The organism is Streptomyces sp. NPDC001443 (genome assembly GCF_053597355.1).
On the sequence record NZ_JBSFIA010000032.1, the window covers coordinates 1 to 115,343 of the forward strand.

General features: G+C 72.4%; 80 protein-coding genes, 1 tRNA gene and 4 pseudogenes (1 of these 85 running past the window's edge). 35 read left to right on the plus strand and 50 right to left on the minus strand.

The annotated features are described in order from the left end of the window. Positions 1-189: 189 nt before the first annotated feature. Positions 190-372, plus strand: a pseudogene (locus ACWC24_RS28590) (PadR family transcriptional regulator); the annotation flags it as partial. On the opposite strand, the gene ACWC24_RS28595 reads toward ACWC24_RS28590, so the two are convergent. From ACWC24_RS28595 to ACWC24_RS28625, 7 genes are all read right to left on the minus strand, one after another. Further along, positions 335-2,254, minus strand: coding sequence for a discoidin domain-containing protein (locus ACWC24_RS28595; protein ID WP_450665767.1), 1,920 nt, complete (start codon positions 2,252-2,254; stop codon positions 335-337). The pseudogene ACWC24_RS28590 and the gene ACWC24_RS28595 sit on opposite strands and share 38 nt — an antisense overlap. Positions 2,255-2,419: 165 nt before the next feature. Next, positions 2,420-3,784, minus strand: coding sequence for a GH1 family beta-glucosidase (locus tag ACWC24_RS28600; RefSeq protein WP_450665768.1), 1,365 nt, complete (start codon positions 3,782-3,784; stop codon positions 2,420-2,422). Positions 3,785-3,876: 92 nt separating this feature from the next. Further along, positions 3,877-4,716: a carbohydrate ABC transporter permease gene (locus ACWC24_RS28605; protein WP_450665849.1), complete on the minus strand. Its 840-nt coding sequence runs from the start codon at positions 4,714-4,716 to the stop codon at positions 3,877-3,879. Positions 4,717-4,723: 7 nt separating this feature from the next. Next, positions 4,724-5,722 (minus strand): carbohydrate ABC transporter permease, encoded by a 999-nt coding sequence (locus ACWC24_RS28610; RefSeq protein ID WP_450665769.1) that lies wholly within the window; start codon positions 5,720-5,722, stop codon positions 4,724-4,726. A gap of 9 nt (positions 5,723-5,731) precedes the next feature. Next, positions 5,732-7,048, minus strand: coding sequence for an ABC transporter substrate-binding protein (locus ACWC24_RS28615; protein WP_450665770.1), 1,317 nt, complete (start codon positions 7,046-7,048; stop codon positions 5,732-5,734). Positions 7,049-7,468: 420 nt separating this feature from the next. After that, positions 7,469-9,580 carry an elongation factor G gene (fusA, locus tag ACWC24_RS28620; RefSeq protein ID WP_450665771.1) on the minus strand — a complete coding sequence of 704 codons (2,112 nt, stop codon included), beginning with the start codon at positions 9,578-9,580 and terminating at the stop codon, positions 7,469-7,471. Between the two features lie 559 nt (positions 9,581-10,139). Continuing rightward, a complete protein-coding gene (locus tag ACWC24_RS28625) occupies positions 10,140-10,841 on the minus strand; it encodes a nucleotidyltransferase domain-containing protein (protein WP_450665772.1) in 702 nt (233 codons plus the stop codon). Between the two features lie 303 nt (positions 10,842-11,144). Here ACWC24_RS28625 and ACWC24_RS28630 point away from each other — a divergent pair, with 303 nt between their 5' ends. From ACWC24_RS28630 to ACWC24_RS28650, 5 genes are all read left to right on the plus strand, one after another. Continuing rightward, entirely contained in the window at positions 11,145-11,960 is an 816-nt protein-coding gene (locus ACWC24_RS28630; protein WP_450665773.1) for a hypothetical protein, read from the plus strand. A gap of 351 nt (positions 11,961-12,311) precedes the next feature. After that, complete coding sequence (locus ACWC24_RS28635) at positions 12,312-13,559, plus strand: hypothetical protein (RefSeq protein ID WP_450665774.1); 1,248 nt, start codon at positions 12,312-12,314, stop codon at positions 13,557-13,559. A gap of 295 nt (positions 13,560-13,854) precedes the next feature. After that, positions 13,855-14,868 (plus strand): hypothetical protein, encoded by a 1,014-nt coding sequence (locus tag ACWC24_RS28640; protein ID WP_450665775.1) that lies wholly within the window; start codon positions 13,855-13,857, stop codon positions 14,866-14,868. Then, positions 14,865-15,980, plus strand: a complete 1,116-nt coding sequence (locus ACWC24_RS28645; RefSeq protein WP_450665776.1) for a hypothetical protein — start codon at positions 14,865-14,867, stop codon at positions 15,978-15,980. Before ACWC24_RS28640 ends, ACWC24_RS28645 begins: the two co-directional genes overlap by 4 nt. A 121-nt stretch (positions 15,981-16,101) precedes the next feature. Beyond that, entirely contained in the window at positions 16,102-18,510 is a 2,409-nt protein-coding gene (locus ACWC24_RS28650) for a hypothetical protein (protein WP_450665777.1), read from the plus strand. 105 nt (positions 18,511-18,615) lie between these two features. On the opposite strand, the gene ACWC24_RS28655 is transcribed toward ACWC24_RS28650, so the two are convergent. The 3 genes from ACWC24_RS28655 to fxsA all read right to left on the minus strand — a co-directional run bounded on the left by ACWC24_RS28655 (position 18,616) and on the right by fxsA (position 23,934). Beyond that, positions 18,616-19,626 carry a hypothetical protein gene (locus ACWC24_RS28655; protein WP_450665778.1) on the minus strand — a complete coding sequence of 337 codons (1,011 nt, stop codon included), beginning with the start codon at positions 19,624-19,626 and terminating at the stop codon, positions 18,616-18,618. Between the two features lie 81 nt (positions 19,627-19,707). Continuing rightward, positions 19,708-23,490, minus strand: coding sequence for an FxSxx-COOH system tetratricopeptide repeat protein (gene fxsT / locus ACWC24_RS28660; RefSeq protein WP_450665779.1), 3,783 nt, complete (start codon positions 23,488-23,490; stop codon positions 19,708-19,710). Positions 23,491-23,715: 225 nt separating this feature from the next. Continuing rightward, on the minus strand, positions 23,716-23,934 hold the full coding sequence (gene fxsA, locus ACWC24_RS28665) for an FxSxx-COOH cyclophane-containing RiPP peptide (protein WP_450665780.1): 219 nt from the start codon (positions 23,932-23,934) through the stop codon (positions 23,716-23,718). A 279-nt stretch (positions 23,935-24,213) separates the two neighbouring features. Here fxsA and ACWC24_RS28670 point away from each other — a divergent pair, with 279 nt between their 5' ends. From ACWC24_RS28670 to fxsT (ACWC24_RS28685), 4 genes are all read left to right on the plus strand, one after another. Then, the gene (locus ACWC24_RS28670) at positions 24,214-25,551 is read left to right on the plus strand and encodes an FxsB family cyclophane-forming radical SAM/SPASM peptide maturase (protein WP_450665781.1); all 1,338 of its coding nucleotides are present in this window, start codon (positions 24,214-24,216) and stop codon (positions 25,549-25,551) included. Next, positions 25,548-26,915, plus strand: coding sequence for an aKG-HExxH-type peptide beta-hydroxylase (locus tag ACWC24_RS28675; RefSeq protein ID WP_450665782.1), 1,368 nt, complete (start codon positions 25,548-25,550; stop codon positions 26,913-26,915). The genes ACWC24_RS28670 and ACWC24_RS28675 overlap by 4 nt, the downstream gene beginning before the upstream one ends. Positions 26,916-27,046: 131 nt before the next feature. Continuing rightward, positions 27,047-27,346 (plus strand): trypco2 family protein, encoded by a 300-nt coding sequence (locus ACWC24_RS28680; protein ID WP_450665783.1) that lies wholly within the window; start codon positions 27,047-27,049, stop codon positions 27,344-27,346. Between the two features lie 20 nt (positions 27,347-27,366). Continuing rightward, positions 27,367-30,549 (plus strand): FxSxx-COOH system tetratricopeptide repeat protein, encoded by a 3,183-nt coding sequence (fxsT, locus tag ACWC24_RS28685; RefSeq protein ID WP_450665784.1) that lies wholly within the window; start codon positions 27,367-27,369, stop codon positions 30,547-30,549. 62 nt (positions 30,550-30,611) lie between these two features. Here fxsT (ACWC24_RS28685) and ACWC24_RS28690 read toward each other — a convergent pair whose 3' ends face one another. The 4 genes from ACWC24_RS28690 to ACWC24_RS28705 all read right to left on the minus strand — a co-directional run bounded on the left by ACWC24_RS28690 (position 30,612) and on the right by ACWC24_RS28705 (position 36,950). Continuing rightward, positions 30,612-30,797 carry a hypothetical protein gene (locus ACWC24_RS28690; protein WP_450665785.1) on the minus strand — a complete coding sequence of 62 codons (186 nt, stop codon included), beginning with the start codon at positions 30,795-30,797 and terminating at the stop codon, positions 30,612-30,614. Positions 30,798-31,059: 262 nt separating this feature from the next. Next, positions 31,060-34,008, minus strand: a complete 2,949-nt coding sequence (locus ACWC24_RS28695; protein ID WP_450665786.1) for a hypothetical protein — start codon at positions 34,006-34,008, stop codon at positions 31,060-31,062. 2 nt (positions 34,009-34,010) lie between these two features. Next, on the minus strand, positions 34,011-35,894 hold the full coding sequence (locus tag ACWC24_RS28700) for an HSP90 family protein (protein ID WP_450665787.1): 1,884 nt from the start codon (positions 35,892-35,894) through the stop codon (positions 34,011-34,013). 66 nt (positions 35,895-35,960) lie between these two features. Continuing rightward, positions 35,961-36,950, minus strand: a complete 990-nt coding sequence (locus tag ACWC24_RS28705) for a hypothetical protein (protein ID WP_450665788.1) — start codon at positions 36,948-36,950, stop codon at positions 35,961-35,963. Positions 36,951-37,271: 321 nt separating this feature from the next. Between ACWC24_RS28705 and ACWC24_RS28710 the strand changes: the two genes are divergently transcribed. Beyond that, on the plus strand, positions 37,272-38,483 hold the full coding sequence (locus ACWC24_RS28710; RefSeq protein WP_450665789.1) for an acyltransferase family protein: 1,212 nt from the start codon (positions 37,272-37,274) through the stop codon (positions 38,481-38,483). Positions 38,484-38,562: 79 nt separating this feature from the next. On the opposite strand, the gene htpG is transcribed toward ACWC24_RS28710, so the two are convergent. The 6 genes from htpG to sucC form a co-directional block, all read right to left on the minus strand. Next, the gene (gene htpG / locus ACWC24_RS28715; RefSeq protein WP_450665790.1) at positions 38,563-40,461 is read right to left on the minus strand and encodes a molecular chaperone HtpG; all 1,899 of its coding nucleotides are present in this window, start codon (positions 40,459-40,461) and stop codon (positions 38,563-38,565) included. Between the two features lie 265 nt (positions 40,462-40,726). Beyond that, a complete protein-coding gene (locus ACWC24_RS28720) occupies positions 40,727-41,521 on the minus strand; it encodes an SGNH/GDSL hydrolase family protein (protein ID WP_450665791.1) in 795 nt (264 codons plus the stop codon). A 247-nt stretch (positions 41,522-41,768) separates the two neighbouring features. Continuing rightward, positions 41,769-41,853: transfer RNA gene (locus tag ACWC24_RS28725), tRNA-Leu, on the minus strand. Positions 41,854-42,038: 185 nt separating this feature from the next. Continuing rightward, positions 42,039-43,676 (minus strand): aldehyde dehydrogenase family protein, encoded by a 1,638-nt coding sequence (locus ACWC24_RS28730; protein WP_450665792.1) that lies wholly within the window; start codon positions 43,674-43,676, stop codon positions 42,039-42,041. Positions 43,677-43,919: 243 nt separating this feature from the next. Then, a complete protein-coding gene (sucD, locus tag ACWC24_RS28735) occupies positions 43,920-44,861 on the minus strand; it encodes a succinate--CoA ligase subunit alpha (RefSeq protein ID WP_450665793.1) in 942 nt (313 codons plus the stop codon). A gap of 14 nt (positions 44,862-44,875) precedes the next feature. Further along, a complete protein-coding gene (gene sucC / locus ACWC24_RS28740) occupies positions 44,876-46,006 on the minus strand; it encodes an ADP-forming succinate--CoA ligase subunit beta (protein ID WP_450665794.1) in 1,131 nt (376 codons plus the stop codon). A 264-nt stretch (positions 46,007-46,270) separates the two neighbouring features. Between sucC and ACWC24_RS28745 the strand changes: the two genes are divergently transcribed. The 5 genes from ACWC24_RS28745 to ACWC24_RS28765 all read left to right on the plus strand — a co-directional run bounded on the left by ACWC24_RS28745 (position 46,271) and on the right by ACWC24_RS28765 (position 54,255). Beyond that, positions 46,271-47,953, plus strand: coding sequence for a thiamine pyrophosphate-binding protein (locus tag ACWC24_RS28745; RefSeq protein ID WP_450665795.1), 1,683 nt, complete (start codon positions 46,271-46,273; stop codon positions 47,951-47,953). Positions 47,954-47,964: 11 nt separating this feature from the next. Continuing rightward, the gene (gene frc / locus ACWC24_RS28750; RefSeq protein WP_450665796.1) at positions 47,965-49,197 is read left to right on the plus strand and encodes a formyl-CoA transferase; all 1,233 of its coding nucleotides are present in this window, start codon (positions 47,965-47,967) and stop codon (positions 49,195-49,197) included. 4 nt (positions 49,198-49,201) lie between these two features. After that, a complete protein-coding gene (locus tag ACWC24_RS28755; protein WP_450665850.1) occupies positions 49,202-51,346 on the plus strand; it encodes an acetate--CoA ligase family protein in 2,145 nt (714 codons plus the stop codon). Between the two features lie 124 nt (positions 51,347-51,470). Beyond that, the gene (locus tag ACWC24_RS28760) at positions 51,471-52,859 is read left to right on the plus strand and encodes an OFA family MFS transporter (RefSeq protein ID WP_450665797.1); all 1,389 of its coding nucleotides are present in this window, start codon (positions 51,471-51,473) and stop codon (positions 52,857-52,859) included. Position 52,860: 1 nt separating this feature from the next. Next, positions 52,861-54,255 (plus strand): OFA family MFS transporter, encoded by a 1,395-nt coding sequence (locus tag ACWC24_RS28765; protein WP_450665798.1) that lies wholly within the window; start codon positions 52,861-52,863, stop codon positions 54,253-54,255. A gap of 88 nt (positions 54,256-54,343) precedes the next feature. On the opposite strand, the gene ACWC24_RS28770 is transcribed toward ACWC24_RS28765, so the two are convergent. From ACWC24_RS28770 to ACWC24_RS28785, 4 genes are all read right to left on the minus strand, one after another. Continuing rightward, entirely contained in the window at positions 54,344-55,021 is a 678-nt protein-coding gene (locus ACWC24_RS28770) for a GntR family transcriptional regulator (protein ID WP_450665799.1), read from the minus strand. A 204-nt stretch (positions 55,022-55,225) separates the two neighbouring features. Next, complete coding sequence (locus ACWC24_RS28775) at positions 55,226-56,173, minus strand: beta-ketoacyl-ACP synthase III (protein WP_450665800.1); 948 nt, start codon at positions 56,171-56,173, stop codon at positions 55,226-55,228. 163 nt (positions 56,174-56,336) lie between these two features. Further along, the gene (locus ACWC24_RS28780) at positions 56,337-56,474 is read right to left on the minus strand and encodes an MFS transporter small subunit (protein WP_450665801.1); all 138 of its coding nucleotides are present in this window, start codon (positions 56,472-56,474) and stop codon (positions 56,337-56,339) included. Continuing rightward, positions 56,440-57,804 (minus strand): OFA family MFS transporter, encoded by a 1,365-nt coding sequence (locus tag ACWC24_RS28785; RefSeq protein ID WP_450665802.1) that lies wholly within the window; start codon positions 57,802-57,804, stop codon positions 56,440-56,442. The genes ACWC24_RS28780 and ACWC24_RS28785 overlap by 35 nt, the downstream gene beginning before the upstream one ends. A gap of 251 nt (positions 57,805-58,055) precedes the next feature. Here ACWC24_RS28785 and ACWC24_RS28790 point away from each other — a divergent pair, with 251 nt between their 5' ends. The 5 genes from ACWC24_RS28790 to fdhD are packed head-to-tail and all read left to right on the plus strand — an operon-like array spanning position 58,056 to position 64,495. Continuing rightward, positions 58,056-59,027 carry a 2-dehydropantoate 2-reductase gene (locus ACWC24_RS28790; protein WP_450665803.1) on the plus strand — a complete coding sequence of 324 codons (972 nt, stop codon included), beginning with the start codon at positions 58,056-58,058 and terminating at the stop codon, positions 59,025-59,027. Then, entirely contained in the window at positions 59,024-60,937 is a 1,914-nt protein-coding gene (locus ACWC24_RS28795; protein WP_450665804.1) for a molybdopterin oxidoreductase family protein, read from the plus strand. The genes ACWC24_RS28790 and ACWC24_RS28795 overlap by 4 nt, the downstream gene beginning before the upstream one ends. 9 nt (positions 60,938-60,946) lie before the next feature. After that, positions 60,947-62,782 carry an NADH-ubiquinone oxidoreductase-F iron-sulfur binding region domain-containing protein gene (locus ACWC24_RS28800; protein ID WP_450665851.1) on the plus strand — a complete coding sequence of 612 codons (1,836 nt, stop codon included), beginning with the start codon at positions 60,947-60,949 and terminating at the stop codon, positions 62,780-62,782. Next, complete coding sequence (locus tag ACWC24_RS28805) at positions 62,779-63,639, plus strand: 2Fe-2S iron-sulfur cluster-binding protein (protein WP_450665805.1); 861 nt, start codon at positions 62,779-62,781, stop codon at positions 63,637-63,639. Before ACWC24_RS28800 ends, ACWC24_RS28805 begins: the two co-directional genes overlap by 4 nt. A 7-nt stretch (positions 63,640-63,646) precedes the next feature. Beyond that, positions 63,647-64,495: a formate dehydrogenase accessory sulfurtransferase FdhD gene (gene fdhD / locus ACWC24_RS28810; RefSeq protein WP_152889023.1), complete on the plus strand. Its 849-nt coding sequence runs from the start codon at positions 63,647-63,649 to the stop codon at positions 64,493-64,495. Positions 64,496-64,608: 113 nt separating this feature from the next. On the opposite strand, the gene ACWC24_RS28815 is transcribed toward fdhD, so the two are convergent. Continuing rightward, positions 64,609-65,064: a MarR family winged helix-turn-helix transcriptional regulator gene (locus ACWC24_RS28815; RefSeq protein ID WP_450665806.1), complete on the minus strand. Its 456-nt coding sequence runs from the start codon at positions 65,062-65,064 to the stop codon at positions 64,609-64,611. 141 nt (positions 65,065-65,205) lie between these two features. On the opposite strand from ACWC24_RS28815, the gene ACWC24_RS28820 reads away from it, so the two are divergent. Next, positions 65,206-67,101, plus strand: a complete 1,896-nt coding sequence (locus ACWC24_RS28820) for an exo-alpha-sialidase (RefSeq protein WP_450665807.1) — start codon at positions 65,206-65,208, stop codon at positions 67,099-67,101. A 265-nt stretch (positions 67,102-67,366) separates the two neighbouring features. Here the strand turns inward: ACWC24_RS28820 and ACWC24_RS28825 are convergent, their stop codons facing one another. Next, positions 67,367-68,404 carry a bile acid:sodium symporter family protein gene (locus tag ACWC24_RS28825; protein WP_450665808.1) on the minus strand — a complete coding sequence of 346 codons (1,038 nt, stop codon included), beginning with the start codon at positions 68,402-68,404 and terminating at the stop codon, positions 67,367-67,369. A gap of 142 nt (positions 68,405-68,546) precedes the next feature. On the opposite strand from ACWC24_RS28825, the gene ACWC24_RS28830 reads away from it, so the two are divergent. Next, positions 68,547-69,458, plus strand: coding sequence for a LysR substrate-binding domain-containing protein (locus tag ACWC24_RS28830; RefSeq protein ID WP_450665809.1), 912 nt, complete (start codon positions 68,547-68,549; stop codon positions 69,456-69,458). On the opposite strand, the gene ACWC24_RS28835 is transcribed toward ACWC24_RS28830, so the two are convergent. Next, the gene (locus tag ACWC24_RS28835; protein ID WP_450665810.1) at positions 69,433-70,413 is read right to left on the minus strand and encodes an Lrp/AsnC family transcriptional regulator; all 981 of its coding nucleotides are present in this window, start codon (positions 70,411-70,413) and stop codon (positions 69,433-69,435) included. The genes ACWC24_RS28830 and ACWC24_RS28835 overlap by 26 nt on opposite strands. Positions 70,414-70,536: 123 nt before the next feature. Between ACWC24_RS28835 and ACWC24_RS28840 the strand changes: the two genes are divergently transcribed. The 3 genes from ACWC24_RS28840 (at position 70,537) to ACWC24_RS28850 (ending at position 75,109) form a co-directional block, all read left to right on the plus strand. Continuing rightward, positions 70,537-72,051, plus strand: coding sequence for an MFS transporter (locus ACWC24_RS28840; RefSeq protein WP_450665811.1), 1,515 nt, complete (start codon positions 70,537-70,539; stop codon positions 72,049-72,051). 286 nt (positions 72,052-72,337) lie between these two features. After that, complete coding sequence (locus ACWC24_RS28845) at positions 72,338-74,164, plus strand: AMP-dependent synthetase/ligase (protein ID WP_450665812.1); 1,827 nt, start codon at positions 72,338-72,340, stop codon at positions 74,162-74,164. Between the two features lie 108 nt (positions 74,165-74,272). Next, positions 74,273-75,109 (plus strand): aldo/keto reductase, encoded by an 837-nt coding sequence (locus tag ACWC24_RS28850; RefSeq protein ID WP_450665813.1) that lies wholly within the window; start codon positions 74,273-74,275, stop codon positions 75,107-75,109. A 23-nt stretch (positions 75,110-75,132) separates the two neighbouring features. Here the strand turns inward: ACWC24_RS28850 and ACWC24_RS28855 are convergent, their stop codons facing one another. From ACWC24_RS28855 to ACWC24_RS28870, 4 genes are all read right to left on the minus strand, one after another. Further along, a complete protein-coding gene (locus tag ACWC24_RS28855; RefSeq protein ID WP_450665814.1) occupies positions 75,133-75,834 on the minus strand; it encodes an SDR family oxidoreductase in 702 nt (233 codons plus the stop codon). 111 nt (positions 75,835-75,945) lie between these two features. Beyond that, a complete protein-coding gene (locus tag ACWC24_RS28860; protein WP_450665815.1) occupies positions 75,946-76,836 on the minus strand; it encodes a class I SAM-dependent methyltransferase in 891 nt (296 codons plus the stop codon). Between the two features lie 162 nt (positions 76,837-76,998). Next, entirely contained in the window at positions 76,999-78,702 is a 1,704-nt protein-coding gene (locus ACWC24_RS28865) for a glycoside hydrolase family 6 protein (RefSeq protein WP_450665816.1), read from the minus strand. 156 nt (positions 78,703-78,858) lie between these two features. After that, positions 78,859-80,346, minus strand: a complete 1,488-nt coding sequence (locus ACWC24_RS28870; protein ID WP_450665817.1) for a cellulose binding domain-containing protein — start codon at positions 80,344-80,346, stop codon at positions 78,859-78,861. Between the two features lie 275 nt (positions 80,347-80,621). On the opposite strand from ACWC24_RS28870, the gene ACWC24_RS28875 reads away from it, so the two are divergent. Together ACWC24_RS28875 and ACWC24_RS28880 are read left to right on the plus strand one after the other, a co-directional pair. Further along, complete coding sequence (locus ACWC24_RS28875; RefSeq protein ID WP_450665818.1) at positions 80,622-83,540, plus strand: glycoside hydrolase family 48 protein; 2,919 nt, start codon at positions 80,622-80,624, stop codon at positions 83,538-83,540. 136 nt (positions 83,541-83,676) lie between these two features. Next, positions 83,677-86,346 (plus strand): cellulose binding domain-containing protein, encoded by a 2,670-nt coding sequence (locus ACWC24_RS28880; protein WP_450665819.1) that lies wholly within the window; start codon positions 83,677-83,679, stop codon positions 86,344-86,346. Between the two features lie 522 nt (positions 86,347-86,868). Here the strand turns inward: ACWC24_RS28880 and ACWC24_RS28885 are convergent. After that, positions 86,869-87,615 (minus strand): class I SAM-dependent methyltransferase, encoded by a 747-nt coding sequence (locus tag ACWC24_RS28885; protein WP_450665820.1) that lies wholly within the window; start codon positions 87,613-87,615, stop codon positions 86,869-86,871. A gap of 30 nt (positions 87,616-87,645) precedes the next feature. Beyond that, positions 87,646-87,951, minus strand: a complete 306-nt coding sequence (locus ACWC24_RS28890; RefSeq protein ID WP_450665821.1) for a 4a-hydroxytetrahydrobiopterin dehydratase — start codon at positions 87,949-87,951, stop codon at positions 87,646-87,648. 375 nt (positions 87,952-88,326) lie between these two features. Here ACWC24_RS28890 and ACWC24_RS28895 point away from each other — a divergent pair, with 375 nt between their 5' ends. After that, positions 88,327-89,190, plus strand: coding sequence for a helix-turn-helix domain-containing protein (locus tag ACWC24_RS28895; RefSeq protein WP_450665822.1), 864 nt, complete (start codon positions 88,327-88,329; stop codon positions 89,188-89,190). A gap of 44 nt (positions 89,191-89,234) precedes the next feature. Here ACWC24_RS28895 and dnaK read toward each other — a convergent pair whose 3' ends face one another. The 4 genes from dnaK to ACWC24_RS28915 form a co-directional block, all read right to left on the minus strand. Then, positions 89,235-91,121, minus strand: coding sequence for a molecular chaperone DnaK (gene dnaK, locus ACWC24_RS28900; RefSeq protein WP_450665823.1), 1,887 nt, complete (start codon positions 91,119-91,121; stop codon positions 89,235-89,237). Between the two features lie 207 nt (positions 91,122-91,328). Further along, entirely contained in the window at positions 91,329-91,754 is a 426-nt protein-coding gene (locus ACWC24_RS28905) for an OsmC family peroxiredoxin (RefSeq protein WP_162469773.1), read from the minus strand. A 230-nt stretch (positions 91,755-91,984) separates the two neighbouring features. Then, a complete protein-coding gene (locus tag ACWC24_RS28910) occupies positions 91,985-94,222 on the minus strand; it encodes a phage holin family protein (protein WP_450665824.1) in 2,238 nt (745 codons plus the stop codon). 164 nt (positions 94,223-94,386) lie between these two features. Further along, positions 94,387-94,818: a hypothetical protein gene (locus ACWC24_RS28915; RefSeq protein WP_450665825.1), complete on the minus strand. Its 432-nt coding sequence runs from the start codon at positions 94,816-94,818 to the stop codon at positions 94,387-94,389. A gap of 83 nt (positions 94,819-94,901) precedes the next feature. Between ACWC24_RS28915 and ACWC24_RS28920 the strand changes: the two genes are divergently transcribed. Both ACWC24_RS28920 and ACWC24_RS28925 read left to right on the plus strand, forming a co-directional pair. After that, positions 94,902-95,675, plus strand: coding sequence for an MBL fold metallo-hydrolase (locus ACWC24_RS28920; protein WP_450665826.1), 774 nt, complete (start codon positions 94,902-94,904; stop codon positions 95,673-95,675). Continuing rightward, complete coding sequence (locus tag ACWC24_RS28925; RefSeq protein ID WP_450665852.1) at positions 95,675-96,331, plus strand: DedA family protein; 657 nt, start codon at positions 95,675-95,677, stop codon at positions 96,329-96,331. The genes ACWC24_RS28920 and ACWC24_RS28925 overlap by 1 nt, the downstream gene beginning before the upstream one ends. 259 nt (positions 96,332-96,590) lie before the next feature. On the opposite strand, the gene ACWC24_RS28930 is transcribed toward ACWC24_RS28925, so the two are convergent. The 6 genes and pseudogenes from ACWC24_RS28930 to ACWC24_RS28955 form a co-directional block, all read right to left on the minus strand. Further along, positions 96,591-97,778, minus strand: coding sequence for an MBL fold metallo-hydrolase (locus tag ACWC24_RS28930; RefSeq protein WP_450665827.1), 1,188 nt, complete (start codon positions 97,776-97,778; stop codon positions 96,591-96,593). Then, the gene (locus ACWC24_RS28935) at positions 97,775-99,022 is read right to left on the minus strand and encodes an aminotransferase class I/II-fold pyridoxal phosphate-dependent enzyme (protein ID WP_450665828.1); all 1,248 of its coding nucleotides are present in this window, start codon (positions 99,020-99,022) and stop codon (positions 97,775-97,777) included. Before ACWC24_RS28935 ends, ACWC24_RS28930 begins: the two co-directional genes overlap by 4 nt. A 141-nt stretch (positions 99,023-99,163) precedes the next feature. After that, positions 99,164-100,453 (minus strand): hypothetical protein, encoded by a 1,290-nt coding sequence (locus tag ACWC24_RS28940; RefSeq protein ID WP_450665829.1) that lies wholly within the window; start codon positions 100,451-100,453, stop codon positions 99,164-99,166. 193 nt (positions 100,454-100,646) lie between these two features. Next, positions 100,647-100,956, minus strand: a pseudogene (locus ACWC24_RS28945) (DUF6158 family protein); the annotation flags it as partial. Between the two features lie 224 nt (positions 100,957-101,180). Further along, positions 101,181-102,800: an ABC-F family ATP-binding cassette domain-containing protein gene (locus tag ACWC24_RS28950; protein ID WP_450665830.1), complete on the minus strand. Its 1,620-nt coding sequence runs from the start codon at positions 102,798-102,800 to the stop codon at positions 101,181-101,183. Between the two features lie 68 nt (positions 102,801-102,868). Next, positions 102,869-103,525 carry a histidine phosphatase family protein gene (locus ACWC24_RS28955; protein ID WP_450665831.1) on the minus strand — a complete coding sequence of 219 codons (657 nt, stop codon included), beginning with the start codon at positions 103,523-103,525 and terminating at the stop codon, positions 102,869-102,871. Positions 103,526-103,661: 136 nt separating this feature from the next. On the opposite strand from ACWC24_RS28955, the pseudogene ACWC24_RS28960 reads away from it, so the two are divergent. The 3 genes and pseudogenes from ACWC24_RS28960 to ACWC24_RS28970 form a co-directional block, all read left to right on the plus strand. Then, positions 103,662-104,225 (plus strand): annotated as a pseudogene (locus ACWC24_RS28960) (phosphatase PAP2 family protein); the annotation flags it as partial. Between the two features lie 197 nt (positions 104,226-104,422). Continuing rightward, a complete protein-coding gene (locus tag ACWC24_RS28965) occupies positions 104,423-105,244 on the plus strand; it encodes a class I SAM-dependent methyltransferase (protein WP_450665832.1) in 822 nt (273 codons plus the stop codon). A gap of 42 nt (positions 105,245-105,286) precedes the next feature. Further along, positions 105,287-105,457, plus strand: coding sequence for a hydrophobic protein (locus ACWC24_RS28970; RefSeq protein ID WP_450665833.1), 171 nt, complete (start codon positions 105,287-105,289; stop codon positions 105,455-105,457). A 211-nt stretch (positions 105,458-105,668) separates the two neighbouring features. Here ACWC24_RS28970 and ACWC24_RS28975 read toward each other — a convergent pair whose 3' ends face one another. The 3 genes and pseudogenes from ACWC24_RS28975 to ACWC24_RS28985 form a co-directional block, all read right to left on the minus strand. Then, a complete protein-coding gene (locus ACWC24_RS28975) occupies positions 105,669-106,430 on the minus strand; it encodes a GvpL/GvpF family gas vesicle protein (RefSeq protein WP_450665834.1) in 762 nt (253 codons plus the stop codon). A gap of 123 nt (positions 106,431-106,553) precedes the next feature. Further along, a pseudogene (locus ACWC24_RS28980) lies at positions 106,554-108,217 on the minus strand (IS200/IS605 family accessory protein TnpB-related protein). Between the two features lie 222 nt (positions 108,218-108,439). Then, positions 108,440-110,401 (minus strand): DUF5107 domain-containing protein, encoded by a 1,962-nt coding sequence (locus tag ACWC24_RS28985; protein WP_450665835.1) that lies wholly within the window; start codon positions 110,399-110,401, stop codon positions 108,440-108,442. Between the two features lie 187 nt (positions 110,402-110,588). On the opposite strand from ACWC24_RS28985, the gene ACWC24_RS28990 reads away from it, so the two are divergent. Then, positions 110,589-110,936 carry a DUF6204 family protein gene (locus tag ACWC24_RS28990; RefSeq protein ID WP_450665836.1) on the plus strand — a complete coding sequence of 116 codons (348 nt, stop codon included), beginning with the start codon at positions 110,589-110,591 and terminating at the stop codon, positions 110,934-110,936. Here the strand turns inward: ACWC24_RS28990 and ACWC24_RS28995 are convergent. The 4 genes in view from ACWC24_RS28995 to ACWC24_RS29010 are tightly spaced (at most 44 nt apart) and all read right to left on the minus strand, a layout consistent with a single transcriptional unit that may run on beyond the window. Continuing rightward, the gene (locus ACWC24_RS28995; RefSeq protein WP_450665837.1) at positions 110,908-111,462 is read right to left on the minus strand and encodes a GNAT family N-acetyltransferase; all 555 of its coding nucleotides are present in this window, start codon (positions 111,460-111,462) and stop codon (positions 110,908-110,910) included. The genes ACWC24_RS28990 and ACWC24_RS28995 overlap by 29 nt on opposite strands. A 44-nt stretch (positions 111,463-111,506) precedes the next feature. Continuing rightward, the gene (locus ACWC24_RS29000; protein ID WP_450665838.1) at positions 111,507-112,430 is read right to left on the minus strand and encodes a S66 peptidase family protein; all 924 of its coding nucleotides are present in this window, start codon (positions 112,428-112,430) and stop codon (positions 111,507-111,509) included. Next, a complete protein-coding gene (locus ACWC24_RS29005) occupies positions 112,427-114,379 on the minus strand; it encodes a prolyl oligopeptidase family serine peptidase (RefSeq protein ID WP_450665839.1) in 1,953 nt (650 codons plus the stop codon). Before ACWC24_RS29005 ends, ACWC24_RS29000 begins: the two co-directional genes overlap by 4 nt. 16 nt (positions 114,380-114,395) lie before the next feature. Beyond that, positions 114,396-115,343, minus strand: the 3' portion of a protein-coding gene (locus ACWC24_RS29010; RefSeq protein WP_450665840.1) for a M20/M25/M40 family metallo-hydrolase. Its footprint extends 357 nt past the window's final position; the window shows 948 of its 1,305 coding nt (coding positions 358-1,305); its start codon lies beyond the right edge, outside the window — the gene reads right to left on this strand; it ends in the stop codon at positions 114,396-114,398.

Sequence of the window (115,343 nt, forward strand, 5' to 3'; positions counted from 1 at the left end):
CCCCGCGGCCCCCCCCCCCTCCCCTCGCGGCCGGGCGGGGGCCCCCCCGCCCGCCCCCCCCCCCCACGTCCACCCGTCCGGACCTCCACCACGCGCCGCACGAACTTCACGAACCGTCGGGCGGACGGGTGCGGCACCGGAAGGCGCCCCAGGCAGGCCCGGGCAGCCACCCAACTACGCAAAGGCGTCCTGGAGTACTGCGTGCTCGCCCTGATGCGGGACCCTCCCCGCTACGGCAGGGAACTCCTCCAAGCCCTGGAGGAATCCGGCGCCCCGGCCACCAGTCAGGGCACGGTCTGTCCGTTGCGCTCCCGCCCCACCCGGCCTCGGCCCCCTACCCCTTCTGTTCCACGCGGACCCAGTCCACCTCCGCCTGTACTCCCCCGGCCGCGATGCGGTCCACACTCGGCTGGGGCAGGCCCCAGTAGGGGGTGGTGACCTGGTTCCAGCCGGCCGGGTAGGCGCCGCCCAGGGCGAGGTTGAGGATGACGTACTGGTCGTGGTCGTAGACCCATTGGCCGCGCGTCGACTCGACCTTGTTGCGGGTGGTCTCCTGGACCAGGCGGTCGTCGACGTAGAAGCGCATCGCCGTCGGGGTCCATTCGACGGCGTACGTGTGCCACTGGTCGGCGCGGCCGCCGTTCGGGTAGGTCTGGCGGGCGCCGATGTTGCCGTCGGCCGAGTAGCCGGGGCCGTGCAGGGCTGAACTCGTCCAGTCGGCGTAGCCGATGTTCTCCATGATGTCGGTCTCGCCGGAGGCGGGCCAGGAGACGGACGGGTCGTCGACGTTGCTGCCGAGCAGCCAGAAGGCGGGCCAGAAGCCGTCGCCGACCGGGAGTTTCATCCGGGCGCTGACCCGGCCGTAGGTGAAGTCGAACCTGGTGTCGGTGTCGATACGGCCCGAGGTGAAGTCGTAGGTGCCGCCGCCCGCCTGGGTGCAGCCCTTGCAGTACTTGGACCTGAGGATCAGGCTGCCGTTCTCGGTGCGGATGTTGTCCGTGGAGTCGACGTACGCCTGTGACTCGCCGTTGACCGGGCCCATCTCCGTTCCGGTGCGTACGACGCGCCACTTGGAGCGGTCGAGGGCCGCGCCGGTGAAGTCGTCGAAGAACGTGGTGCGGTAGGTGCCCGACTGGTCGGCGGGCAGGGCCGGGTAGGCGGCGGAGGCGCTGCCGCCGGTTCCCCAGACCTGGAACTCGTAGAGGGAATAGCCGAACTGGGCGGTGTAGGGGGCCGGGTTGTAGAAGGAGCGGCGTTCCGTGCCGAGCATGCGGACGTAGCGGCCGGTGGCCGGGGACGGGAGGGTCACCGTGTCGTGCAGGCCCGTCGCCTCCGACGGGGACTTGACGTTCGCGCGGCGGGCGGCGACGTCGGCGGCGGACGGCTGGTAGACCGTGCGCCAGGTGCGGTTGTCGTCGGAGACCTGGAGCCGGTAGTCGACGGCGTAGGCCGCCTCCCAGTACAGGTCCACGGAGGAGATCGTCGAGGTGGCGCCGAGGTCGACCGAGACCCAGCGGTCGGCGTTCCAGTCGCTCGACCAGCGGGTCGCGTCGCTCTTCAGGTCGGCGGGCCAGCCGCCGTCCGTGACGAACGCCGGTGAGTTCCCCGCGTGTTGGTAGAAGTTCGAGTAGGCCGGGTGGTTCAGGGCCAGGTTGGCGCGGGTCGTCGACGCGGGCGCGGGTTCGCCGCCGTACACCTTGAAGGAGTAGAGAGAGTAGCCGTATGGCGTGGCGCGTTCCAGGCCGCGCAGACGGACGTAGCGGCCGGTCGCCTCCTGGGGGTAGGTGTGCGCGGTGAGCGAGCCGCCGGTGCCGGCGGTCTCGGTGTAGAAGGGGGTCCAGTCGGTGCCGTTCTTCGACACCTCCAGGACGTAGCGCTTTCCGTAGGCGGCCTCCCAGTCGAGGGTGACGCGGTCGATCCGGATCGTGGTGCCCAGGTCGAGGCGGATCCAGGCGTCGTCGGCGAAGTTGCTGGACCAGCGGGTGGCGCCGTTGCCGTCGAAGGCGAGGCCCGGGGTGGTGCCGCCGTTCTCGCTGCCGGAGGCGGTGACGGCGGCCGGGTTCAGGGCGTAGGCCGCGGCGGCGCGGTCGGTGTCCCAGGCGTACGCCGCGGCGGCGGTCGGTTGCGCGGCGGCCGGTGTGACGAAGGCCGGGCCGGCGGACAGCAGCGCCAGTGCGGCGAGGGCCGTCATGAGGGTGCGTGGGGTGCGGGTCGTGCGGAGGGTGCGAGTCGTGCGGCGGGTCGTGGATGGCATGCGGCTCTCCTCGGTCGATCGGACTCTTATGGCATGCACCTGACATTTCTGTGGGTGGTTCGTCGCGGGCGATCACTCCCGCTGGTGGTGCTCGGGTCGTGCTTGGGTCCCGCGGTGGGCGCGGGCTCCCGCGCCCACGCCCACCGCAGGGGTTTCGGACGGGCCTCAGGCGGCCCGGCTCGACCGGCCGCGGTGCGTGCGGACGATGTCCGCGTAGCGGTGGCCGGTGCCCTTGACGGTGCGCTCCTGGGTGCGGTAGTCGACGTGGACGAGGCCGAAGCGCTTGTCGTAGCCGTACGCCCACTCGAAGTTGTCCAGCAGCGACCAGGCGAAGTAGCCGGCCAGCGGGGCGCCCTTGCGGGCGGCGGACGCGCAGGCGGCGAGGTGCCGGATCAGGTAGTCCTGGCGCTCCGGGTCGTCGACGGTGCCGTCGGGGCGTACGACGTCGGGGAAGGACGAGCCGTTCTCCGTGACGTACAGCTTGCGCGGGGCGTACTCGTGGGTGAGGCGCAGCAGCAGCGTCTCGATGCCGCTCGCGTCGATCTCCCAGTCCATGCCGGTGCGCGGGACGTCGGGCTTGCGGACCGAGAGGGCCCGCGGGGCCGGCCCTTCGGGGTCGTCGGCGACGGTGGCCGGGAAGTAGTAGTTCAGGCCGAGCCAGTCGAGCGGGGCCGCGATCGTCTCCATGTCGCCCGGCTTCTCCGGGAGTTCGACGCCGTAGACCTCGCGCATGTCGGCCGGGAAGCCGCGGCCGTGCACCGGGTCCAGCCACCAGCGGTTGGTGTGGCCGTCCATGCGGCGGGCGGCGGCGACGTCCTCGGGGCGGTCGCTCGCCGCGTGGACGGTGGAGAGGTTGTTGACGATGCCGACCTCGGCGTCCGGGGCGGCGGCGCGGATCGCCTGGGCGGCGAGGCCGTGGCCGAGGAGGAGGTGGTAGGAGGCGCGGACGGCGGCCGTCAGGTCGGTGAGGCCGGGGGCCATCTTGCCCTCCAGATGGCCGATCCAGGCCGAGCAGAGGGGCTCGTTGAGGGTGGTCCAGTGGGTGACGCGGTCGCCGAGGCGTTCGGCGACGACCGAGGCGTACGCGGCGAAGTGCTCCGCGGTCTCGCGCTCGGGCCAGCCGCCGCGGTCCTGGAGCGCCTGCGGCAGGTCCCAGTGGTAGAGGGTGACGGAGGGGGTGATGCCCGCCTCCAGGAGTCCGTCGACCAACTCGTCGTAGAAGGCGAGGCCCTTGGGGTTGACCGGGCCGTCGCCGCCGGGCACGACGCGCGGCCAGGCGACGGACAGCCGGTAGGCGTTGGTGCCGAGCCGGCGCATCAGGCCGATGTCCTCGCGCCAGCGGTGGTAGTGGTCGCAGGCGACGTCGCCGTGGTCGTCGTTGTCGATCTTGCCGGGGGTGTGCGAGAAGGTGTCCCAGATCGACGGGGAACGGCCGTCCTCCGCCACGGCTCCCTCGATCTGGTACGCCGATGTGGCCGTGCCCCACAGGAAGTCGTGCGGGAGTGCGGCGAGGTCGATACGTTCGGACACTGAAGCCCTCTCAGGAATAGGGGGGTTGGTCGTCGCTTCACCGGCGGCCGACCGGCCGGAGGTCGTCCGGCCGACGGCGGTCGCGGCGTCGGTCACTTGACCGCTCCGGCGGTGAGGCCGGCCACGAGATAGCGCTGGAGCAGCAGGAATCCGGCGACCACGGGCACGCTGACGACCAGCGAGGCGGCCATGATCTGGTTCCAGTACACGTCGTTGAGCGTGGAGTAGCCCTGGAGGCCGACCGCGAGGGTGCGGGTGGTGTCGTTGGTCATCACCGACGCGAACAGCACCTCGCCCCAGGCGGTCATGAAGGCGTAGACGGCCACCGCGACGATGCCGGGGATCGCGGCCGGGACCACGACCCGGAACAGCGCGCCGAGCGGGCCGCAGCCGTCCACCAGGGCCGCCTCGTCGAGTTCGCGCGGCACCGAGTCGAAGTACCCGATCAGCATCCAGATGGAGAACGGGAGCGAGAAGGTGAGGTACGTGAGGATCAGACCGCCGCGCGAGCCGAACAGGGCGATGCCGGTGGCGTTGCCGATGTTGACGTAGAGCAGGAACAGCGGCAGCAGGAAGAGGATGCCGGGGAACATCTGCGTCGACAGGACGGTCACCGTGAACACGCGCTTGCCGCGGAACTCGTAGCGGCTGACCGCGTACGCGGAGAAGACCGCGATCACCACCGAGCAGACCGTGGCCGCGCCCGCCACGATCAGCGAGTTCACGAAGTACCGGGCGAGCGGGACGGTCGACCAGATGTCGATGTAGGGGCGGATCGTCAGGCCGCTCGGCACCCAGCGGAACTTGCCGCTGACGTCCGCGAGCGGCTTCAGCGAGCTGGAGATCATGACGTAGACCGGCACCAGCACGAACCCGGTGAGCAGGGTGAGGAAGACCCGCCGGGTCCATACGAACGAACTCGGCTGCGCCATGGGCGAGTCAGACACGGGAGGTCCTCCGTCCGCGGGACGTGACGGCGAGGTACACGCCGGTGACGAGGAGCAGGAACAGCAGCAGCAGGACGGACATCGCCGAACCGGTGCCGAAGTTCCAGGTGACGAAGGAGGCCTGGTAGATGTGGACCGAGATGAGGTCCGCGGCCTCGGGGGCGGTCCTGCCGAACAGGACGTACGGCGTGTTGAAGTCGTTGAAGGTCCACAGGAACAGCACCAGGACCAGGACCTGGTTGACCGCGCTGAGCGACGGCAGGGTGATGTGGCGGATCTGCTTCCAGACGCCCGCGCCGTCGAGGGCGGCCGCCTCGTACAGCTCCCGCGGGATGTTCTGGAGTCCGGCCATCACGATCAGGAAGGCGAACGGCCAGCCCTTCCACACCGACACGGTGAGCAGGGCGTAGAAGCTGTTGTCGCCGATCAGCCAGAAGGACGGCTTGTCGGTGAGGTGCAGCTGGTCGTGCAGGACGTGGTTCACCAGGCCGTTGTCGTGCTGGAACATGAACACCCAGGTGATGACGGCCGCGTAGACCGGCAGGGCGTACGGCACCAGGAACAGGGCGCGCAGCAGACCGCGGCCGCGGAACGCGTCCTGCATGCAGATCGCCGCCGCCGTGCCGATCATCCAGCACAGGCCGACGGACAGCAGCGTGAACGCGACGGTGACCAGGAAGGAGTGGAGCAGGGCCTCGCCGACGGGTGCGTCGAAGTCCACCGACACCGTGTAGTTGTCCAGGCCGGACCACGGCGCGGTGCTCCAGTCCCGGATGAAGAACTGGGTGAGCTCCTTGAAGCTCATCACGATGCCGATCACCATCGGCACCAGATGGACCAGGAGTTCGAGGATCAGCGCCGGCAGAAGCAGGAAGTACGGGAGTCCGGCGCGGCGGAGCCGCCCGGTGCGGCGGCGGGAACCGCGCGCCGCACCGGGGGCGTCCTTGCGCACCGTCCGCCCCCCGGCCTCCGTGGAGACAGTGGTGGTCATGGTGCTCACTTACTTGGTCGGCATCTGCTGCTGGGCCTTCTCGAGCTTCGCCTTCACGGACTCGGCGGTGACCGCGCGTCCGGCGGCCGCGTCCGCGAACAGCTCCTTGACGGCCGTGCCGACGGCCGTCTCGAACTGGGACTCGTCGGCGACCTGCGGCAGCGCGGAGGCGCTCTTGGCGAGCGTGTCCTTCAGGACCGCGTTGGCCGGGGTGTTGAAGGCGGTGTCCGCCTGCGCGGCGGCGACCGGCGGGATGGAGCTGTACGCGGTGTTGAGGATCTTCTGCTCGGCGTCGCTCGTCATGAACTTCACGAACTTCGTGGCGCCGTCGAGGTTGTGGGTGTTCTTGAAGACCGCCATGTTGATGCCGGCGACCATGGAGTTGACGTTCGCGCCGGTGCCGGGGGTGCCGGACTGCACGGGTACCGGGGCGATGCCGTAGTCGGCCTCGCTCATGCCCTGGGACTTGAGGTTGGCGGACGCGGACTGCCACAGCAGCATCGCGTTCTTGCCCTTGGCGAAGTCGCTGACGGACTGGTTCTGCGCGTACTCGGCGTTGCCCGGCGCGATGATCTTGTCGGAGGCCATCAGGCCGACGTACTGCTGGACCGCGCTGACCACGCCGTCGTTGGTGAAGTCGGGCTTGCCGTCGGCGGTGAAGAAGTCGGCGCCGTGCTGCTTGGCGAAGACGAAGACGTGGTGGATGTTCTCGGACGGGTTCGAACCCTCCGCGCCCAGGCCCCACTTGCCGCCCTTGGACAGCTTCTTGCCGTCGGCGATCAGCTCGGCCCAGGTGGCCGGCGGGTTGGCGATGCCGGCGTCGGCGAACATCTTCTTGTTGTAGTAGAGCGCGTACGCCATCGAGTACAGCGGCACCGCGGCCGGGTCCTTGCCCTCGGCGCCGGTCGAGCCGAGCGCGGAGGCGACGAAGCGGTCCTTGCCGCCGATCGCGTCGAACTGCTTCGCGTCCCACGGCAGCAGCGCCCCGGTGGCCTGGAGCGAGGCGCTCCAGGTGTTGCCTATGTTGAGGACGTCGGGGCCCTGGCCGGAGGTGGTGGCGGTGAGGATCCGGTTCAGCAGGTCGGACCAGGGGACCACCTCCAGCTTGACCTTGACCCCGGTCTGCTTCTCGAACTTGTCGAGTTCGGGCTGGAGGACCTTCTTGTCGATCTCGATGCTGGCGCCCTGGTTGGAGGCCCAGTAGGTGAGCGTCTTCGGCGAGTCGTTGGACCCGCCGCCGTTCGCCGATCCGCCTCCGCAGGCCGTGGCGGCGAGAGCGAGTGACATGGTGACGGCGCCGACGGCCGCGGCTCGGATGCTGCGCATGGCTCCTGGTGTCCCTTTCCTGGAGTCGTGAACCCCGAGGCAGGCCGCGGAAGTGACACCCCGTTCGACTCCCGAAGCCCCTCATGGCTTAATTTACGACGTGAGTTAAACCTCGGAAGAAGAACACGTCAAGACATCCGGCAGGGTCTCCCCGGCGACTCCGACCCGAACCATGGCGCCGGACCGCTGTGCACAGCGGTCGCACAGGCTGTGACCTGCGCGGGGACCGTCTCGGGGGTGTTGTGCAACGGTTGTGTTTCGACGGAGCCGGGGGCGCCCCGAACAGCGGCCTCGCGACGGGCGGTTCGCGCCACGAACCCGAGGTTCGTGGCGCGAACCGCCGTACGGCCGACGGCTGCCGCCGTGTCGATCCGTACCTCCGGCGGCTCCCACCGCGGCGATCCGTACCTCCGGCGGCTCCTACCGTGTCGATCCGGTCACCGGTGCCGGCGCCGGTGCGTACCCGGTGGGCCGGGCCGTGAAGGTGCCGCGGCCCTGGGTCCGGCTGCGCAGCCGGGTCGCGTAGCCGAACAGTTCGGCCAGCGGCACGGTGGCGCCGACGACCGCCGAACCGGCCCGTACGGTCGAGCCCGTGACCCGGCCGCGGCGCGCCGCGAGGTCGCCGAGCACGGAGCCGACCGCGTCCTCGGGCACGGTGACGGTGACCTCGGCCACCGGCTCCAGCAGGACCAGCTCGCAGGCGCGCAGGGCCTCGCGGAGCGCGAGCCGGCCGGCGGTGCGGAACGCCGTGTCGGAGGAGTCCTTCACATGCGTCGCCCCGTCGGTCAGCGTCACCCGCAGGCCGGTCACCGGATGCCCGCCGAGCGGACCGTCGGCGAGTGCGTCCCGGCACCCGGCCTCGACCGCGCGGACGTACTCCCGCGGCACCGAGCCGCCGACCACGGCCGACCGGAACTCGAAGCCCCCGCCGCCGTCGCCGCCTCCGACCGGCGCGGAACCGGTGGGATCCATCGGGTCCATCGGTTCCACGTCGAGGACGACATGTGCGAACTGCCCGGCGCCACCGTCCTGTTTGACATGGCGGAAGACCAGCCCGGCGACCCCGCGGACGACGGTCTCGCGGTGGGCCACCCGCGGACGGCCCACGTTGACGTCGAGGCCGTGGGCACGTCGGAGCGTCTCCACCGCCACCTCCAGGTGCAGTTCGCCCATGCCGGACAGCACCGTCTGCCCCGTCTCCGGGTCGGTACGGACGACCAGCGACGGGTCCTCCTCGGTCAGCCGGCCGAGCGCGGCGGCCAGCCGGTCGGTGTCGGTGCCCTTCCGGACCTCGACCGCCACGGAGACGACCGGGTCGGCGACGCCCGGCGGTTCGAGCACGAGGGGTGCCTCGGGAGCGCACAGCGTCGTGCCCGCACGGGCCGACTTCAGGCCGACCACGGCGACGATGTCACCCGCCACCGCCCGCTCCAGCGGGGTCCGGCGGTCCGCCTGCACCCGCAGGATGCGGCCGATGCGCTCGGTGCGCCGCGCGCCCGCGTCCATCACCGCGTCCCCCTTCCCGATCGTTCCCGAGTACACCCGCAGATACGTCAGCCGCCCCGTCGGGGTGGCGTTCACCTTGAACACCAGGGCCGCCAGCGGCGCCGCCGGGTCGGCGGACCGCTCCTGGGCCACGCCGTCGTGCGTACCCCGTACGGCGGGCACGTCCAGCGGCGACGGCAGATAGGCCACGACGGCGTCGAGCAGCGGCTCGACACCACGGTTGCGGTAGGCCGAGCCGCACAGCACGACCACGCCGTCGCCGCTGTGCGTCAGGTCGCGCAGTGCGGCGGCCAGCGTCGCCGCCGACAGCGCCGAGCGTGCGCAGAACTCGTCCAGCGCGCCCGGGTGCAGTTCGGCCACCGCTTCCTCCAGGGCCCGCCGCCGCCGGTCCGCCTCCTCGCGCAGGTCCGCCGGCACCGGCCCCTCCTGGGCCGTGTCGTCGCCGTCGGCCCAGGTCAGTGCCCGCATACGCAGCAGGTCCACGACGCCGGTGAAGCCGTCCTCCGTACCGATCGGCAGCTGCACGACCAGCGGGGCCGGGTGCAGTCGCGCCCGGATCGAGGCGACGGCCGTGTCCAGGTCTGCGCCCGCCCGGTCCAGCTTGTTGACGAACGCGATCCTCGGTACGGCGTGCCGGTCGGCCTGCCGCCACACCGACTCGCTCTGCGGCTCCACCCCCGCCACGGCGTCGAACACCGCGACGGCGCCGTCGAGGACGCGCAGCGAGCGCTCCACCTCGTCGGCGAAGTCGACGTGTCCTGGGGTGTCGATCAGGTTGATCCGGTGGCCGTCCCAGGCGCAGCTGACGGCCGCGGCGAAGATGGTGATCCCACGGTCGCGTTCCTGGGGGTCGAAGTCGGTGACGGTCGTGCCGTCGTGGACCTCACCGCGCTTGTGGGTGCTGCCGGTCGTGTACAGCATCCGCTCGGTGAGGGTGGTCTTGCCCGCGTCCACATGGGCGAGGATGCCGAGGTTGCGGACGACGGCGAGCGGGTCGGTGAGGTGAGGGTTGAGGTGGGTACGCACGGCCCATGGCCTTTCGGGGCGACGGTGAGAAGGGCGGCGCGATGGCCGGACGGGGACGTCGGTGTGCCCGCGGCTTGGCGGCTCCGCGAGCCGCCAAGCTCGGTGAACCGTCAGGCTCCACGAGCCGCCAGGCTCGGTGAAACCGTCAGGCTCCGCGAGCCTCCAAGCTCGGTGAACCGTCAGGCTCCGCGAGCCGCCAGGCTCGGTGAACCGTCAGGTTCGAACGAGCGGGCGGGCCCGGCAGGGCCGCCAGGCTCCGCGAAGCCGGCGGGTTCCGCGGGTCAGGCCGACGGGCAGGGCCCGTGAGGACGTCGTCTCGTCACGGCATCCGGTGCCGGCCGCGCAGCGGGCACCGGGCGGCCGGAGACACGAGGATCACCTCGTACCGGGAACGGGAAGCGACGACAGCGATGCGGTCACGCACGGCCGGGCTCCCCTCGCTCGTCACGACGACGCGCCGCCGTACCGCCGGTCGGCGCGTGATGTGGTGAGTCTAGGGAGAGCCACGGCGTCGGAGCACGCCATTTTCCGTGCGGTCACAAGGACTTGCCCACTGCGGTCAGGAGCCCGTCGCCCGGGGCTCGATCGCCCAGAACTGCCTCCGCACCCGCCGCAGCCAGGCCTCGGCCGCCGTCTCGTCCGGCCGCTCCGGCAGTACGCCGCGCGTCTCCTCGAAGGCCTCCTCGAACCCGCGCAGCAGGGGCAGCGCGGCCTCGGCGTCGGCCGCGACCTGCTCGCCGAAGCGGTGGTAGGCCTCCGGGTCGTCGACCCTGATGGTCAGCCGGCCCGTCGCGTAGAGCTCGTACCCCTGTGTGCAGAGCCGCTTGAGGTGGCGGGCGTGCTTGGCGGTGCGCCTGCGGACCTCGTCGGAGAGCGGTCCCGCGCTGCGGTTCTGGAGTTTCCTGAACTGCTGGGTGGCGTAGCCGAGATAGGCGGCGCGGATCCTCGGTGCGCTCAGGAACGACAGCCGGATGCCGATGAGTTCGTCGCCCAGCGGGGTGCGGACCTCGTACAACTCGTCGGGGAGCCAGACGAGTTCCATCACCGTCGGGTTGCCGCCCAGCGCCAGCCTGCACCACTTCGCGGCCTCGTGCAGGGTGCGGTCCGGTGCCGTGCTGACGTGGGACTCCTTCGGGCCGTGCAGGCCGTGCAGGTCCTCGGTGGGCGCCGCGAACAGACCGAGCCGGTCAACGTCGGAGCCTGCGCGGGCGAGCCCGTACGCCGTCGAGCCGACGACGCCGGACAGCAGGATGTTGGTCATGGTCACAGGGGCCCCCGATGGTGGTCGTCTCACCGGCGCGGGCCGGTGCGTGCGGCCACGGGCGCCGTCCCCGGACCACCCCCGTACGGGTGGCGGCGGGACAGCCATGATGCCCGGCCACGGCCGCTGTCACCTCGTATTTTCCGTGGCCGTGCGGCGGCCCGGCACAGTGGGGTGGGGTCCGGTGCGCGTTCACCCTTTCGGCTCCGTGCGCTGGTCGGGTGCCGGAGCCGGTGGTGCCGTGGGAGGGAAAGGGAGCCCAGCACCTCGAGGAAACGTCCTCGGCCTCAGGAGGCATCCGTGATGACCCCTCGCCCGTCCCGACCCGCCCGTGTCCTCGCCTCGGCCCTGGCGGTGGGCACGCTGCTGATCACGGCCGCCTGCTCGGACGGTGAATCGGAGGGCTCGGGCGCCACGACCTCGGCCGCGGCGACCGGGAAGGCCTCCCCCAGCCCGTCGGCCACGGTCGCCGCCGTCACGCAGGCCCAGGCAGAGGCCGCGCTGATCACCGCGGCCGACGTGGAGGACGCCTGGACCCGGGCGCAGGACCCCAAATCCTGGCACGACACCCTGTTGACCGGCACGGTCGACGCCTCCCAGTTCGTCACCGACAAGTCGGCCGCCGCCGACTGTCAGCGCCTGATCGACGGGCTCTACGGCGAGGACCTCCTGGGCAAGCCGTCGGGGGCCTCGGCGCTCGTCGGGTTCACCCAGAACAACTCCCGGCTGCTCCAGCAGACCGCGGCCTACGGCAAGGCCGACCTCGACAAGTCGCTGAGCTGGCTGGCGGGTCTGGCCGACAAGTGCGCCCAGTTCACCGTGAAGGGCTCCGGCGGCGACAGGACCGTACAGGTCGTGGAAGCGACCCTGCCGAAGGCGGGCGACACCCGGCAGGGCCTGACGGTGTCGGTCAAGGGCACCTCGAACGGCGAGCCCGTCACCCTCACCCTGGACGTCGCCGCCTCGCAGGTGGGCCCCAACGCGGTCACGGTCACCAACGGCGGCACGGAGGGCGTCAGTCACGACAGCACCGCGAACGCGATCACCTTCGGCACCCAGCATCTTCAGGACGTACTGGCCGGGAAGACTCCCGCGCCCGCGCCCAGCGAGTTGGAGTGACATCGCTTGCTCCCCGGGTCATCCGGGGAGCGCCCGGGATCTCGCCCCGGGCGCTCGCGATCCGACCGGATACGCTCGCTCACCGGCGCTCCGTGTTCGGTGACGGCCCGCGAAGGGCATCGTGCATACAAGGCGGTGCGGCGCCGAGGCCGTCCCGTGCGACCACGCGGGCCAGGGGGGATGTCAACTACCTTACGTGAGGCTTGTGTCGTGCTTCCGTGCGGTATCTCGGCCCCCTAGCATTCACCTGCCCCACGACGAGGTTCGCGCGGCGGCCGACGGTGGCGTGCGCGCGGTGCGTCCTCGGCCGTGCCGACACCGTGCGGGCGCGGAACGGAGGGGGGACGAGCCATGACGACAGCGGGGCGTGCCCGTTGGCGTCGGCGGCCGGAGTCGGTTCCCGTCGTCGTGGTGGGCGCGGCGGGCACGCTGGTGGCGGGCGCGGTGATCGGGCTCCTGGTCGACACCTCGGCCCTGGTCGACTCGGGTGGATACCTTTTCGGTGCAGGCCTGTTGCTCGCCGTCGGCCTGTACGGGAGCACGTACGCGATCGACCTCGACGCGCTGCGGGCCGACCTGACCGGGGTGCTGGCCGCGGTGACCGTGGGGGTGCTGCTGAAGGCGGCCCTGATCGCCGGGACGATGCTGCTGGTGTTCCACCGGCCCCAGGCGCTGGTGCTGGGCATCGCGGTGGCCCAGATCGACCCGCTGTCCGTCGCCGCGCTCGGCCGCAACGGACGGATGTCGCCGCGGGCCCGGTCCTTGTTGACGGCGTGGGCGTCCTTCGACGATCCGATGACCGTGCTGCTGACCCTCTACCTCGCGGGATACGCGTACACGGCGGCGGGACACACGGGCGCGCCCGCGGTGTCGGGCGACGGCGGGGGCGGCTATCTGACCGGACTCGGTCTCAACGCGGCGCTGCTGGCAGGGGTGTTGACGCTGTGGTGGGCCGGACGGCGGATGACGGCCGTGGTGCGCGATGCCGGGTCGCCGCGACGGGCCGGGGCCCTGCGACGGGCCGGGGCCCTGCGACGGGTCGGAGCCGCCGCGACGGTCCTGCTCGTGGTGGCGATGCTGGTGCTCGCGGCGGCGCAGCAACTGATGCTCGCGGTGGCCCTGGCCGGGCTGGTGGTCCGGTCCACCGTCCTGACGAAGGGGTTGGAGCGTGCGGTGGGCGGTGCGTTCCTCGCCGCGTTCCTGGCGCTCGGGCTGCTGTTGGCCCACGGGGTGGCCTGGTGGCCGGGATTCGTCCTGGGCACGGCGGCCTTCGGGGCGCAGGCGGTGGTGGCGCTCGTGGTGATGCCCCTGTTCGTACGGGATCTGGAGCGCGGCGACCGGATCGCGCTCGGCCTCGGACAGCAGAACGGCATCACGGCCGTGCTGATCGCGTTGACCCTGGAGCGTGACTTCCCGGGTACGGCGGCCACGGTGGGTCCCGCCGTCGTCACGGTGAACGTGCTGCACGGCATCTCGCAGGCCCTGCTGGCCCGTTCGGCCCCCGTCCCCTGTCCTGTCCTCGCCGAGGAACCCCAGGCGGCCGACGCGCGTCGGCTCGTACGGGAGCGCAGGACGATCGACAAGAAGTCGGTGGCGTAGCCACGGAACGGGAGGAGTCGTACGGAGACGGCGGCAGGAGCGGCAAGGGCGGCAGGAGCGGGAGCGGCGGCGACGCCGGCGGTCCGGGCAGGACCGCCGGGACCGGAGCGACCGGCAGGATCGGCAGGGCGTACGGAGCACCGGTGCTACCGAGCGACGGAGCGGCCGGGACGGGGAGAGGCGTATGAGGCAGGGGACGGGACACGGCCGACGGGAGGCGCCGAGGGGTGGCCGTCCGCCCGGCGTCCGGCCGGCGGAACGGGCCACCGCTCCTCCGCGCGGCCCACGGTCCCCTGTGCGCGGAGCTCACGGGTTCACGGCCTACGCGGCGGCGGTCCACGGCGCGGCGGTCTGCGGTACGGCGCTGCTGCTGGCGGCCGGCGCCGCTCCGGCGTCCGCCGCGCCGTCGGCGTCCGACGACCGGGACGTGCGGTTGGTGTACTGCCTGTCGGACGCGCACCGCGACGGCCTCGTCGCGGCCGCCGTGGCGCTGGGGCTGCTGACGCCGGGCGGCGCGGCGGGACAGGACTCCGTACAGCCCGTACGGCCGGTGGGTTCCGCGGGGCCGACGGGTGCCACGGGCTCTGTAGGACCGTCGGGTGTCACGGGCTCCGTAGGACCGTCGGGTGCCACGGGCTCCGCGGGGCCGACGGCGTCGGCAGGAGTCGCGGCGGCCGGTGGGCGGATGACGCTCCGGCAGTGGGCGGATCGGCGTACGGACGACTTCACGCGGGCCTGTTCCGCGCTGATGGCGGCCGAGGCCGACTCCGGCGCGCCGGCCGCGCGGGGATCCGGCGCCGAGGACGGCTGGTTCGAGGCGTTCCTGAAGGGGCTGCCCGCGCTGGCGGCGGGTGCGCTGCTCACCCTGGGTGGCCAGTTCTCCGAGCGGGTCTCGTCCGAACGGCGCCTGTCGAGGCAGCGGTTGCGGACCGACGAGGCGGCGTTCCGGGGAGCGGCGCGCACGTATCTGGCCGCCTACGGGAGTGACCCGGAGGCGGATCACGCCGCCGTACGGTCGACGCGTGAGGCCCTGGCCGGGACGCTGTTCCAGATACCGGGTCCGGCGGCGCGCCGACGGGCCGCCGCACGCGCCGTCGAGCGGCTGCCGCTGGCCGGACCGCTGCCCGCCTCGCGCGAGGGCGTGGTGCTCGGCCCGGAGGGCCGGGCCGGTGAGGTGCGCGAGGCCGGGGAGGCCGTGGATCTCGTGCTGCGCACGGTGTCGGACCTCGACCGCGGCGCCGTGCACTGGGCCCTGCGCACCGTGCTTGAATGGCGGGTCGGGCGCACGGCACCGGGAGCGGCCGTATGACCGGGCCGGTGCAGAACGATCCCCACGGCGGCGTCCAGGACAACCCGTACGGCGTCTACGTGCCCGGCAGCAGGGACAGTCTGCCGTGGCTGCCCCCTCCGCTGCTGGACGACCATCCGCTGGTGCCGTGGGTGGAGGAGAGCCACGCCGGGCAGTGGGTGGACGTCGATCACGCCCTGGATCAGGTGAACCAGTTCGAACAGTGCCTGAGAAGGCTGCCGGAGATGATCCTGCCGAAGGTGGACACGGGCCATCTGGTCGTGGTCACGGGACCGGTCGGCATGGGCAAGACCACCCTGATCCACCGGTGTGTGCACCTGGCCCACCAGTACCTGGAGCACTTCAGGCAGCAGCCCCGGCCGGGCGCGGGCCGAGCGGGAGTCATCCAGCCGCCGACGCCCTACGTGGCGATGACCGGCGGCTACGACAATCGCGCGAACGGCATCAGCACGGACGCGCGGGGGCAGTTCGCGTCGACGCAGGACATCAACACCGCCCTGCGCAACAAGATCGTCGACGAGCTGGGCGACCTGATCCCCGAGAAGTCGCTGCAACGGGTGCGCGCCGAAACGGAAGTCCACGAGGCGTTCAAGCTGCTCAGCAGACTGCTCGCGCAGCAGGACGCGCTGCTGCTGGTGCTGATACCGCACATGGACTGGCGGGACGGCATGGGTTCGGTGCGCACGGACTTCCTGAGGACCTGTCTGAAACATGCGCGGAGCAGAATCGTACTGTTCGTCGAGGTGTGCCACCACGATCCCGACCGGGCACACGAGGTGGTCGCCGAGATCTGGCCCAACAGCGCGCTCACCCATCTGAAACTCGGCAGCCTCACCTCGGAGGACACCGTGAAGTTCAGTCAGGCCGCCCGCGGGGACCATCCCGATCCCGACGCGCCGGTCCACTCCGGGGCCTGGCTCAGGTCCGACGTACGGCAGTTGCGCAAGCGGTACTTCAGCATCGCCGAGGAGCGCAGACGTACCGGCGGCGAGGTCCGGGTCACGGCGGCCGACCTCGGCGCCCCCGTCCTCGACGTGACGGCCATGGCCCGCAACCCGTCGGCCGGTGCCGGGCCGGTGCCCAGACAGCCCCCTCCCCCGCCGGGCACCTGAACCCCGGCCCGGCGGCCGCCCGGCCCCGTACCCACCCGATCCTCCGCGGCACCCACCCGCAGTGATCCCCGCACCCGCCCGCCGCTCGGAAGCCGAAACCGGACACACGAGGAGTGCCATCGTGGCCCCAGACAGTGGAGACATCTGGCACGAGAACCCCTTCCCGCTGATCCCGGTCGTGCGCCTCGGTCCGGCGTCCGACCTGGGAGATCCATCGGTCCGAGGGGCCGACTCGGGCAACGCGCACATCACCACCCCGCTGGTGCAGGACCTCCGGGCGCTCGTCGACGACTACTTCGCGCCGCCCGCCGCCCCCGGCCGGCGCGGCCGGGCCATCGCCCTGGTGGGCGGGTTCGGCCTCGGCAAGAGCCACGCGCTGCGGCGTACGTACCAGGCGGTGCGCGAGCGGCACTCCGAGGCGGCGATGTGGATCGTGGACGAGCCGGCGCAGGACATGGGCCGGCTCTACCGCGACCGGCTGCGCGGTCCCGGCGACTCGGCGCAGGGCCGTCAGGCCTTCGAGGAGCTGGTGCGGAACTACTACGCCTATGTGACGGCGGGCTGGGTGGGCGCGCAGGGGGACGATCCGCGCCGGGAAACCCTCCAGGAGATCGCGACCGGACTGCGTGAACGCGCGCTCGATCCGGACAAGGTGGTGGCGGCGCTGCGCTACGACCCCGAGGTGATCCACGCCGATCTGCGGGGCACGCTCGGCGAGGTCACGGAGCACCGCAGGTTCGCGACCGCGCTGGCGCTGCTGCTGGAGCCGTCGTTCAAACGGATGGTGTGGGACTGGCTCGGCGGCGAGGAACCGGCCGAGCCGCTGCGCGAGCGGGGCATCACGGAGGCGATCGGCCCCTCCGGCAGCGGGGCGGCCACCACCACCGGGATCGACCGGGTGTTCGACGCGTTGGCGGTGCAGGGCTTCCTGCACGGCCGGGTCGGCACCGCCTACGTGCTGCTGCTCGACTCCCTGGAGAAGGTGCTGGACTGGCCGGAGGAGAACCGGCGCACCTTCATGGACGCCTTCGAGCGTCTCGTCAACATCTACACGAGCCATGGCGGTCTGCTCGTGTTCTGCACCTCGCCGGAGGGACTGCGGGCGCTGCGGGCCGGTATGCACGAGCGGGTGGTGCAGCTGTGGCCGACGGGGCTGAGCGACGAGCACACCCGGGAGCTGGTCGCCGAATACCTCGCGGCGAGCGGTGTGGGCGCCGGGACGGGAGCGGGCGCGCGGGCGGGCACGGCGGCGGGGACGGGGGCAGTGGAGAGGGAGGTGGCCGGGACGGCACCGGACACGGGGCCGTTCGAGGAGGAGGCGCTGCGGCTGCTGCACGAGCTGACCGAGGGCGTGCCGCGCGAGGTGCTCAAGGTGTGCCGGCAGGCCTGGCAGCTCAGCGAGGAGGACGCGGAGTCCGCGGAAGCCGGCTCCCTGCCCGGGCCCGGGTCCGGGGATCACGGCGCCCCGGGCGGCCGTCGGCGGCTGGTGGTGCGCCGGGTGACCGGGGCCACGATGCTGACGGCGGTACGGCAACTGCACGAGCGGGTGTCGTACCGCAAGGTCCTCGACGACGTGCACGACGCGCTGGACCTCGGGCAGTGGCGGATCGCCTCTCGTGATCCGGTGCCGGCCCGGCTGTCGCGTTCGCCGGGCGGCCGGGACGAGGTGGTGCACTGGCTGTCGCCCGCCCCCAACGCCTATATCGCGGTGATCCATACCCGTTCGGTGCTGCTCGCCGACGACGCCGAACGCATCGCGGCCCATGTCCACGGACTGCGCAGCGCGGTGCGCCCGGGGCGGTTCGAGGCGCTGCTCGTGGTCAACGGGCTGGTGTCGCAGGCGATGCAGGACCGGCTCGGGCGGTCGATCGGATCCCGGCCGCTGGTGTACCGGCAGGGCGGGTTCGCGCAGACCCTGCACGAGGCGCTGCTGCAACTGGAACGCCGTCTGGTCGAGGAGCAGCGGGAGGGCGACCTCGCCGAGCTGGGCGAACGGATGCGGCGCGATCTGGAGCAGCAGCAGGCGGCCCAGCTCGAGGAGCTGCGCCGTGCCGTCGCGGCGCTGGCACTGGAGAACGTGCCGAGAGGGACCGCCCCGGCGACCGCAGGGCCCGGAGGCGAACCCGAGTCGGAGGCGGCCGAGTTGCCGGTTCCGGTACGACGCAGGTTCCGCGACGCGCTGGCGATGCTGGAGACGGTGACACGGCGGGTGGCGGGCCGGGCGGTGAACCGGCGGGTCGCGGCGACGCCCGCCGATCTCAGCGTCCTGGGCTGCGCCACCCTGGTGCGGGAACTGACCGAGGATTTCCGGGGCTCGGTCGCGGCCTGGGCGCGCGGTGCGCTGCCGGGTGCGCCGACCGAGCACCAGCTCGGCGAACTGCGCCGGATCTGCCGGGAGTACGAGTGCGCCGTCGAGGTGCTGCCGGTGCATCTGCTGGGCGGCGCCGAACCGCAGCACCCGCTGACGCCCGCGCGCGCCGTGGAGGTGCTCGCCGAGGAGGTCTGGGGCTCCCTCAGCACGGTGCCCTGAGCCGGGCGGGCAACGGGCCCGCGGAAGCGGACCGGTCCCGGGCGGGGAGCCGGCCGGGCGACGGGTCCGGGCCCCCGTCGCGGGGTGACGCGACGGGGCCGCCCGTCACCTCGGCGGCGGGACGATGCCGCCGACCGCGCGTGCCAGTGCCTGCAACCCGTGTTCGGCGTGCTCGACCTGGCGCTGGTCGAGGGTGACGCCCAGGAGGAACGCGCCCGCCGAGGTCCAGTGCACGTACACGGCGCCCTCCTGTACGTCGAGGACGAGCCGGTCCACGGGGGCGCGGCCGTGCTCGGGCGGGGCGACCAGGGCGAGCGCGTCGGTGAGCCGGACGAGATGGCCGCGCAGGCTGCGGGAGAGGTCCCGGTAGGCGGTGCGCCGGGTGCGGACGCTGACGTCGATGAAACGCGGCCCGAGTTCATGCGCGTCGAACACGTCGCCGACGCAGACCAGTGCCCAGTCGCGGTAGTAGCCCGCGTACTGGAGGTCGGTGGTGTTCACGTGCGTGTGCCACAGGCCGCGCAGCCGCTCCTCGTACCCGACGTCGGGTTCGGCGGCCGTGCCGAAGTCGACGTGCGGGCCGTCCGGTTCGACCGTGGTGCGCCGGTACGCCTTCGCGTCGGGGTCGCCGCCGGGCAACTCGTCGGGCAGCGAGTGCACTTCGGTACGGATCCGGGTGACGAGCCGGTTCATGGCGGCGTCCATGGCGGGGACGCCGTCGGGCAGGTCCGTCACCGCGGCCAGGAACTCACCGGGGCGGGCCCGCCCGCCCCACAGGCCGCCGCGCGTGTTGGCGACGACCGTGCGCATCAACTCGCCGGTCCCCAGCGGCCGCAGGACCGTGCCCAGGTCCTGGGCGCACAGCAGCAGCCGGCTGCCTGGCAGCGCCTCGCTCTCGTCCTCGTCGCCCAGTTCGACGACCAGGCTGCTGAGCGGGGCACGCGGGACGCGGAAGACGGTGAAGTCCAGGATGCCGTTGCTGTAGTGGGACAGGGAGCGGATCTGCGGTGTCCGCGCGACCTCCTCCTCGCACAGGGCGGTGATCCGGCCGTGACGCTTGTCGGCCCAGTGCGACTCCTTCAGCGTGTCGGTGCGTCGTTGTGCGGGAGCTGCCACGGGTGCTCGCCTTTCGGTGGGTGAGTGCGGGCTGCTTGCGGCCGGCCGGTACCGGCTTCCGGCTCCGGTCGCGGTGGTGCACTACACGTCGGGCAGCTCCAGATCGATGTCGTAGCCCGACGGGGGCGCCGGGCGGGCGGATCCGGTCGCGGTGAGCCGGTCGAGGTGCTGCCTCACCCGGCGTCCGTCGGGGCGGTGCGCGACACCCAGGTCGCGCAGCCGGGTCAGCGCGGTCCCGGCCAGCTCGGCCGCCTCGTCGGTCCGTCCGGCGGCGGCCAGCGTGGCGGCCAGGGAGTTCTCCGCGGCGGCGACCCAGGGATGGGCCTGGCCCAGCTTGTGGCCCAGGAGGTTCAGGGCGCCGCGGCCCACCTCCTCGGCCAGCCGCGTCTCGCCCGTGGCGCGCAGATACACGCCGTGGCGCACCTGGGACAGGGCGGTGTACGGGTGGCCCGCGCCGAACCGCCGGGCGAGGGTGTCCCCGCACTGCCGGGCCTGGGTCTCGGCCTCGTCCGCCTTGCCGAGGGCGTGCAGGTCGGCGGCGTAACTGAACCGGCAGCGCAGGGTGTCGAACCGGTCGGGGCCGAACCGGCCGATGTAGACCCGCAGTGCCCGCTGGTCGCGCTCGTGGGCGAGTTCGTAGCCGTAGCGGGGATCCTTGACGGCCGGGAAGCCGTCGGCGAGCCTGCGTTCGCTGACGGCCAGGCCCACCTCGGTGTTGAGCCGGTCGCCGTCCCAGACGTCGCCGTGGCGGCGCAGTCGCTGGCGCAGCAGGTCGTGCGCCTCGCCGGCGCGGCCTGCCGAGCGGTAGAGGTAGGCGAGCAGGTCGGCGCTCTCCCAGGCGACCTCGTCGTCCGCGCCGCCGACCGCCTGCCGGTAGCGGAAGCGGTCCTGGAGACGGGTGAGGGCGCGGGCGACCCGTCCGGTCAGCGCCTCGGTGAGGGCCACGTTGTGCTCGACCTGGAGGGTGGCGGGATGCTTCCAGCCGAGCAGCAGTTCCAGTTGCTCCAGCGCGGGGCGCAGTTGGAGCAGGGCGTCGTCGAACCGGCCGACGGCGCGCAGGGTCGCGGCGTAGGAGTCGGCGGACAGCAGGGTGCGGGGATGGGTGGTGCCCAGGAGCCTGCGGTGTCCCGCGAGCGCCTCCTGGGCGAGGCGGCGGGAGGTGTCGTAGTCGCCGCGCAGGCGGTGGGCGCGGGCGGTGAAGTTGAGCAGCCGCAGGTACTCGGGGGACTGTTCGTCGTCGTCGGCGCGCCACCAGGTGCGGGCCAGTCCGGCGATCTCCAGGAGCCGGTCCAGGTCGGCGGACTCGGCGCGCCGGCCGAGCGCGCCGAGGTGGCGCAGCAGCGAGCGGCGCACCCGGGGCCTGGGGTCCTCCCACAGGCGCAGCGAGTACACCTCGCGGGCCCAGTCGGCGGGCAGGTCCTGGACCTCCTGCGGGGCGTACTCGGCGAGGATGCCGCGCAGCACCGACTCGATGTGGCGCCGGTCGGCGTCGGCCATGCCGGCCCTGATCAGGTCGCGCAGTCCGTGGTGCTGGGCGAGGGGCTGTTCGGCGCGGTCGAAGTCGACGTCGAGGAGGCCGACCCGGGCGAGTGCCCACAGGGCGACGCTCACCATGTGCTCGTCGGGCAGCTGTACGTCGTCGGGGTGCCGGGGGTTCGCGGTGGAGGCCGGCCGGTCGGCGTCGTCGTCGCGGGCCAGTTCGGACAGGATGCGGCGCGAGCGCAGCAGTTCCAGACCCATGCCGCGGCCGGTGAGCAGGGAGGCTGCGTCCAACAGCCAGCCGAGGGCGTCGCGTTCGGGGCTCTCGGCGCGCCAGGCGGCGGCCCCCGGGGTGGACTGCGCGACCCGCCGGGCGACGCGGACCATCACCGCGACCGGGGCCACTCCCTCGCTGTGGCGCAGCAGTTCGGTCTTGCCCGCCCGGTACTCGGCCAGCACGTCGCCGACGGCGGCGCGCAGCGCCGCGTCCGGGTTCATGTGGTCCTCGCGGCGGTGGACCGCGGCACGCTCGGCCAGGCAGTGGGCGGCCAGGTGGAGGGCGTGCGGCACGAAGTCCACGACGTTGCCGAGCTGTCCGGCCTGCTGCTCGGTGATCTCCGGAACCCGGTCGGCGAGCAGCGCGCGGCTCTCCTCCGGGGTCATCGGGGGAATGGCCAGGGGGGTGAGGTGCGGGGGGCGGGGTTCGGGTCCGGTGCGGGCGCGGGGGGCGGCGGCGGGCGGATCCGCCGGAGTCCCGTGCGGCGGGTCGGCCGGGTGCTCGGCGTCCGGGCCCGGGGCCGCGGGCTCGGCACCCGGCTCGGGCCGCGGTGGCAGCCGGCTGGTGATCAGGACGTGCCCGCGCTCGTGCGGTACGGGCAGCAGTCCGTGCAGGGTGGCGGGGTCGGTGACCCCGTCGTAGACGAGGAGCCAGCTGCCCAGGTCGTCGTCGGGGCGCGACAGCCGGGTCAGCAGACGGGAGACACCGGCGTCGTCGCCGCCGGTGGCGAGCCGGTCCTCGGGGCTGCCCAGCCGGACGGCCAGCCGCGCGAGGGCGCGCTCGACGCGCGGGCGCTCCCAGGAGCGCACCCACCACACCACGTCGTAGCCGGCGCCGTAGCGGTGGCACAGCTCGTGCGCGGCCTCGCTCTTGCCCCAGCCACTAGGCCCGTGCAGCACCAGGCAGGCCCCGTCGCCGCCGGCGTCGCGCAGCGACCCGTCGATCCGGGCGAGCAGTTCGCCGCGGTCGGTGAAGCCGCCGCCGCGCGGGGCGACGTTGGTGGTCTCGGGCAGGCGTGGGAAGCGCGCCGCGGCACGCGGGGCGGTGTGCTCGGCGGCACCGAGTCCGAGACCGGTGTGGAGCAGTCGCAGCGCCTCGTCCTCGGTGGTGCCGCGCAGGTCGATCCGCTCGTGGTGGGCGGCCTCGGTCTGCGGGAACGGCTCGTCCACCAGCACGATGCGTACGTCCGTGTGGGAGAGCGCCCCGATCTGGGCGAGGAACGTGTCGTCGGCGCCGTCGGGGGACACGAACAGCAGGGCGCCGCCGGGGTCGGGGCGTTCACCCGTGTAGGTGTCGGCGCGCCGCAGTTCGGTGCGCACCCCCTGCGCGGCGAGCCGGTCGCGCAGCCAGGCGGCCCAGGGCGCGTGCCGGGTGGAGTGCACGACGGTGACATCGGTCAGCCGTGCGGTGCGGCGGTCGCGCAGCCACTCGGCGAGCCGCTCGTAGTACGGGCGCAGCCCGGTGACGGTCCCGGCCTCCTCGGCCTCGACGGCGAGGCTGAGGCTGTCCTGGTACATCGGGTTGTACGGGATCTCCAGGAAGGGGATGTCGCCGTCGCCGAGGGTGCGGGCGATCGGGCCGAACTTGCGGCGCACCCGCTCTCGGGCGTTGCGCAGCCGGTCGTGGACGGCGACGTCGCTCTTGAGGCCGAGGGTGAGCAGCCGTGCGGCGCGGCCGTCGGTCCGGCGCACCGTCAGGACCTCGGCGAGGGCGGCGGCTCCGTCGATGGACCAGGCGGTCATCGCGAAACAGATGACCAGCGCGTCGGCGTACGCGGCCACCCGGGTCGCCTCCACCGCCTCCGGTGTGTCGGGGACCGGTGCCTCGATCAGGACGTGGTCGTAGGACGCGGCGACGGGGTCGGCGGCGAGGGCCGCGAGCGCGGGGCCGCCGATCGTGACCGTACGGACCTCGCCCGGTGCGGGCCGGCGCAGCGGGACGGCGGGCCCGTCGGCGGTGCGGCGGCCGTTGACCAGCAGGACGCTGCGGTTGGCCTCGGCGAGGACGTCGGCGGCGTTGCGCAGGGTGGTGCTCAGACCGAGGTTCTCCGAGGTCGCGAGGAAGACGGCGAAAGGACCTGGGCGGTCGAGGGGGTTGACGTCTGGCATGACCTCTCCGCTCGGCGCGGCGCTACAGGGACGGCGACAGGAACGACGGGTACGGCAGGTGCGACAGGTACGGCAGGTACGGCAGGTGCGGCGGCACGAGCGACTGGTGCGACGGCCGAGGCGAGCGCAGGGACGATGGCCGAAGCGGACGGAACCAATCAGATATGCCAACAAAACGGACACGTGTGACGGTCAGAGTATAGAGCCGCTCCACCCACCGGGCGGTCATGCGCTTTCTTTGTGCCCGGTGACGAACGGATCGCCCTCCGCACAGCCCGCGTACACCCGGCGCACCACCGCGCCGAGCACGGAATCCGGCAGGGCGGCGAGGTCGTCGGGCGCGAGCGCGGCCAGGTCCAGCACGGCGGACTCCACGTCGGGCACCGGCTCGGCGCCCCCGTCGGCCAGGGCCTCACCAGGGGTGACGCCTTCGGCTGCTGCCATGGTGTCCACTCCATGAGGTCTCGCGGACCGCCGCAGCGGCCCTCCGGGCGCCTGCCGGTCCGGCAGGCTACGGGAACGCCCTTTCAGCGTAACGCCGGGGCCCGCTCCGGCGGCAGCGGCCGGAGCGTACCGGACTTCGGCAACTGCCCTCCGCGGGGGTTCCGTTGACTCATTCGTGATGTTGACGCCGACCGCACCGCGAACGAATACTGGTCGAACAGAGTGCGCCGCCGACCGTGCCGGGCCTGGTCCGCTGCGTACGTCCTCGGGGGGAAGCGGATGAGTCGACCGCCACTGCTCCATGCCGAGCCGCCCTGGCCGAGGGACGCCGACGTGGCGGCCTCGCGGGCCGCGGGCTGGGTGCCGTACCCGTTCCACTCCTTCGTCCTGAAGGTGCACAGCCGCTGCGACCTCGCCTGCGACTACTGCTACATGTACCGCTCCCACGACCAGAGTTGGCGCTCCCAGCCACGCAGCATGACCCCGGCAACGCTGGCCCGCACCGCCGAACGCATCGCCGCCCACCTGTCCGCGCACGGCACGACGGAGGCGGCCGTGGTGCTCCACGGCGGCGAGCCGCTGCTGGTCGGGGACGCCCAACTCGCCCGTGTCGTAGCAGTGTTGCGCGAGACGCTCGGTGAGGGAATACGCCTGCACCTGTCGCTGCAGACGAACGGGATACGACTCACCCGGCAACGCCTCGACCTGTGCGGTGAGTTGGGACTTCGCATCGGCGTGAGCACCGACGGGGGGCGGGCCGCGCACGACCGGCACCGGCGCGGCGCGGACGGCCGCGGCAGCCACGACCGGGTACGGACGGCGCTGCGCCTGCTCGCCGAGGACGCCTACCGCCCGCTGTTCGGCGCGCTGTTGTGCACGATCGACCTGCGCAACGACCCGGTGCGCTGCTACGAGGACCTCCTCGCCCACCGGCCGCCGGCCGTCGACTTCCTGCTCCCGCTGGGCAACTGGCACACCCCGCCGCCGGGACTGGACCCCGCCGGGCGGCGTACCCCGTACGCGGACTGGCTGTGGGCCGTCTTCGAGCGCTGGTACGGCGCCCCGGCCCGGGAGACCCGGGTACGGCTCCTGGACGACCTGCTCGCGCTGCTGCTCGGCGCCACCCCGCAGACGGAGTCGCTCGGCCTGTCCCCCGTGCGCTACGCGGTGGTGGAGACGGACGGCTCCCTCGCCCAGGACGACACCCTGCGCACCGCGTACGCGGGCGCCACCCGCACCGGACTCGACGTGCGGCACCACTCCTTCGACGACCTCCTGCGCCATCCGGGCGTCGCGGCGCGCCAGTGGGGGGCCGCCGGTCTGTGCGCCCGGTGCCGGGCCTGCCCGCTGCACCGCGTGTGCGGCGGCGGCCACTACGCGACGCGTTACCGGCGCGACACGGGGTTCGCCAACCCGAGTGTGTACTGCGCCGAACTCACCGAACTGATCGGCCGCGTGCGGCACCGCCTGCGGACCGACCTGACGGCCACCGGCTCCACGGGCGCCGGCTCCACGGCGGTCGGGCCGGCAGAGGGCGGCGCGGTGGCCGGGGCGGCCACGGCGGGCGAGGCAGGCACGCCGGGCGCCTCGTGCGCGGCGGGCGCGGGAGTGGCATGACGCCGTCGCCGCACCGGATGCCGGGCGCGCTGTTCGACGCGGTCGCGAAGGGCGCGGGCGGAGCCGAGGCCCTGCGGTTCCTGGCCCGCGCCGAGCACAGTCGCCGCCTGGCCGGCGCGTACGCCGTCACGACCGCGGCCCGGGAGGCCGGGGGCCCGGTGGCCGAGGAGGCGGCACGCGCCTGGGAATTGTTCGCCGCCGCCACCCGCGCCGATCCCGGGGCGACGGCGGCCGTGCTGACCCATCCGGCGGCCGGGCCCGCCCTGTTCGGGCTGCTCACGCGGCTGACCCGGCGGCGGGAGCAGGCGCGGCCGTCCCTTCGGGTGCCGATGGGCCGGTACACGGCGCTGGCCGCGGCCGCGACGGTACGCGCGGGGCTGGCGGCGCGGGTGGAGTGGCCGGTGGAGGGTGCCTGGGCGGCCCTGCCCTCGCTCGGCCGGGCCCATTTCCCGGCCGCCCACCGCGGCGGGCAGGCCGTGGTACGCGTCGACACGGCCGGCCGGGCCCTGGTCTCCCTGACCGGCCGGCCCCCCGGCGGCCCCGCGGTGCCGGTACCGGCGTCGCCCCACCGCAGCGAAGGCCGCTGGCACGGCGCGTACCCGCTGGAGACCCTGGCTCCGGGCACCCCGCTGCTGCTGGACGTCCTGGACCAGCCCGGCTTCCCGAACGCGGTGCACCACCCCGACGACCTGGACGCCGACGAGATCCACCGCTGGGTGACGGCGGCCCGGGAGGCCTGCGCGCTGCTGCGGGCGGACCATCCGGACGTGTACGAGGAACTAGCCTCAGGACCACGCCAGTTGGTGCCGTTGGCCGGTACGGGTCAGGGAACCGTCAGCGGCAGCAGCGCGGAGACGTTCGGGTGCGTGGCGATGTCCCGGCCGACGACGGCGACGGGGTTCGCGGTGACCATGACGCACGAGATGCAGCACAACAAGTTCGCCGCCCTGCTGCACCTGTTCGACCTGCTGGAGCCCGGCCCGGAACGCTTCTACGCCCCCTGGCGCCCCGACCCGCGCCCGCTGCTCGGCCTGTTCCACGGAGCCTACGCCCATCTGGGCGTGGCCCGCTTCTGGGCCCGGCGGGGCGAGACGGAACCGGACCCGGGGCTGCGCACGGAGGCCCATGTGCAGTTCGCGCGCTGGCGGTTGGCGGCCAGGGAGGCGACGCTGGTGACCCTGGGCTCGGGCCGGCTCACCCCCCTGGGCCGGCGCTTCGCCGACCACATGCTCCACACCCTGGACGGCCTGTGCCGACTGCCGGTCCCGGCCGCCGCCCGCCACCGCGCCGAGGCCACGGCCCGCGCGCACCGCGCCGCCTGGCAGGAACGGAACGGCGGCTCCCGGCGGATGCTGTCGGCCTGAGAGCTCCGGCCCGCGGATGACGTCCGGCAGCCGAATTCACCAGCTGTGTCAAGCAGGTTGAGCCCCCTCTGCGGTGTTCCGTACAGTCATGGACCGATCGACGCTCGGGCACGAGTACGAGGGGGAACGGTGTGATCGAGTTGGCCAGTGTCATCAAGGATCTGCGCGACGAGCTCGAATCGGCGATCCGCTCGGCGGACGGTGAGCTGCTCCAGTTCGAACTGGGGACGATCGAGCTGGAGGTGTCGGTCCAACTCGAGCGCAGGAGCAGCAACGGGGCGAAGGTGCGCTTCTGGGTGGTGGAGGCGGGCGCCGAGGCGGGCGCCGGCCGGTCCGGGACCCAGCTGGTCAAGCTGACCCTGCAGCCGAGACTGGTGGGGTCGGACCGGACGCCGATGGTGGCGGGCCGGGCCGCCCCGGACGAAGAGTGAGTGCCGACGCGGGCAGATCCATGGCACTGGATCCGGCACGGGCGGTGCAGGTGGTCACCCTGCATCCCGGCCGTGGCGGGAGGCGCGGCTCGGGCTACCGGGTCACCCGGGACCTGGTCCTGACCGCCGAGCACGTCGTGCGCGGCGCGCCCGCCGTCATGGTCCGGTCGGTGCCCCGGGTGGGCACGACCCAGGACGTGGACGCCGAGCTGGTCTGGTCGAACGAGGCCGCGGACATCGCCGTGCTCAGGCTCGCCGGCCCGCCCCGGGCCGACGATCACGTCCCTGACACGGATGCCTCCGGCTTCGCGCCGGTGCGCTACGGACGGATCCAGGAGGAGGGGGTCGTCGAGTGCGACGCCCTGGGCTTTCCGCTGTTCAAGATGCGCTCGTCCCGGCATCCCGGGCCCGACGGCTCGGTACCCCGGTTCCGCGAGTCCCACCACGCGCGGGGTGAGGCCTCGACCTTGTCCAACCGGCGGGAGGGCAAGCTCGAGTTCACCCTGAAGTCACCGCCGCACGACGCGGACCCCGCGCATTCTCCCTGGGAAGGCATGTCCGGAGCGGCGGTGTGGAGCGGTGGCCGTCTGGTGGGGATCGTCGTCGAGCACCATCAGGCGGAGGGGTCCAGCGTACTGACCGCCGGTCTGGTCGAACGCTGGTACGCGGAGCTGGACCGGGAAGAGCTGGGCCGGCTGCAGGACCTGATCGGTCTGCCGCGGCAGCCCCGGGAGCTCGCGCCGGTGGGACAGCCGACGGTGCGCATCGAGCAGTTCCACGGGCGTTCGGTCGACTCGCACTTCGTGGGGCGCCGGGAGATCCTCGACGAGCTGCACGCCCGTTTCCACCGCACACCCGCCGAACCGGGCGGCAACGTCCAGGCGTTGCTGGGGCCACGAGGTTTCGGCAAGAGCCAGATCGCGCTGCGGTACGCGCAGGAGCACCGGCGGGACTACGACATCGTGGTCGTCGTCCCGGCACGCGACCACGCCACGGCGCTGACCCAACTGGCGCAGCTCGCGGGACGGCTGGGGCTGGCGCGCGGCGAACGGGTCGAGGACGACGCGCTGCGGGTGCGCGACCACCTCGCCGTGCGGGACGGCTGGCTCCTGGTGCTCGACGGTGCCGAGGACGTACAGACCATGGACGACTTCATCCCCTGGGACGCGAACGGCCATGTGATCGTCACCTCGTGGTTCCGGGGATGGGAGGAGCGATGCGGCTTCCTCGACGTACCCGCCCTCTCGCCCGAGGAGGCGAGTCACTACCTGCTGCACAAGGCCGGCTCGGATCTCACCCCCGAGCTGGCCGAACGGATCGCCGAGGCGACCGGTTACGCCCCGATCGTGCTGGCCCAGGCCGCGGACCTGATCGGCAAGGGTCTGTTCGAGGGCGGCGAGTACCTGGCGCTGCTGGACGACGACTCCTCGGGACTGCTGAGCGGCGACGAGCAGGACGGTCTGGTGGTGCCCGGCTACGGCGGGCCGGTGGGTGTGGGCTGGCGGGAGGTGCGCAGCAGGATCGGGCAGCGCAACCCGTCGGCGGTGCATCTGCTCGAGCTGTGTTCCTTCTTCGCCGAGGAACCGGTTCCCCTGCACTTGTTGCGGCCGACGCCCACGACGCCCCGGCCGTTGGCCGCGCTGCTGTCCAGCCCCGTGTCCCGGGCCGCCGCCGTCGGGGCCCTGCGCCGTTTCTCGCAGGCGCAGATCGCCGACGCACCGTCCTCGAGCACGTCGTTCCCGGGCCGGGCGCCCAGACCGCTGGGCGTGCACAGTTGCACCCAGCGTGTGGTCCGCGCCGCGCTCACCCCCGAGTCCTGGGCCGGCTACGCGTCGGCGGCGTTGTCCGTGACGGCCGGTGCGCTCGCCGAGGACCTGGAGGATCCCTCGCGTTGGGAGGCCTGCGGAGCACTGCTGCCGCACGCCTCGACGGCCGCCGAACGCGCCCTCAGAGCCGGTCTCGACCTCGGTGAGGCGGTGGCGCTGAGCACGCGCCTCGGTGAGTACCTGGTGCTGCGCGGGCTGCCTGCCATCGCGGTCGACACCCTGGGCAGGGCACGTGACCTCGCGGGATCGAGCGGCACGGCGCGGGAGGCGGTGCTGCGACTGGACGCCGTACTCGTGGATGCCACCCGCGCGGCCCTGCGGCTGGACGAAGCCAGGGTCCTGGGCGAGCGGACGCTGACGTCCTGCCGGGAACAACTGGGGCCGCGACACCGCACCACACTGCATGCCCTTGCCGAACTCGCGCATGTCTACGGCGATCTCGGGATCAGCGACAAGGCGATCGAGATGGCCGACGCGGCGCTCACCGGACAACTGGAGCTGCTCGGCGCGGACCATCACGACACGCTCAGGACACAGAACGACCTCGCGGCGATGCTCAGCAGGGCGTACCGCTTCCAGGAGGCGGTCGCCCTCCAGGAGGAGGTACGTGGCAGCCGGCTCGTCGGCTACGGCGCCGAACACTTCCTCACTCTGCTGGCGACGAACAACCTCGCGGACTCCTACGAATGTCTGGGCCGCTGCCAGGAGGCCTGGGACATCGCCGCTCCCGCCCTGGAGGTGGCCCGCCGGGTGCTTCCCGCCCTGCACCACCTCACGATCGAACTGCTGAAGAGGACCGCACGCCTGGCCGGACAGCTCGGCGACGCACCGGCCGCCGCCGACCTGTTCACCGAGCTGTGGGAGGCGGACCGGGCCGTCCACGGGCCGACCGGCCCGCAGAGCCTGGACGCACTGCGCCTGGCGGTGTTCTTCCACAGCCGCCTGGGGCACTGGGCCCGGGCACGCCGGTTGCAGGAAGCCCTGATCGCACTGCTCGACGGCGGCGACACCGACGGGGATCCGGCCATCCACGCGGACGGCGAGAAGCTGAACCTGGCATACCTGCGTCATCGCGACCATGACACCGTGTCCGCGCTGGCAGTGGGGATCGAGGCCTGGCGGGGAATGGCGACCTCGCACCCTCCGCACAGCGAAGCCGTCCGGCAGGCGACGCACACGCTGACGCAGATCCTCGAGGCCGCGGCGGACCGGAAGAGGATCGCGACCATGCTGAGAAACGGAACCGAATTGTCATTTCCTGACTTCGGAGCGGAAATGTACGCCCTGACCTCAGGGGTCCCGGAAAGCGCAGTCGAATCACTCGTCGCGGCCCTGGAAAGCGGGAACGAAATCGCCGTGGAACCGGACGGGTCGTGAGCCTGCCGCCTGAATCGGCAAGCTCACGACCCGGTACGAGCGGTTGCTCGGAGATCCGCCCGCTACTTGGTCGCCTTCTTGATCAACGCGGCCAACCCGGCGCCCGCCGCACCGCCCGCGGCAACGGCGGCGGCAACCGGAACCCATACCGGCGCGGTCGCCACAGCGGCGCCGACGACGACCGGGGCCGCCGCGGCCGCCATTGTCTGGGCCGCATTACCACCGAATTGAAGTGCCATGGCGATCATCCCCCTGACTCCAGCCCCCAACGCATGGGGCTCACGGCAGGAATTATGCCCATGTCCTAATTCCGTGACCTGAAATCGCCCAAGATTCATCGTGTTCGTGTGGCGTAAATTCCCCTACGGAAACCGCGTGGCGCAGCACCCTCCATGGGGTGTCAGCCGCCCTACGGCGCGAGGGTGAAGTCCGGTCGGACGGGGCGGGACCACGCCGGGCCACCCGGTGCCGGGGCGGGCCGGCGCCCCGGTGCCGGGCCCGCCCGCCGTATCACTCCTCGTCGTCCAGCCGGGCCGCCAGGGCGGTCAGCGACTCGGCCGCCTCGGTGTGGCCCAGGGCGCCGAGCCGGGAGACCGCCGAGTCGAGGCGGGTGCGGGCGGGGGCGGTGCGTTCCAGGTAGACGCCCTCCACGACGGCCGCGAGGCGCACGCACTCGCCCCACTCGCCGGCCCGGTCCTCGTCGGGGCCCGGTTCGCCGAGCAGGGTGAGGGCCTTCTCCAGGGCGGCCAGGGCGGTCTCGTACTCGCCGGCGTAGGAGTTGACCCGTCCGTGTTCGTAGGCCAGGGCACTGTCCAGGGAGCGGCCACGGGCCTCGTACCCCGCGGCGCGGGCCTCGTCGGCGATCCGGGCCGCGTCGGCGAGCAGGGCCAGGGCGTCGGCCAGGCCCTCGGACCCCTGCCGCTGGGCCTGGAGGCGGGCGATCTCCCGCAGGCAACTGCTGAGCTGCTCGTAGCGCGGGGCCCGGTCGTGGGCGGCGAGGGCCTGGTCCGCCGCCTCGCGGGCCCGGCCGAACTCGCCCGACTCGGCCAGGAGTACGGCGGTCTCGGCGGCGATCATCGCATGGCTGCCGGGGTCGTCGTCCCAGCCCGCCGACTCCGCCGCGAGGGCGGCGAACTCCACCGTGGCGGCCTTGAGGTCCTCTCCCGCGTGCAGCGCGCGGGCCCGGGTCAGCCGCAGCTGGGCGACGATCCGGTCGTCCAGCTCCCCGGCGGTGACGGCCGGTTCGGCCAGGAGGGAGTCGAGCAGGGCGATGCAGTCCTCGACGCGGCCCAGTTCGAGGCTGATCCGGGCCGCGTTGCTGTAGGTGCAGAACGCGTCCGTCCGGCTGCCGTGGCGCAGTTCCAGCTCCGCGGAGCGCGTCAGGTGCCGCAGTGCCTCGTCGGGGCGGCCCAGGCGCATACAGGCCTCGGCCAGACCGCCGTGGAGGTGGGCGGTGCCGATCGTGCCGGACGGCCAGTCCGCGGCCAGGCGCAGGCTCTCGGTCAGCTCCGCGTGCGCGGTCTGCGCGTCGTCGAGGCCGAGCCGGATCTGGGCGCGCAGGCCGAGCGCGCGGGGCAGGTGCCAGGCGGGGCCGTGCGCCTTCAGCCGGTCGAGCAGGGAGTCGAGTTCCGTGGCCGCGGCGGGCAGATCGCCGGAGAGGGCGTACGTACTGGCCCGCAGTCTGAGGGCACCGGAGACCTGTACGTCGATCTCGTGCCGGGTGGCGAAGTCGAGCAGCAGGTCCGCCTCGGCGAGGACCGGCGCGACATGCTCCTCGTTCCCCGAGTTCCCCGAGTTCCCCGACTCCTGAAGCCGCAGGGCGAGCGCGGTCACCCGCAGCCGCAGCACGGCGGCCTCCTGGTGCGGGACGAGGCCGGGCGTCTCCTCCTGCAGCCGGACGAGGGCCGCGTGGGCGGCGGTCAGCGCGGCGGCCTTCTCCTCGGCTCCCTCGGCACGCTCCGCGGGGATGCTGCCCGCGGGCAGCAGGGCGCCGGCCCGGGCGAGTGCCGCATGCCCCGGTGCTCCGGCCTCGTCGTACAGGCTCGCGGCCTTCTCGTACAGGGCGGCCGCCGCCTCGTACTCGTCCCTCTCGCCCGCCAGCCTCGCCTCCTCGGACAGCAGGTCGGCGCGCAGTCGCACCAGCGGTCCCACGGCCGGGTCGTCGGGGTGGGCGTAGTCGGGGGCGGCGACGAGCGTGCTCAGCCGTGCCCAGCAGGCCACCGCGTCCGGGTGCCCCTGATCCTCCGACGCCCGTGCCCTGGCGATGAGTTCGGACAGGGACTCGGGGACTTCGGCGGTCGTGCGGGCGGAAGGCGCGGGCACGGGCGCCTGGGCCGCCTCGTCGAGGCCGCGGCTGCGCAGGGTCAGTTCCAGCGCGTCCAGGAGGGGGGCGCGGTCGAGACGGGCCCGGCGGCGGTCGGTGTGGGCCGTGGTCGCGTTGCGGGCGTCGAAGCGGGCGGCGAGGTCGTCGGCACGGCCGCGCACCTCGGCCCGCAGGCCGGCCACCGTCCAGGTGCGGCCAGGGTATCCGGCGGCGGGCAGCTCGCCGTGACCGATGAACTCGACGCGCTGGAGGAGGACCTCCACCCCGGTGAGGAAGCCGAGCAGTTCCAGCGGCGAGTCGACGTCCTCGAACAGGTTCCGGTTCTCGGCGAGCAGTTCCAGACCGCGTGCCTCGTTGCCGGTCAGCGCGCAGAACTCCAGATGCCGGCCGACCTCGGGGGACATCGACGATCTGCGGCGGCAGCCGCGGTAGCCGGCCAGGTGCAGTTCACGGGCACGCTCGGTACGGCCGGTGCGCAGCAGGGGGAGCAGCGCGTACGAGATCGAGCGGGCGGGCTCCTCCTGGCAGGACTCCTTTCCGGCCAGTACGGGCTCCCAGGTGCGCAGCGCCCGCTCGTCGTCGCCCGCCGCGAGGTGGTACAGGGCGCGCTCGCAGATCTCGCAGGCCTCGCAGTCGCTCAGCTCGGTACGGGCCCGGCCCGCCCACAACTCGTAGGCGAGCGCGGTGTCCTCGCCCACATGGGCGGCGAGCTGGTACGCCTGTCCGTAGTAGGGCTGGAGGCCGAGGTCGGCCTTCTCGTACCGGTCGCGCATCTCCGTCAGCCACTGGCGCAGGCTGGCCAGCGGTATCTCGGGCAGCGCCCACAGGGCGCCGGCCACCCACTTGAACCGCCAGAACAGGGTGCGGCGCAGCCGCTCGTCGAAGATGTCGGGCTGCTCGTCGAACAGGGTGAGCAGACGGGCGAAGACGACGGGCGACTTCCTGGGTTCGGAACCGTAGTTGTACGCCTCCTGGAGTTCGAGGAGGGCGTGGACCAACGGGACGGGCTCGGCGAACTGCTCCGCGGCGTCCACCAGTTCCTCGGCCGTGACGGTGCGGGTACGGCCGTAGGGGCGCCCGTCGTTCTCCTGGAGCGCCTGGTACAGCTCGTCGGTGTTCTGGGGTGCGGTCGGCATCGTCAGCTGTCCTTGCGGAGGGCGTGGGCGAGAAGGTCGAGGAAGGAGCGGTTGATGAGGCTCGACTCGGCAGGCCTGAGCGGGCGCCGGGACAGCATCGCGGCCTGTCCGTAGAGGGCCTCGGCGCTGGTGCGGGCCAGTTCGGGTTCGCCGATGGTGACGGCCGTACGGACCAGCGGATTGAGCTGGTTGAGGATGAGCTGGGCCCGTGGGGCCTCCTGGCGCAGATGGCCGAGGATGTCGCCCCACAGCCCGCCCTGCTGCTCGCGGGCGAGCTGGGAACGGGTGCGCTCGTGCCGGGCCTCGCGGCTGTCGAGGAGGAGGGCGGGGGCGGAGGCGGGCTGGAAGGTGCGCAGCGCGACATCGCAGTCGAAGACGGCGAGGGCGTCGCGGGCCAGGGCGAGGTAGGCCGCGGCGGCCAGTTCCGTCTCCCGGTCGACCGGGTCGAGGTGCGCGGTGAGCGTCGCCGGGTCGAGGTCGGCGACGCTGACCTCCGGCCTGATCTCCGGCAGCCGGTGGACCAGTTCACGGTCGTAGGTGTAGCCGCCGTTGACGACGCCGAGGCCGGCGGCCGAGGCGATCGCCGCGACCTGGCGGAACTCCTCCACGCTGGAGGTCACCAGCACGGTGCGGTGGGTGCGTGCGAACTCGTCCAGCGTGGCGTGTCCGTCGGTGGTCTCGAACGGCAGCCACGGCAGCAGCATCCGCAGGATCTCGTCGTCGTGCACGGCGAGGGACTTCACGGCCAGGTGGTGGGCCTGGAGGAAGCGGCCCAGCAGGTCCGGGTCGCTGGCGGCGGTCCGGGCGATCCACTCGCGCAGCCGTTCGGCGAGGGCCTCACGGACCGCGGCGAGGGTGTCGTCCTCGTACAGGGACTCGCGGGACGCCGTCGGACGCAGGCTCTCGGCGTCGACGACGCAGCGGACGAAGAACGCCCACTCGGGCAGGATCTCCTCGGCCTGCTCGGACAGCAGCATGCCCTTGACGTGCACGCGGTGGCCGTGGCGGCGCCCGGCCGGCACCGCTTCCGGCAGCACGCAGGCGATGCCCTTCAGGCCCACGGCCGGCAGGTCCAGCTCGATGGTGTCCAGCGGGGTGAATCCGAAGACCTCCGCGCCGTACGCGGCCAGCGCGCGGGAGCGCGCGCCCGGCGTGGGGTAGGTACGCGCCCAGGGTGCGGGCTCGGGGTTGACGGTCGCGCCCGGGCCGCCCGTGCCGTCGTCGAAGGTCACCGGGTGGCGCAGCAGGGAGCCGAAGTGCCGAGCCAGTGCGTGCACTTGGGTCGGCCGGGTCCATTCGCCCGTGTCGGTGCGCGGCGTCAGGCTGACGGTGGTGCCGGGCCGTGGGCGGGCGGAGGCGGGCAGGGTACGGATGGTGTAGCTGCCGTCGCCGCGTCCCCGCCACTCGACGGCGGGGGCGTCGGGGGTGCGGGCGGAACGGCTCAGGACATGGATCTCGTCCGCGACCAGGAAGCAGGAGAGCAGTCCGATGCCGAACTGGCCGATGAAGTCGCCGCGTTGTTCGGCGATCCTCCCCCAGCCCGGAATGGGCTCGTCCGAGGGGCCCCCTTCGGCGCGCTTGCTGCTGCGGCCGATGGTGGCGAGGAAGGTGTGTACATCGGCCTCGGTGAGACCGACGCCGTCGTCCTCGACACGGACCACCGAACCGTCGGCGTACAGACGGATACCGAAGGCGTCGGCGGCTGCGGCCGGCTCGAGGGCGTGCCGCGCGGTCAGCGCGTCCACCGCGTTCTGCAGGAGTTCGCGCAGGTAGACGCGGGGGCTGGAGTAGAGGTGGTGGGAGAGGAGATCGACGAGGCCGCGCAGATCCACCTGGAAGGTGCGATCGGCGTCGGACGGACTCGAGGAAGTGGCGCGCAGAGTCATCGGGCAGTCCGGGGTGGGTGATCGAGGAGCGACGGACGGGGGGCGGGCTCAGGCGGTACGCCGAGCTCAGGAGGCGTTGCGCCGGGCGCGGGCGTACATCTTTTCCGGGCGCGCCATGTACTTCCACGGCCAAGTGGTGTACGCGCCTTGGAGTTCACGGAAAACGCGCGGCAACGCGATGCTCTCGGAGGCCAGCGACAGGGCCATGGCGAACGTGTTGAAGTCCTCCTGCCAGCCCGGGCGCCGCTGATAGGCGGGGTGGAGGATGCTGTGCTCGGCAGCCGCCAACAACTCGTCCTGGACCTCGGCGGTGATGAGGCAGTCCTTGCGGTCCGACTCCACCCACTCCTCGATGTGCGCGACGGCGATCACACAGCCGAGGCGATGCCCCTCGGGCGCCTGGGCGAACGCCTTCCGGGCGAACGCCAGGGCCTCGCCCGGCTCCCCGCTCCAACGGGGCTGCAACTGCGACACCCACTCGACATGGGTCTCCAGGTCCAGCGGGTCGCGGCGCAGGGCGGCGTCGAGCCGGGTCTCGTTGACGGCGCGGCCCCGCGAGATGCCGCGGCCCGAGGTGAGCAGCCGACGCCAGGGCGTGATCCATTCCGGCCGCAACTCGGCTGCCTGCAAAAGCTGTTCCTCGGCGATCTCGAGCCGCTCGCGGAAAACCCGCCACTGCTGCGGTGTGACGTGCACGGCACGCGCGCCGGTACGCGCCTCCCAGCCCCAGCTGACATGGCGCGCCCCGGATATCAGCAGCGCCGTCGCCCGGTGTTCCTCGTCCTCCTCGACGGCCCGGCCGATCCAGTCCTGCACTCCGTCCAAGGCGTCGAGTTCACCGAGGACTTGATGGTCGCGGCCGAGATCGAAGGGGGTCAGCGCCGCCTTGACCGCCGTCCAGTCCCCCGCCTCGGCCGCGTCCAGCAGCGCGAGCACCCTGGTGTCCCCGAGCCCGCGCAGTGTGTACATCCCGTTCTTCTGCCTGCGTGAGACAGGAAGGGCGTACGGATTCGCCGCCGTTTCCTTTGCGCCCCTGCCGAACAGCTTGCCCAACATGCCGCGTACTCCCCAGGTTTCGCATGATCGTCGGGCACAGCATAGGCAGCACCACCGACATCACCTCCACAGGGTTTCCACGGGTGGTTCACGGCTCCGGACCCGCCCTCCCCTTCGCGGTCCCAGGCCGTCCGAGCCGGTGCGCCTGGTTCGCCCCGGTGTGCCGGTTGAATGGGCCGGCCCCGCGCCACGTACCAGTCACCGTGGTGGTGGACCGTGCGGCGCGGCCCGGGGTGGGCGGCGTTCGGCAAGCACGGTGCTTGGAAAAGAGGTTGAACGATTTCCGTGGATTCGAGCCGTCCGTCCGACGGAGCTGTGGCTTTGGCCGCACCGACAGAACCGGTGGAGGGAGCGAGCGGCGTACAGGTCAGTCGCCAGGTGCTGGGCCTGGACGGGCTGCGCGGCCTGGCCGCGCTGTATGTGGTCCTGTTCCACTGCTGGTTGTACACCTTCCCCGGCTATCCAGACAGTTCGGCGCCCCGGTGGCTGGACGGGCTGATGTTCGGGCGTCTGGCCGTGGTCTTCTTCCTGGTGCTGTCCGGCTTCTCCCTGGGGATCTCCCCGGCGCGGCACGGCTGGCGGTCCGAGGGTGTCGCCCGGTTCCTGCGCCGACGCGCCTGGCGCATCCTGCCCCCGTACTGGGCGGCGCTCGCCATGAGCCTGGTCGTTTCCCTCTACGTGATCCCCGCCTCGCACTTCGGACCGCCCACCGGCGCGTCCGTCGTGGTGTACGGGCTGGTCGCCCAGGACGTGTTCAACGCGCCGACACCGAACGGCGCGTTCTGGTCGATCGGGGTGGAGGCCGAGCTCTACCTCCTCTTCCCCCTCCTGCTGTTCGTCCGGCGCCGGTCGAACGCCGCGCTCCTGGTCGCGTGTGCGACGCTTCCGGTGGTCGTCCTCGGTCTGCTGGCCCCCGGCGCGAACCCGGTGGAGGGCGCCAACCAGCTCGCCCCACACCTCGCTCCCGTGTTCGTGGCGGGCGTGGCGGGCGCGGGGATCGTCGTCGCCTCGGACAGGGTCCGGCGCCTGCCCTGGGGCTGGTTCGCCGCCCTGGCCGCCGTGCCGGTCGCGGTTCTCGTCATCGTCCGGGGTCTCGTCTGGACGGTGGACCACTACTTCTGGGTGGACCTCGCCGTCGTTCCCGCGATGACGATGCTGCTCGCCTCGGTGGCCACCGGCAGACCCGCCGTCCTCGTAAGGCTGCTGACCGCGCGCCCCGTCCAGAGCCTCGGCGGCTTCTCCTACAGTCTCTACCTGATCCATCTGCCGATCGTCATGACCGTGATCCGCCGGGTGGCGCCGCATTTCGTGTCGCCCGGCCTGCCCACTTTCTGGTTCACGCTCGCCGTGGCGCTGCCGGTCTCGGTGCTGGGCGCCTGGCTGTTCTCCAAGGTGTTCGAGCTGCCCTTCAAGCGCAACAGATCCTGGAAGTCCCTCGTCGCGCGGGGTCGTTCCCACCGGAGCGACAGTGGCGGCAGTGGCGGCAGTGGCGACAACGGACAGCCCCGATCGGAACGATCCGCGTCCGCCTGAGCGGTTCCGGGCGGGGCCTGCTCCTCCACCCCGCCCGGAACCACCCGGATCCGCCCGCTCTCCGCCGGGCCCTGTCGCCCTAGAGAGCGCGCTCCAGCCGTTCCGCGACCAGCTTCACGAAGCGGCCGGGGTCCGTCGGCCGGCCGCCCTCGGCGAGCACCGCGAGGCCGTGCAGCAGTTCGGCGGTCCCGGCCAGTTCGGTGCGGTCCTCGCGCTCCCCGTATGCCTTGTTCAGGCCCTGCACCAACTGGTGTCCGGGGTTGAGTTCGAGGATGCGCTGGGCCTTCGGCACCTCCTGGCCCATGGCGCGGTACATGTTCTCCAGCGCGGGGGTGAGGTCGCCGGTGTCGGAGACGAGGCAGGACGGGGAGACGGTGAGACGAGAGGAGAGGCGCACCTCCTTGATGTCGTCGCCCAGTTGCTCCTTCATCCAGCCGAGGAGGGCGGCGTACTCCTCGCCCTGCTTCTCCCGTTCGCCGTCGGCCTTGTCGTCGCTCGCGCCGTCGAGGTCGACCTCGCCCTTGGCGACGGAGCGCAGCCGCTTGCCCTCGAACTCGCCCACCACGTCGACCCACACCTCGTCCACGGGGTCGGTGAGCAGCAGGACCTCGATGCCCTTGGCCCGGAACGCCTCCATGTGCGGGGAGTTCTCGATGCTCTCGCGGGACTCGCCGGTCAGGTAGTAGATGTCCTCCTGGCCGTCCTTCATCCGCTCGACGTACGCCTTGAGCGTGGTGAGCCCGTCGTCGGCATGGGTGCTGGTGAAGGAGGCGACGGCGAGCAGGGTCTCGCGGTTGTCGGAGTCGCCGAGCAGTCCCTCCTTGAGGACGGAGCCGAACTCCCGCCAGAACGTGGCGTACCGCTCCGGGGCGTTCTCCCTCATCTCCTTGACGGTGGACAGGAGTTTCTTGGTCAGCCGGCGCTGCATCATCCGGATGTGGCGGTCCTGCTGGAGGATCTCGCGGGAGACGTTCAGCGAGAGGTCCGCCGCGTCGACCACGCCCTTGACGAACCGCAGGTAGGGCGGCAGGAGCGCCTCGCAGTCGTCCATGATGAAGACGCGCTTGACGTAGAGCTGCACCCCGCGCTTGTAGTTCTGGGTGTAGAGGTCGTGCGGGGCGTGCGAGGGCACGAACAGCAGTGCCTGGTACTCGAAGGTGCCCTCCGCCTGGAGCCTGACGGTCTCCAGCGGCTCGCGCCAGTCGTGGCTGATGTGCTTGTACAGCTCGTGGTACTCGTCGTCGGAGACCTCCTCGCGCGAGCGCGCCCACAGCGCCTTCATCGAGTTGAGGGTCTCGGCCTCGGGCGTGCTGCCGTCCTCGCCCCGCCTGGGCACGGTGCGGATCGGCCAGGTGATGAAGTCCGAGTACCGCTTGACGATCTCCCTGATCGTCCAGGCGGAGGTGTAGTCCTGGAGCTTGTCCTCGTCGTCGGCGGGCTTGAGGTGCAGGGTGACCGAGGTGCCCTGCGGGACGTCGTCGACGGTCTCCAGGGTGTACGTCCCCTCGCCGCGCGAGGACCAGCGGGTGCCGTGGCTCTCGCCGGCGCGCCGGGTCACCAGGGTCATCTCGTCGGCGACCATGAAACCGGAGTAGAAGCCGACGCCGAACTGCCCGATGAGCCCTTCGGCGTTGTCCGCCGCCTGGGCCTCACGCAGTTCCTCGGCGAACTGTGCGGTGCCCGAGTGGGCGATGGTGCCGATGAGTTTGCCGACCTCTTCGTACGACATCCCGATGCCGTTGTCCCGAACGGTGAGCGTCCGGGCCTCGGCGTCGGTGTCGATCTCGATGTGCAGGTCGGAGACGTCGGCGTCGAGCGTGCCGTCCCGCAGCTTGGCGAGGCGCAGCTTGTCCAGCGCGTCGGAGGCGTTGGAGACGAGCTCGCGCAGGAAGACGTCCTTGTTCGAGTAGACCGAGTGGATCATCAACTGGAGCAGTTGACGGGCCTCTACCTGGAACTCAAACGTGTCGGTCGTCATGGTCGGGGTGCACCTCATGGGTTCGGGGCTCCTGGGTTGACGAGCCCACTTTACAAAGACCGATCGGGACGGGGTTCGCGATCGGCCCGGACCGGTGCTACGCCTACACCGCGACGCGCACCGGTTCGGTGACGTTCCGGCCGCTGCAGTCCTGCCCCGCGTCTCCTGTCGTCGGTCCCGGCCGGTCCGGACCGTCGGTCGCGCAGTCGGTCGCGCCTCGGTCCTGAAAAGCAGGAGACCCCTGGTGAACAGGGGTCTCAGCTGGTCAGCTGTTGGCGTTGAGGACGGGGTAGTAGCCGCTGGAGTGACCGGTGGCGGTGGGGTGGTAGGACTCCCAGCTCGGCGAGACCACCAGGGAGTGCAGCCAGTCGTCGCCGGAGCACAGTTCATGGCTGTTGAAGGTGGTACGGACGTCGCCGAAGACGAAGCCGTGCGCGGCGGCACGGGCGGCGATGACGCTGTCGATGACGTCGGAGGCCTCGTCGATCTTGCGGTGCTTGGTGTCGCTGAGACCGACGCAGAGGACGTTGAGCGTATACATGTGCGGGTAGCCGAGCACGACCACCTTGGCGTTGGGGGCCTTGGCGCGGATGGCGTCGTAGGTGGCGTCCAGGCGGGCGGGGAGGGTGTTCTGCGCGTAGGTCTCGGCCTGGGCGACCCGGTTGACACAGGTGGTGTCCGAACCGGTCACGCAGGTGGTCATGACGTCGGAGAAGCCCGCGTCGTTGCCGCCGATGGTGAGGGAGACGAGCCCGGTGGAGGAGTTCAGCGGGCCGAGCTGGTTGTTCGTCACGTCCGTGGTGACCGCACCTGAGCAGGAGGTGTCGGCGAACGAGGACGGTGCGTGGGCGTTCTTCCACAGATAGGGGTAGGCGCTGAGGCTGCGGTGGCAGTCTCCGCTCGAACTGTCGTAGTTCCCTGCGCCGTTGCCGGCCGAGTAGGAGTCGCCCAGTGCGACGTAGGCCGGTCCGGCAGCTTGTGCCGGACCGGTCAGCACCAGGCTGAACATGATCGCGAGGGCGAGTGTGGCCAGGACGGAAAGCGATCTGACGCGTCTCACGAGACCTCCCTGAGCGGGAAAGCTGGCCCTCATTTGGTACAGCAGACAACTAACTCAGGGAAGTGTCCATGACAAAACTGGTTGCCTCTTTAACATCACGTTTCGCGCCGCGAGGAGGAGGGCAACCGCGCCGAAACAAAGCGGGTGCGGCCATGGTGGCGGATGCGTACGGCGAGAGGGCCACGCAAACGCGACGAGGACCGCGACCGTCAGGTCGTGGCCCTCGCCGGTGAATCGATCTTGCGAGTGTCCGAGGGGGGACTTGAACCCCCACGCCCGATAAAGGGCACTAGCACCTCAAGCTAGCGCGTCTGCCATTCCGCCACCCGGACAAGGTGTATGCCGCCTTGCGGGGCGTGTTCCCCGCGGCGACATGGACAACAATACCAAGGTTTCGGAGTGCGTTTCACCTGCGTATCCGCACTGTGGGGCGGCCTCGGGCCGCGAGGGCGGGCGGCCCGCGACCGGATCACCCCGGGTGGCCGGACGGGCACACGGGGTGATCGGGCCGGGCAGGTCAGGGCATGAGGTGGTAGTCCGGGAAGTTGCCCGGCAGCCGTTCGTCCGCCGGGCCCCGGGTCACCGCTCGCACCAGCAGCTCGCCGCCGACGAACGCGCCGCGCCAGGACGCGCCGAAGCCGCCGAACAGCTCGTCGCGGTCGCCGCGCGAGCGGGGCCTGCCGTGCCCCACCTTGAAGGCACGGATCTGCGGCGCCAGCCGGTCGAAGGTGGCCCGGTCGTCCGTGGACAGCGTGGCGACCAGCGCGCCGTTGGACGCGTTCATCGCGGCGAGCAGCTCCGCCTCCGTGTCGACCAGGACGATGGTGTCGACCGGGCCGAAGGGTTCCGCGTGGTGCAGCGGGGAGGACGGGGGCGGGTTGAGGAGGGTGACCGGCTGGACGTAGGCGGAGGTGTCCTGACCGGGCAGGAAGCGGGCGTCGGCCGGGTTGCCGCGGTGCAGCGGGATCGCGCCGCGGTCGACGGCCTCGGCCACCTGGTCCGCCAGCTCCTTGGCCTTGGCCGCGTTGATCACGGGGCCGAAGTCCAGCGCGGGGAAGGGGTCGTCGGGACGGTCGACGGCGAGCGGGTGGCCGATCCTGAGCGTGCGGACCGCCGGGAGGTACGCGGCGAGGAACGCGTCGAACAGCTCGCGCTGGACGACGAAGCGCGGGTAGGCCGTGCAGCGCTGCTTGCCGTAGTCGAAGAGTTTGGGGACGACGGCCGTCAGCGCGTCCCAGTCCGAGTGGTTCCAGATGCCCCAGGTGTTGAGTCCCTCCTGCTCCAGCATGTGCCGTTTGCCGAGGTCGGCGACCGCCGTGGCCACCGCGGCGCCGGTGTCGCGGCCGCCGACGAAGGAGACGCAGCCGATCTCCGGCGCCCGCACCAGCGCCTCCGACAGCTCGCGCCCGCCGCCGCTGACCAGGGTGACGGGGATGCCCTCACGGGCCGCCAGCGCGCAGGCCAGGGTCAGACAGGCGACACCGCCGTCGGTCGGGGTCTTGGCGATGACCGCGTTGCCCGCCAGCGCCTGGACCAGCATGGCGTGGACGAGCACGCTCATCGGGTAGTTCCAGCTCGCGATGTTGGAGACCGGGCCCTCCAGCGGCGCCCGGCCGGCGATCATCGGTTCGATGCCGTCGACGTACCAGCGCACTCCGTCGACGGCCCGGTCGACGTCGGCCCGGGCGAGCCGCCAGGGCTTGCCGATCTCCCAGACGAGCAGCAGGGCGAGGAGTTCACGGTGCTCGGCGAGGGCGTCGAGGGTGGCGGCGACGCGGGCCCGCCGTTCGTCGAGCGGTACGTGCCGCCAGGCCCGGTGCTGGTCGAGCGAGGCCCGTACGGCCTGCCGGGCGGTGTCCCGGTCCAGGCGCGGCGCCCCCGCGATCGGGGTGCCGTCGACCGGGCTGGTGGCGGGCAGGGGCCTGCCGTCCGCCCGCCAGCCGGCCTCCCAGAGGTTGAGGACACGGTCGTCCCGGAAGGCCTCGGGGGCGACGGCCAGACAGCGCCGCCAGGCCTCGGACCAGGATGTTCCGGCCTTGAGGGTGAGGGGCCGGGGGCCGGAAGACCCGTTGTCCGGGTCCGGGTCCGGGTTCTGGTTCTGGTTCTGGTTCGGGTTCTGGTTCTGGTTCTGGTTCGGATCGAGGGTGGGTGCCATGGTCGGACTCCGCTCTCGGTGCACAGTCGGGGGCGGGAGATGGATGGCCGGCGCCGCGCACGGTCGCACCACCGCACGGGTGTCGGGCACGCACGGCCGCCGCGCGGGCGGACGTCGTACGTAGATGCATATAGGGGGGTACGTACCTTCAAGCGTCGCGCACTGACGAGCCTCGGGTACGGACGAGCGTCCCGTACGGACGAATGTAGGGACAGCGACCCGGAGGGTGACAGTCACCTTGCATCAACTATGAGTGACATCACGGCGGGGATCGCGGCCGGCGAGTGTGGCCAGGACGATCCGGGCCGTGTCCGTCGGGGTGTCCCCGACCCGTACGCCGGCCGCCTCCAGGGCCCGCTTCTTCGCATGGGCCGTGCCGGACGAGCCGGAGACGATCGCGCCCGCGTGCCCCATCGTCCGCCCCTCGGGCGCGGTGAAGCCCGCGACGTAGCCGACGACGGGTTTGGTGACGTGGGCGCGGATGTACGCGGCCGCGCGTTCCTCCGCGTCGCCGCCGATCTCTCCGATGAGGACGATCAGGTCGGTGTCGGGGTCGTCCTGGAACGCGGCCAGGCAGTCGATGTGCGTGGTGCCGACGACGGGGTCGCCGCCGATGCCGACGCAGGTCGAGAAGCCGACGTCGCGCAGTTCGTACATGAGCTGGTAGGTCAGGGTGCCGGACTTGGACACCAGGCCGATCCGGCCGGGCTCGGCGATGTCCGCGGGGATGATGCCCGCGCCGGACCGGCCGGGGGTGATCAGGCCGGGGCAGTTGGGGCCGATGACCCTGGTCCCCCGCCGTCGCGCGTGGGCGGTGAAGGCGACGGTGTCGTGCACCGGGACGCCCTCGGTGATGACGACGGCGAGGCCGATGCCGGCGTCCGCGGCCTCGACGACGGCCGCCCTGGTGAAGGGGGGCGGGACGAAGACGACGGTGACGTCGGCGCCGGTCGCCGCCATGCCCTCGCGGACCGAGCCGAAGACGGGAACCGCGACGGCGGCGCCGCCCCGGCCGTTCGGGCCGTGGGGGACGTCGAAGTCGACGGTGCGGCCCGCCTTGCGCGGGTTGACGCCGCCGACCACGTTGGTGCCGGCCGCGAGCATCCGCCGGGTGTGCTTGGTCCCCTCCCCGCCGGTCATCCCCTGGACGAGGATCCTGCTGTCCTTGGTGAGGTAAATGGCCATGTCGTCCCGTCTCCTCAGGCGCCGGCGGCGAGTTGCGCGGCACGGCGGGCCGCGCCGTCCATGGTGGTGGCCTGTTCGACCCGGGGGTGGGCGCGCCGGTCGAGGACGGCACGGCCTCGGGCGGCGTTGTTGCCGTCGAGGCGGGCCACGAGCGGTTTGGTCAGCCGTACGCTCTCCAGGGCCTGCACGATGCCTTCGGCGACCGCGTCGCAGGCGGTGATGCCGCCGAAGACGTTGACGAGGACGGACTTGACCGCCGGGTCCGCGAGGACGACGGAGAGGCCGTCGGCCATGACGCGGGCGGACGCGCCGCCGCCGATGTCGAGGAAGTTCGCGGGGCGGGCGCCGCAGCCCGCGACCACGTCGAGCGTCGACATGACGAGCCCCGCGCCGTTGCCGATGACGCCGACCTCGCCGTCCAGCTTGACGTAGTTGAGGCCCTTCGCGGCGGCCGCCGCCTCCAGCGGGTCGCCGGGCACGAGGGCCTCGGCGCACCGGCGTTCCTGCCGGAAACGGGCGTTGTCGTCGAGGGTGACCTTGCCGTCGAGGGCGAGGGTCCGGCCCTGCCGGGTGCGCACGAGCGGGTTGACCTCGACGAGGAGGGCGTCCTCGGCGACCAGCACCTGCCAGAGCCGGACCAGCGTGTCGACGCTCTGCGGCGGCAGGCCGGCCGCCTCGGCGATCTCGCCGGCCTTCGCGGAGGTGACGCCCTCGGCCGGGTCGACGGGGACGCGGGCCACCGCCTCGGGCCGGGACGCGGCGACCTCCTCGATGTCCGTGCCGCCCTCGGCGGAGGCGATCGCGAGGAAGCCGCCGGCCGCGCGGTCCAGTACGTAGGAGACGTAGTACTCGGTCTCGATGTCGACGGGCTCGGCGAGCATCACCACGCCGACCCGGTGGCCCTTGATGTCCATGCCGAGGATCTGCCGGGCGGTCAGTTCGGCGGCGGCCGGGTCCGCGGCGAACTTCACACCGCCGGCCTTGCCGCGTCCGCCGGTCCTGACCTGGGCCTTGACGACGGCCCGGCCGCCCAGCCTGCGGGCGATCTCGCGTGCTTCCTTCGGCGAGTCGGTGACCTCGGCCCGCGGCACCGGGATGCCGTGTTCCTCGAAGAGTTGCCGTGCCTGGTGTTCGTACAGGTCCATCTCGGCTCCTGTCGTCTGCCTGCTGAGTCCTGCGGGGCGCCCCGGGCTCCGCCGGTCCGGGCTTCGGCCTCGGGCCCCGGCTTCGGCCTCCGGCCCCGGCTCCCGGACCCCGGCCGGTGGCTCCGGGCCCCGGCCCGAAAAGTGCGGCACGCCCCTGGACACCACCCACCGGATGCGGGATAACAAGCTTCATACAGTATTCGTCGACTGTATGCAATGTACCGCGAGAGCGTTCCCACCCCTACGAAGGGACAGGACTTCGCCATGCCCGACGACACGCAGGACGTGATCTCCGGCGGCCATCTCGTTGCCAAAGCACTCAGGGCCGAAGGGGTCGACCGCATCTACACGCTGTGCGGCGGCCACATCATCGACATCTACGACGGCTGCGTCGACGAGGGCATAGAAGTCGTCGACGTACGCCATGAGCAGGTCGCGGCCCACGCCGCCGACGGCTACGCACGCATCACCGGCAGGCCCGGCTGCGCGGTCGTCACCGCGGGCCCCGGTACGACCGACGCGGTCACCGGTGTCGCCAACGCCTTCCGCGCCGAGTCCCCCATGCTGCTGATCGGCGGCCAGGGAGCCCTCACCCAGCACCGGATGGGCTCCCTCCAGGACCTGCCGCACGTCGACATGATGACGCCCGTCACCAAGTTCGCGGCGACGGTGCCGGACACCGCACGCGCGGCGGACATGGTGTCGATGGCGTTCCGCGAGTGCTACCACGGCGCCCCCGGCCCCTCCTTCCTGGAGATCCCGCGCGACGTCCTCGACGCGAAGGTGCCGGTGGAGAAGGCGCGGGTGCCGGAGCCGGGGCACTACCGGGCCTCGACCCGCTCGGCGGGCGACCCGGAGGCGGTCGAGAGGCTCGCCGACCTGCTGGTGCACGCCGAGAAGCCGGCGATCCTGCTCGGCAGCCAGGTGTGGACGACCCGCGGCACCGAGGCGGCCGTCGAACTGGTGCGCGCCCTGAATATCCCCGCCTACATGAACGGCGCCGGCCGCGGCACGCTGCCGCCCGGCGACCCGCACCACTTCCAGCTCTCCCGCCGGTACGCGTTCTCCCACGCCGACGTCATCGTGATCGTCGGCACGCCCTTCGACTTCCGCATGGGCTACGGCAAGCGGCTGTCGACCCAGGCGACCGTCGTGCAGATCGACCTCGACTACCGCACCGTCGGCAAGAACCGCGACATCGACCTCGGGATCGTCGGCGACGCCGGCCTGGTGCTGAGGTCGGTGGCGGAAGCCGCGTCCGGGCGGGTGAACGGGGGCGCCGCCAGGCGCAAGGAGTGGCTGGACGAACTGCGCGCCGCCGAGCGGACCGCGCTGGACAAGCGGCTGCCGAGCCTGCGCTCGGACGCGTCGCCGATCCACCCGTACCGGCTGGTGAGCGAGATCAACGACTTCCTCACCGAGGACTCGATCTACATCGGCGACGGCGGCGACATCGTCACCTTCTCCGGGCAGGTCGTGCAGCCCAAGTCGCCCGGCCACTGGATGGACCCGGGCCCGCTGGGCACCCTCGGCGTCGGCGTGCCCTTCGTCCTGGCCGCCAAGCAGGCACGGCCCGACAAGGAGGTCGTGGCCCTGTTCGGCGACGGCGCGTTCTCCCTGACCGGCTGGGACTTCGAGACCCTCGTACGGTACGACCTCCCGTTCGTCGGCATCGTCGGCAACAACTCCTCCATGAACCAGATCCGTTACGGCCAGGCCCAGAAGTACGGCCCGGAACGCGAGCGGGTCGGCAACACCCTGGGCGACGTCCGCTACGACGAGTTCGCCCGGATGCTGGGCGGCCACGGCGAGGAGGTCCGCGACCCCGCCGACATTGCGCCCGCGCTGCGCCGGGCCCGCGAGTCCGGCAAGCCGTCGCTGATCAACGTCTGGGTCGACCCGGACGCGTACGCCCCCGGAACCATGAACCAGACGATGTACAAGTGAGGTGAACGCCCATGACCGCAAGGGCACTTGAGGGCATCCGCGTCCTCGACATGACCCACGTGCAGTCCGGTCCCTCCGCGACCCAGCTGCTCGCCTGGCTCGGGGCCGACGTCGTCAAGCTGGAGGCGCCGACCGGGGACATCACCCGGGGCCAGCTCCGCGACCTCCCGGACGTCGACTCCCTCTACTTCACGATGCTCAACTGCAACAAGCGGAGCATCACCCTCAACACCAAGACCGAGCGCGGCAGGGACATCCTCACCGAGCTGATCCGGCGCTCCGACGTCATGGTCGAGAACTTCGGGCCGGGCGCGGTGGACCGGATGGGCTTCACCTGGGACCGCATCAAGGAGATCAATCCACGGATCGTCTACGCCTCCATCAAGGGGTTCGGCGACGGCCCGTACACCGACTTCAAGGCGTACGAGGTCGTCGCGCAGGCCATGGGCGGGTCGATGTCGACCACCGGTTTCGAGGACGGGCCGCCGCTGGCGACGGGGGCCCAGATCGGGGACTCGGGGACGGGGGTGCACTGCGTGGCGGGGATCCTCGCGGCCCTGTACCAGCGTGAGCGCACCGGGCGCGGCCAGCGGGTGAACGTGGCCATGCAGCACGCCGTGCTCAACCTGTGCCGGGTGAAGCTGCGGGACCAGCAGCGCCTGGCACACGGACCGCTCGCCGAATATCCCAACGACGACTTCGGCCCGGAGGTTCCCCGGTCCGGGAACGCCTCCGGCGGCGGTCAGCCCGGCTGGGCGGTCAAGTGCGCGCCGGGCGGCCCGAACGACTACGTGTACGTCATCGTGCAGCCCGTGGGCTGGCGGCCGCTGACCGCTCTGATCGGCCGGCCCGAACTGGCCGACGACCCCGAGTGGGCGACCCCGCAGGCCCGGCTGCCCAGGCTGACCAAGATGTTCCAGCTCATCGAGGAGTGGTCCTCGACGCTGCCCAAGTGGGAGGTGCTGGAGCGGCTCAACGCCCACAACGTGCCGTGCGGACCGATCCTGTCGACCAGGGAGATCATCGAGGACGAGTCGCTGATCGCCGACGAGATGGTGGTCACCGTCGCGCACCCCGAGCGCGGCGAGTTCGTGACCGTGGGCAGCCCGCTGAAGCTCTCCGACTCCCCCGTGGAGGTGCGCACCTCCCCGCTGCTCGGGGAGCACAACGAAGAGGTGTACATCGGCGAGCTCGGGCTCGGCGACGAGGAGCTGCGTCTGCTCAAGTCGAACGGGGTGGTCTGACGTGATGGCCGAGGACCGGCTGCCGAGGGTGCGCGCGCTCCTGGACGCCGTACGGGCCGAGGGCCGGACCGCGCTCACCGCGCCCGAGGGCAAGGTGATCGCGGACGCGTACGGGATCGCCGTACCGGGCGAGGAGCTGGCGGGCGACGTGGACGAGGCGGTGGCCTGTGCCGCGCGCTTCGGCGGACCGGTGGTGATGAAGATCGTCTCCCCGGACATCCCGCACAAGACCGACGCGGGCGGGGTGGTCGTCGGGGTCGAGGGCGCGAGCGAGGTGCGGGCCGCGTTCCACCGCATCGTCGGCAACGCGCGGGCGTACGACCCGCGGGCGCGGATCGTGGGCGTACAGGTGCAGGAACTGCTGCCGCCCGGGCAGGAGGTCATCGTCGGCGCGGTGACCGATCCCACGTTCGGGAAGGTGGTGGCGTTCGGGCTCGGCGGGGTGCTCGTCGAGGTGCTCGGGGACGTCACGTTCCGGCTGGCCCCGGTGGCCGCCGACGAGGCGCTGGCCATGCTGGACTCGATCCGTGCGGCGGAGGTGCTGCGCGGGGTGCGCGGCGCGCCGCCGGTGGACCGGTGGGCGCTCGCCGAGCAGATCCGACGGGTGTCGCAACTGGTCGACGAGTTCCCCGAGATCGCCGAGGTGGACCTCAATCCGGTGATCGCGACCGCGGAGGGGGCGGTCGCCGCCGACATCCGGGTCGTCCTCGCCGAATCGCAGCCGCCGCCGCGCCGCCGGTACACCCGCGACGAGATCCTGACCAGCATGCGCCGGCTGATGCAGCCGGGCTCGGTCGCCGTGATCGGCGCGTCGAACGAGGCCGGGAAGATCGGCAATTCGGTGATGCGCAACCTCGTCGACGGCGGCTTCGCGGGGGAGATCCACCCGGTGAATCCCAAGGCCGACGACATTCTGGGCCGCAAGGCGTACAGGAGTGTCACCGACGTGCCCGGCGAGGTGGACGTGGCGGTCTTCGCGATCCCCGCCCGGTTCGTGGCGGCGGCGCTGGAGGAGGTCGGCCGCAAGCGGATCCCCAACGCCGTGCTGATCCCGTCCGGGTTCGCGGAGACCGGTGAACAGGGGCTCCAGGACGAGCTCGTGGCGATCGCGCAGCGGCACGGGATCCGGCTGCTCGGCCCGAACATCTACGGCTACTACTCGACCTGGCAGGACCTGTGCGCCACGTTCTGCACCCCGTACGACGTCAAGGGCGGGGTGGCGCTGACCTCGCAGTCCGGCGGCATAGGGATGGCCGTCCTGGGGTTCGCCCGCACCACGAAGACCGGTGTGTCGGCGATCGTCGGTCTGGGCAACAAGGCGGATCTGGACGAGGACGACCTGCTGACCTGGTTCGGTGAGGACCCGCACACCGCGTGCGTCGCGATGCACCTGGAGGACCTCAAGGACGGGCGGGCCTTCGTGGCGGCGGCGCGCGAGACCATCGTCAAAAAGCCCGTCGTCGTGCTCAAGGCGGGGCGTACGGCGGCCGGCGCGCGGGCGGCCGGCTCGCACACGGGCGCGCTGGCGGGCGACGACGCCGTGTACGACGACATCCTGCGGCAGGCGGGGGTCATCCGGGCGCCGGGGCTCAACGAGATGCTGGAGTACGCGCGCGGGCTGCCGGTGCTGCCCACCCCGCGGGGCGAGAACGTCGTGATCATCACGGGGGCCGGCGGCAGCGGTGTGCTGCTGTCGGACGCGGTCAGCGACAACGGGCTGTCGCTGATGGAGATCCCGCCCGATCTGGACGCGTCCTTCCGGGCGTTCATCCCGCCCTTCGGGGCCGCGGGCAATCCGGTGGACATCACCGGGGGCGAGCCGCCGTCGACGTACGAGGCGACGATCCGGCTGGGGCTCGAGGACCCGCGCGTCCACGCCCTGGTCCTCGGCTACTGGCACACCATCGTCACTCCCCCGATGGTGTTCGCCGAGCTCACCGCGCGCGTGGTGGCCGAGTTCCGGGAGCGGGGGGTCGAGAAGCCGGTGGTGGCCTCGCTGGCCGGGGACGTCGAGGTCGAGGCGGCCTGCCAGTACCTGTACGAGCGGGGGGTCGTGGCGTACCCGTACACGACCGAGAAGCCGGTGGCCGTGCTGGGCGCGAAGTACCGGTGGGCGCGGGCGGCGGGCCTGTTGGGGGGCGAGTCATGAGGTGACCGGACGCGGGGGCGACCGACGGTGCGCGTCGGCCGCCCCCGGGGACCCGTGCGCGCACGAAACGCATTTGGACAGGGGGCGCTGGCCAGAGCTTTCGACGCAAGGGGTGCTGAGTGACATGACAACCACCGACTACCCGGCCTCCGTCCCCTATCGGGAGGTGACGGACCGCAACGGCCGCGTGTACCGCGTCGGCGAGACCGATGTCGACATCATGGGCCGCAAGCGCACGTGGATGGTCGTCCTGCCCTGGGTGGGCATGATGGGCATCAGTTCCGCCGAGTACGCGTTCACGTCGGCGGAGGACACGCTCCACGAGGCGCATCTGTGGAGCAGCGGGCACATCTTCTGGCTGATGGGCGTCTGGATATTCTTCCAGGCCGCCGTGGCCTTCCCGGCCGGGCAGCTGCGCGAGAGCGGCCGCCTTCCGGCGCGTACGGCGATGCTGATCGGCGCGGTCGGCACGATGACCGGCTATCTGTCGCTGGCGTACGCGCCGAACGTGCTCGTCGCCTACTTCGGCTTCGGCATGTGCAGCGGTATCGGCGCCGGTCTGGTCTACGCGACCTGCGTGAACATGGTCGGCAAGTGGTATCCGGAGCGCAAGGGCGGCAAGACGGGCTTCGTCAACGGCGGTTTCGCCTACGGGTCCGTGCCCTTCGTCTTCCTGTTCACCTCGTACATGGACCTGGGCAACTACGAGACCGTGCTGGCGCTGGTGGGCATCGGGCTGTGCCTGGTGGTGGCGTCGGCCGGCTGGTTCTTCCGGGACCCGCCGAAGAACTGGTGGCCCGTCACGGTCGACCCGCTGCGGGCGACCGACGACCCGAAGATCCGCCGGGCGCTGGAGAAGAACCCGCCGGCGATCAGGCAGTACACCCCGAAGGAGGCGGCCCGTACCCCTGTCCTGTGGATGATGTGGTTCTGTCTGCTGTGCACGGCCGGCATCAACATCTTCGGCATCGCCTTCCAGGTGCCGTTCGGCAAGGACATGGGTTTCGCGGGCGGCATCGTCGCCACGGCGATGTCCCTGAAGGCCATCGTCAACGGCACCGGCCGGGGCGTGATCGGCTGGATCTCCGACCGCTACGGCCGCCGCAACACCCTGGTCATCGTCTGTGTCGTGCTGGGCACCGCGCAGTTCGGCGTGCTGGTCTCCGGCCAGCTGGGCAGCATGCCGTTCTTCCTGTTCTGCTCCATGGTCTCCGGCTTCGGCGGCGGGGCGATCTTCCCGCTGTTCGCGGCCATGACGGCCGACTACTTCGGCGAGAACAACAACGCCACCAACTACGGGATGGTCTACAGCTCGAAGCTGATCTCCGGGCTCGTCGGCTCGGGCGTCGGCGCGATCGTGGTCGACGCGTGGGACTACCACGGCGCGTTCGTCCTCGCGGGCTCGATCGGGCTGGCCTCCGCGGTGCTGGCGCTCTTCCTGAAGGCTCCCGGCCGGCCGAAGGCCCGGAGCATCGTCCCCAACCCGCAACCGCTCGGCGAGGAGATGGCGTGAGATGACCGCGGATCCCATCGCTACGAACGGCGCGTCGGCCGAACCCGGCGCCGCGCACCGCCCCTACCGTGAGGTGACCGACGCCCGCGGCCGGGTCTACCGGGTCGGCGAGACCGACCGGGACATCCTCGGCCACTCCCGCAAGCTCATGGTGTACCTGCCGTGGATCGCCATGATGGCCATCAGTGTCTTCGAGTACGCCTACGGTTCGGCGGAGGACACCCTCTCGCACGCGCACGGCTGGACCCAGAGCAACACCTTCTGGATCCTGAGCGTCTGGGTGTTCTTCCAGGCCGGCATCGCCTTCCCGGCGGGCTGGCTGCGCGAACGGGGCGTCCTGACCGCCCGCCGGGCCATGCACCTGGGCTCCGGCATGTGTCTCGTGGGGTTCCTGGCCCTCTCGCACCTGAGCGATGTCCTGCTGGCGATCCTGGGCTTCGGCGTGATCGGCGGCATGGGCGCCGGGCTGGTCTACGCGACCTGCATCAACATGGTCGGCAAGTGGTTCCCCGAACGCCGGGGCGCGCGCACGGGGTTCGTCAACGGCGGCTTCGCGTACGGTTCGCTGCCGTTCATCTTCATCTTCAACTACGCGTTCGACACCGGGAACTACCACCGGGTGCTGGACCTGATCGGCTGTTACATCATGATCGTGGTGTTCGGGTGCGCGTTCCTGTTCAAGGACCCGCCGAAGAACTGGTGGCCGGCCGACATCGACCCGCCGACCCTCGCCGGTGACGGCGAGAGCGCGGCACGGACGTCCAAGAACCCTCCGGCGGTACGGCAGTTCACCCCCAAGGAGGCCGTCAGGTCGGGGATGCTCCCGCTGATGTGGATCTCGATCGTGCTGACCGCCGGGGTGTCGATCTTCGGGATCTCCTTCCAGGTCGACTTCGCCAAGGAGGTCGGCTTCGGCCCGCTGGTCGCCGCCTCGTCGATGGGCGTGATGGCGGTCGTCAACGGCGTCGGACGCGGGGTCGTCGGCTGGCTGTCCGACCGGTGGGGCCGCAGGTCGACCCTGGTGTTCGTCATCGTCGTGCTGGGCCTGGCCCAGTTCGGCGTGATCCTGGCGGGCGACCTCAGGAGCGAGTGGCTGTTCCTGTTCTTCGCCTTCCTGTCCGGGTTCGGCGGCGGCGCGTTCTACCCGATGTTCGCGGCGCTGACCCCGGACTACTTCGGCGAGAACTACAACGCCACCAACTACGGGCTGGTGTACAGCGGCAAGCTCATCAGCGGCCTGTTCGGCGGCGGCCTCGGCTCCATGGTGGTCGCGGCCTGGGGCTACAACGGCGCGTACGCGCTGGCGGGCGGGATCTCCATGGTGGCGGCGGCGATCGCCCTGTTGCTGCGACAGCCGGGCCACGACAGCCCGGCCGCACCGCAGCCCGCGGGCTGACGACGGCGTACGACCGCCGCGGGGCCCGCGCGGCACGAGGTGGCTCGCCCCTGTTCCCGGGGAGGGCCGCCTCGCGCGCTGCCGGGCCTCAGGACCTGGCGCGGGCGTGGTACGAGGTGCGGGTGTGTTCCGTGTGTTCGCGCATCAGCCGGGTGGCTTCCTGCTCGTTCCGGTCGGTGATCGCGGCGATCAGGTCCCGGTGCTCGATCCACGACTGCTGTCCGCGCTGACGGGCGACGGGCATGTAGTACCAGCGCACCCGGCGGTCGACCTGGGCCGCGAGTTCGGCGAGGACCGCGTTGCCCGCCAGTTCCATGATCTTGGCGTGGAAGCGGGCGTTGAGGGTCACGGCGGTGTCCACGTCGTCGTCGGCGACGGCCCGCAGCCCCTGCGCCAGCAGTTCCTCCAGCGCCTCGATGCCCGCGCTGGTGGCGTTGGCCGCCGCCAGCCGGGCCGCCTCGGCCTCCAGCAGCGTACGCACGGTGAGGAGTTGGTCGGCCTCCTGCTCCGTGGGCTCGTGCACGAACGCGCCCTGCGCGGGGCGCAGATCGACCCAGCCCTCGGTGTTGAGCCGTTGCAGCGCCTCGCGCACCGGCTGCCGCGAGACCCCGAGGTGTCCGGCGAGTTCGCTCTCGACGAGGTGCTGGCCGGGCTGGAGGGAACGGGTGGTGATGAGTTCGAGCAGTGCCTCGTAGACGCGGTCACGCAGCGGACCGGGGCGTTCGAGCCGGGGCACGGCCCCCTGCGGCAGTCCTGTCGACAACATCGCGGTCCCCCTCCTCGGCGGGCCGTGCACAGCGGTCGGAGCGCCGGCCTGGATTGGCTTTCGTCTACAGTCTACGGCGCTCGGTGTCCGCAGGGGCGGCGAGATGGCGTCATCGCACGGCGTCGGCGCGCCAAGTCGTCACATCCGGTGACCTTACGGGGGCACCGCACCGCGTCGTGGCGCCCGCACCCGTCGCGGGGCGGCTCACGGGCAGCGGACGACCTGTCCGGCGTACGAGAGGTTGCCGCCGAAGCCGAACAGCAGGACCGGGTCCCCGGTGCTGATCTCGCCGCGCTCCACCAGCTTGGAGAAGGCCAGCGGGATGCTCGCCGCGGAGGTGTTGCCGGACTCGCTGACGTCCCGGGCCACGACGGCGTTCACCGCGCCGATCTTCCCCGCGAGCGGCTCGATGATGCGCAGGTTCGCCTGGTGCAGGACGACGGCCGCGAGGTCCTCGGGGGTGAGTCCGGCGCGCTCGCAGGCCTGCCGGGCGAGCGGCGGCAGCTGGGTGGTCGCCCACCGGTAGACGCTCTGGCCCTCCTGCGCGAAGCGCGCGGGCTGTCCCTCGATGCGCACGGCGTGCCCCATCTCGGGCACCGACCCCCACAGCACGGGCGCGATCCCCGGCTCCTCGCCCTCGGCACACGCCTCGACCACGGCAGCCCCCGCTCCGTCGCCGACGAGCACGCAGGTCGTGCGGTCCGTCCAGTCGGTGACCTCGGACATCTTGTCGGCGCCGATGACCAGGGCCCGGGTGGCGGCGCCCGCGCGGACCGTGTGGTCGGCGGTGGCGAGGGCGTGGGTGAAGCCGGCGCACACCACGTTGACGTCGATCACGGCGGGCGAGGGGACACCCAGCCGGGCGGCGACCCGGGCGGCCGTGTTCGGGGAGCGGTCCACGGCCGTCGACGTGGCGACCAGGACCAGGTCGATGTCACCGGGGGTCAGCCCGGCGGCCGCGAGCGCCTTGGCGGCGGCGTGCGCGGCCAGCTCGTCGACGGGTTCGTCGGGGCCCGCGATGTGCCGGGTCAGGATGCCCACCCGGGACCGGATCCACTCGTCACTGGTGTCGACCATGCCCGCCAGTTCCTCGTTGCCGAGCACCCTGGCGGGCTGGTAATGGCCGATGGCGGCGATGCGCGAGCCGTGCATGGGCGGGTCCCCTCGTTGCCGTGAGTAGCGGGATTCACCAGTCTGATGAGTGACTCACGGGTACGAGGACAGGTGATGCCACAGGAAACGCCCGCCCGGGTTGTCGGCTTCCGTCAGACCTCAAACGCCGCAACCCCGGCGAACCGTCCCCCGTGCCCCGGCGTCAGCCGGTGAACAGTTGTCTGGCCCGCTGTACGAGTTCGTACAGCCCGTAGGCGAGCGGCGCGCCCACCCACAGCCAGGCGAAGGCGATCAGCCCCCGCCGGTCAGGCGGACTCTGGCTGCTGTCGTTGCCGGACATCTGCGTCCTTTCCGGGGGCGGGGAGGTGGTGGCGGGGGTGGACGGGCCGGACGAGTTCGTTGGCCACGAACCCGATCGCGAGCAGCCCGATCATGATGAAGAAGGACAGCGAGTACAGGGCGGAGCCGTGCTTGCCGGCCTCCTCCTGGCGGTCGGCGATCCAGTTGACGATCAGCGGGCCGAGGACGCCGGCGGTGGACCAGGCGGTGAGCAGCCGGCCGTGGACCGCGCCGACCTGGTGGCTGCCGAACAGGTCCTTGAGATAGGCGGGGATCGTCGCGAAGCCGCCGCCGTAGAAGGAGAGGATCACCAGCGCGCACCCGATGAACAGCGGTTTCGAGGTGTCGCCCAGCAGCGCGATCAGGGCGTACATCAGGGCGCCGACGCCGAGGTAGACGCGGTAGACGTTCTTGCGCCCGATCAGGTCGGAGGTCGACGACCAGCCGATGCGGCCGGCCATGTTGGCCGCCGACAGCAGCGCGACGAAGCCGGCGGCGGCCGTCGCGGAGACCGGGGTGGAGCTGTCGGCGAAGAAGTCCGCGATCATCGGGGCGGCCTTCTCCAGGATGCCGATTCCGGCGGTGACGTTCATGCACAGAACGACCCAGAGGCACCAGAACTGCGGGGTGCGCACGGCGCTGCGGGCCGACACCTGCACCCCCTCGACGGCACCGGCGCCCTCGGCCGGTGCCCCGCCGTCACCGGGCGCCGCCGCGCCCTGCCCCGTACCGCGCGGCACCCGCACCAGCAGCACGCCGAGCAGCATGAACACGGCGTACGACAGCCCGTGCACGAGGAACGCGAGCGCGATCCCGGAGCTGTCGGTGCCGAACGACTCCAGCATCTGCGCCGACCACGGCGAGGCGATGAGCGCGCCGCCGCCGAAGCCCATGATGGCGATGCCGGTCGCCATGCCGGGACGGTCGGGGAACCACTTGATCAGGGTGGAGACGGGCGAGATGTAGCCGACGCCGAGGCCGATCCCGCCGACGAAGCCGTAGCCGAGGACGATCAGCCAGTACTGCTCGCTCGCGGCGCCGAGGGCGGAGATCAGGAAGCCGGACGAGAAGCAGACCAGGGCCACGGTCATCGCCCAGCGCGGCCCCCTGCGTTCCACCAGGGTGCCGCCGAACGCGGCCGACAGGCCGAGCATCACGATGCCGAGCTGGAAGGGCAGGGCGCTCTGGGTGCCGCTGAGGCCGAGCGCGGATTCGAGGGGCGGCTTGAACACGCTCCAGGCGTAGGCCTGGCCGATGGACAGATGCACGGCGAGGGCGGCGGGCGGAACCAGCCAGCGGCTCCACCCGGCGGGTGCGACGGGAGGACTCATGATCCCGGACGGTAGGCAGGGGCACGGGAGTTGAGAAGCGGTCGGGTCGACCGTATGCGGTGAACGGTATCCAGACTGCGCCGAGCGGTCGGGACGCACGTCAGCACGGACCGCGAGCGGGCCGACGCGACCCCTTGCCGGGGCCATCTCCATACTGTAGACAATATTTCGTCGACATAGTGTGCGGCGTCGGCACCTTCGCACCTTCCCCACCTCCGCGGTACTCCCTCGACCGAACGGAGCGTTCCGAAGTGAAAGTCGCAGTCCTCGGCGCCGGTGCGATCGGCGCCTACGTCGGTGCCGCGCTCCACCGCGCCGGCGCCGACGTGCACCTCATAGCCCGTGGACCGCATCTGGCGGCCATGAGGCGGCACGGCGTACAAGTACTCAGCGCGCGCGGCGACTTCACCGCCCGCCCGCACGCCACCGACGACCCGGCCGAAGTGGGCCCGGCCGACTACGTCTTCCTCGGCCTCAAGGCCAACTCGTACGCGGCGTGCGGGCCGCTGATCGAGCCGCTGCTGCACGGCACCACGGCGGTCGTGGCCGCCCAGAACGGCATCCCCTGGTGGTACTTCCACCGGCACGGCGGCCCCTACGACGGGCACCGCGTCGAGAGCGTGGACCCGGCAGGCGCGGTCAGTGCGGTGCTCGCGCCCGAACGGGCCGTCGGCTGCGTGGTCTACGCGGCGACCGAGCTCGAAGCCCCCGGTGTCGTACGGCATCTGGAAGGCACCCGGTTCTCGATCGGCGAGCCCGACCGGAGCGTCTCGGCGCGCTGTCTGGCCTTCGGCGAGACCATGCGGGCGGGCGGGCTGAAGTGCCCGGTCGAGCCGGACCTGCGCAACGACATCTGGCTCAAGCTGCTCGGCAACATCTCCTTCAACCCGATCAGCGCCCTCGCCCGCGCCACCATGCGGCAGATGTGCCTGCACGGCGGCACCCGCGAGGTCATCGAGACCATGATGCGCGAGACGCTCGCGGTCGCCCGGGCGCTCGGCTGCGAGGTCGGCGTCTCCATCGAACGCCGGCTCGCGGGCGCGGAACGCGTCGGTGACCACCGCACCTCCACGCTCCAGGACCTGGAGCGCGGCAAGCCGCTGGAGCTCGACGTCCTGCTCGCCGCCGTCGTCGAGCTGGCGGAGATCACCGGTGTGCCGGTGCCCACCCTGCGCACCGTGCACGCCATCTCGGACCTGCTCGCGCTGAGGAGCGCCGCATGAGGAAACGGCAGCAGAAGACCTACACCCGGCTCACCCACCCGCTCGTTCGGGACTCCCGTGACGAGCCGTTGCGGCAGGCGACCTGGGAGGAGGCGCTGGAGCGCACCGCCCGGGGCCTGGCGGCGGCCCGCGGCGCGTTCGGGATGTTCTCCTGCGCCCGCGCCACCAACGAGATGAACTACGTGGCGCAGAAGTTCGCCCGGGTCGTCATGGGCACCAACAACGTCGACTCCTGCAACCGGACCTGTCACGCCCCGAGCGTGGCCGGCCTGTCGGCCGCCTTCGGCTCCGGCGGCGGGACTTCGTCGTACGAGGAGATCGAGCACACGGACGTCATCGTGATGTGGGGGTCCAACGCCCGCTTCGCGCACCCGATCTTCTTCCAGCACGTGCTGAAGGGGATCCGTGACGGCGCCCGGATGTACGCCGTCGACCCGCGCCGCACCTCCACCGCCGAGTGGGCGGAGAGCTGGCTCGGGCTGAACGTCGGCACGGACATCCCGATGGCGCACGCGATCGGCCGGGAGATCGTCCACGCGGGCCTGGCCAACGAGGCGTTCATCGAGCGGGCGACGACCGGCTTCGAGGAGTACAAGGCGCTCGTCGAGCCCTGGACGCTGTCGCTGGCGGAGAAGGTGACGGGCGTACCGGCCGCCGCGATAAGGGAGTTGGCGCACGCCTACGCCCGCGCCGAGCGCGCCCAGCTGTGCTGGACCCTCGGCATCACCGAGCACCACAACGGCACCGACAACGTACGGGCATTGATCAACCTCTCCCTGCTCACCGGTCAGGTCGGCCGCTGGGGAGCCGGGTTGCAGCCGCTGCGCGGCCAGAACAACGTGCAGGGCGGCGGCGACATGGGCGCCATCCCCAACCGCCTGCCCGGCTTCCAGGACATCCACGACCCGGACACCCGGCTGAAGTTCGAGTCGGCCTGGAACACGGTGATCCAGCCGCACTACGGGCTGAACCTCACCGAGATGTTCGAGGCGATGGAGGAGGGCACGCTCAAGGCGGTCTACTGCATCGGCGAGAACCCCGCCCAGTCGGAGGCCGACAGCGAGCAGGCCGTCCGCCGGCTCCGGGCCCTGGACTTCCTGGTCGTCCAGGACATCTTCCTGACCAGGACGGCGGAACTGGCGGACGTGGTGCTCCCGGCCACCGCGGGCTGGGCCGAGACCGAGGGCACCACCACCAACAGCGAGCGGCGGGTCCAGCGGGTGCGCCGGGCCGTCGCCCCGCCGGGCGAGGCCCGCGAGGACATCGACATCCTCTGCGAGCTCGCGACCCGGCTCGGCCACGACTGGAAGTACGCCGACGCGGAGGCCGTCTGGAACGAGCTGCGCTCGGTCTCGCCGGACCACTACGGGATGACGTACGACCGGCTCGTCGAGCACCAGGGCATCCAGTGGCCCTGCCCCAGCACCGACCGGCTCGAACCGCCCTATCTGCACGGCCGGTTGTGGGAGAAGGACCCGGCGAGGCGCGGGATGCCGGCCCCCTTCGGGCTGGTGCGGCACGATCCGCCGGTCGACCTCACCGACGAGGAGTACCCGATCCGGCTGACCACCGGGCGGCGGCTCGACTCGTACAACACCGGCGTGCAGAGCGGGGGTTTCGCCTCCCCGCTGCGGCGCGGCGAGTACGTGGAGCTGTGCCCGGAGGACGCCGAGCGGCACGGGGTGGTGGTCGGCGAGGAGGTCAGGGTGTCCTCGCGGCGCGGCGCGGTCGTCGCGCCGGTGTGGATCGACCCCGCGCTGCGCCCGGGGCTGGCCTTCATGACCATGCACTTTCCCGACGAGGTGGACACCAACCGGCTGACGATCGAGGCGAACTGCCCGATCGCGGGGACGGCGGAGTTCAAGGCGTCGGCGATCCGGATCGAGAAGCTCCCGGTTGCGACCCAGTGAGGTGACGTGGTGGACCTGCACTTCGGCGACGGCAAACCCACGGACGAGGAGCGGGCGGCCGTCGACGCCCTGCTCGGCCCTCCGCAGTCCTCGTGGGAGGGGGCGGACCGCTCCGACGGCGACCTCAGGTGGGCGCGCGGCGGCCGCGCGGCCCGGGACCGCCGTGACCTGCTGCTGCCGGGGCTGCACGCGATCAACGACCGGGTCGGCTGGATCAGCGAGGGCGCCCTCGGCTATCTGTGCCGGCGGCTGACGGTGCCGCCGGCGGAGGCGTACGGGGTCGCCACCTTCTACGCGATGTTCTCGGTGCGGCCGCGGCCCGCGACCGTGCTCCAGGTGTGCACGGACCTGGCGTGCGCGGCCGCCGGGGCGTCGGAGCTGTGCGCGGGCGTCGAGGCCGGGCTGGGTGCGGGCAGCGGGGTGGGCGTCGAGCGCAGCGCCTGTCTGGGCCTGTGCGAGCGGGCTCCGGCGGTGCTCGCGGTGCGGGCGGGGGATCCGGTGCGTACGGCGGTGTCGGCGCCGGCGACGGTGGACGGCGCCGTCCTCGCCGCGAGCGCGCCGGACGCGGCGCCCGAGGAGGCGCCGGTGCTGTCGGCGGTCCCCCAGGCCGGGGACCAGGCCGGGGACCAGGCGCTGACGCTGCTGCGCCGGGTCGGCGTGGTGGACCCCGCCGACCTCGACGACTACCGCGCGCACGGCGGCTACTCGGCCCTGCGCCGGGCCTTCGCGATCGGGCCCGCCGCGGTCATCCGCGAGGTCACCGACTCCGGCCTGGTCGGGCGCGGCGGCGCCGCCTTCCCCACCGGCCGCAAGTGGCAGGCCACGGCGTCGCAGCCCGCCCGCCCGCACTATCTGGTGTGCAACGCGGACGAATCCGAGCCGGGCACGTTCAAGGACCGGGTGCTCATGGAGGGCGACCCGTACGCGCTGGTGGAGGCGATGACCGTCGCGGCGTACGCGGTCGGCGCCGAGCGGGGGTACCTGTACCTGCGCGGCGAGTATCCGCGGGCGCTGCGCCGGATGCGGCACGCCGTCGACCGGGCGCGCGCCCGCGGTCTGCTCGGCGACGACATCCTCGGCACGGGCTTCGCCTTCGACATCGAGATCCGGCGGGGCGCGGGCGCGTACATCTGCGGCGAGGAGACCGCCCTGTTCAACTCGATCGAGGGCTACCGGGGCGAGCCGCGCTCGAAGCCGCCGTTCCCGGTGGAGCAGGGCCTGTTCGGCCGGCCGACGGTCGAGAACAACGTCGAGACGCTGGTCAACGTGCTGCCGATCCTGAACCTGGGCGCACAGGCCTACGCGGCGATCGGCACCGAGGGCTCCACCGGGCCGAAGCTGTTCTGCGTGTCGGGCAGCGTCGAGCGCCCGGGCGTCTACGAGCTGCCCTTCGGCGCCACCCTCGGCGAGCTGCTCGCCCTGGCGGGGGTGCGCCCGGATCTGTGGGCGGTGCTCCTCGGCGGGGCGGCCGGTGGTTTCGTACGTCCGGACGAGCTGGACATCCCGCTCACCTTCGAGGGCACCCGCCGGGCGGGCACGACGCTCGGCTCGGGGGTCGTGATGGCCTTCGACGACACCGTCCCGCTGCCGCGACTGCTGCTGCGGATCGCGGAGTTCTTCCGCGACGAGTCGTGCGGGCAGTGCGTGCCGTGCCGGGTCGGGACCGTGCGCCAGGAGGAGGCGCTGCACCGGATCGCCGAACGCACGGGCACGGCGGCCGACGACGACATCGCGCTGCTGCGGGAGGTCGGCCGGGCCATGCGGGACGCCTCGATCTGCGGTCTGGGGCAGACCGCGTGGAACGCCGTGGAATCCGCCATCGACCGTCTGGGGGCGTACGAATGACCGTGACACCGCTGGGGATCCCCCGCCGGCTGCTGGAGTTCACCCTCGACGGGGAGCCGGTGCGGGCGCCCGAGGGCTCGACCCTGCTGGACGCCTGCCGGGCGGCCGGGAAGGACGTGCCGACCCTCTGCCAGGGCGACACCCTCACCCCGAAGAACGCCTGCCGGCTCTGTGTCGTCGAGGTGGCGGGCTCGCGCACCCTGGTGCCTGCCTGCTCGCGCAGGGCGGAGCCGGGGATGGAGGTCCGCACCGACAGCGAGCGCGCCCGGCACAGCCGCAAGATCGTCCTGGAGCTGCTCGCCTCCTCGGTCGACCTGTCGACGACCCCGCGGGCGGCCGAGTGGATCGAGGACTACGGGGCGCGGCCGGACCGCTTCGGCCCCGACGCGGCCCGGCTGGGCGAGGAACCGAGGGTCGACAACGACCTGTACGTGCGCGACTACGACAAGTGCATCCTCTGCTACAAGTGCGTGGACGCCTGCGGCGACCAGTGGCAGAACACTTTCGCGATCTCCGTCTCCGGCCGCGGCTTCGACGCCCGGATCGCGGTCGAGCACGACGCGCCGCTCACCGACTCCGCCTGTGTGTACTGCGGCAACTGCGTCGAGGTGTGCCCCACGGGGGCCCTGTCCTTCAAGTCCGAGTTCGACATGCGGGCGGCGGGTACCTGGGACGAGTCGGCGCAGACCGCGACGACGACGGTGTGCGCGTACTGCGGTGTGGGCTGCAACCTCACCCTGCACGTGCAGGACAATGAGATCGTCAAGGTCACCTCGCCGCACGACAACCCGGTGACCCACGGCAATCTCTGCATCAAGGGCCGTTTCGGCTACCAGCACGTACAGAACCGGGGCTGATCAGGACATGGGACGAGTCACGGAACGACGCAAGGTGATCCGCATCCGGGACGGGGTGGTCTCCAGCCGGCCCGACACGCTCGTCGCCGAGGAACCGCTGGAGATCAGGCTCAACGGCAGACCGCTCGCCATCACCATGCGCACACCGGGGGACGACTTCGCGCTGGCCGCGGGGTTCCTGGTGAGCGAGGGCGTGCTGGCCGCCGCGTCCGACCTGCAGAACATCGTGTACTGCGCGGGGGCCACCGCCGACGGGTCGAACACCTACAACGTGGTGGACGTGCGGACCGCGCCGGAGGTGGTCCTGCCCGACATCACCCTGGAGCGCAACGTCTACACGACGTCGTCGTGCGGGCTGTGCGGCAAGGCGAGCCTGGACGCGGTGCGTACGACGGCCCGTTTCCCGATCGCCGACACTCCCCCGGTCCGGGTGGACCCCGGTCTGCTGGCGAGCCTCCCCGACCGGCTGCGCGCGGCCCAGCGGGTGTTCGACCGGACCGGGGGCCTGCACGCGGCGGCCCTGTTCACCGAGGACGGGGAACTGGTCGACATCCGCGAGGACGTGGGCCGGCACAACGCCGTCGACAAGCTGGTCGGCCGCGCCCTCCAGAGCGGTGATCTGCCGTTGTCGCGGTCGATACTGCTGGTCTCGGGCCGGGCGTCCTTCGAGCTGGCGCAGAAGGCGGTGATGGCGGGGATACCGATGCTGGCGGCGGTGTCGGCGCCGTCGTCGCTGGCGGTGGACCTGGCCGCGGAGACCGGCCTGACGCTGGTGGGCTTCCTGCGGGGCAGCTCCATGAACGTGTACGCGGGCGAGGACCGGATCGCCCTGCGGGCCGCGGCCGCCCAGGGCTGATACGGCTCCCCGCGACACGGCGGCGGGGCCCCGGCCGGCGGGGAGCGCCCCCTGCGCCGCGGGGGCCCCGCCTCGGGCCTCTGTCATTTCATGTCAGGTCACGTCACGTCAGGTCAGGTCACGTCGGACGGTTCGTCCGTGCCTGCGGCGACGCGGACCAGCAGGGCGGTGAACCGGTCGCGTTCGGCCGCCGGGAGGGGCGCGAGCAGTACCTCGTTCGCCGCCCGTGCCGCGTCCTCGCAGCGCAGCAGCAGCGCCTCCCCCTGCGGGGTGAGCGACACGGCGTTCTTGCGGCGGTCCCTCGGATCCGGCTCGCGGACGATCAGGCCTCCCGCCTGGAGGTCGTTGAGGACACCCACCAGGTCCTTGGGGTCGAGTCCGACCCCGCGGCCCAGATCGGCCTGGGCGACCGGGGCGAGGTCGCGGACGGCCGACAGCACCACGTGGTGCCACATCTTCACGCCCTGGGCCGCGAGCGCCTCGGTGACCAGCGCCCGGCCGCGTGCGGCGGCACGGCCGAGGATCCAGCTGGGCAGGGCGCGGACCGCGGGGATCGGGGCTTCGGACATGAACGCAGCCTAGCGACGATTCATTGGACTTCCCAATGATACGAAGATACCGTTGGCGCTCCCAACGATATCATTGGGATTCCCAACGATACGCAGAGGCCGAAGCGGCACGAAGGTCGCGCACGAAGGGCAGGTCGCACCATGCCGTCAAGACTTCGTACCCGCCTGAGATCCACCCTCGTCACGGCGTCGACCACCGTCGCGCTGCTCACGCTGCCGGGGCCCGCGCACGCCCTGCCGTCGGCGGCCGACCCGGAGTTCGGGCAGCAGGTGCTGTTCAAGGCGTCCCAGGACCCCGGGTACGCCTGCTTCCGGATCCCGGCGATCGTCACCACCACGGACGGCACGCTGCTGGCGTTCGCCGAGGGCCGGGTCCTCAACTGCGGTGACACGGCCGACACGGACATCGTGCTCAAGCGCTCCACCGACGGCGGGCGCACCTGGGGCCCGCTCCAGGTCGTCGACGAGGGCGGCGGCGACACCCACGGCAACCCCACGCCGATCGTGGACCGCGAGACCGGCCGCGTCCTGCTGGCGGAGACGTACAACACCGGGCGGACGGACAGCGCCGGCTGTGCCGTCCCCTGCGACCGCACCCCGCACCTTCAGTACAGCGACGACGACGGCCTGAGCTGGTCCGCGCCGCGCGACCTGAGCTCCGAGATCCTGCCCGCGAACTGGAACTCCTGGTACGCGACGGGCCCGGTGCACGGTATCCAGCTCACCCGCGGCCGGCACGCGGGCCGGCTCGTCCTCGGCGTCAACACCGAGACCTGGGACGGCGGCCGGGTCACCGCCGGCCACGCGGCACTCGTCGTCAGCGACGACGGCGGCGAGCACTGGCGCCCCGGCGCCGTCGACTCGTGGCCGGTCGCCGAGGACGGCACCTTCCGTCAGAAACCCTCCGAACTGACCCTCACCGAACTGGTCGACGGTGCCGTGCTGGTCAGCGGCCGGGAGCAGGACGGCACGGAGCTCGGCCACCGCACCCAGGCGGTCAGCCGCGACGGCGGCGACAGCTTCACCGCCCCGTTCCGCGACCTGCCCGACCTCTACGCGCCCCAGGTGCAGTGCTCGACCCTCCGCCTGGGCCCGCGCCTGCTGCTGGCCTGCCCCGGCGACCCCGACCGCCGCCGAGGGATGATGATCCGCTCCTCCTGGGACGGCGGCCGCACCTGGGACAGCCTGGACCGCGGCACCACCGTCACCACGGACTTCTCCGGCTACTCCGACCTGACCCGGGTCGACCGGCACACCGTCGGCCTGCTGTACGAGGCCGGCGCCGTCGACGCCCGCGACGAGATCCGCTTCGCCCGCTTCTCCGCGGACTGGCTCGTGCCGCCCCGCGGCCCTGACCCGACCACCGACGACCTCGCCCCGGGCGCCGCACCCGCGACCGTGCTCGGCGGCGCCAGGGTGAGCGACGGGATCGACGGCGGCGCGCTGTCCTTCGACGGCGCCGACGACGGCGTACGTCTGCCCTACAGCGACCGGCTCCCGCTCGGGACGAAGGACTTCACCGCCTCCCTGTGGTTCCGCTCCACCGCCACCACCGGTGAGCAGCCGCTGCTGTGGATGGGGGGCGTGGGGCCCACCCAGCCGCAGGTCTGGCTGCGCGCGGAGCCCGCGAGCGACCGGGTGCGCGCGCAGATCACCGTGCGGGACGGCGCGACGGCCGTACGGTCCGCGGCCGTGAGCGTCACCGGCACCTTCGACGACGGGCGCTGGCACCGGGTGGCGCTGCGCCGCGGCGGCGGCCGTCTGACGCTCTTCGTCGACGGCGCACGGTCGGCCGTCGCCGACGTGACCGGCTCGGTGAGCCGGAACTCGCCGTTCGGCGTCCACGTCGGCCAGCGCATGGACGGCCGGGAGTTCTTCACCGGCGCGCTCGACGACGTCCGGGTCCGGGACCGCGCGCTGAGCGACGCGGAGATCACCGACGCGCCGTCCGCCGGCACACCGTCCGACGACCTTGCGCACACCGTGCTGTGGCTGCCGATGGACCGGGTACGGGAGGTCGGCCCAGGGCCTGTCTGACCATTCGCGTCGTCGCCCGGAGGGCGGCCCGGCGGCGTCATGGGGGTCCCTCCCCGCTCGAGCGAAGCCGAGAGCTCGGGGGAGCGTGCTCTCGGTGTGCCGGCCCCAGGCCCGCGTACTGGACGTACTCGGGTCCGGGGCCGGTGCGGCGAGTGGGGGTTCCCCCCTTGGGGGAGCGTGCATGGCGTCGCCGGGCAGACGCGAATGGTCAGACACGCCCCAGCACGGCCGGCCCCCGGCCCCAACGGGGGCGGGGCGGACGAGGTCAGCGCGAGCGGGTCGCCGTGACGGCACGGGTCCGCACCGGGGCGGCCGGCGCGGCGGCGCCGGCCGGTTCCGGGTCGTGGGCCCGGCGCTTGGCGATCACCGCGCACACCATGAGCTGCATCTGGTGGAAGAGCATCAGCGGCAGCACCGCGAGCGAGGCGTGCGCGCCGAACAGCACGCTCGCCATCGGCAGTCCGGAGGCCAGGGACTTCTTCGAACCGGCGAACTGGATGGCGATGCGGTCCTCGCGGCCGAAGCGCAGTGCCTTCGTGCCGTACCAGGTCAGCGCGAGCATCACGGCGAGCAGGACGGCCTCGACCAGGAGCAGCCCGCCGAGCCGGACCGGGCTGACCTGGTGCCAGATGCCCTGGACCATGCCCTCGCTGAACGCGGTGTAGACGACGAGGAGGATGGATCCGCGGTCCACGTGGCCGAGCGCCTTGCGGTGCCGGGCGACGAAGCCGCCGATCCAGGGGCGCAGCACCTGCCCGGCGAGGAACGGCACGAGCAACTGGAGCACGATCTTGACGACGGAGCCGGCGGAGAACCCGCCGCCGCTGCCGCCGAGCAGCGCGGCCGCCAGCAGCGGGGTGACGACGATGCCCGCGAGCGAGGAGAAGGAACCCGCGCAGATCGCGGCGGGCACGTTGCCGCGGGCCATCGAGGTGAAGGCGATCGACGACTGGATGGTGGAGGGGACCAGGGTGAGGAACAGCAGTCCCTGGTAGAGCGAGTGGGTCAGCAGCACCGGGACGAGTCCGCGGGCGGCCAGGCCCAGCAGGGGGAAGGCCACGAAGGTGCAGAGCAGGACGGTGCCGTGCAGGCGCCAGTGGCGCAGCCCTTCGAGCGCCTCGCGGGTGGACAGCCGGGCCCCGTAGAGGAAGAAGAGGAAGGCGATCGCGGCGGTGGAGGCACCCGAGGCGACGTCGGCTGCCGCTCCGCGCGCGGGCAGGAGCGCGGCGAGGCCCACCGTCCCGAGCAGCAGCAGGATGTACGGGTCGATCGGCATCCGACTCGGCCGGCGCAGGCGTTTCACGGTGCTCCACTTGCTCGTGCGTTTCGGTCCGGGGCCGCCCAGGAGGCCCCCCTCCATCCTCCTCTCCCGCTCCGTGATCGGGAATCCGTCATACCACTCTGACTGTCATCGCCTAGCGTGATAGCCGGGTACGGTGGCGGGTGTGTACGACCCCTCCCAACTGCGTACCTTCCTCGCGGTGGCGCAGACGCTGAGTTTCACGCAGGCCGCCAGGCGGCTCGGGCTGCGCCAGTCGACCGTCAGCCAGCACGTGCGGCGGCTGGAGGACGCCGCCGGCCGGACGCTGTTCACCCGGGACACGCACTCGGTGGAGCTGACCGAGGACGGCGAGGCGATGCTCGGCTTCGCGCGCCGGATCCTGGAGGTGCACGAGCAGGCGACGACGTTCTTCGCCGGCACCCGCCTGCGCGGCCGGCTGCGCTTCGGCGCGTCGGAGGACTTCGTGCTGACCCGGCTCCCGGAGATCCTGGAGGGCTTCCGGCACGACCATCCCGAGGTCGACCTGGAACTGACCGTGGAGCTGTCCGGCACGCTGCACGAGCAACTGACCGCCGGGAAGCTCGACCTGGTGCTGGCCAAGCGGCGCCCGGGGGACCCGCGCGGCGAGCTGGTGTGGCGCGACGAACTGGTGTGGATCGGCGCGCAGCGGCTGCGCCTGGACCCCGACCGTCCGGTGCCGCTGATCGTCTACCCGCCGCCGGGGATCACCCGGGCCCTCGCCTTCGAGGCGCTTCAGCGCCAGGGGCGGGCCTGGCGCGTCGCGTGCACCAGCGGCAGCCTCAACGGGCTGATCGCGGCGGCGAGGGCGGGGCTGGGCGTGATGGCGCACTCGCGGGGACTGGTCCCGCCGGGTCTGGTGCCGGTGCCGGAGCGGGCAGGCCTGCCGGAACTGGGCCGCGTCGAGTTCGTCCTGGTGCACGGCCGACGGCGGACGGCGGCGCAGGGCCCGGCGGACGCGCTGGCCGCGGCGGTCCTCGGCGGCGGGGACCGGCTGCACCGCCGCTGGCGCGGGCCGCGCGAGGAGCGCCCTAGCGCGACGGAAGCGGATACGTGAGCTGCTTGACCCGGCGCAGGAACGGCGTCGTCTCCACGTGCCGGACCCCCTCCAGCCGGCCGAGCGGACCGCTCAGATAGGCGTACAGGTCCGCCGTGTTCCTGGTCAGGACGGTGGCGACGATGTTCGAGGGGCCGGCGGTCGCGGAGACGTGGGCGATCTCCCGGTGGGCGGCGAGCGCCTCGCCGACCCGGTGCAGGGCCGCGGGGGCGGTGGTGATCCACAGGACGGCGGCGACGGAACGGCCGAAGATCTCCGAGTCGTACTCGATGTCGATGTACACCGCGCCGGAGGCGAGCAGCGCGCCGAGACGGCGTTTGACCGCGGACTCGGAGCGACCGGTGGCACGCATGAGTTCGGGGTGGGTGGCACGTCCGTCGCGCTCCAGCACGGCCAGCAGAAGCTCGTCCTGCGGATCGATGCGGGCTTCGCCCGGCGCCGCCGGTGACGGCCGGTCGGTCAGGGCGGCGATCTGGACGTCGGTGAGGGCGCCGAGTTTGCGGACCCAGCCGTTGACGCCGCCGTAGAAGCGGTGGAGCAGTTGGTGGGCCCGGATCTCCACCACGCTCGGCGTGCGGGGCAGTTTGCCGAGCAGCAGGTCGTCGTGGTCGCCGAGGCTGCGCGGCCGGGTCAGACACAGGACCTCGGTACCGCCGGAGGCCAGTCCGATCCAGTAGGTGTCGGGCCGCTTGGCCAGCGCGTCGGCGATGGCCAGGGCGCTGTCGGGTGCGCAGCGCAGCCGCAGCATCCACTGGTCCTGGCCGAGCCTGGTGGCGTCCCGGACCGCGACGACCCGCAGTCCGCCCTCGGCGCACAGCCGGCGGTAGCGGCGGGCGACCGTCTGGTCGGAGACGCCGAGCACCGCGCCGATCCGGCTGAAGGGGGCCCGGCCGTCGGCCTCCAGCGCGGACACCAGTTGCAGATCGAGCCGGTCGATCGTGCTGGATTCCGTCACCGGAACGCCCCTCCAGGTCGGATTCCGCCGGTCGCATCCCCGTCTCCGCCGCGATCGTCCGACCGGCGGTCATCGTACGGAGGCATACGCAACCATCGCACAGGAAGTACAGGGGTGGAGGACATGCGGACATGGGGGCCGCTCACGGCGGTGTGCCTGGGCACGTTCATGCTGCTGGTGGACGTGACGATCGTGGTCGTCGCGCTGCCGGACATGGCACGGGCGCTGCACGCGTCGCTGAGTGATCTGCAATGGGTGGTCGACGGGTACGCGCTGGCGCTGGCCGCGCTGCTGCTGGGCGTCGGGGCCGCGGCCGACCTGCTGGGGCGGCGGCGGGTGCACGTGGTGGGCGTGGTGGTGTTCGCGCTGGCGTCGCTGCTGTGCGGGCTGGCGTCCGGGCCGGGCACGCTGGTGGCCGCGCGGGCCGTGCAGGGAGTGGGGGCGGCCGCGATGTTCGCGACGACGCTGCCGCTGCTCGGCTCGGTCTACCAGGGGCGGCAGCGGTCGGCGGCGCTCGGGGTGTGGGGCGCGGTGAGCGGCGCGGCCGCGGCGGTCGGGCCGGTGCTGGGCGGACTGCTCACCGAGGGGCCCGGCTGGCGCTGGATCTTCTTCGTGAACCTGCCGGTGAGCGTGGCCGCGGTGTGGCTGATGCTGCGGGTGGTGCCGGAGTCTCGGGGCCCGCGCGGGATGCGGGTCGACTGGGCGGGCACGGTCACGTTCGCCGTGTTCGCGGGCGGGACGACGTACGCCGTGGTCAGGGCCGGGACCGAGGGCTGGGGCGAGCCGCGCACGCTGGTCGCGTTCGCGCTCGCCGCGCTGGCGCTGGCCGCCTTCGTGCTGGTGGAACGGCGGGCCGCGCACCCGCTGCTGGACCTGGGGCTGCTGCGCAGGCCCGCCTTCGTGGGCGTGATGCTGGGGGCGACGGCCTTCAACGGGGTGGCGTTCGGGGTGACGCCGTACCTGTCGATCTGGATGCAGACCGTGCTGGGGATGAGTCCGGTGCGCGGCGGGCTGACACTGCTGCCGCTGACGGTGGCCGCCATGGTGGTCGCGGTGGTGGTGGGGCGGCTGCTGCACGGGGTCCCGGCGCGGCTGACCATCGGCGGCGGGCTGCTGCTGATCGGTTCGGGGGCGTTCTGCCAGGCCGTGCTGGACTCGGGTTCGGACTGGACGGCGCTGGTCCCCGGGTTCGTGCTGGTGGGTGTCGGCACCGGCTTCGTGTCGCCGACCGTGGCGGGCGCGGCCCTGGCGGCGGTGCCGGCCGAGCGGGCCGGGATGGCGGGCGGCGCGGTGAACACGGTCCGCCAGCTCGGGTACGCGCTCGGCGTCGCCGTCTTCGGCACCCTGGTGACCTCCCGGATGGCCGACACGCTGCCGCAGGAGGCGGCGCACACGCTGGCGGGCGGCGGGGCGGGGGCCCTGCGGGGCGCGTTCCCCGAGCACACGCTGCGTTCGGCCTTCGCCTCCGGGCTCGACACGGCGCTCGTGGCGGCCGGTTTCGCGGGCCTGGCGGCCGGTGCCCTGGTGCTGCTGCTGGTGCGTTCCCCGGCCGCGGAACGGACCGCTCCGCACGGGTCCGCCGAGCCGGCGCCGGCCGGACAGGCCCCGGCCGGACGGACCACGGCCCCCCGCGGCTGACCGCCTCCGCCCGAAGGACCGGGGAGCCCCGCCGAACCCCGCACCGGGGCCCGGCGGGGCTCCCCGAGGGTCGTTCAACGTCGTACAGATTCAGTGGAGATTACGGTCGAGAAACTTACTCAACCGTCAGGTTTGTGTCCGGTCCTCCCCGCTATCGACTCTTTTCTCCTCCCCCGGTCCGGGTGGAAACCGCCCCCGTCCGGCTTCCCGCCCCCTCCCTGCCCGGCGTTCGGTGGGGTAGCTTTCACGGCGCTGTGCGGTGCGGCACTAGAGCGGGGAGCGGGGTTTGCGCGAGTTCACCAACCCTCCGTCGGCGTCGGCACCGCCGGTCGGCGGCCTGGCCGACGTCGTCTTCCGGTATGCCGAGGAGGACCCGCTGCACATCGCGCTCGGCCGCAAGGACGAGCGGGGACAGTGGCAGGACGTGACCTCCGCCGAGTTCCGCGACGAGGTCCTCGCCCTCGCCAAGGGCCTGCTGGCCGAGGGCGTCCGCTTCGGCGACCGGGTCGCCATCATGTCCCGCACCCGCTACGAGTGGACCCAGCTCGACTTCGCGCTGTGGTCGATCGGCGCCCAGGTCGTGCCGATCTACCCGACCTCCTCGGCCGAGCAGTGCTTCTGGATGCTGTACGACGCCGAGGTGGCGGCGGCGATCGTGGAGCACGAGGACCACGCGATGACGATCGCCACCGTCATCGACCGGCTGCCGCGGCTGCGCCGGCTGTGGCAGCTCGACGCCGGCTGCGTGCCGGAGCTGTACGAGGCCGGCGCCCATCTCGACGACGAGGTGGTGCACCGGCACCGGGAGGCGGTCACCCCCGAGTCGACCGCCACGGTCATCTACACCTCGGGCACCACGGGCCGCCCCAAGGGCTGCGTCCTCTCGCACGGCAACTTCATGTTCGAGGCGGACACGGTCATCGCCCGCTGGGAGCCGGTCTTCCATTCCAGGAAGGGCGACGAGGCGGCGACCCTGCTGTTCCTGCCGCTCGCCCACGTCTTCGGCCGCATGGTGGAGATCGCCGCGATCCGCGGCCGGGTCCGTTTCGGCCACCAGCCGCAGCTCAACGCGTCCGCGCTGCTGCCCGACCTGGCCGCCTTCCGGCCGACCTTCATCCTCGCCGTGCCGTACATCTTCGAGAAGGTGTTCAACGCGGCCCGCCGCAAGGCGGAGAAGGACGGCAAGTCCGGCCCGTTCGAGAAGGCCGTCGAGGTGGCGGTGAAGTACGCCGAGGCCCTGGAGAACAAGGCCTGGGGCCTGGGGCCCGGCCCCTCGGCGGCCCTGCGCGTGCAGCACCAGTTCTTCGACAAGCTCGTCTACGCCAAGGTGCGCGCCGCGATGGGCGGCCGCATCCGCAACGCGATGTCGGGCGGTTCCGCGATGGACCGGCGCCTCGGCCTGTTCTTCGCGGGCGCGGGGGTGCAGATCTACGAGGGCTACGGGCTCACCGAGTCGACCGCCGCAGCGACCGCCAACCCGCCCGAGCAGACCCGTTACGGCACCGTCGGCCAGGCCGTCCCGGGCGTGAGCGTGCACATCGCGGACGACGGCGAGATCTGGCTGAACGGCGCCAACGTCTTCCAGGGCTACCTCAACAACCCCAAGGCCACCGACGAGTCCCTGCACGACGGCTGGCTGGCCACCGGCGACCTGGGCTCCCTGGACGAGGACGGCTACCTCACCATCACCGGGCGCAAGAAGGAGATCCTGGTGACCTCGGGCGGCAAGAGCGTCTCCCCCGGGGTGCTGGAGGAACGCGTCCGCGACCACCCGCTGGTCAACCAGTGCATCGTCGTCGGCAACGACCGCCCCTACATCGCGGCCCTGGTCACCCTCGACGAGGAGGCCGTGGAGCACTGGCTCCAGATGAGCGGAAGGGCGCTGCCGCCCCCGGCCGAGCTGGTGCGTGACGCGGACCTGGAGACCGAGGTGCGGCGGGCGGTGGTCGCGGCGAACACCCTCGTCTCGCAGGCCGAGTCGATCCGCACCTTCCGGATCCTGGCCCAGCCGTTCACCGAGGAGCACGGACTGCTCACCCCGTCGCTGAAACTCAAGCGCAAGGCGATCGAGAAGGCCTACGCCGAAGAGGTCGAGGCCCTTTACCACGCCTGAGCCGTTCCCCGGCGGTTCGGACGGATTCCCTCGTCAGGAATGCATCACGGCCCGTGATCGTTGACGATGGGAGTACCACTTGACGGACAACCGAAGGATCAAGAGCTCGTGAGCAGCAAGGTCCCCCCGATCATCCTCAACAACGGCGTCGAGATGCCCCAGCTGGGCTTCGGGGTCTGGCAGGTGCCGGACGCCGAGGCGGAGCAGGCGGTCGCCACCGCGCTGGAGGCCGGGTACCGCAGCATCGACACAGCGGCGATCTACGGCAACGAAGAGGGCACCGGCAAGGCCATCGCGGCGGCCGGCATCCCCCGCGAGGACGTCTTCGTCACCACCAAGCTCTGGAACAGCGACCAGGGGTACGACGCGACGCTGCGCGCGTTCGACACCTCCCTGGGCAAGCTGGGGCTGGACTACCTCGACCTGTACCTCATCCACTGGCCGCTGCCGTCCCGGAACACGTACGTCGACACCTACAAGGCGCTCGAGAAGCTCCACTCGGACGGCCGGGTGCGGGCCATCGGCGTCTCCAACTTCCTGCCGGAGTACCTGGAGCGGCTGATCTCGGAGACCTCGGTCATCCCCGCGGTCAACCAGATCGAGCTGCACCCCTACCTCCAGCAGCACGCCCCGCGCGAGTTCCACGCGCAGCAGGGCATCGCCACCGAGGCCTGGTCGCCGCTCGGCCAGGGCAAGGGCCTGCTGGAGGTCCCGGCGATCGTCGCCATCGCCCAGAAGCACAACCGCACCCCGGCCCAGGTCGTGCTGCGCTGGCACCTCCAGCTCGGCAACGTCGTGATCCCCAAGTCCGTGACGCCGTCCCGGATCAAGGAGAACATCGACGTGTTCGACTTCAGCCTGGACGCCGAGGACCTCGCGGCGATCAGCGCGCTGAACGAGGACCGCCGGATCGGTCCCGACCCGGCGGTGTTCGACATCGGCTGACCTGACCTGACCTGTCGGTCGGGTCAGTTGGGCTGTCCGAGCGGTCGTACGACGACGGTGTTCACATCGACCCCGTACGGCTGCCGGACGGCCCAGACGACCGAGTCGGCGATCTGGTCGGCGGTGAGCAGGTTCCCGGGCGGCAGCGAGCCGTAGCCGTCCCAGAACGGGGTCTCCACCCGGCCGGGCGCGACCAGGGTCACGCCGACGCCGAACTCCGTGACCTGGCGCCGGGTGTTCTCCGCGAGGCCGGTCACCGCCCACTTCGTCGCGCCGTAGAAATTGCCCGGCGTGGGCACGAACCCGGCGACGCTGCCGATCAGCACGATCCGGCCCCGGGTCTCCTTCAGCGCGTCGATCGAGGCCCTGATCAGCAGGGCGGGCCCCAGCACATTGGTGAGGACCATCTCGGTCCAGCCGGCAGGGTCGCCGTCCGCGACCGCGTCGTGGGTGGCGATGCCGGCGTTGGCGACGACGGTGTCCAGCCGGCCCCAGGTCTTGACCGTGGTCTCGACGGCCGCCTGGATCTGCGCGTAGTCCGCCGCATCCCCGACCAGGGTCAACAGGCCCTCCGGACGGCCAAGTTCCTCGGCGAACTGGTTCAGCCGCCGTTCGCCGCGGCCGGTGACGGCCACTCGCTGCCCGTCGTCCAGCAGCCGCCGCGCGACCGCGGCGCCGATGCCGCTGCCGCCTCCGGTGATGAGCGTGACCGGAGAGTCGGTCATGGTTGCCCCCTGCGTCTCTGCGTCCCTGTGAACGACGGGGAGTCCATCACTTGAAGTGCTCTCGAAGTCAAGCGCGGCCGCCACGGACGTCGCTCGGCCCCACAGGTGTCGCTACGCGGGCCGCACCGCCGTGTACACGGTGTGCGCCGCCAGCACGAACACGTCCGGCCGGCGGTGCACGCCCGCCTCGTCGTCCGGGTCGAGCAGCCGGTCGAGGACGGTCAGGTCCTCGGTGTCGATCTCCTCGGCACAGGCCTCGCGCAGCCAGGACAGGGACGTGGCCACATAGGCGCGGGCCTGCTCGGACGCGGGCGCGGGCAGGTCCAGCAGGAAGGTACGGGTGCCGGTGTGCTCCAGGCCCGCGGCGGCCAGCAGCGCGGGCCAGTCCTCGCACCCGGCGACGGCCCCCGGCAGAGCGGCGCGCATCCGCTCGAACCACGCCGCCAGCACCCCGTCCAGCCGCGACTGGAGTCCGGAACGGCCGAGGCCCAGGTCGCGCGGCAGACAGCGGGCGGGCAGCCCGCCCTCCATCAGCGCCAGCGTCCCGCCCGGTGCCAGCCGGTCGGCGAAGGCGGTGAGGGCGGCGCCCTGGTCGCCGATGTGGTGCAGGCTGCGGGCCGCCCACAGCAGGTCGGCCGGACCGTCCGTCTCGGCCAGTACGGACGGGAGATCACCGGCCAGGGTGTCGAAGCGGTCCGCGAGACCGAGTCCGGCCGCGCGCTGCCGGGCCCGCTCCAGCAGCGGGGCGGCGGCGTCCACGGCCACCACCCGAGCGCCCGGGAACGTCTGGGCGAACCGGCAGGAGACGACTCCGGGCCCGCTGCCCGCGTCGACGATCAGTGCGGGCTCGGCCACCTGCTCCCCGAGCCAGGCCAGGATCTGGGTGTACAGCGGCGCGAACAGTTCCGCCTGGGCCTCCAGCGGTTCGGCCATCTCGGCCCAGTCCAGGTCGGAGCCGGGTGCGTCCTCGCCGTGACCGTGGTGATGGTGGTGGTGCGCCATGGAAGTCAGCCTCTCGTCCGGTAGCCGTCGGCGTGCGCCGACACACCGCGCGACGGCCGCTTCCGTTGCCGGGACGGCGTCGGACAGGGAGCGGGAAACCGCGGGCGTTCCGCAGGGACCGGCCCCTGGAGGAGGCCGGCCCCGGCGGAGCGCGTCAGCGCGTCACAGCGCCGGGTAGGCGTTCTGCATCAGCTGCTGGAACTGGGCGGAGAACCAGTGCCCGGACAGCGGCGCGTTCGGCAGGGCACCCGACATGCTGTTGCCGTTGCGGGCGTTGCCCGTGTAGGTCGGGTCGCACATCCGGTCGAAGCCCTTGCCCTCGTCGTTCGCGATGGCGCTGCTGGAGCCGTCGGACTCACCCGGCGGCTTCATCCACACGTACGCGTCGATCCCGGCCGCCGGGGCCGCCTGCGGCCGCTCGCCGAGACCGGCTCCGGACTGGTTGCACCAGTTGCCGATGTGGATGCGGCGGTCGTAGCGGCCGCCGTCGACGTAGGTGTCCACGCTGGTCGTGGCGCCGGGTCCGGTGGGCCGGGCGGTGCCGCCCCAGCCGTTCCTGGAGGTGTCGATCAGCATGCCGATACCGGAGTTGAAGCCCACCGAGACCAACTGGGTGCGGAACGCCTGCGCGTACGACAGCTCGTCCACGTACCGGTTCCAGTCGACCCACTTCGACTGGCGTACGGAGGTGCCGTTGACGGTGTCGTTGATGGTGAAGTTGTTCTCCTTCAGGGCGCTGTAGTTGGCCGTGTTGGTGATGAAGCCGTGCACGTCGGCGACGGTGGCGCCCTCGGCGTTGGCGGCCTGGTAGAAGAGCTGGGCGGACGGGGCGAAGTTGTCGTCCCAGCCGAGCCAGCCGTGGTGGCCTGCGTCGATGTAGTTGTAGACGTTGGGGATCGCGCCGAGCTTGTTCAGCGCGTAGCCGACGCCCTTCACGTAGTTGCCGTTGGCGAGCATGGTGTCGCAGGCGGGCGTGGCGGTGGCCTTGCTGCCGGTGTTGGTGACGAGGTTGGGCAGCGAGTCGATCTCGATGGTGGTGACGATCCGCAGCGAGGCGTACTTCGAGTCGGCCAGGATCGCCGCGATCGGGTCGATGAACTGCGTCTTGTACTTGTCGATCTCCGTCGGGCCGAGTTCGCCGTTGGAGGCCAGGGCCGCGCAGTCACGTCCGGGCAGGTCGTAGATGACCAGCTGGACGACCTCCTCGCCGGTGCCCTTCTGGGCGAGCGCCGCGTCGAGGTGGGCCCGCAGGCCCATGCTCCCGCTCGCGCCCGCGATGGCGGCGATGCGGTCGAGCCAGACGCCGGTGGGCTGGTTGGAGATCCGGCTGCCGCCGGTCTCCGCCGCGGCCTTCGCCGACCATTCGGGGTTCACGTACACCTTGGCGCCGGCGTAGGGGTTGTCGACCTTGCCGGACGGATCGGTGCCTCCGCCGCCCCCGCCGCCTCCGCTGCCGCCGTCGACGTTGCAGGTCACGCCGTCGAGGGTGAAGGTGGTCGGCAGTGCGTTGGTGCCGCTGTAGGAGGCCTGGAAGCCGAAGCTGACCGAACCGCCGGTCGCCAGCGTCCCGTTGTAGCTCTCGTTGTTGGCGGTGACGGCGGTCCCGCTCTGGGTGATCTTCGCGTTCCAGCCGTTGGTGATCTTCTGGTTGCCGGCGTAGGCCCACTTCACCGCCCAACTGCTCTTGGCGGCGCTGTTGTTGGTGACGGTCACGTTGGCGGTGAAGCCCGTGTCCCACTGGTTCTGCACCGAATAGGCGACGGTACAGGGGACGGCGGCGGACGCGGGAGCGGCCGTGACGGCCGCTCCGGTGGCGCCGGCGATCAGCGCCAGTGCGGCGAGTACCGCTGTTCTGCTACGGCTCATGAGTGCGGGTTCCTTCTGTGGTGTTCCGTGATGGGTTGCGTGATGGGTTGTGTGATCGATTGCGCGATGGAACGCGTGACGGATTGCGCGGTGGTACGCGTGACGGATTGCGCGTTGAGAGGTGCGGTGGAGCGTGTGCCGGACGTGTGTGACCGATCAGCCGTTCAAGGCGCGCAGATGGTCGCGCAGCCCGGCTCCGTACGACGTGGGTGTGCCGTCGTACGCGGAGATGAGGGACGGGCCCGAGGAGCAGTCCCAGGTGTTCCAGGTCCAGCCCAGATAGGACAGACCGTGTGCGTCGAACCAGTTCATGACCTGGTCGACGAACGCGTGCGAGCAGGTGTTCTCGCCGATCTCCCCTGCCACCAGCGGCACTTGGGCGGCGACCGGAGCGAGCGTGGAGTTCCAGCAGCTCTCGCTCGCGCAGGTGTTGAAGTTGTACACGTGGTAGGCGGCGGCGAGATTGCCCGCCGGGTCGGTGGGCCGGTAGGTGAGCCACTGGCTCAGGTCGTTGGAGTAGGCGAGCCCGCCGGCCAGGACCAGGTTGTTCGCGCCGGCGCCGCGTACGGCGTCGACCAGGTCCTGCATTCCGGCCGCTTCGTAGCCGATGCCGGGACAGCTGCCGCCGTCGCGCCAGCACTGCCACGCCTGGGTGGTCGTGGCGGTGGCCCGGTCCGGATAGGGCTCGTTGAACAGGTCGAACGCGACGGCCGGGTCGGCCTTGAAGGTGCTCGCCACCGAGGACCAGAACGCGGGCGAGTACTGCATGTCGGGCATCGGCTTCTGGCAGGTGGCGTGGACGTCCGAGCAGCCCGCCGAGTTGCCGGTGTACTGCCCGTAGGTCCAGTGGAGTTCGACGACCGGCGTCATGCCGTGCGCCTCGACCCGGGCCACCAGGTCCTTCACCGCGCTGATGTAGTTGGCCCCGGAGTACTGGGATTTGACGTTGGACAGGCCGAGCCAGCACTCCTCGTTCAGCGGGATCCGGACGGTGTTGGCCTTCCAGTCGGCGATCGCCTTGATCGCGGCGTCGTCGACCGGGCCGTCCCAGATGCCGTATCCCTGCACGCACATGAACTCGCCGCCGGAGCGGTTGACGCCGAGCAGCCGGCGGGTGCCGCCGGAGGCGTCGACGAGCCTGTTCCCGGAGACGTGCAGTGCGGGCGCCGTGCCGTCCGAGGGCGGCTCGGTGGGGGTCGGGGTCGGCGTGGGCGTGGGTGACGGCTCCGCGTCGGCGTTGCACGTGGTGCCGTTGAGCTTGAACGTGGCCGGTGGGGTGTTGCTGCCCGACCAGGAGGCGATGAATCCGGCGCTGACGCTCGCGCCGGTACCGAGGGATCCGTTGTAGCTCTCGTTCGTGGCGGTGACGGTCGTACCGGACTGGGACCACTTGGCGTTCCAGCCCTGGGTGACCTTCTGGCCGCCGGCGAAGTCGAAGGAGAGACTCCAACTGCTCACCGCGGCGGTGTTGTTGGTGATGCTCACGGTGCCCTGGAAGCCGGAGTCCCACTGACTGACGACGGAGTACTGCACCGTGCACGCCGGCGTGGCCGCCTGCGCCGTGACGACCGGTACGACCGCTGCCCCGATGAGGGCGATCGCTCCGGCCACGACTAAAAGACCTGAACGCGGGGGGTGTCGCATGAGCGACTCCTTGCAGCTCGGGCGCGTCGTGACGGACGCGTCGACTGTTGGAATCGCTCCCACTGGTGCGAAGGAAGCTAGCGCCAAGTCACGACGAAGAACAGGGGGTTCGCTGACTTTTCCTCAATGTGGCCGACGAAGTGTTCGTCGAATCTTTTCGACTCTTCAAGTGTCTTGACCGCTCCCACCCCCATCCCCACTATGGGAGCGCTCCCACTGGTTCAAGCCTTGACTTCTCCGAGCCGCAACAGCCGCAACAAGGAGGAACCAGCACCATGCATCCCCCACCCCGAAGGCGCAGAGCCGTACGTCGGTTATGGGCCGCCGCCGTGACGGCACTGGCCCTCCCCCTGTCGATGCTCGCCGTCGGCACGGCCCCTGCCCAGGCGGCCACGCTCCAGTGCAGCGTCGACTACAAGACCAACGACTGGGGCTCCGGCTTCACCGCGGACCTGACCCTCACCAACCGCGGCACGGACGCCATCAGCGGCTGGGCCCTGACCTACGCCTACACCGGCAACCAGAAGCTGGTGAACGGCTGGAACGGCACCTGGACCCAGTCCGGCACCGCGATCACCGTGAACAACGCCTCGTACAACGGGACGATCGCCGCGGGCGCGGCGGTGAGCACGGGCGCGCAGTTCAGCTACAGCGGCACCAACACCGCTCCCGCCTCCTTCGCGGTCAACGGCACCACCTGCACCGGCGCGCACCAGCCGCCGATAACCGTGCTGACCAGCCCGGCCGCGGGCGCGGTCTACACCCAGGGCACCGCGGTCCCGCTCGCGGCCACCGCCGCGGCCGCGGACAGCGCGACGATCAGCAAGGTGGAGTTCTACGACAACACCACGCTGCTCGGCACGGACACCAGCGCGCCCTACTCGCTCTCGGCCTCTGGCTTGACCGTGGGCAGTCATTCGCTGCTCGCGAAGGCCTACGACAGCCTGGGCGCCTCGGCGGAGTCCACCCCGGTCGGCATCACGGTCGCCTCGGGTCCCTCCGTGGTGGCCTCGACCAACCAGCTGGCCGTCCAGCAGGGCAAGACGGCGACGTACGACGTGAAGCTGTCGACGCAGCCCAGCGCGAACGTCACCGTCACCACCGCGCGCACCGGCGGCAACACCGGCGTGTCGGTCACCGGCGGCGCCTCGCTCACCTTCACGCCGTCCAACTGGAGCACCGCGCAGCAGGTGACGGTCACCGCCGCCGCCTCCGGGACCGGCGCGGCCACCTTCGACTCGACGGCCACCGGCTACACCAAGGCCACCGTGACGGTGACGCAGATCGCCGCGTCGAAGGAGTACGACGCCCGCTTCCTGGACCTGTACGGGAAGATCACCAACCCGGCGAACGGCTACTTCTCGCCCGAGGGCATCCCGTACCACGCGGTCGAGACGCTGATCGTGGAGGCCCCGGACCAGGGGCACGAGACCACGTCGGAGGCGTACAGCTACCTCCTGTGGCTCCAGGCCATGTACGGCAAGGTCTCGGGTGACTGGTCCAAGTTCAACGGCGCGTGGGACCTCATGGAGAAGTACATGATCCCCACCCACGCCGACCAGCCGACCAACTCCTTCTACAACGCCTCGAAGCCGGCGACCTACGCGCCCGAGCTGGACACGCCGAACGAGTATCCGGCCAAGCTCGACACCGCGGTCTCCGTCGGATCGGATCCGATCGCCGCCGAGCTGAAGACGGCGTACGGCACCGACGACGTCTACGGCATGCACTGGATCCAGGACGTGGACAACGTCTACGGCTACGGCAACGAGCCCGGCAAGTGCGAGGCGGGCCCGACCGCGACCGGCCCGTCGTACATCAACACCTTCCAGCGCGGCCCGCAGGAGTCGGTGTGGGAGACGGTGCCGCAGCCGACCTGCGACGCCTTCAAGTACGGCGGCACCAACGGCTATCTGGACCTGTTCACCGGCGACTCGTCGTACGCCAAGCAGTGGAAGTACACCGACGCCCCGGACGCGGACGCCCGTGCCGTGCAGGCCGCGTACTGGGCGGACGTCTGGGCCAAGGCCCAGGGCAAGGACAGTGACGTGTCGGCCACCGTCGGCAAGGCGGCGAAGATGGGCGACTATCTGCGCTACGCCATGTACGACAAGTACTTCAAGAAGATCGGCAACTGTGTCGGGCCGTCGACGTGCGCGGCCGGTACCGGCAAGGACGCCTCGGCCTACCTGCTGTCCTGGTACTACGCCTGGGGCGGCGCCACCGACACCAGTGCCGGCTGGGCCTGGCGCATCGGCTCCAGCCATGTCCACGGCGGCTACCAGAACCCCCTCGCCGCCTACGCGCTCAGCACCAACGCCGACCTGAAGCCGAAGTCGGCCACGGGCCAGGCGGACTGGGCCAAGTCCCTGGACCGGCAACTGGAGTTCTACCGCTGGCTCCAGTCGAACGAGGGCGCCATCGCGGGCGGCGCGACCAACAGCTGGGCGGGCCGGTACGCGACCCCGCCGACCGGTACGTCCACCTTCTACGGCATGTACTACGACCAGCAGCCCGTCTACCACGATCCGCCGTCCAACCAGTGGTTCGGCTTCCAGGCGTGGTCGATGGAGCGGGTCGCCGAGTACTACCAGCAGACCGGGAGTGCCGCCGCCAAGACGGTTCTCGACAAGTGGGTCTCCTGGGCGCTGTCCAAGACCACGATCAACCCGGACGGCACCTATCTGATCCCCTCCACGCTCCAGTGGTCCGGTCAGCCGGACACCTGGAACGCGTCGAGCCCCGGCGCCAACAGCGGCCTGCACGTCACCGTCGCCGACTACACCAACGACGTCGGCGTGGCGGCCGCGTACGCCAAGACCCTGACGTACTACGCCGCCAAGTCCGGGAACGCCCAGGCGAAGACGACGGCGAAGGCGCTGCTCGACGGCATGTGGGGCAACTACCAGGACAGCCTGGGTGTCGCCGTGCCGGAGACCCGGACCGACTACAGCCGCTTCAACGACAGCGTGTACGTGCCGAGCGGCTGGACCGGCAAGATGCCCAACGGCGACACGATCAGCTCGTCGTCGACCTTCTCCTCGCTGCGGTCCTTCTACAAGAACGACCCGGCCTGGTCGAAGATCTCGGCCTATCTCGCGGGCGGCGCCGCGCCCGTGTTCACGTACCACCGTTTCTGGGCCCAGGCGGACATCGCCCTGGCCATGGGTTCGTACGCGGAGCTCCTCGAATAGTCCCCGCCATCGCTCCGCGTACCGCGCCGGGCGGCCCCCACCCGCACAGGGGGCCGCCCGGTCGTCGCGTCCGGCCCCTCTGTTCCTCTCCCCCGCTCCTCCCCTCCGTTCCTCCCCGTCAAGGAAGGACCCCACCGTGCGAAGAACCCGCATCCTCACGGCCGTGCTCGCACTCACGGCCGGCCTCCTCGCGGGCACCGCGTCCGCGCTGGCCGCGCCGAGCGAGCAGGTGACGGTCGCCGCCGAGTCGTACACCTGGAAGAACGCCCGTATCGACGGCGGCGGCTTCGTCCCCGGCATCGTCTTCAACCGCTCCGAGAAGAACCTCGCCTACGCCCGTACCGACATCGGCGGCGCCTACCGCTGGCAGGAGTCGACGAAGACCTGGACGCCCCTGCTGGACTCGGTCGGCTGGAACGACTGGGGGCACACGGGTGTCGTCAGCCTCGCCTCCGACTCGGTGGACCCGAACAAGGTGTACGCGGCCGTCGGCATGTACACCAACAGCTGGGACCCCGGGAACGGGGCCGTGCTCAGGTCCGCCGACCGGGGCGCGAGCTGGCAGAAGACGGACCTGCCGTTCAAGCTGGGCGGCAACATGCCCGGCCGGGGCATGGGCGAGCGCCTGGCGATCGACCCGAACAAGGACAGCGTGCTGTACCTCGGCGCGCCCAGCGGCAAGGGCCTGTGGCGGTCGACCGACTCCGGGGTGACCTGGTCGCAGGTCACCGACTTCCCCAACGTGGGCAACTACGTGCAGGACGCGACCGACACCTCCGGCTACGCCAGTGACAACCAGGGCATCGTCTGGGTGACCTTCGACGAGTCCACCGGCAGCTCCGGCACCGCGACGAAGACCATCTACGTCGGGGTCGCCGACCAGGCCAATGCGGTGTACCGGTCGACGGACGCGGGCGCGACCTGGACCCGGCTGGCGGGCCAGCCGACCGGATACCTGGCGCACAAGGGCGTGCTGGACGCCAGGAACGGCTACCTCTACCTCGCCTACAGCGACAAGGGCGGCCCGTACGACGGCGGCAAGGGCCAGTTGTGGCGTTACGCGACCGCGACCGGCACCTGGACGAACATCAGCCCGGTCGCCGAGGCGGACACCTACTACGGCTTCAGCGGTCTGACCGTCGACCGGCAGCACCCGGGCACGGTGATGGCTACCGCGTACAGCTCCTGGTGGCCGGACACGCAGATCTTCCGCTCCACGGACAGCGGCGCCACCTGGACGAAGGCGTGGGACTACACGTCGTACCCCAACCGGGCCGACCGCTTCACCATGGACGTGTCCTCCTCGCCCTGGCTGACCTGGGGCGCCAACCCGTCGCCGCCGGAGCAGACGCCCAAACTCGGCTGGATGACCGAGGCGTTGGAGATCGACCCGTTCAACTCCGCCCGGATGATGTACGGCACGGGCGCGACGATCTACGGCACCGAGAACCTCACCAACTGGGACAGCGGCACCCAGTTCACCGTCAAGCCGATGGTGAAGGGCCTGGAGGAGACGGCGGTCAACGACCTTGTCTCGCCCCCGTCCGGGGCGCCCCTGCTCAGCGCGCTCGGTGACATCGGCGGCTTCCGCCACACCGATCTCACCGCGGTCCCGCCGATGATGTACACCTCTCCGAACTTCACCACGACCACCAGCCTGGACTTCGCCGAGACGAACCCGAACACGGTGGTGCGGGTCGGCAACATCGACTCCGGTGCGCATGTGGCGTTCTCGACCGACAACGGCGCCAACTGGTTCGCCGGCACGGATCCTTCGGGGGTGTCGGGTGGCGGTACGGTCGCGGCCGCGTCGGACGGCAGCCGCTTCGTGTGGAGCCCGCAGGGCACCGGGGTGCAGTACACGACCGGCTTCGGCTCCTCGTGGTCGGCGTCGAGCGGCATCCCGGCGGGCGCGGCCGTGGAGTCCGACCGGGTCGACGCCAAGACCTTCTACGGGTTCAAGTCCGGGAAGTTCTACGTCAGTACGGACGGCGGCGCCACCTTCACCGCGTCCGCCGCGACCGGACTGCCTTCCGGTGACAGCGTGCGCTTCAAGGCGCTGCCCGGCACCAAGGGCGACGTCTGGCTGGCGGGCGGGGCGAGCGACGGGGCCTACGGTCTGTGGCACTCCACCGACGGCGGTACGACCTTCGCCAAGCTGTCGAACGTCGAGCAGGCCGACACCGTCGGCTTCGGCAAGGCGGCGACCGGGGCGACGTACCAGACCCTCTACACCAGTGCGAAGATCGGCGGCGTCCGCGGCATCTTCCGCTCCACCGACAAGGGCGCGACCTGGACGCGTGTCAACGACGACGCCCACCAGTGGGGTTGGACCGGCGCCGCGATCACCGGCGACCCGCGGGTGTACGGCCGGGTGTACATCGCCACCAACGGCCGGGGCGTGATCTACGGCGACACCTCGGACACCAGTGGCGGGGGCGGCGGCGGTGGGGGTGGGGGTGGGGGCACCGATCCCACCCCGACCGGCGCCTGCGCGGTGACGTACACCCTCACCAACCAGTGGTCCGGGGGCTTCCAGGCGGACGTGAAGCTCGCCAACACCGGCACGGCCGCCTGGACGAGCTGGAGCCTGGGCTGGACCTTCCCCAACGGCCAGACGATCTCCCAGCTGTGGAACGCCGACTACACCCAGTCGGGCTCCGCGGTGACCGCGAAGAACGTGAGCTGGAACGGCACGGTGGCGGCCGGTTCGTCGGTGAGCTTCGGCTTCACCGGGAGCTGGTCCGGGACGAATTCCAAGCCCGTCGCCTTCAAGCTGGGCGATCAGAGCTGCACCGTGACCTGAGGGTCGCGGGGCATGGCGGCCGTCGCCGTGCCGGCGCCGATGAAGAAGCTCGACAGCAGCGAGCCCCGCCGGGCATCACTCCGGCGGGGCCTCAGCAGCATCCCCGACTTGTTCGTTGGATGCTTGTCCGGATCACACTACTGACCGCCACTGACATCGCCTGGGCTCGTCGACAGGTCGTCCGCTCCGCGTGGGGTGCAGAACGTGGGCGGCCATGCTCCATCCGGTGGAATTGCTGTCACGGGCGGCGCGTTGTGGCGTTGAAACTGTATGAGCAGGAGTCGCAGATTTTGGGAGTTGGCCGGCCCGATGGCCGTCGATCAGCTACGGGCCCAGCTGGCTCGCGCTGCTGCCGGGATGGCCAAAGGGAAGCCTCAGCGGCAGAAGACACCTGAGGAAACGCTTCTCCCCGGTGCGGAGCCGGATACCGGCCGGAGCAAGGCGGCGGCGTCCGGCTCGGCTTGAGGTCACTGGGCAACTCCCGGTGGACGGCGCGCGGACCCGACCGGCCGGGTCGGGAGCTCAGCGGGTCGGCTTCCGGTAGGCGTGGAGGGTGAAGCGGGGGTCGGGGCGGGGGCGGTCCTGGTCGGGGAGGGCCTGGAGGCGGGCGGCGAAGCGGTCGGCGAGCGGGTCGCCGGGGGGCAGCGTGACGAACCAGCCGCGGCGCAGGTCCGCCACCGTCCGGCGGGGGCTGCGCCCCTGGCCGTGGCCGTCGAAGCGGGCCTGCCCGGCCGGGGCGAGGCCGTGCGCCAGGGCGTACGACTCCACGAGGGGCGCCGCGTCCCGGGCCGCCCGGCGCGGCCGGGAGGCGAGGACGGCGTCGATGTCGCTGCCCACGTTGTGCGCGGCGGCCTTGTCGACCGTGGTCACATAGAACCCGCCCGGCCGCAGCACCCGGGCGCACTCGCCGACGATGGCACGCACGTCCGCGTCGCTGTCCGCGAGGTGCAGCAGCCAGACGCTGCACACGGCGTCGAACTGCTCGTCGCCGAACGGCAGTCGGCGGCTGTCGGCGCGCACCACGGCGCCGGGCAGCCGGGCGGCGGCCCGGCGGGCCATGGCGGGCGCCAGGTCGACACCGGTGACCCGCAGGCCGTCCCGCCCGGCGGCCAATCGCCGGGTGACGATGCCGGTGCCGCAGGCGACGTCGAGCAGCCCGCGGGTCCCCGGCGGCACCAGGCCGAGCACGGCCGCCGCGGCGGCGGCCGCCCTGGGCTCGCCGCCGCGGGAGGCGTCGTAGCGTTCGGCTTCCTCGTCGTAGTCCAGCACGCGTCCTCCCCCGTTCCGGTCCGGCCGCGCTCAGTGGGCTCCGTGCCCCGGAGCCAGCTCCTCCACTCTGCGGGCGAGCGAGAAGTCGAGCTCGGTGACGGCCCCGCCCACGCTGTGGGTGTTCACGGTGAGTGAGACCGTGTGGTAGCCGAGAGTGAGGTCGGAGTGGTGGTCGAGTTCGTCCTGCACCTGGGCGATGTGCACCACCAGCGCGGCCGCCGCGAAGTGGGAGGACAGCCGGTAGGAGCGGGCGAGGCGCTCCCCGTCGAGTGACCAGCCAGGCAGCTCCGCCAGCCGGTCCTCGATCTCCTTCTGAGACAGCGCTTCCACGGCCATGGCGCTCGCTCCCTTCCTGGGTCGCGCGTACCTGTCCAGCCTGCCATACGACGGCCACGGCGGCGCTGGTCGACGGTGTCGCCGGTCCGGCGGCCGGGTGAGTCGCCGATCGGGTGTCGGCCATCGTACGGCCGCGGCCGCCGATGTGGATCGGGCACGGCGGGCCGGCACTGCCGTCACAACACGCCGATGGACCCGACCGCCGCCGAGCCGGCGCCGGGGACATTCCCGCCCGCCGATCCGGCCACCGCCAAGTGCCCTGCCTTTACGTGGACTTGACGCGGCGGTGCGTCATGCAATTCGATCGACCCCCGGTGCTGCCGCGCGTCCCGTGGCACACTGGCCCGGTTGATCGACTCACAGGGGAGACGTGGCGTGAGTGAACGTCGGCCCGCTCCCACCGTGGGCCAAGTGGTGCTCGGCAGACGGTTGCAGGAGCTGCGGGAGACCGCGGGACTCAAGCGCGAGGAGGCCGCGCGCGTCCTGCGCGTGGCCCCGGCGACCGTACGGCGCATGGAGATGGCCGAGGTCGCCCTGAAGATCCCTTACGTGCAGGTGCTGTTGGAGACGTACGGCGTGCCCGCCGAGGAGGCGACCGACTTCGTGAACCTGGCGGAGGAGGCGAACCAGCCCGGCTGGTGGCAGCGCTTCCACGACGTGCTCCCGGAGTGGTTCAGCCTGTACGTCAGCCTGGAGGGCGCGGCCCGGCTGATCCGGTCCTACGAACCGCACTTCATGCCCGGTCTGCTCCAGACCGAGGCGTACGCGCGTGCCGTCATGGAGGGCGGGACGATCGCGCAGGAGGGCATCGAGGCGGTGGAACGGCACGTCTCCCTGCGGATGACCCGCCAGCGGCTGCTGGAGCGCGACAACGCGCCGCACCTGTGGGTGATCATCGACGAGACGGTGCTGCGCCGCCCGGTGAGCATCCACGGCAAGGTGATGCGCGACCAGCTCACCAAGCTGCTGGAGATCACCGAGGACCGGAAGGTGACCGTGCAGGTCGCCGAGTTCACGGCGGGCCCGCACCCGGGGACGTACGCGCCGTTCTCGCTGTTCCGCTTCGCCGAGCCCGAACTGCCCGACATGGTGTTCACCGAGTACCTGACCGGCGCGCTGTACCTCGACTCGCGCCAGGAGGTCGCGGCGCACCTGGAGGTCCTCGACCACATGACCACGCACGCCGCGTCGGCCCAGCGGACGAAGACGATCCTCCAGCGGTACCGCCAGGAGTACTGACCCGGGGGTACCGGCCTCGGGAGTACCGGGCCGGGGCGTGCCGGTCAGGCGGCGCCGCCCCGCGTGTCGCGGTCGTCGTCGACGATCTCCGCGTCGACCACTCCCTCGTCGTCCGGGGAGCTCCGGGAATCGTGGGGTCCCTGGGAGTCCTGCGGGCCCGTGGCCGATGCCGGGCCCTGCTGCGCCTGGGCGTACATGGCCTGACCCAGCCGCTGGCTGACCGCGGCCAGCTTCTCGACGCCTGAGCGCAGCGCGTCCGTGTCGGCCTGCCGCTCCAGCAGCGCCTTGAGCTCGGCGATCGCCGACTCGACCTCCGGCCGGGTGTCGGCGGGCACCCGCTCCTCGTTGTCGCGGATGAACTTCTCCGTCTGGTAGACGAGTTGCTCGGCCTGGTTACGGGTCTCGGCCGCCTCGCGGCGGGCCCGGTCCTCCTCGGCGTACTGCTCGGCCTCGCGCATCATGCGGTCGATGTCGTTCTTGGGCAGGGCGGAGCCGCCGGTGACGGTCATCTTCTGTTCGCGGCCGGTGGCCAGGTCCTTGGCGGAGACGTGCATGATCCCGTTGGCGTCGATGTCGAAGGCGACCTCGATCTGCGGGATGCCGCGCGGGGCGGGCGGCAGACCGGTGAGGTCGAAGACCCCGAGCTTCTTGTTGTACGCGGCGATCTCCCGTTCGCCCTGGTAGACCTGGATGCCGACCGAGGGCTGGTTGTCGGTGGCCGTGGTGAAGATCTCCGAACGGCGGGTGGGGATCGTGGTGTTGCGTTCGATGAGCTTGGTCATGATGCCGCCCTTGGTCTCGATGCCCAGGGACAGCGGGGTGACGTCGAGGAGCAGGACGTCCTTGACGTCACCGCGGATGACGCCCGCCTGGAGGGCTGCGCCGACGGCGACGACCTCGTCCGGGTTGACGCCCTTGTGCGGGTCCTTGCCGGTCAGTTCCCGGACCAGCTCGGTGACCGCGGGCATCCGGGTCGAGCCGCCGACCAGGATCACGTGGTCGATCGCGGAGAGCTTCACTCCGGCGTCCCTGACCGCCTGGTGGAAGGGGGTCTTGCAGCGGTCCAGCAGATCGGCGGTGAGCTCCTGGAACTGGGCGCGGGTCAGCTTCTCGTCGAGGTGGAGGGGGCCCTCGGCGGAGGCCGTGATGTAGGGGAGGTTGATCGAGGTCTCCGAGGACGAGGACAGCTCGATCTTGGCCTTCTCCGCGGCCTCGCGCAGGCGTTGCAGCGCCATCCGGTCGTTGCCGAGGTCGATGCCGGAACCGGCCTTGAAGCGGGCGGCGAGGTGCTCGACGATCCGCTGGTCCCAGTCGTCGCCGCCGAGCAGGGTGTCGCCGTTGGTGGCCTTGACCTCGATGACCCCGTCGCCGATCTCCAGCAGGGACACGTCGAAGGTGCCGCCGCCGAGGTCGAAGACGAGGACGGTCTGCTCCTCGCCCCGGTCGAGGCCGTAGGCGAGGGCCGCCGCGGTCGGCTCGTTGATGATCCGCAGCACCTTCAGGCCGGCGATCTCACCGGCCTCCTTGGTGGCCTGGCGCTGGACGTCGTCGAAATAGGCGGGCACGGTGATCACGGCGTCCGTGACGTCCTCGCCGAGGTAGGCCTCCGCGTCCCGCTTCAGCTTCTGCAGGACCCGCGCGGACAGTTCCTGGGCGCGGTAGCGGGTGCCGTCCACGGAACCGTGCTCGGGGAACCGCCAGTCCGGGGCACCCATGTGCCGCTTGACGGAGCGGGCGGTCCGGTCGACGTTGGTGACGGTCTGCCGCTTGGCGACCTCACCGACGAGCACCTCGCCGTTCTTGGCGAAGGCCACGACCGACGGTGTGGTCCTGGTGCCCTCCGCGTTGGCGATGACCGTGGGCTCGCCGCCCTCCAGCACCGCCACCACCGAGTTCGTGGTTCCCAGATCGATCCCGACCGGACGTCCCATCGCTGTCCCCTTCCACCAGGGTCGCCAGGGTCACGCGAGGAGGTCGTGTCGGAGAGCCTCCCGCACTCCAGCACAGAACGCGCACCCGCCGTTGTCAATGGCACGGCCGGCCCGCCTGCGCGGACCACCCCGGCCGGGCGGTCCGCGCAGGCGGGCGTACGTTCCGTCGGATCGGGCGGACCGTACGGATCAGGTGGATCAGGTGGATCAGGCGAGCTTGGCCGACAGGGTGATGGTCGTTCCCGTCAGGGCCTGGCTGACGGGGCAGTTCTTCTTGGCCTCCTCGGCGGCGGCGACGAACGCGTCGTTGTCGATGCCGGGCACCGAGCCCTCGACGGTGAGGTGGATGCCGGTGATGCCCTCACCCGGCTGGAAGGTCACGTCGGCCGAGGTGACGAGCTTGGTGGGCGGGGTGCCGGCACCGGCCAGGCCGTGCGAGAGGGCCATGGAGAAGCAGCTGGAGTGGGCGGCGGCGATCAGCTCCTCGGGGCTGGTCTTGCCGTTGGCCTTCTCGGCGCGCGACGGCCACGACACCGGCTGCTGGCCGATGCCGGAGGAGTCGAAGGTGACGACGCCGTTGCCCTCGAGCAGGTTGCCTTCCCAGACGGTGTGTGCGGAGCGCGTGGTTGCCACGGTTCTTCCTTTCGGGTGGGTTCCCGGTTCCGGGATTCCTGCGCACCATCCGATCACATTCCGGCTCGGCGCACCCGGAACACCGGCCCGCGCGCGGTGAACGGCAGACGTGCGCTCCGCGGGATCGGACAGGCGTGTTCGCGCCGCACCCGCAGCACGTCGCACCAGCCGTCGTCCGACGCCGCGGGGTGCTCGCCGTCAGACCCTCCGGCGCTGCGGGCCGCTCGTCGTCAGGCCGCGCACTCCTCCTGTCCTTCCCGGCCGTCCCGTTCCGCGGGCCCCTCGCCGTTCGGCTGTCGCGCGCCGCGCGGCCCCGCCGCCAGCGGCACCTGGGGGCCGTCCGGCTCGCGCAGCCAGCGGCGCAGCACCCGGTGGACGTGCTCGGCCCCGACGAGTTCGGCGCCGTCCTCGACCGGTGCCGAGAAGGCGAGCGGTGACATCAGGAAGGGCCGGCTCTGGGCGCCGCCGAGGCCGCCGTGCGAGCCGATCTGCTCCTCGAAGGCGTGGACCTCGCCGGCGGCGGGGTCGCACCAGGAGTTGACCATGATGTCGGCGGTGTGCGGGAAGGAGTGGGTGCGGCGGACGGCGTCGGCGGCACCCGGCCCGAAGACCGCGAGCGGCCCGGGGTCCTCGTCGAGCCGGTCCAGCGGGATCTCCGCGCCGCCGGGACCGAGCACCAGACCGCCGTGCTCCTCGCTGCGTACGAGGAGGAAGCCGATGCCGGGATGGTTGGCGAGGGCGGGCAGCAGCGCGGGGTGGCGGGCGTCGATCTCCTCCCTGGTCATCCGGTGCGGCACGTCGGGGAAGGACACCAGGCCGAGGTTGCCGGAGGCCAGCACGACCGGGTCCGAGCGGCGGCCCGCCGGGCGGTGCCGGTCGTGGCGTTCCTCCTCGACCGGGCGGTGCAGCGCGGCCCGGACCGCGGCGCGGGCCTCGGTGCCGGTCGGGGGCTCGCCCGCGCGGGCGGCGCCGACGGCGTGGGCCAGGGTGCGGTCGGCCCGGCGCGGGACGGCGAGCCCGCAGCCGGCCCGCACCAGGTCGCCGAGGGTGAGCCCGTAGCGGGAGCGGAAGGTCTCGCCGGGGCTCTGCCCGTGGTCGGACAGGACGACGATCCGGTACGACCGCGGGGCGTGCTCGGCGACCTTGCCGAGCAGCGCGAGGCAGCGGTCCATGCGCCGCAGGACCTGCTCGGCGTCGCGGCTGTGCGGTCCGGAGTGGTGGGCCACCTCGTCGTAGGCGACCAGGTCGGCGTAGACGGCCGTGCGGCCGACGAGCATGTCGCCGATCACCGCGGCGACGACGACGTCCCGTTCGACGACGGTCGCGAAGGCGCGGACGAGGGGGTAGAGGCCACCGCGTCTGACCCGCGGGAGCTGCCCCCGCAACCGGGCGCGGGTCGACTGGTGGATCTCGCGGCCCACCTCGGCGACGAAGGACAGGGCGGTGCGCACGGCGTTGGCGGGGTCGCAGAAGTAGGCGAAGTAGCCCGAGCGGGACCGGGTGCGGCGGCCGCGGCGGCCGATGGCGATGGACAGCACGAGCGCCTGTTCGTCGGCGCCGCCGCCGAAGAGGTTGCCGCGGCTGGCGCCGTCCAGGGTGAGCAGTCCGCCGTCGCCGGTGCGCTCGACCGCGCGGCGCTGGAGTTCGGCGGCGCTGGTCGGGCGGTTGCAGACCATCACCTCCTGGCTGTCCTTCTCGTACCAGCGGAAGGCGGGGATGTCGAAGTTGCTGGCGTGCAGGATGCCGAGCTGGCTGGCGCCGGTCTGGCTGGACCAGTCGGTGCGCCAGGAGGTCAGCCGGTGCGTGGCCGGGGCGGGTGCCTGGTCGGGGCCGGTGCCCAGCCAGCCGGCGACCGTCGGCATCAGCCCCTTGCGGACGGCGTCCTGGAGCACGTCGTGGCCGACGCCGTCGAACTGGAGGAAGACGGTGCCGGGGGTCTTCGGGCAGGGCGGGCCGCCCCGGCGGCGGCGGACGGCGAGCCGGGAGAGCCGGCGGCGGTAGGCCTCGTCGTCGCGCACGGCCAGGGCGGCGCCGGTGGCGGAGGCTACGGCGGACATCACGGCGGCCACGATGACCGCGGTCTCGGGGGCGGCCTCGCTGCTGCCGGACGGGGTCAGCCGCAGCGCCAGCAGCAGCAGCGAGCCGTTGAGGAAGAAGACCAGCAGGCCCAGCACGAAGGCGGGGACCAGCAGCAGGAGCCGTACGAGCAGGGGCCACACGAGGGCCGACAGCAGACCGAAGAAGCCCGCGCCGAACGCCGCCGTGACGGCGATGCTGGTGGCGCTGTCGCCGTCGGCGGACTGGAGCTGGAAGTCCGGCAGGATGCCCGCGAGGACCAGCATGGTGACCGTGGAGACGGCCCACACCACGATGCTCCGCCCGATCTGACTGACGATCCGCCGCCAACGCACGTCCCGCACGGCCCGTACACCTCGCGTCCCGGCCCCACGCCGGCCGCGGGCCCTCATCCTCCAACCCTGCCACAGGCGGGACGACGAGCCCCGTGCAGACGTCCGCCGGGGTCAGGTCGGCGGCCGTCGTGGCCGGCCGTCGGGGTCCGGGTCGGCGGCCGTCGTAGCCGGTCGCCGGGGTCCGGGTCAGCGGCCGTCGAACCCGGTCGCCGGGGTCCGGGTCAGCGGCCGTCGTAGCCGGCCGTCGGCATGGACAGCCGGCGGTGCACCCGCGCCTTCATCTGCGCGTCGTAGAGCGGTTCGGCCCGGCCCACCGTCTCGACCCGCACCCCGCGCCGCAGGGCCTCCGCGGTGAACTCCTCGACGGACGACAGCGCGCTCTCCAGCACCCGCCGGCTGGGCGCCACGAACAGGTCCACGCCGGGCCGGACGCCGTCCCAGAGCACCACGTGGTCGGGGCGCAGCCCGCACACCAGCAACTCCCGCGCGACCACGTACCCCCGCTCGGCGGCCCAGCGCGCGCACATCGCGTGCTGGCTGCGGGAGTCCACCAGGAACGGGTCGTCGTCCAGTTCCTCCAAGGGTGTCAGGCTCGCGATGGCCGTCACGCGCACCGCGTGCGGCCCGCCGGAGGCACCCCGCACCTCTCCCATGGCGTCCCCCTCACCTCCGGGTTTCGCCGCCGACCCTACTCCTGCCCGTAGGCTTCGGGGAGTCGCGCGAAGGAGGCAAAGAGGTGCCGGTGGAGATCACCTGGTGGGGCCACGCGACCTGCGCGGTCGAGGATTCGAACGTACGCGTACTCACCGATCCCCTGTTCACCGGCCGGCTCGCGCATCTGCGCCGGCGCCGGGGCGCGCTGCCGCCGGCGGACGCCCGGCGCGCGGACGTCGTACTCGTCTCCCATCTGCACGCCGACCATCTGCACCTGCCGTCGCTGGGGCGGCTCGCGCCGGGCACGCGCCTGCTGGTGCCCCGGGGCGCGCCGCGCGCCGTCCCCGGACTCGGCCGCCTCACCCACCTGGACGTGCAGGAGATGGCACCCGGGGACGAGACCGCGGTCGGCGCCCTGGTGGTACGTGCCGTGCCCGCCCGGCACGACGGGCGGCGGCTGCCCATGGGACCGCGCCGCTGCCCCGCGCTCGGCTACGTCGTGACGGGCGAGGCGCGCACCTACTTCGCCGGGGACACCGGGCTGTTCGACTCGATGGCCGAGGAGGTCGGGCCGGTCGACACGGCGCTGCTGCCGGTCGGCGGCTGGGGCCCGTACCTCGGCGAGGGGCATCTGGACGCCGGGCGGGCGGCCGAGGCGCTCGCCCGGCTCGCGCCGCGCAGCGCCGTGCCGGTGCACTACGGCACGTACTGGCCGATCGGGCTGGACGCCGTGCGCCCCCACGAGTTCCACGCGCCGGGCGAGGAGTTCGTGCGCCTCGCGGCCGAGCGCGCGCCGGAGGTCGTGGTGCACCGGCTCGCACACGGGGAGAGCGTGCGCCTGGAGGTCACCCCGTGATACCCCCGGCCCTCGCGTCGCTGTCGGCCGTTCCGGTGCTGTCCGCCGTCGTGCGGACCGTACCGCCGGAGTCCACGCAGCAGGCGCTGGGCTATCCGTCGCTGTTCCTGCTGGTGCTGATCGGGGCGCTGGTGCCGGTGGTGCCTACGGGGGCGCTGGTGAGTTCGGCGGCCGTGGTCGCCTTCCATCAGACGGCGCCGTTCGCCCTGGCGGCGGTCTTCGTGACGGCGTCGCTGGCCGCGTTCCTCGGCGACGCGGCGCTGTACTGGCTGGGCCGGCGCGGGATGCGCTCGAAGAACGGTTCGCGCTGGCTGGAGGCGATCCGGGCGCGGGCGCCCGAGGACCGGCTGACGGGGGCGCAGCACAAGCTCGCCGAGCACGGGGTGGCGGTCCTGGTGCTGTCCCGGCTGGTGCCCGCGGGGCGGATCCCGGTGATGCTGGCCTGTCTGATGGCCGAGTGGCCGCTACGGCTGTTCGCCCGGGGCAATCTGCCGGCCTGTCTCGCCTGGGCGGTGACGTACCAGCTCATCGGGATACTCGGCGGCTCGCTGTTCAGCGAGCCGTGGGAGGGCGTGGTCGCGGCGGTGGCGCTGACCGTGCTGATCGGGGCGGCACCGACACTGTGGCGCAGGGTCCGCGGGTCGGCCGGCGCCTGAGCGCTGCCGCGCGGGGTCGGCCGGGGCCCGGGCCCCGGGCCCCGGGCCGCTGGTCGGGCCGGCGCCCGCGTTCCGCGCCGCGGACGGCCGACGTCCGAGCTCCGAGCCGCGGGGTCGGCCGGCGCCCGGGCCCCGGGCCGCTGGTCGGGCTGGTGCCCGAACCGCGCCGCGGACGGCCGGTGCCGAGGCCCCGCGCCGCGGTTCGGGCGCCCCGGCCGCGGTGGGGTTCGTGAGCCGGGGCAGGGTTCCGGGGCCGCGCTCAGCCGTACTGGTCGTACTGGCCGGGGAGGATCCGGGAGCCTCCAATAGGCAGGTCCCACAGGTCGTCGCGGGCCAGCCCCGCCTTTTCCCAGGCCACGCGCACCCGGGTGAGCGGTTCGAGGACCGGTTCCGCCGACAGCACGAACGTCGCCCAGTGCATGGGGGCCAGCCGGCGCGCGCCGACGTCCTGGGCGGCCCTGACCGCCTCCTCCGGATCGCAGTGGACGTCGCTCAGCCACCAGCGGGGGTCGTACGCGCCGATGGGGAGCAGCGCGAGGTCGATGCCCGGGTAGCGCTGCCCGATGTGGGCGAACCAGTGGCCGTAGCCGGTGTCGCCCGCGAAGTAGACCCGCTGTCCGTCCGGGTCGGTGAGCACCCAACCGCCCCACAGGCTGCGGCAGGTGTCGGTGAGGCTGCGCTTGGACCAGTGGTGGGCGGGCACGAAGTCGAAGCGGACACCGCCCAGTTCGGCCGCCTCCCACCAGTCGAGCTCGGTGACGGTGGTGAACCGGCGGCGCCGGAACCAGCTCGCGAGCCCCGCGGGCACGAACACCGGGGTGTCGCGCGGGAGTCTGCGCAGCGTCGGGGCGTCCAGATGGTCGTAGTGGTTGTGGCTGATGACGACGGCGTCGACCCGCGGCAGGGCGTCCCAGGCGACGCCGACGGGGGTGATGCGGGCCGGGGTGCCGAGGATACGACGGGACCAGACCGGGTCGGTGAGGACCGTCAGCCCGCCGACCCGCAGCACCCAACTGGCGTGCCCCGCCCAGGTGACGGCGACGGTGCGGGTGTCCACGCGGGGCAGCGGGCCGGGTTCGCAGGGCAGCAGGGGGATGTCGGCCAGGCCCTGCTTGCCGGGTCGGACGGAGCCCTCACGGGCGAAGCGGGCCAGGGCCTTGAGACCGGGCAGCGGGGCGGTCAGGCGATCGTGGAAGGTGCGCGGCCACTCCCGCCGCTCCCCCGGCGGCCGGGGGGCGGCGAGCGGCGGACCCGGGGGTGCGAGCGGGGGCGTACGGGCCGCGGGGCCGGATTCCCGTGCCGGGTTCGAACGGGTGGGCGCCTTCGGTGGGGTGGGTGTGTTCGGTGGGGCGGGCGCGCTCGGTGGGGCGGGCGTATTCGGTGGGGTAGGCGTGCTCGGTGGGGCGGGCGTGCTCGGTGTGGTGGTCGACTCGGACTGCTGCGTCATCGAGGAGGCTCCCGTCGCTGAGCGTCGTCGCGGAGATCGTCGAAGACCGACCTCAGGGTGGTCAACGCGCGTTGCACATGGGGCAGTTCCCACGGTGCGGGTGAACCGACGCAGAGCGCGCGCTCCTGTTCCGTGGCGCCGAGGAGCGGCGCGGTGGACAGGCGGACGCGCAGGGCGCCGAGGTCGTCACCGAAGCGGTGACCGCCGGGCGCGGGCATCCCGAGCCGGGCGGAGAGGTGGTCCTCCAGGTCCTGAGCGTCACCCACGCCGTGCGGGACCAGCGCGGTCCGCAGCGGGCCGAGGTCGGCGTAGAGGTGCCGGCCCGCCCGTGGCGGCCGGGCGAGCGCGCCCGCGGCGACCACGGCGCCGTGCACGGCGGCGGCCAGGCGCGCGTGCGTCCGCACGGCGGCGGCCACGCGCGCGGCGACCGGACCGGGTTCGGCGAGGGCGTACTCGGCGGCCGCCGCGACCGGCGCCGCGACGCGGGCGTCCAGCGCGGTGAGCACGTCGAGCACGCGCGCGTGGAGGTCGGCCCCGTCGGGACCGTCGGCGAACCGGGCCACGGCGGCCGGCCAGCCGGGCGGCAGCAGCGCGCCGGCCAGGTCGCCGACCACCGTGACCCGGTCCGGCAGCATCTCGGCGGGGCTGAACAGCACCGTGGTGCGCGGGTCGTGCACGGTGTCGCGCCAGGTCTCGTCGCTGACCAGGTGCAGCCCTTCGCCCGCGGCGGCCTCGACGGCCTCGTGCAGCGCCTCGGGCGGGGCGACGGTGGCGGTCGGGTCGTCGGCGACGGACAGCACCAGCAGCCGCGGATCGCCGCCTTCCGCGCGGACCCTGCGGACGGTCTCCAGCAGGGCGTACGGATCCGGTACGCCGCCGCATTCGGCCGGGGTCGCCACATGGAACACGGGTCTGCCCAGCAGTCGCGCGTACGGGCCCCACCAGGCGGCGCAGGGGCGCGGCACCAGGACGTCGCCGCCGAGCGCGGCGGTCAGCGCGACCAGCAGCGCGGGGGCGCCCGGCGCCGCGGTCACCCGGCCGGGGACGGCGGTCAGGCCGCGCCGGGCCCAGTATCCGCAGGCCGCGTCCCGCAGCGTCGTACCGCCGCCGACGGGTTCGGCCTCCGCCCGGCCCGCGGCGGCGGCGAGCACCTCGGACAGTTCCGGGAGCAGCGGCAGTCCGTCGTCGGGCAGGGACGGCCCGTAGCGGACGGGACCGTGCCCCCCGGGGTCCGTGCGCCCCATGCCTACCTCCGCGCAGTCCTGGTGCCCTGTGCCACCGCTGTGCCGCCGTGTGTTCACACGGCTCCCAGGGACAACGGGTACCCCGCCCGTCGCGTCACAATGAGGGCTTCTGTCACCCTGCCCGTGACACCGCGAGGGGGCTCAGCCCTCCCAGCCGGGTTCACGTCGCCACAGCCGGTGCACGGCGGCGCCGAGCGCGCCCGCGATCAGCAGGCCGCCGGTGACGAGCGCGGGGACGGACCCGGCGAACGCGCCGCCCTCCCCGGCCTCCACGCCGTGCGGCAACCCGTCCTGCGCGCAGGGCTCGGCACGCGCGGCGGTGTGTACGGCGGTACGCGCGGCGGTGTGCGTCTGTGCCTTCGGGTGCTTGCCGGAGTCCGCGCCCCGATCCGCCGACGAGTCCGGGCGCCCGTCCGGGCGCCCGTCCGTGCCCTTGTCCGTGCCCCCGCCCGCGTGCTCGCCGGTACGCGACCCGCCGCAGGCCTGGTCGCCGTCCCGGCCGGTGTCCCGGCCGCCGTCCTGTCCCCCGCTCCCGCCGCTGTCGCCTCCGCCCTTCCAGCCGCCGTCCCCGCGGGCGTTCCCACCGCCGTCGCCGCCGGCCTTCGGTCCGGGACCGGCGCCCGTGTCAGGTGCGGTGCCTGTATCAGGTGCCGTGCTCGTGTCAGGTGCGGTGCCCGTGTCAGGCCTGATGGCCGGGTCCGGTGCGGTACCTGCGTCCGGTACGGCGCCCGTGTCCGGTACGGTGCCGGTGCCGGTGTCCGGTGCGGCGCCCGTGTCCGGTACGGTGCCGGTGCCCGGGCGGGCGGCCGGGTCCGGTGCAGTACCCGGGTCACGTCCGGAGCCGGTTCCCGAGTCCGGCCTGATGTCCGTGTCCGGCGCGGGAACGGTACCGGTGCCCCGCCCGGCGTCACCGGCGGAGCCGAGGCCGCTGCCGCGTCCGGCGTCGGTGTTGCCACCGCTGCCGACGAGCCCGCCGACAGCCCTGCCACCGGGACCGGCACTGCCACCGCCGGCGCCCACGGTGAACTTCGCGCTCCACGCCATGCCCTGCCCGTCGGCCGCCGCCGGGCAACTGCCGTCGACGGTCCACCCGGAGACCCCGGTGCCCGTGCCCGGTGCCGCCAGGTCCGTGGCGGCGGCGATGCGGGCGGTGCCCCGGTACGTGGCCCGGGCCACCGTCAGACCGTCGGCCGCGGCGACCCGGCGCAGCCTGACCGTACCCCCGGCGAACGCCCGGGACGTGGCGTCGATGCTCTCGGGCGGGGATCCGCCCAGCGCGCCGCAGCCGACCGAGACGGTGATACTGCCCCCGGGCAGGGACGCCTCGGGGCTGACCTGCACGGCCGGGTCCGCGGACGCGACCGGAGCCGCACTGACGACGGCGGCCCCGGCCAGGGCGACGGCGGACAGGAGACGGGCGGTGCGGCACATGGGGAGGGCTCCTTAGGCCTGACGGCTGTCGGGGCACTCCGGTCGTGCCCCACAGCCATCACAGCCCGCCCCGCACGGGGCCGCGCGCGGCCGGACACCATTCGCGGGACAGCCCGCCGCCGACCGGGTGAACGAGCCGTCGCCGCCGCCTCACCGTCCTCGGAAGGGCCGCGCCGAAACGGGCAGGCCGGTGTCAGGCGCCGCCGTGTCCCGCCCCGGGTCCCCACTTGCCCACCGGTGTCCGGCCCGCCGGCGCGGCGGCGGCCCGCACCCGCGCGCCGTCCCGGGTCCTGGCCGGGGAGACGAAGCGGCGGGGGTTGCGCCGCAGGTACTCGCCCTCCAGCTGGGCCATGCGGTGGTTGTGGGTGCGCAGCGCGTCGTTGGAGCCGTACAGCAGGGTGTCGTGGCGCGTGCGGTGGATGTTCTCCAGTTCCTTCATCAGCTGCTGGTCGTCCAGTCGCGCCGGGTCGACTCCGCTCATGGTGGTTACCCCGCTCGTCGTGTCCGTCCCTGCGGTCCGGTCCCGCCCGTGGGCGATCCGTCGGGCGGTCCGGGAGGGAGCCGTGGAAAGCGCCGCGTCAGCCGGGGACCGCCCCTGCGAACCCCGACCGACACGGCTCTGGCGTCTCTGCATCCACTGTACGAACATTCCGGCCCCCGGGCCCCCGGGCCCAGGGCCACCGGGCTTCGGGCCTCCCCGTCCGCCTCGCCCCGCAGGTCCGGGAGCCTACCGGGCCCGTTCCACCCGGCGCTCGTCCCAGACCGGCTCGGGGGTCTCCCGTACCCGGCCGTCGCTGCCGAAGACGAGGTAGCGGTCGAAGGAGCGGGCGAACCAGCGGTCGTGCGTGACCGACAGGACGGTTCCCTCGAAGGCTTCCAGGCCTTCCTGGAGTGCCTCGGCGGACTCCAGGTCGAGGTTGTCGGTGGGCTCGTCCAGGAGCAGGGCGGTGACGCCCGCCAGCTCGAGCAGCAGGATCTGGAAGCGGGCCTGCTGGCCGCCGGAGAGCCGCTCGAAGCACTGTTCGGCCTGCTGCGTCAGCTCGTAACGGCGCAGCCGGGACATGGCGGCGCCGCGGTCCTGGGCGTGCTCCTTCCACAGGATGTCGAGCAGGGTGCGGCCCTGGAGCTCGGGGTGGGCGTGCGTCTGGGCGAAGTGCCCGGGCACGACCCGCGCGCCGAGCCTCCACGTCCCGGTGTGCGCCACGTCCTCGCCGGCCAGGAGCCGCAGGAAGTGCGACTTGCCGGAGCCGTTGGAGCCGAGGACGGCGACCCGTTCGCCGTAGAAGACCTCCAGGTCGAAGGGCTTCATCAGGCCGGTCAGTTCGAGCGCCTCGCAGGTGACGGCCCGCACGCCGGTGCGTCCGCCCTTCAGCCGCATGGTGATGTCCTGCTCGCGCGGCGGCTCGGGCGGCGGTCCGACCTCCTCGAACTTGCGCAGCCGGGTCTGGGCGGCCTGGTAGCGGGAGGCCAGCTCATGGCTGATGGAGGCGGCCTGACGCAGGCTCAGCACCAGCTTCTTGAGCTGGGCGTGCTTCTCGTCCCAGCGCCTGCGCAGTTCCTCGAAGCGGGCGAAACGTTCGCGGCGGGCCTCGTGGTAGGTGGCGAAACCGCCGCCGTGCACCCAGGCGTCGGCGCCGGCGGGACCGGGCTCGACGGACACGATCTTCTCGGCGGCGCGGGAGAGGAGTTCCCGGTCGTGCGAGACGAACAGCACGGTCTTGCGGGTCTCCTTCAGCCGCTCCTCCAGCCAGCGCTTGCCGGGCACGTCGAGATAGTTGTCCGGCTCGTCGAGGAGCAGCACCTCCTCGGTGCCGCGCAGCAGCGCCTCCAGCACCAGCCGCTTCTGCTCACCGCCGGACAGCGTCCGTACCAGCCGCCACTGCGCCTTCTCGTACGGCACGCCCAGCGCGGCCGTGGTGCACATGTCCCACATGGTCTCCGACTCGTACCCGCGCACCTCGGCCCAGTCCGAGAGCGCCTGCGCGTACTGGAGCTGGGCGGCCTCGTCGTCGACGGCCATCATGGCGTGCTCGGCCCGGTCGACGGCCTGCGCGGCCTCGCGGATGCCGGCCGGCGCCACCGATACGAGCAGGTCCCGTACGGTCGTCTCGTCGCGTACGGAGCCCACGAACTGGCGCATCACGCCCAGGCCGCCGCTGACGGTGACGGTGCCGCCGTGCGGCTTCAGCTCTCCGGAGATCAGCCGGAGCAGGGTCGTCTTGCCCGCGCCGTTGGGCCCGACGAGGGCCACGACGGCCCCTTCGCCCACCCGGAACGACACATCGCCGAGCAGCGTCCTCCCGTCGGGGAGGTGGTACTCGAGGTGCGCGGCTTCCAGATGTCCCATGAAGAGGCATTCTGCGGTCTCCCGCCCGACCGGCCAAATGCTTATCCGACCTCTTGGACGGGGAGCGCTCAGCCGGTCTCCTCCAGCGCCCGGCCCGTCGGGCCGCCCTCGCCCGTCGGGGCGACCGTCGCACCGGCCCAGGTGAGGGCCTTCCAGCCGTCCGCCGGGCTGCCCTCCAGGATCACCACGCCGGTGTTCGCCAGGCGGTGGGCGGTGGCGAAGGGCACATCGACGTTGTCCGCGCGGGCGGCCGTCCACAGGCGGATCGCCGCGCCGTGGCTGACCAGGGCGACCGTCCCGGCCTCGCGGTCCGCCGCCTCCGCGACCACGGCGTCGTAGCGGGCGAGGACCTCGGCGCCGCTCTCGCCGCCCGGCATCCGCAGCCCGGTGTCGCCGGCCGCCCACGCGAACACGGTCCTCATGTAGCCCAGGCCCAAATCCGATTCGCCGGGGAGCAGCTCCAGGTCGCCCGCGGAGACCTCCCTGATGCCATCGCGCACGGTCACCCCGAGGCCGCGGGCGGCGGCCAGCGGGGCGGCGGTGAGCTGGGTGCGGAGCAGGGTGGAGGCGTAGACGGCCTCGATGTCCTCGTCGGCGAGGGCCGCGGGCAGTCGCGCGGCCTGCTGCTCGCCGAGTGCGGTCAGACCCGGCCCGGGGACCGTGGTGTCCAGCAGGAAGTCGACGTTCGCGGGGGTCTCGGCGTGGCGGACGAGGAGCAGGCGCATACGGTGGCCCTTCGACGGCGGTTCGATCCGGCGCGGTGTCCGGCGGTTCCGGCGGTTCGATCCGGCGGTTCCGGCGGTGCGGACCGGCGGTGCGGACCGGCGCAGGAAACGACCACTTCAGGGTACTCATCCCTGCATGAGCCCAGATGTCGACCTCACCGTCCTGAAGCCGGGGCACCACGCCCTGCGCGACCGGCTGCTCGCCCTCGACGGGCGCCTGTTCGAGTTCGCCGCCGAACGCCACTGGCCCGGCGCCGAGCCCGTGCTGCCGCGGCTGAGCCGGAGCGCCAACCACGGCGTGCTGTGGTTCGCCACGGCCGCCGTCATGGCGGCGAGCCGTACGCCGCGGGCCCGCCGGGCGGCCGTACTGGGGCTCGCCTCGCTCAGCCTGGCCTCGCTGACGATCAACACCCTGGGCAAGCGGTCGGTGCGCAGGCCGCGACCGGTTCTCGACCCCGTACCGCAGGTCCGGCAGCTGAAACGGCAGCCGATCACCACGTCGTTCCCGTCGGGGCACTCCGCCTCGGCGGCGGCCTTCGCGACCGGGGTCGCCCTGGAGTCTCAGGGGTGGGGCGCGGTGGTGGCTCCGGTGGCGTTCTCGGTGGCCATGTCCCGGGTGTACACCGGCGTGCACTTCCCGAGCGATGTGCTGGTGGGCGCGACGCTGGGCACGGGGGCGGCCTTCGCCGTACGGGCTCTGGCGGCGAAGCACACCTGAGCGCATCGACCCGAGGTCGCCGACCGGCCGACCGCCCAACACTTCTGACACTGCGTCAGTCCATATGTCAAAACGCCGGTCTCACCATGCGGTTGAGGCGCGTACGGTGACGGACATCGCCCCGCCGGGCCGAGAACCCGGGGGGCGGGTACGCGGAGCCGACGAAGAGGGGCACAGCCATGCCGGAAACACGGGAGACCGCCGTCTACACCCACGGGCACCACGAGTCCGTACTGCGCTCGCACACCTGGCGCACGGCCGCCAACTCGGCCGCGTACCTGCTCGGCTCGCTGAAGCCCCACATGAAGATCCTGGACATCGGCTGCGGACCGGGGACCATCACCGCCGACCTGGCGGAACTGGTCCCGGACGGACACGTCACCGGCGTCGACCACGCGCCGGAGATCCTGGAGCAGGCGCGGGCCACGGCCGCCGGGCGGGGGCTGGCCAACACCGACTTCGCCGTGGCCGACGTGCACGCCCTGGACTACCCGGACGACACGTTCTGCGTGGTCCACGCCCACCAGGTGCTCCAGCACGTCGGCGATCCGGTGCAGGCGCTGCGCGAGATGAAGCGGGTGACGAAGCCGGGCGGGTTCATCGCGGTCCGCGACTCGGACTACTCGGCGATGACCTGGTACCCGCAGTCCGCGGGGATGGACGACTGGCAGGACCTCTACCTGCGGGTGGCGCGGGCCAACGGCGGGGAACCGGACGCCGGGCGCCGGCTGAAGTCATGGGCGCTGGCGGCGGGGATCACGCAGATCACCGCCACGTCCGGCACCTGGACCTTCGCCACGCCCGAGGAGCGTGCGTGGTGGAGCGGCCTGTGGGCGGACCGGACCGTCGCCTCGGCGTACGCGCGGCGGGCCACCGAGGGCGGTCACGCGTCCGCCGAGCAGCTGCGGGCCGTCTCGGACGCCTGGCGGGAGTGGGGCGAGCAGGAGGACGGCTGGTTCAGCGTGCTGCACGGAGAAATTCTCTGCCGCAAGGATGCCTGAATCCCGCTTTCCGGGAAACACGGCGAGAAGGAGGTTCACATTATGGTTCCCATTCTTCTCGTCCTGCTGCTGGTACTTCTTCTCTTCGGCGCCGGCTTCGCGGTGAAGCTGCTCTGGTGGGTCGCGGTCGCGGTACTCGTGATCTGGCTTCTCGGTTTCCTGTTCCGCGGCACGAGCGCGGCCGGTGGCCGGGGCCGCTGGTACAGGTGGTGAATGCCCCGACGTGGGTAAAGAGCCCGCGAAACGGAATAGGGGATACCGGAGATACCGGAGATTCCCGCCTCCGGCGGCATTCCCGCTCTCGCTCCCGGTGACACGGGCGAGACGGTGGACCGAACGGCCCGAGGCCCTGCACAGGGCCTCGGGCCGCGGTCCGCCCCTATTCGGGTCCACCCGGGCCGGGGCTGTCCGGGGCCGTCCGGGGCTACGAGACCCATGTCCGCTTCGTCCTTTCCGCCCCCGCGAACTCCTCCGCCCCGGCGCACTCCTTGTCCTTCTCGGTCCCCTCGTCCTCTCGGGTGAACGAATAGGCTGCCCAGGGGCCGGTCAGTTCGACCCGAAGTCCGGGAGCATCGCCCTTCAGCCGGTCCACCAGTTCCACGAATTGCTCGGAATCCGTCCGCGCCACCAGATAGGACGCATTCAGTACGGTGTGCCCCGCGCGCCCTGCCGCGCCGGAGAACGTGGAGTCCTGCGGATCGCGGAAACACGACTCGTCGGCGTACCGGGAAAGCAGGCCGTGCAGCCGGGTCACGAATCGTTCGGCTTCCTCGGACATCCTGGTCGGCTGCGTCTCGGTATACACGTTGACGCTCCACTCGACCCGTCCGTCCAGCCGGTCGAGGGCGCGCGTGAACGCGGCGCCGTGCGTCTCCAGCATGAGCCGCAGGGCGCTGTCGTCGGGGCAGACGGTCGCCGGGCGCAGCGGCAGCGGTGTGGTGACGGCGGTCAGCGCGTCGACCACACCCCGATGGGCACGGACGGTGGCGCCCCGCCACTGCGGGTCCGCCAGATGCGCGTGCAACGGTTCCTCGGCGAAGTCCCGCTCGGGCACGGTGGAGACGACCGCGATCAGGCCGTGATGGCCGAGCAGGCCGACGGGCGCGCCCGCCACCCCGGTGAGCTGGGCCTGGAGGGCCGCGCGAAAGGGACGGCAGACGGCGTACACGTACCGCGGTCCGGCCATGGTGCCTCCTTCTGGGGCTAGGTCCGGCTCCGGCCGGGTTGGACCGTCCGCACGGTCCGGCCCGACGAGGAGCCTCGTCGACCTCATACCCGTGTGGCCATGTGTGCCACGCCCAAACCATTTCTAAGGACTGAGCGGGAGTGAGTCCTGTTGCCAGGACTGTGGTTGCTCGGCCGTGTGCCCCGAACGGTGTTGGGCACGCTGGTCGCCCGCTTTCGCTCCGCTGCCGGGCGGCACGCATCCGGTGCGTGGTCCGGGAAGGCGGGGGCGGCCCGCGGCCGGAGGCCGCTGATGAACAGCGCCTCACGCCTTCGGGCCTCCGGTCTGGCCTGGGCGGTCCGATGCCCCGCACGATCGCTCCGGTCGTGTGGGGGCGGTGCCGTCCGACGCCGGATCGGATGTCCGAGGGCGCGTCGCCCGATCGCGATGCTCGCGGCATCGTGCCGGGAAACCTTACGGCTACTGCCGGTCAGGGGTTTTTGCCAGTGCTGGGCACCCCACCGGGAGGTGTAGGCCGGATCCACCGCCACCACCGCAATATCCTGCTCGGCGGCCATCGACACCAGCCTCGCCCGGAGTTTCGCGGTGGGGAAGCGGGAGATCAACCGACGGAAGCGTTTGTTGCGGCCGTGCTGCTCCCGGCTGGTGCTACCGGTGAAGTCCAGGTCCTCGATCGCGATCGCACCCGCGCCGGTAGCGCGGGTGTGGTGCAGCAGGCGGGTCAGCGCGTGCCGGATCTGGGCGTCGCGGTGCGCGGTGGTACCGGACAGGTCGTAGAAGAAGCGCCGGGGCTCGCCGACCGGGTTGCCGTGGATGTCCAGGCGCCAGGCGGCCAGGTGGTCGTCGTTCATGTCGACACCCACCACACCTTGTGCCAGCGCCGCCTCCAGCGGCAGGACGGGGGCGGGGGTGTGTTGCCAGGAGGCGGTCACATACCAGCGGCCCCGCACCGTGTCGTGGTGGATGCGGTAGGCGACCGCCCGGTCGGTGGTGATCCGGTCCAGCCATTCGCGGCCGCGGTGGGTGAAGGTGACGGCCGCATCCAGGAGGTAGCGGCCGTGCGGTGCGTTGGCCAGACGGACCAGCGCGGCCGGGAGCTTGAGGAGCAGCCGTCCGGTGTCGGTGACGCGGATGGTCTCGTTGCCGAAGCGTTTGCCCGACTCCCCGTCCGCGGCCAGGAACATCCGCGCCGCCCGCCACCGCCCCCGCCACGCCTCCTCGCCCAGCCCGGCCTGATCGAGGTGATGGCGCAGATGAGCCAGGCGCCTGCCACCGCGCACCACGCGCACCCGGCCGGCCGCCCGGTCCGCCTCCACTGCCGTCAGCCGGTCCTGGAGTGCGTGCAGGCGGCGGGACTTGGCATGCCACTCCGCCCGGGAGGCGTAGCCGCGAGCCAGCCCAGCCCGCCGGTCCGCCTTGGCCCCCAGCGGCCGGGCCAGCCGCGCTTCGATCGACGCGATCTGCCCCCGCAGCCACCCCAGCTCGGCCGCCTGCCCGCGCCGGGACAACGCCCACTGGTCATGCGTGGCCTTGGTGATACTGCCCGCCCACCTGGCGGACGAGGCGCCGGTCAGCTCCCGCTTGCGCACCGCCCATGCGGCTGCATCATGCCCCAGGCCCTGCCGGACACGCGCCGCGAGATCACCGGCGGCCAGCGAGCCGAGGAACACCCCGACCTCGGTCAGCACCGCCGCGTCCGCCTCCGATACTCGCAGCCGGGTCCGGACCGCCACCCCGGCAGGACCGGGCACCACGAACGACGCCGCCACCTCCCGCACCCCACCCACCCCCACTCAGCACCACACCAGCCCGGTCACCCCGCCCAACGAACCCCACCCGAAAAGGTCACGCATTCGACCGGCAAACCCCCGTTCCCACCCACCGGCACCCACCGCCAGCCGCTCACCCATGCTCACGAAAACGCACTCGTGCACGGTCAAGCAGCAGCAGCTCCACACCCTCGCGCGGCCGACACGGGCCCCCGCCGGGTCACGGGGAGCGACGACCGCTCAGGGTGCGGACGGCCGCATCCGGAAGTCGTAGCGCGCCGGAAGCGGCGCGTCACTCACCCCGGCCCACAGCCGGCCCAGTGTCTCGTCGCCCTCCCGCAGGTCGGCGACCTCGAAGCCCGCGTCGAAGACCGCTCGCGCCTCCTCGCGGCGGCCCTCCGCGCACAGGATCTCGGCCTCCAGCAGCCGGAACCTGCCGCGCTCGCGGGTCTCGGAAAGCAGTCGCTCCCACACCGCCCGCGCCCCGGCCGGCCGCCGTGCGGCGAGCAGCGCGCCGACCGCCTCGCGGCCGAGCGCGGCCATGGCCGCCGTCCACGCCTCGCCGCTGTCGCGCCGCTCCCTGCACAGGTCGTCGAAGGCCTCCGCGTACCGGTCGGCGGCCCGTTCGTGGTTGCCGCTCTCCCGGTCCGCGACGGCGAGGCAGCGCAGCGACGGCCAGAGCGAGGGCGCGAGTTCCAGGGCCCGCTCCCAGCTGCGTACGGCCTGCGCCCGGTCACCGGCGTGCCACTGGGCGACGCCCAGGTGGTACTCGGTGAGCGGGGTCGCGGGCGCGGTCTCCAGCATGTCCCGCCAGTGCGGGGCGACGAGGGTCGCGCCCGGCGGCCGGACCCGGCGCGGCTCGGGGAAGGACCCGGTGCGCAGCAGCTCCCGCCAGGGTGCCTGCTCGTCGCCGAGGGTGTGCTCGCCGAAGGGGGTGCCGGGCAGTTTGCGGCCGGCGCGCAGCACTTCGAGCGCGCCCCAGCCGGACCCCGTGGCGAGGATCTCGTCGGGCTCGGTGTCGGCGTGCGCCTTCCAGGACGCGTGGGCGGCGTCGACGGCGGCCCGCGGAAGGACCGCTTCGAGCCGTTGCTCCACCCCGCCCAGCACCGTGTCCCACTCGCCCTCGGGCGGTGCGCTCAGCGGCCCGTACGCCTCGAGCCAGGACACCTCGCTCTCCGCCGCCAGGGACACGTGCTCGAGCTGGGTGCGGGCCAGCCCGGCCTGTATCTCGCAGTAGCCGCCCGTCCCCGGTTCGGTGAGCCACTCCTGCCAGCGCCGTCCGCCGGGCCCCGCCCCCCAGACGAACAGCTTGCGGCCGCGCAGCCCGTCCGTGGACGTCTGCACCAGTCCGTGCCCGTCGCCGTCGAGCGCGGCGATCCAGCGCCGCCGTCCGTCGGGCACGTCGTAGAAGTAGTCGGCGGCGAAGGTGCTGTTCAGCGGGTACGTACGGTCGGTGCCGTCGTACGCGGGAACCGGCACCCGGCGCAGTCGGCGCTCGTAGCCGAAGTGATAGGCCTCGGTCGCGGGGGCGAGGACCCGGCGTTCCTCGGGCACGGCGATGTTGGACCACCAGTAGGTGGGCACGGGGTGCTCGTGGGGATTGCGGACGCGGACGCCGACGTGGAGGAAGTCGGAGCCCTCCGGCAGCCACAGGTCGATCTGGAAGGGCAGGTCGCGCAGCCGCTCCCACTCCCACAGCCGGAGCATCTCCCCGCCGTCCGGGGCGGGGACGCGGGCGGCGTGCAGGGGTGAGCAGGACAGGGTGGTGTGGCCGGTGGCGCCGATGTTCCACTCGATGCCGCCGGAGTACCAGGCGCCGTTGAGAGCGAAGTTGGCGGGCTGCAACACCGGGTTGCGGTAGAGGAGTTCGCGGCCCGTGGGCTTGTGCAGGAGCGAGGCGATCCGGCCGCCGAGGGCGGGCAGCACCGTGGCGCGCAGCCGGTCGTTCTCGAGGATCAGGGCGTCGGTCCGCAGCGGTTCGCGGGCCCGTCCGTAACCGTCCCGCACGGGCACGGGCAGCAGGCTGTGCAGCGGCGCGTGGCCGATCTGGCGGGCCATGTCGGCCGGGAGGTTCTCCCGGTCCCGCTCGTCGATGCGGTGGACCTCGTCGAGCGGGCGCAGCGGGGGCAGCGGGTTGTCGGGGCCCGGCAGGGCGGCGGGCAGTGTCACTACGTCGCGTCGGATCGTCGTCACGATCGCCATGGAACCCGGCAACCGGGGCCCTGACCAGGGGAGCTGCCGGTCAGGATTGCGCAAAGGCGGGCCGGAGCCGGGCCGGGAGCGGGCCGGGTCCGGGCCGGGTCCGGGCCGGGGAGATATTCCGCGTGCGGTCCGGCCCCGCCGACATAGAGTCGGGTCCGGGGAAACCGCACGAGGAACGGAACAGCGCATGAGCGAGCAGCACACCTACCGGGTGATCGTCCGGGGCACCTGGGACGGGCTCACCGAAGAGGCGCGTGCCCGGCTGCTCGCCGAGGCCTCCGAGCACGGAATGACCAGCATGCGGTTCTGCGAGGAGGGTTCGCTGTCGTACGAGCCGTCGCCGCTGAAGCACTTCTCGATGCGCTACGTCGTGGTGTCGGACGCGGCGGACGGCGAGGAGATGGCGGGCGCGATCGCCGAGGACCGCGCGGAGCGCACGCTGCGGGAGGCGGGCTACGGTTTCGGCGCGCTGAAGTCGACGGTGACGGACCTCGACACGATGAAGGTCAACCGGAAGCCCTCGTCTCGGCGGTGATCGCCCAGCGTTCGTGGTCCCGCCAGGCGCCGTCGATGAAGAGCATCTTCGGCGAGAAGCCCTCGAGCCGGAAACCGCAACTGCGGGCGAGGGCGATCGAGGCGGTGTTGGCGGGCTGCGCGTTGACCTCCAGCCGGTGCAGCCGCATCGTCCCGAAGGCATGTCCGACCACGAGGTCCAGCCCCTCGCGCATCAGCCCGCGCCCGGCGGCGTGCGCGAAGGCGCCGTAGCCGACGACACCGCTGAGGAAGGCGCCCTCGACGATGTTGTTGATGTTGACGAACCCGGCGACGGCCCCGCCGTCGTCCTTGTCGCAGACCAGGAACCCGGCCTTCGTCCGGTCCTCGATCAGCCGGCCCGCGTAGGCGGTGTACCCGTCGGCGGTGTCCGGCGGGAACAGCCACGGGTGGTGCAGGTCCTTGCTCTCCCGGGCCCTGGCGACGAACTCGGGGCCGTCCTCGTGACCGAAGTGACGTATGCCCACGCGGGGGCCCTCGGCGAGGTAGCGGGATGCGGTGTGCGGCATCCCGCCACTCTACGACGACGGCACCCCGCCGGGGCCCGCCCGGCTCAGCGCAGCGCCGGCTCGTCGAGGGTCAACGTGCCGGCGTCCGCGTCCAGTTCACCGCTCATGCCGAAGGGAACGGTCAGCGCCCCTTCGCCGTGCCCGAATCCGAGTTCCTCGACGACGGGGACTCCCAGGCCGCCGAGGCGGTCGGCGAGGACGGCGCGCACCGCGTCGTAGGGACCGCAGCCGGCCCAGGAGCCCAGCGCGACGCCGGTGACGCCGTCGAGCCAGCCGGTGCGCAGGAGTTGGGTCAGCATCCGGTCGATGCGGTACGGCTGCTCGCCGACGTCCTCCAGCATCAGCAGCCCACCCCGGGCGTCCGGGCGGGCGTGCGGGGTGCCGAGGTCGGAGACGAGCATGCTCAGACAGCCGCCGAGCGTGACACCGCGCGCCCGGCCGGGGGCGAGCGCGCCGCCGCCGGAGGTGAGGGTGCGGACCTTCTCGGGCGCGAACAGCGTGTCCCGCAGGTGCTCCTGGGCCCGTGCGTGCTTGAGGAAGTCCACGCCCGCGGCGGCGGGTCCGTGCAGGGTGACCAGGCCCAGCCGGGTGGCGAAGGCCTGGTGCAGCACGGTGATGTCGCTGAAGCCGACGAACACCTTCGGCCCCGCCGCCCGCATCGCCGACCAGTCGAGCAGGTCGACCATCCGCTGGGCCCCGTAGCCGCCGCGCGCGCACAGCACGGCGTCGACCGCCGGGTCGCACCAGGCGGCCTGGAGGTCCGCGGCCCGGTCCGCGTCCGTACCCGCGAGGTGGCCCAACGCGCCGTGCCGGTCCAGCACATGGGGTGCGGCCACCGGATCGAGGCCGAAGCCGCGCAGTACGTCGAGCCCGGCCTGGAGCCGTTCCTCGGCGACGGGCCCGCTGGGCGCCACGACGGCCACCCGGGCTCCGGGGGCGAGCCGGGCGGGGCGCAGGAGTTGCTTCATCCGGCCAGCTCCAGGGTCGGGGCGTCCGGCGGATTCAGTCCGAACACCTTCGAGTAGAGGGCGAGTTCGGCCTCCAGGGCACGCACCATGGTCTCGGCCCGGCGGAATCCGTGCCCCTCCCCCTCGAAGGCGATGTAGGCGTGCGGCACTCCTCTGCCGCGCATCCGCTCCAGGAAGCGGTCGCACTGCGCGGGCGGGCAGATCACGTCGTCCAGCCCCTGGAGCAGCAGGAAGGGCGCCGTGATCCGGTCGGCGTGCTCGGCCGGGGAGCGCTGCGCGTACCGGGCCGGCACCTCGGCGAGCGGTCCGACCAGGGTCTCCAGGTAGTGCGACTCGAAGTCGTGGGTCTCCCCCGTGGCCCAGCCGGCCAGGTCGAGGATGGGATAGCTGATGGTGCCGCAGGCGTAGACGTCGGTGGCGGCGAGGGAGGCCGCGGTGGTCCAGCCGCCGGCGCTGCCGCCGCGGACGGCCAGCCGGTCGCGGTCGGCGGTGCCCTCCTCGGCGAGGGCGAGGGCGACGGCCGCGCAGTCCTCGACGTCGACGACGCCCCACTGCTCGCGCAGCCGGTTGCGGTACTCGCGGCCGTACCCGGTCGAGCCGCCGTAGTTGACCTCGGCGACCCCGATGCCGCGCGAGGTGAAGTAGGCGATCTCCAGGTCCAGCACCAGCGGTGCGTGTCCGGTGGGGCCGCCGTGCGCCCACACGACGTACGGGGGCAGCTCGTCGGTCGGCGCGGTGTACCCGGGGTGATGCGGCGGGTAGACGTGCGCGTGGATCTCACGGCCCTCGGGGCCGGTGAAGGTGCGGATCAGCGGCTCGGGGTAGTGCGTCGGGTCCGCCGCGTCCTGGTGTGCGCAGCCGATCACCCGCGCCCGGCCGGTCCGCGTGTCCAGTTCGACGACCTCGTAGGCGCTGCGCGGGCTGGCGCCGACGGCCACCACCCGCTCGCCGTGCACCGCGAGGGTGGGGGCGAACTCGGTCCAGGGGCCGGCCGCGTCGACGACGTCGCCGGTCTCGGGGTCCAGTATGCCGAGCGCGGTCGCGCCGCGGCCGTGCACCACGGCGACCAGGCCGTTCTCCAGGGGTGCGAACCAGCAGTGCCCGAGTTTCCACAGGGGGCCGCCGAACTCCTCCTCGCGGGGGCAGAGCGGCTCGCCGTCCCGGTAGAGGTTCCACCAGCCGCCGCGGTCGCTCGCGTACAGCAGCCGGCCGTCCGCCGCCCAGTCGGCCTGGGCGATGGACTCCTCGGGACCGCCGGCCACCGTACGGGGCTGCCGGAACGTTCCCTCGTCGGTCACGTCCGCGACGACCAGCTCGGTGCCGTCCCAGGGCATCCGCGGGTGGTCCCAGGCCAGCCAGGCGGCCTTGCGCCCGTCCGGGGACAGCCGTGGCCCGGTGACGAACCGCTGCCGGGCCTCGGTGAGCTCCCGCACGGCGGCCCGGTCCTCGGCGGCCGAGCCGTCCAGCGGCACGGCCACCGGGACCCGGCGGACGTCGGTGGGCGCGTCGCCGGTGAACTCCTCCAGGACGCACCACACCTCACCGAGCTCGGGACGCAGCTGCGGCTGCGCCCAGCGCAGTCCGTCGCCCACCGGGGAGACGGGGGTGAGCGGGCGCGGCTCGCCGCCGGGCTCGTACCGGTAGAGCCGCTGGTCGGAGAAGTTCACGAACACCACGAGCGGTACGCCGTCGCGCACGGTCCCGGCCCAGGGATGCCCGCCGTACTCGATGACGCGGCTGCGCACGTTCCACGGCGCGGACAGCACGGACTCCTCGGTGCCGTCCGCGCGCCGGCGCACCAGGGTGCGCCGGCCGCCCTCGGCGGGCCGGGGCTCGGTCCACCAGACCTCCTCGCCGACGAACCCGAGGTACTCGGGGTGCCCGTCGTGGGCGGCCGCGAGGGCCGCCCCGATGGGCGAGGGCCAGGAACCGTATGCCAGGGTCTGCACGTTCTCCCCCACTCGCCTAGACCGTCCGCAGGAACCGGTCGAGTACCCGGACGCCGAAGTGGAGCGCCTCCACCGGGACCCGTTCGTCGACACCGTGGAAGAGGGCCTGGTAGTCGAAGCCCTCCGGCAGCTTCAGCGGCGCGAACCCGTATCCGGTGATGCCGAGCCGCGAGAACTGCTTGGCGTCCGTGCCGCCGGACATGCAGTACGGCACCACATGGCCCTCGGGCGCGAACTCCTCCACCGCGGCACGCATCCGCGCGAACGTCGGGGAGTCCACCGGCGCCTGGAGGGCGACCTCCCGGTGCTCGAACTCCCACTCCACGTCGGGCCCGGTCAGCAGGTCCAGGGTGCTGCGGAACTCGTCCTCGCCGCCGTACAGGAAACGCCCGTCGACGTAGGCGACGGCCTCGCCCGGGATGACGTTGAGCTTGTACCCGGCCTCCAGCATGGTCGGGTTGGCGCTGTTGCGGACGGTCGCCTCGACGAGCTTGGCGGCCGGGCCGAGCTTGTCGAGCAGCCTGTCCACGTCGGACAGGTCGGTGTCGACGCCGTACAGGGCGGCGAGTTCGGTGAGGGCGGCGCTCACCGTCGGGGTGAGTCTGAGCGGCCACTCGTGCTCGCCGATGCGGGTGACCGCGGCCGCCAGCCGGGTCACCGCGTTCTCCCGGTTGACCTTGGAGCCGTGCCCGGCCCGCCCGCGCGCGGTCAGCTTCAGCCAGCCCGTGCCCCGCTCGCCCGCGGCGATGGGGTAGATCTGGCGGCCGCCGCCGTCGTGGAAGGTGAACGCGCCCGACTCGCTGACGCCCTCCGTGCACCCCTCGAACAGCCCGGCGTGCCGGTCGGCGAGGAAGCCGGAGCCGTCCTCCGCGCTGGCCTCCTCGTCCGCGGTGAACGCCACGACGACGTCCCGCCGGGGCCGCACCCCGTTGCGGGCCCAGTACCGGACCACGGCCAGGATCAT

Excerpts from the sequence above, each read along its gene's own strand:
- ACWC24_RS28595 (WP_450665767.1), bottom strand. The coding sequence starts at position 2,254 with ATGCCATCCACGACCCGCCGCACGACTCGCACCCTCCGCACGACCCGC.
- ACWC24_RS28605 (WP_450665849.1), bottom strand. The coding sequence starts at position 4,716 with ATGGCGCAGCCGAGTTCGTTCGTATGGACCCGGCGGGTCTTCCTCACC.
- ACWC24_RS28610 (WP_450665769.1), bottom strand. The coding sequence starts at position 5,722 with ATGACCACCACTGTCTCCACGGAGGCCGGGGGGCGGACGGTGCGCAAG.
- ACWC24_RS28615 (WP_450665770.1), bottom strand. The coding sequence starts at position 7,048 with ATGCGCAGCATCCGAGCCGCGGCCGTCGGCGCCGTCACCATGTCACTC.
- ACWC24_RS28625 (WP_450665772.1), bottom strand. The coding sequence starts at position 10,841 with ATGACCAACATCCTGCTGTCCGGCGTCGTCGGCTCGACGGCGTACGGG.
- ACWC24_RS28630 (WP_450665773.1), top strand. The coding sequence starts at position 11,145 with ATGACCCCTCGCCCGTCCCGACCCGCCCGTGTCCTCGCCTCGGCCCTG.
- ACWC24_RS28635 (WP_450665774.1), top strand. The coding sequence starts at position 12,312 with ATGACGACAGCGGGGCGTGCCCGTTGGCGTCGGCGGCCGGAGTCGGTT.
- ACWC24_RS28645 (WP_450665776.1), top strand. The coding sequence starts at position 14,865 with ATGACCGGGCCGGTGCAGAACGATCCCCACGGCGGCGTCCAGGACAAC.
- fxsT (WP_450665779.1), bottom strand. The coding sequence starts at position 23,490 with ATGCCAGACGTCAACCCCCTCGACCGCCCAGGTCCTTTCGCCGTCTTC.
- fxsA (WP_450665780.1), bottom strand. The coding sequence starts at position 23,934 with ATGGCAGCAGCCGAAGGCGTCACCCCTGGTGAGGCCCTGGCCGACGGG.
- ACWC24_RS28670 (WP_450665781.1), top strand. The coding sequence starts at position 24,214 with ATGAGTCGACCGCCACTGCTCCATGCCGAGCCGCCCTGGCCGAGGGAC.
- ACWC24_RS28675 (WP_450665782.1), top strand. The coding sequence starts at position 25,548 with ATGACGCCGTCGCCGCACCGGATGCCGGGCGCGCTGTTCGACGCGGTC.
- fxsT (WP_450665784.1), top strand. The coding sequence starts at position 27,367 with ATGGCACTGGATCCGGCACGGGCGGTGCAGGTGGTCACCCTGCATCCC.
- ACWC24_RS28690 (WP_450665785.1), bottom strand. The coding sequence starts at position 30,797 with ATGATCGCCATGGCACTTCAATTCGGTGGTAATGCGGCCCAGACAATG.
- ACWC24_RS28695 (WP_450665786.1), bottom strand. The coding sequence starts at position 34,008 with ATGCCGACCGCACCCCAGAACACCGACGAGCTGTACCAGGCGCTCCAG.
- ACWC24_RS28700 (WP_450665787.1), bottom strand. The coding sequence starts at position 35,894 with ATGACTCTGCGCGCCACTTCCTCGAGTCCGTCCGACGCCGATCGCACC.
- ACWC24_RS28705 (WP_450665788.1), bottom strand. The coding sequence starts at position 36,950 with ATGTTGGGCAAGCTGTTCGGCAGGGGCGCAAAGGAAACGGCGGCGAAT.
- htpG (WP_450665790.1), bottom strand. The coding sequence starts at position 40,461 with ATGACGACCGACACGTTTGAGTTCCAGGTAGAGGCCCGTCAACTGCTC.
- ACWC24_RS28730 (WP_450665792.1), bottom strand. The coding sequence starts at position 43,676 with ATGGCACCCACCCTCGATCCGAACCAGAACCAGAACCAGAACCCGAAC.
- sucD (WP_450665793.1), bottom strand. The coding sequence starts at position 44,861 with ATGGCCATTTACCTCACCAAGGACAGCAGGATCCTCGTCCAGGGGATG.
- sucC (WP_450665794.1), bottom strand. The coding sequence starts at position 46,006 with ATGGACCTGTACGAACACCAGGCACGGCAACTCTTCGAGGAACACGGC.
- ACWC24_RS28745 (WP_450665795.1), top strand. The coding sequence starts at position 46,271 with ATGCCCGACGACACGCAGGACGTGATCTCCGGCGGCCATCTCGTTGCC.
- frc (WP_450665796.1), top strand. The coding sequence starts at position 47,965 with ATGACCGCAAGGGCACTTGAGGGCATCCGCGTCCTCGACATGACCCAC.
- ACWC24_RS28755 (WP_450665850.1), top strand. The coding sequence starts at position 49,202 with ATGGCCGAGGACCGGCTGCCGAGGGTGCGCGCGCTCCTGGACGCCGTA.
- ACWC24_RS28760 (WP_450665797.1), top strand. The coding sequence starts at position 51,471 with ATGACAACCACCGACTACCCGGCCTCCGTCCCCTATCGGGAGGTGACG.
- ACWC24_RS28765 (WP_450665798.1), top strand. The coding sequence starts at position 52,861 with ATGACCGCGGATCCCATCGCTACGAACGGCGCGTCGGCCGAACCCGGC.
- ACWC24_RS28770 (WP_450665799.1), bottom strand. The coding sequence starts at position 55,021 with ATGTTGTCGACAGGACTGCCGCAGGGGGCCGTGCCCCGGCTCGAACGC.
- ACWC24_RS28775 (WP_450665800.1), bottom strand. The coding sequence starts at position 56,173 with ATGCACGGCTCGCGCATCGCCGCCATCGGCCATTACCAGCCCGCCAGG.
- ACWC24_RS28780 (WP_450665801.1), bottom strand. The coding sequence starts at position 56,474 with ATGTCCGGCAACGACAGCAGCCAGAGTCCGCCTGACCGGCGGGGGCTG.
- ACWC24_RS28785 (WP_450665802.1), bottom strand. The coding sequence starts at position 57,804 with ATGAGTCCTCCCGTCGCACCCGCCGGGTGGAGCCGCTGGCTGGTTCCG.
- ACWC24_RS28795 (WP_450665804.1), top strand. The coding sequence starts at position 59,024 with ATGAGGAAACGGCAGCAGAAGACCTACACCCGGCTCACCCACCCGCTC.
- ACWC24_RS28805 (WP_450665805.1), top strand. The coding sequence starts at position 62,779 with ATGACCGTGACACCGCTGGGGATCCCCCGCCGGCTGCTGGAGTTCACC.
- fdhD (WP_152889023.1), top strand. The coding sequence starts at position 63,647 with ATGGGACGAGTCACGGAACGACGCAAGGTGATCCGCATCCGGGACGGG.
- ACWC24_RS28815 (WP_450665806.1), bottom strand. The coding sequence starts at position 65,064 with ATGTCCGAAGCCCCGATCCCCGCGGTCCGCGCCCTGCCCAGCTGGATC.
- ACWC24_RS28820 (WP_450665807.1), top strand. The coding sequence starts at position 65,206 with ATGCCGTCAAGACTTCGTACCCGCCTGAGATCCACCCTCGTCACGGCG.
- ACWC24_RS28840 (WP_450665811.1), top strand. The coding sequence starts at position 70,537 with ATGCGGACATGGGGGCCGCTCACGGCGGTGTGCCTGGGCACGTTCATG.
- ACWC24_RS28855 (WP_450665814.1), bottom strand. The coding sequence starts at position 75,834 with ATGACCGACTCTCCGGTCACGCTCATCACCGGAGGCGGCAGCGGCATC.
- ACWC24_RS28860 (WP_450665815.1), bottom strand. The coding sequence starts at position 76,836 with ATGGCGCACCACCACCATCACCACGGTCACGGCGAGGACGCACCCGGC.
- ACWC24_RS28865 (WP_450665816.1), bottom strand. The coding sequence starts at position 78,702 with ATGAGCCGTAGCAGAACAGCGGTACTCGCCGCACTGGCGCTGATCGCC.
- ACWC24_RS28870 (WP_450665817.1), bottom strand. The coding sequence starts at position 80,346 with ATGCGACACCCCCCGCGTTCAGGTCTTTTAGTCGTGGCCGGAGCGATC.
- ACWC24_RS28875 (WP_450665818.1), top strand. The coding sequence starts at position 80,622 with ATGCATCCCCCACCCCGAAGGCGCAGAGCCGTACGTCGGTTATGGGCC.
- ACWC24_RS28890 (WP_450665821.1), bottom strand. The coding sequence starts at position 87,951 with ATGGCCGTGGAAGCGCTGTCTCAGAAGGAGATCGAGGACCGGCTGGCG.
- dnaK (WP_450665823.1), bottom strand. The coding sequence starts at position 91,121 with ATGGGACGTCCGGTCGGGATCGATCTGGGAACCACGAACTCGGTGGTG.
- ACWC24_RS28910 (WP_450665824.1), bottom strand. The coding sequence starts at position 94,222 with ATGAGGGCCCGCGGCCGGCGTGGGGCCGGGACGCGAGGTGTACGGGCC.
- ACWC24_RS28915 (WP_450665825.1), bottom strand. The coding sequence starts at position 94,818 with ATGGGAGAGGTGCGGGGTGCCTCCGGCGGGCCGCACGCGGTGCGCGTG.
- ACWC24_RS28930 (WP_450665827.1), bottom strand. The coding sequence starts at position 97,778 with ATGACGCAGCAGTCCGAGTCGACCACCACACCGAGCACGCCCGCCCCA.
- ACWC24_RS28935 (WP_450665828.1), bottom strand. The coding sequence starts at position 99,022 with ATGGGGCGCACGGACCCCGGGGGGCACGGTCCCGTCCGCTACGGGCCG.
- ACWC24_RS28940 (WP_450665829.1), bottom strand. The coding sequence starts at position 100,453 with ATGTGCCGCACCGCCCGTCTCCTGTCCGCCGTCGCCCTGGCCGGGGCC.
- ACWC24_RS28950 (WP_450665830.1), bottom strand. The coding sequence starts at position 102,800 with ATGGGACATCTGGAAGCCGCGCACCTCGAGTACCACCTCCCCGACGGG.
- ACWC24_RS28955 (WP_450665831.1), bottom strand. The coding sequence starts at position 103,525 with ATGCGCCTGCTCCTCGTCCGCCACGCCGAGACCCCCGCGAACGTCGAC.
- ACWC24_RS28965 (WP_450665832.1), top strand. The coding sequence starts at position 104,423 with ATGCCGGAAACACGGGAGACCGCCGTCTACACCCACGGGCACCACGAG.
- ACWC24_RS28970 (WP_450665833.1), top strand. The coding sequence starts at position 105,287 with ATGGTTCCCATTCTTCTCGTCCTGCTGCTGGTACTTCTTCTCTTCGGC.
- ACWC24_RS28975 (WP_450665834.1), bottom strand. The coding sequence starts at position 106,430 with ATGGCCGGACCGCGGTACGTGTACGCCGTCTGCCGTCCCTTTCGCGCG.
- ACWC24_RS28985 (WP_450665835.1), bottom strand. The coding sequence starts at position 110,401 with ATGGCGATCGTGACGACGATCCGACGCGACGTAGTGACACTGCCCGCC.
- ACWC24_RS28990 (WP_450665836.1), top strand. The coding sequence starts at position 110,589 with ATGAGCGAGCAGCACACCTACCGGGTGATCGTCCGGGGCACCTGGGAC.
- ACWC24_RS28995 (WP_450665837.1), bottom strand. The coding sequence starts at position 111,462 with ATGCCGCACACCGCATCCCGCTACCTCGCCGAGGGCCCCCGCGTGGGC.
- ACWC24_RS29000 (WP_450665838.1), bottom strand. The coding sequence starts at position 112,430 with ATGAAGCAACTCCTGCGCCCCGCCCGGCTCGCCCCCGGAGCCCGGGTG.